Origin of the sequence: Rhizobacter sp. (assembly GCF_032229685.1) — a bacterium.
Classification (GTDB): Bacteria; Pseudomonadota; Gammaproteobacteria; order Burkholderiales; family Burkholderiaceae_C; genus LMDS01.
This window is the reverse complement of the sequence record NZ_JAVTWP010000040.1, coordinates 443,623-543,451: the sequence shown is the minus strand read 5'-3', so window position 1 is coordinate 543,451 and position 99,829 is coordinate 443,623. Positions and strand designations below refer to the sequence as shown.

The 99,829-nt window shown below is 68.5% G+C and carries 89 protein-coding genes and 3 tRNA genes (1 of these 92 cut by a window edge); 35 read left to right on the top strand and 57 right to left on the bottom strand.

What is annotated here, in order from left to right:
• Positions 1 to 2: 2 nt before the first annotated feature.
• From tuf to trpE, 11 genes are all read right to left on the bottom strand, one after another.
• Positions 3 to 1,193 carry an elongation factor Tu gene (gene tuf, locus AC30PD_RS20585; RefSeq protein ID WP_489537552.1) on the bottom strand — a complete coding sequence of 397 codons (1,191 nt, stop codon included), beginning with the start codon at positions 1,191 to 1,193 and terminating at the stop codon, positions 3 to 5.
• 54 nt (positions 1,194 to 1,247) lie between these two features.
• Positions 1,248 to 1,322, bottom strand: a tRNA-Thr gene (locus AC30PD_RS20580).
• Positions 1,323 to 1,406: 84 nt separating this feature from the next.
• Positions 1,407 to 1,480, bottom strand: a tRNA-Gly gene (locus AC30PD_RS20575).
• Positions 1,481 to 1,521: 41 nt separating this feature from the next.
• Positions 1,522 to 1,607, bottom strand: a tRNA-Tyr gene (locus AC30PD_RS20570).
• Between the two features lie 10 nt (positions 1,608 to 1,617).
• The gene (locus AC30PD_RS20565; RefSeq protein WP_489537551.1) at positions 1,618 to 2,310 is read right to left on the bottom strand and encodes a uracil-DNA glycosylase; all 693 of its coding nucleotides are present in this window, start codon (positions 2,308 to 2,310) and stop codon (positions 1,618 to 1,620) included.
• Positions 2,307 to 3,095 (bottom strand): indole-3-glycerol phosphate synthase TrpC, encoded by a 789-nt coding sequence (gene trpC / locus AC30PD_RS20560; RefSeq protein ID WP_489537550.1) that lies wholly within the window; start codon positions 3,093 to 3,095, stop codon positions 2,307 to 2,309. The genes AC30PD_RS20565 and trpC overlap by 4 nt, the downstream gene beginning before the upstream one ends.
• Complete coding sequence (gene trpD, locus AC30PD_RS20555) at positions 3,092 to 4,126, bottom strand: anthranilate phosphoribosyltransferase (RefSeq protein ID WP_489537549.1); 1,035 nt, start codon at positions 4,124 to 4,126, stop codon at positions 3,092 to 3,094. The genes trpC and trpD overlap by 4 nt, the downstream gene beginning before the upstream one ends.
• A gap of 18 nt (positions 4,127 to 4,144) precedes the next feature.
• Positions 4,145 to 5,167 (bottom strand): low-specificity L-threonine aldolase, encoded by a 1,023-nt coding sequence (gene ltaE / locus AC30PD_RS20550; RefSeq protein WP_489537548.1) that lies wholly within the window; start codon positions 5,165 to 5,167, stop codon positions 4,145 to 4,147.
• On the bottom strand, positions 5,164 to 5,748 hold the full coding sequence (locus AC30PD_RS20545; RefSeq protein ID WP_489537547.1) for an aminodeoxychorismate/anthranilate synthase component II: 585 nt from the start codon (positions 5,746 to 5,748) through the stop codon (positions 5,164 to 5,166). The genes ltaE and AC30PD_RS20545 overlap by 4 nt, the downstream gene beginning before the upstream one ends.
• Before the next feature lie 16 nt (positions 5,749 to 5,764).
• Positions 5,765 to 6,259: a DinB family protein gene (locus tag AC30PD_RS20540; protein ID WP_489537546.1), complete on the bottom strand. Its 495-nt coding sequence runs from the start codon at positions 6,257 to 6,259 to the stop codon at positions 5,765 to 5,767.
• 1 nt (position 6,260) lies between these two features.
• A complete protein-coding gene (trpE, locus tag AC30PD_RS20535) occupies positions 6,261 to 7,745 on the bottom strand; it encodes an anthranilate synthase component I (RefSeq protein WP_489537545.1) in 1,485 nt (494 codons plus the stop codon).
• A 367-nt stretch (positions 7,746 to 8,112) separates the two neighbouring features.
• Between trpE and AC30PD_RS20530 the strand changes: the two genes are divergently transcribed.
• A complete protein-coding gene (locus AC30PD_RS20530; protein WP_489537544.1) occupies positions 8,113 to 8,766 on the top strand; it encodes a chalcone isomerase family protein in 654 nt (217 codons plus the stop codon).
• 9 nt (positions 8,767 to 8,775) lie between these two features.
• Here AC30PD_RS20530 and gph read toward each other — a convergent pair whose 3' ends face one another.
• From gph to AC30PD_RS20510, 4 genes are read right to left on the bottom strand one after another with little or no spacing between them, the layout of a single operon-like run.
• Positions 8,776 to 9,444, bottom strand: a complete 669-nt coding sequence (gene gph / locus AC30PD_RS20525; RefSeq protein WP_489537543.1) for a phosphoglycolate phosphatase — start codon at positions 9,442 to 9,444, stop codon at positions 8,776 to 8,778.
• Positions 9,434 to 10,393 (bottom strand): DMT family transporter, encoded by a 960-nt coding sequence (locus tag AC30PD_RS20520; RefSeq protein WP_489537542.1) that lies wholly within the window; start codon positions 10,391 to 10,393, stop codon positions 9,434 to 9,436. Before AC30PD_RS20520 ends, gph begins: the two co-directional genes overlap by 11 nt.
• A complete protein-coding gene (locus AC30PD_RS20515; RefSeq protein WP_489537541.1) occupies positions 10,390 to 11,277 on the bottom strand; it encodes an ion transporter in 888 nt (295 codons plus the stop codon). Before AC30PD_RS20515 ends, AC30PD_RS20520 begins: the two co-directional genes overlap by 4 nt.
• A complete protein-coding gene (locus AC30PD_RS20510; protein WP_489537540.1) occupies positions 11,274 to 12,260 on the bottom strand; it encodes a cation diffusion facilitator family transporter in 987 nt (328 codons plus the stop codon). Before AC30PD_RS20510 ends, AC30PD_RS20515 begins: the two co-directional genes overlap by 4 nt.
• Before the next feature lie 111 nt (positions 12,261 to 12,371).
• Between AC30PD_RS20510 and AC30PD_RS20505 the strand changes: the two genes are divergently transcribed.
• The 3 genes from AC30PD_RS20505 to AC30PD_RS20495 are packed head-to-tail and all read left to right on the top strand — an operon-like array spanning position 12,372 to position 14,823.
• Entirely contained in the window at positions 12,372 to 13,409 is a 1,038-nt protein-coding gene (locus AC30PD_RS20505; protein ID WP_489537539.1) for a DUF2157 domain-containing protein, read from the top strand.
• Positions 13,406 to 14,335: a DUF4401 domain-containing protein gene (locus AC30PD_RS20500; protein WP_489537538.1), complete on the top strand. Its 930-nt coding sequence runs from the start codon at positions 13,406 to 13,408 to the stop codon at positions 14,333 to 14,335. Before AC30PD_RS20505 ends, AC30PD_RS20500 begins: the two co-directional genes overlap by 4 nt.
• Entirely contained in the window at positions 14,332 to 14,823 is a 492-nt protein-coding gene (locus AC30PD_RS20495) for a GDYXXLXY domain-containing protein (RefSeq protein ID WP_489537537.1), read from the top strand. The genes AC30PD_RS20500 and AC30PD_RS20495 overlap by 4 nt, the downstream gene beginning before the upstream one ends.
• Positions 14,824 to 14,826: 3 nt before the next feature.
• Here AC30PD_RS20495 and rpe read toward each other — a convergent pair whose 3' ends face one another.
• Positions 14,827 to 15,516 (bottom strand): ribulose-phosphate 3-epimerase, encoded by a 690-nt coding sequence (gene rpe / locus AC30PD_RS20490; RefSeq protein WP_489537536.1) that lies wholly within the window; start codon positions 15,514 to 15,516, stop codon positions 14,827 to 14,829.
• Positions 15,517 to 15,583: 67 nt separating this feature from the next.
• On the opposite strand from rpe, the gene apaG reads away from it, so the two are divergent.
• The 4 genes from apaG (at position 15,584) to msrB (ending at position 19,803) form a co-directional block, all read left to right on the top strand.
• A complete protein-coding gene (gene apaG, locus AC30PD_RS20485) occupies positions 15,584 to 15,958 on the top strand; it encodes a Co2+/Mg2+ efflux protein ApaG (RefSeq protein WP_489537535.1) in 375 nt (124 codons plus the stop codon).
• A 3-nt stretch (positions 15,959 to 15,961) separates the two neighbouring features.
• On the top strand, positions 15,962 to 17,974 hold the full coding sequence (locus AC30PD_RS20480; RefSeq protein WP_489537534.1) for a site-specific recombinase: 2,013 nt from the start codon (positions 15,962 to 15,964) through the stop codon (positions 17,972 to 17,974).
• A gap of 111 nt (positions 17,975 to 18,085) precedes the next feature.
• Positions 18,086 to 19,249 carry a murein transglycosylase A gene (gene mltA / locus AC30PD_RS20475; RefSeq protein ID WP_489537533.1) on the top strand — a complete coding sequence of 388 codons (1,164 nt, stop codon included), beginning with the start codon at positions 18,086 to 18,088 and terminating at the stop codon, positions 19,247 to 19,249.
• 68 nt (positions 19,250 to 19,317) lie between these two features.
• On the top strand, positions 19,318 to 19,803 hold the full coding sequence (gene msrB, locus AC30PD_RS20470; protein ID WP_489537532.1) for a peptide-methionine (R)-S-oxide reductase MsrB: 486 nt from the start codon (positions 19,318 to 19,320) through the stop codon (positions 19,801 to 19,803).
• Between the two features lie 72 nt (positions 19,804 to 19,875).
• Here the strand turns inward: msrB and AC30PD_RS20465 are convergent, their stop codons facing one another.
• Positions 19,876 to 23,262 (bottom strand): ATP-binding protein, encoded by a 3,387-nt coding sequence (locus tag AC30PD_RS20465; RefSeq protein ID WP_489537531.1) that lies wholly within the window; start codon positions 23,260 to 23,262, stop codon positions 19,876 to 19,878.
• Between the two features lie 55 nt (positions 23,263 to 23,317).
• Complete coding sequence (locus AC30PD_RS20460) at positions 23,318 to 26,929, bottom strand: immunoglobulin domain-containing protein (RefSeq protein ID WP_489537530.1); 3,612 nt, start codon at positions 26,927 to 26,929, stop codon at positions 23,318 to 23,320.
• 237 nt (positions 26,930 to 27,166) lie between these two features.
• Here AC30PD_RS20460 and AC30PD_RS20455 point away from each other — a divergent pair, with 237 nt between their 5' ends.
• The 5 genes from AC30PD_RS20455 (at position 27,167) to AC30PD_RS20435 (ending at position 32,839) form a co-directional block, all read left to right on the top strand.
• The gene (locus AC30PD_RS20455; protein ID WP_489537529.1) at positions 27,167 to 28,798 is read left to right on the top strand and encodes a sigma-54-dependent Fis family transcriptional regulator; all 1,632 of its coding nucleotides are present in this window, start codon (positions 27,167 to 27,169) and stop codon (positions 28,796 to 28,798) included.
• A gap of 180 nt (positions 28,799 to 28,978) precedes the next feature.
• Positions 28,979 to 29,866 (top strand): sulfurtransferase, encoded by an 888-nt coding sequence (locus AC30PD_RS20450; RefSeq protein WP_489537528.1) that lies wholly within the window; start codon positions 28,979 to 28,981, stop codon positions 29,864 to 29,866.
• 27 nt (positions 29,867 to 29,893) lie between these two features.
• Positions 29,894 to 30,445: an OsmC family protein gene (locus tag AC30PD_RS20445; protein ID WP_489537527.1), complete on the top strand. Its 552-nt coding sequence runs from the start codon at positions 29,894 to 29,896 to the stop codon at positions 30,443 to 30,445.
• A 13-nt stretch (positions 30,446 to 30,458) separates the two neighbouring features.
• Positions 30,459 to 31,604 carry an acyl-CoA dehydrogenase family protein gene (locus AC30PD_RS20440; protein WP_489537526.1) on the top strand — a complete coding sequence of 382 codons (1,146 nt, stop codon included), beginning with the start codon at positions 30,459 to 30,461 and terminating at the stop codon, positions 31,602 to 31,604.
• Positions 31,601 to 32,839, top strand: a complete 1,239-nt coding sequence (locus AC30PD_RS20435; RefSeq protein ID WP_489537525.1) for an FAD-dependent oxidoreductase — start codon at positions 31,601 to 31,603, stop codon at positions 32,837 to 32,839. Before AC30PD_RS20440 ends, AC30PD_RS20435 begins: the two co-directional genes overlap by 4 nt.
• On the opposite strand, the gene AC30PD_RS20430 is transcribed toward AC30PD_RS20435, so the two are convergent.
• Entirely contained in the window at positions 32,836 to 34,383 is a 1,548-nt protein-coding gene (locus tag AC30PD_RS20430) for a methyl-accepting chemotaxis protein (RefSeq protein ID WP_489537524.1), read from the bottom strand. The two genes, AC30PD_RS20435 and AC30PD_RS20430, sit on opposite strands and share 4 nt — an antisense overlap.
• A gap of 203 nt (positions 34,384 to 34,586) precedes the next feature.
• The gene (locus AC30PD_RS20425; RefSeq protein ID WP_489537523.1) at positions 34,587 to 35,549 is read right to left on the bottom strand and encodes a GlxA family transcriptional regulator; all 963 of its coding nucleotides are present in this window, start codon (positions 35,547 to 35,549) and stop codon (positions 34,587 to 34,589) included.
• A gap of 100 nt (positions 35,550 to 35,649) precedes the next feature.
• Here AC30PD_RS20425 and AC30PD_RS20420 point away from each other — a divergent pair, with 100 nt between their 5' ends.
• The gene (locus tag AC30PD_RS20420) at positions 35,650 to 35,952 is read left to right on the top strand and encodes a putative quinol monooxygenase (protein WP_489537522.1); all 303 of its coding nucleotides are present in this window, start codon (positions 35,650 to 35,652) and stop codon (positions 35,950 to 35,952) included.
• A gap of 100 nt (positions 35,953 to 36,052) precedes the next feature.
• Here AC30PD_RS20420 and cynS read toward each other — a convergent pair whose 3' ends face one another.
• The 9 genes from cynS to AC30PD_RS20375 form a co-directional block, all read right to left on the bottom strand.
• The gene (gene cynS, locus AC30PD_RS20415; protein ID WP_489537521.1) at positions 36,053 to 36,496 is read right to left on the bottom strand and encodes a cyanase; all 444 of its coding nucleotides are present in this window, start codon (positions 36,494 to 36,496) and stop codon (positions 36,053 to 36,055) included.
• Positions 36,497 to 36,532: 36 nt separating this feature from the next.
• Positions 36,533 to 36,964: a nuclear transport factor 2 family protein gene (locus AC30PD_RS20410; RefSeq protein ID WP_489537520.1), complete on the bottom strand. Its 432-nt coding sequence runs from the start codon at positions 36,962 to 36,964 to the stop codon at positions 36,533 to 36,535.
• A complete protein-coding gene (locus tag AC30PD_RS20405) occupies positions 36,961 to 37,875 on the bottom strand; it encodes an ABC transporter ATP-binding protein (protein ID WP_489537519.1) in 915 nt (304 codons plus the stop codon). The genes AC30PD_RS20410 and AC30PD_RS20405 overlap by 4 nt, the downstream gene beginning before the upstream one ends.
• Positions 37,865 to 38,746, bottom strand: coding sequence for a nitrate ABC transporter permease (ntrB, locus tag AC30PD_RS20400; protein WP_489537518.1), 882 nt, complete (start codon positions 38,744 to 38,746; stop codon positions 37,865 to 37,867). Before ntrB ends, AC30PD_RS20405 begins: the two co-directional genes overlap by 11 nt.
• Positions 38,746 to 40,107, bottom strand: a complete 1,362-nt coding sequence (locus AC30PD_RS20395; protein WP_489537517.1) for a CmpA/NrtA family ABC transporter substrate-binding protein — start codon at positions 40,105 to 40,107, stop codon at positions 38,746 to 38,748. Before AC30PD_RS20395 ends, ntrB begins: the two co-directional genes overlap by 1 nt.
• Positions 40,108 to 40,212: 105 nt before the next feature.
• Entirely contained in the window at positions 40,213 to 40,860 is a 648-nt protein-coding gene (locus AC30PD_RS20390) for a response regulator (protein WP_489537561.1), read from the bottom strand.
• A complete protein-coding gene (locus tag AC30PD_RS20385) occupies positions 40,860 to 42,167 on the bottom strand; it encodes a PAS domain-containing sensor histidine kinase (protein WP_489537516.1) in 1,308 nt (435 codons plus the stop codon). Before AC30PD_RS20385 ends, AC30PD_RS20390 begins: the two co-directional genes overlap by 1 nt.
• 69 nt (positions 42,168 to 42,236) lie before the next feature.
• Positions 42,237 to 43,520, bottom strand: coding sequence for an NRAMP family divalent metal transporter (locus tag AC30PD_RS20380; protein WP_489537515.1), 1,284 nt, complete (start codon positions 43,518 to 43,520; stop codon positions 42,237 to 42,239).
• Between the two features lie 12 nt (positions 43,521 to 43,532).
• Complete coding sequence (locus AC30PD_RS20375; protein WP_489537514.1) at positions 43,533 to 44,108, bottom strand: Lrp/AsnC family transcriptional regulator; 576 nt, start codon at positions 44,106 to 44,108, stop codon at positions 43,533 to 43,535.
• 163 nt (positions 44,109 to 44,271) lie between these two features.
• Here AC30PD_RS20375 and AC30PD_RS20370 point away from each other — a divergent pair, with 163 nt between their 5' ends.
• Positions 44,272 to 47,850, top strand: a complete 3,579-nt coding sequence (locus tag AC30PD_RS20370) for an indolepyruvate ferredoxin oxidoreductase family protein (protein ID WP_489537513.1) — start codon at positions 44,272 to 44,274, stop codon at positions 47,848 to 47,850.
• Complete coding sequence (locus AC30PD_RS20365; protein WP_489537512.1) at positions 47,847 to 48,455, top strand: YceI family protein; 609 nt, start codon at positions 47,847 to 47,849, stop codon at positions 48,453 to 48,455. Before AC30PD_RS20370 ends, AC30PD_RS20365 begins: the two co-directional genes overlap by 4 nt.
• 4 nt (positions 48,456 to 48,459) lie before the next feature.
• On the opposite strand, the gene AC30PD_RS20360 is transcribed toward AC30PD_RS20365, so the two are convergent.
• Genes AC30PD_RS20360 through AC30PD_RS20340 form a run of 5 tightly spaced genes read right to left on the bottom strand, consistent with a single transcriptional unit; the run spans position 48,460 to position 53,045 of the window.
• Positions 48,460 to 49,704, bottom strand: a complete 1,245-nt coding sequence (locus tag AC30PD_RS20360; protein ID WP_489537511.1) for a hypothetical protein — start codon at positions 49,702 to 49,704, stop codon at positions 48,460 to 48,462.
• A gap of 2 nt (positions 49,705 to 49,706) precedes the next feature.
• Positions 49,707 to 50,456, bottom strand: coding sequence for an outer membrane lipoprotein-sorting protein (locus tag AC30PD_RS20355; protein WP_489537510.1), 750 nt, complete (start codon positions 50,454 to 50,456; stop codon positions 49,707 to 49,709).
• A 17-nt stretch (positions 50,457 to 50,473) separates the two neighbouring features.
• Positions 50,474 to 51,700, bottom strand: a complete 1,227-nt coding sequence (locus AC30PD_RS20350; RefSeq protein WP_489537509.1) for an ABC transporter permease — start codon at positions 51,698 to 51,700, stop codon at positions 50,474 to 50,476.
• Positions 51,697 to 52,383 (bottom strand): ABC transporter ATP-binding protein, encoded by a 687-nt coding sequence (locus AC30PD_RS20345; protein WP_489537508.1) that lies wholly within the window; start codon positions 52,381 to 52,383, stop codon positions 51,697 to 51,699. The genes AC30PD_RS20350 and AC30PD_RS20345 overlap by 4 nt, the downstream gene beginning before the upstream one ends.
• Complete coding sequence (locus AC30PD_RS20340; RefSeq protein WP_489537507.1) at positions 52,380 to 53,045, bottom strand: hypothetical protein; 666 nt, start codon at positions 53,043 to 53,045, stop codon at positions 52,380 to 52,382. The genes AC30PD_RS20345 and AC30PD_RS20340 overlap by 4 nt, the downstream gene beginning before the upstream one ends.
• Positions 53,046 to 53,321: 276 nt before the next feature.
• Between AC30PD_RS20340 and AC30PD_RS20335 the strand changes: the two genes are divergently transcribed.
• From AC30PD_RS20335 to AC30PD_RS20325, 3 genes are read left to right on the top strand one after another with little or no spacing between them, the layout of a single operon-like run.
• Positions 53,322 to 54,743 carry a sensor histidine kinase gene (locus tag AC30PD_RS20335; RefSeq protein WP_489537506.1) on the top strand — a complete coding sequence of 474 codons (1,422 nt, stop codon included), beginning with the start codon at positions 53,322 to 53,324 and terminating at the stop codon, positions 54,741 to 54,743.
• Entirely contained in the window at positions 54,740 to 55,153 is a 414-nt protein-coding gene (locus tag AC30PD_RS20330; RefSeq protein WP_489537505.1) for a hypothetical protein, read from the top strand. The genes AC30PD_RS20335 and AC30PD_RS20330 overlap by 4 nt, the downstream gene beginning before the upstream one ends.
• The gene (locus AC30PD_RS20325) at positions 55,150 to 56,004 is read left to right on the top strand and encodes a LytR/AlgR family response regulator transcription factor (RefSeq protein ID WP_489537504.1); all 855 of its coding nucleotides are present in this window, start codon (positions 55,150 to 55,152) and stop codon (positions 56,002 to 56,004) included. The genes AC30PD_RS20330 and AC30PD_RS20325 overlap by 4 nt, the downstream gene beginning before the upstream one ends.
• Positions 56,005 to 56,152: 148 nt before the next feature.
• Here AC30PD_RS20325 and AC30PD_RS20320 read toward each other — a convergent pair whose 3' ends face one another.
• Positions 56,153 to 56,830, bottom strand: a complete 678-nt coding sequence (locus AC30PD_RS20320; protein ID WP_489537503.1) for a lysoplasmalogenase — start codon at positions 56,828 to 56,830, stop codon at positions 56,153 to 56,155.
• A gap of 595 nt (positions 56,831 to 57,425) precedes the next feature.
• Between AC30PD_RS20320 and AC30PD_RS20315 the strand changes: the two genes are divergently transcribed.
• The 5 genes from AC30PD_RS20315 (at position 57,426) to AC30PD_RS20295 (ending at position 67,311) form a co-directional block, all read left to right on the top strand.
• Positions 57,426 to 58,979 carry a DUF1800 domain-containing protein gene (locus tag AC30PD_RS20315; protein ID WP_489537502.1) on the top strand — a complete coding sequence of 518 codons (1,554 nt, stop codon included), beginning with the start codon at positions 57,426 to 57,428 and terminating at the stop codon, positions 58,977 to 58,979.
• A gap of 11 nt (positions 58,980 to 58,990) precedes the next feature.
• Positions 58,991 to 60,442, top strand: a complete 1,452-nt coding sequence (locus tag AC30PD_RS20310) for a DUF1501 domain-containing protein (RefSeq protein WP_489537501.1) — start codon at positions 58,991 to 58,993, stop codon at positions 60,440 to 60,442.
• A gap of 202 nt (positions 60,443 to 60,644) precedes the next feature.
• Entirely contained in the window at positions 60,645 to 63,197 is a 2,553-nt protein-coding gene (locus AC30PD_RS20305) for a bifunctional diguanylate cyclase/phosphodiesterase (protein WP_489537500.1), read from the top strand.
• Positions 63,194 to 65,218, top strand: a complete 2,025-nt coding sequence (locus AC30PD_RS20300; protein ID WP_489537499.1) for a GGDEF domain-containing protein — start codon at positions 63,194 to 63,196, stop codon at positions 65,216 to 65,218. The genes AC30PD_RS20305 and AC30PD_RS20300 overlap by 4 nt, the downstream gene beginning before the upstream one ends.
• A complete protein-coding gene (locus AC30PD_RS20295; protein ID WP_489537498.1) occupies positions 65,215 to 67,311 on the top strand; it encodes a GGDEF domain-containing protein in 2,097 nt (698 codons plus the stop codon). Before AC30PD_RS20300 ends, AC30PD_RS20295 begins: the two co-directional genes overlap by 4 nt.
• Before the next feature lie 24 nt (positions 67,312 to 67,335).
• Here the strand turns inward: AC30PD_RS20295 and AC30PD_RS20290 are convergent, their stop codons facing one another.
• On the bottom strand, positions 67,336 to 68,256 hold the full coding sequence (locus tag AC30PD_RS20290) for a hypothetical protein (protein WP_489537497.1): 921 nt from the start codon (positions 68,254 to 68,256) through the stop codon (positions 67,336 to 67,338).
• 104 nt (positions 68,257 to 68,360) lie between these two features.
• Positions 68,361 to 70,496 carry an ATP-dependent helicase gene (locus AC30PD_RS20285; protein WP_489537496.1) on the bottom strand — a complete coding sequence of 712 codons (2,136 nt, stop codon included), beginning with the start codon at positions 70,494 to 70,496 and terminating at the stop codon, positions 68,361 to 68,363.
• Between the two features lie 247 nt (positions 70,497 to 70,743).
• Here AC30PD_RS20285 and AC30PD_RS20280 point away from each other — a divergent pair, with 247 nt between their 5' ends.
• From AC30PD_RS20280 to mdeB, 7 genes are all read left to right on the top strand, one after another.
• Positions 70,744 to 71,007, top strand: coding sequence for a hypothetical protein (locus tag AC30PD_RS20280; protein WP_489537495.1), 264 nt, complete (start codon positions 70,744 to 70,746; stop codon positions 71,005 to 71,007).
• Positions 71,008 to 71,060: 53 nt separating this feature from the next.
• Complete coding sequence (locus AC30PD_RS20275) at positions 71,061 to 72,062, top strand: AEC family transporter (protein WP_489537494.1); 1,002 nt, start codon at positions 71,061 to 71,063, stop codon at positions 72,060 to 72,062.
• A gap of 106 nt (positions 72,063 to 72,168) precedes the next feature.
• Positions 72,169 to 72,852, top strand: coding sequence for a GntR family transcriptional regulator (locus AC30PD_RS20270; RefSeq protein WP_489537493.1), 684 nt, complete (start codon positions 72,169 to 72,171; stop codon positions 72,850 to 72,852).
• Positions 72,849 to 73,754 carry a phytanoyl-CoA dioxygenase family protein gene (locus AC30PD_RS20265; RefSeq protein WP_489537492.1) on the top strand — a complete coding sequence of 302 codons (906 nt, stop codon included), beginning with the start codon at positions 72,849 to 72,851 and terminating at the stop codon, positions 73,752 to 73,754. The genes AC30PD_RS20270 and AC30PD_RS20265 overlap by 4 nt, the downstream gene beginning before the upstream one ends.
• Positions 73,751 to 75,109, top strand: a complete 1,359-nt coding sequence (locus AC30PD_RS20260; protein WP_489537491.1) for an NAD(P)H-dependent oxidoreductase — start codon at positions 73,751 to 73,753, stop codon at positions 75,107 to 75,109. The genes AC30PD_RS20265 and AC30PD_RS20260 overlap by 4 nt, the downstream gene beginning before the upstream one ends.
• The gene (locus tag AC30PD_RS20255; protein ID WP_489537490.1) at positions 75,106 to 76,806 is read left to right on the top strand and encodes an N-acyl-D-amino-acid deacylase family protein; all 1,701 of its coding nucleotides are present in this window, start codon (positions 75,106 to 75,108) and stop codon (positions 76,804 to 76,806) included. Before AC30PD_RS20260 ends, AC30PD_RS20255 begins: the two co-directional genes overlap by 4 nt.
• Positions 76,807 to 76,881: 75 nt before the next feature.
• The gene (mdeB, locus tag AC30PD_RS20250; protein ID WP_489537489.1) at positions 76,882 to 79,557 is read left to right on the top strand and encodes an alpha-ketoglutarate dehydrogenase; all 2,676 of its coding nucleotides are present in this window, start codon (positions 76,882 to 76,884) and stop codon (positions 79,555 to 79,557) included.
• A gap of 66 nt (positions 79,558 to 79,623) precedes the next feature.
• Here mdeB and AC30PD_RS20245 read toward each other — a convergent pair whose 3' ends face one another.
• From AC30PD_RS20245 to AC30PD_RS20205, 9 genes are all read right to left on the bottom strand, one after another.
• Complete coding sequence (locus tag AC30PD_RS20245; protein WP_489537488.1) at positions 79,624 to 80,040, bottom strand: F0F1 ATP synthase subunit epsilon; 417 nt, start codon at positions 80,038 to 80,040, stop codon at positions 79,624 to 79,626.
• Positions 80,041 to 80,066: 26 nt separating this feature from the next.
• The gene (gene atpD, locus AC30PD_RS20240; RefSeq protein ID WP_489537487.1) at positions 80,067 to 81,467 is read right to left on the bottom strand and encodes a F0F1 ATP synthase subunit beta; all 1,401 of its coding nucleotides are present in this window, start codon (positions 81,465 to 81,467) and stop codon (positions 80,067 to 80,069) included.
• 58 nt (positions 81,468 to 81,525) lie between these two features.
• On the bottom strand, positions 81,526 to 82,407 hold the full coding sequence (gene atpG, locus AC30PD_RS20235) for a F0F1 ATP synthase subunit gamma (protein WP_489537486.1): 882 nt from the start codon (positions 82,405 to 82,407) through the stop codon (positions 81,526 to 81,528).
• A gap of 18 nt (positions 82,408 to 82,425) precedes the next feature.
• The gene (atpA, locus tag AC30PD_RS20230; RefSeq protein WP_489537485.1) at positions 82,426 to 83,979 is read right to left on the bottom strand and encodes a F0F1 ATP synthase subunit alpha; all 1,554 of its coding nucleotides are present in this window, start codon (positions 83,977 to 83,979) and stop codon (positions 82,426 to 82,428) included.
• Positions 83,980 to 84,036: 57 nt separating this feature from the next.
• The gene (locus AC30PD_RS20225; RefSeq protein ID WP_489537484.1) at positions 84,037 to 84,570 is read right to left on the bottom strand and encodes a F0F1 ATP synthase subunit delta; all 534 of its coding nucleotides are present in this window, start codon (positions 84,568 to 84,570) and stop codon (positions 84,037 to 84,039) included.
• Between the two features lie 3 nt (positions 84,571 to 84,573).
• Entirely contained in the window at positions 84,574 to 85,044 is a 471-nt protein-coding gene (locus tag AC30PD_RS20220; protein ID WP_489537483.1) for a F0F1 ATP synthase subunit B, read from the bottom strand.
• A gap of 78 nt (positions 85,045 to 85,122) precedes the next feature.
• Positions 85,123 to 85,386, bottom strand: coding sequence for a F0F1 ATP synthase subunit C (atpE, locus tag AC30PD_RS20215; RefSeq protein WP_047487532.1), 264 nt, complete (start codon positions 85,384 to 85,386; stop codon positions 85,123 to 85,125).
• Between the two features lie 56 nt (positions 85,387 to 85,442).
• On the bottom strand, positions 85,443 to 86,288 hold the full coding sequence (gene atpB / locus AC30PD_RS20210; protein WP_489537482.1) for a F0F1 ATP synthase subunit A: 846 nt from the start codon (positions 86,286 to 86,288) through the stop codon (positions 85,443 to 85,445).
• A 6-nt stretch (positions 86,289 to 86,294) separates the two neighbouring features.
• Positions 86,295 to 86,786 carry an ATP synthase subunit I gene (locus tag AC30PD_RS20205; RefSeq protein ID WP_489537481.1) on the bottom strand — a complete coding sequence of 164 codons (492 nt, stop codon included), beginning with the start codon at positions 86,784 to 86,786 and terminating at the stop codon, positions 86,295 to 86,297.
• A 150-nt stretch (positions 86,787 to 86,936) separates the two neighbouring features.
• Here AC30PD_RS20205 and AC30PD_RS20200 point away from each other — a divergent pair, with 150 nt between their 5' ends.
• Complete coding sequence (locus AC30PD_RS20200; protein WP_489537480.1) at positions 86,937 to 88,064, top strand: MBL fold metallo-hydrolase; 1,128 nt, start codon at positions 86,937 to 86,939, stop codon at positions 88,062 to 88,064.
• On the opposite strand, the gene AC30PD_RS20195 is transcribed toward AC30PD_RS20200, so the two are convergent.
• From AC30PD_RS20195 to AC30PD_RS20180, 4 genes are all read right to left on the bottom strand, one after another.
• Entirely contained in the window at positions 88,050 to 88,964 is a 915-nt protein-coding gene (locus AC30PD_RS20195) for an SMP-30/gluconolactonase/LRE family protein (RefSeq protein ID WP_489537479.1), read from the bottom strand. The two genes, AC30PD_RS20200 and AC30PD_RS20195, sit on opposite strands and share 15 nt — an antisense overlap.
• The gene (locus tag AC30PD_RS20190) at positions 88,964 to 89,839 is read right to left on the bottom strand and encodes an aldose 1-epimerase (protein WP_489537478.1); all 876 of its coding nucleotides are present in this window, start codon (positions 89,837 to 89,839) and stop codon (positions 88,964 to 88,966) included. Before AC30PD_RS20190 ends, AC30PD_RS20195 begins: the two co-directional genes overlap by 1 nt.
• A gap of 102 nt (positions 89,840 to 89,941) precedes the next feature.
• Positions 89,942 to 90,433 (bottom strand): GNAT family N-acetyltransferase, encoded by a 492-nt coding sequence (locus tag AC30PD_RS20185; protein ID WP_489537477.1) that lies wholly within the window; start codon positions 90,431 to 90,433, stop codon positions 89,942 to 89,944.
• Positions 90,434 to 90,440: 7 nt separating this feature from the next.
• Positions 90,441 to 91,133: a cytochrome b/b6 domain-containing protein gene (locus tag AC30PD_RS20180; RefSeq protein ID WP_489537476.1), complete on the bottom strand. Its 693-nt coding sequence runs from the start codon at positions 91,131 to 91,133 to the stop codon at positions 90,441 to 90,443.
• 211 nt (positions 91,134 to 91,344) lie between these two features.
• Between AC30PD_RS20180 and AC30PD_RS20175 the strand changes: the two genes are divergently transcribed.
• Positions 91,345 to 91,809, top strand: a complete 465-nt coding sequence (locus tag AC30PD_RS20175; RefSeq protein WP_489537475.1) for a c-type cytochrome — start codon at positions 91,345 to 91,347, stop codon at positions 91,807 to 91,809.
• A 33-nt stretch (positions 91,810 to 91,842) separates the two neighbouring features.
• Here the strand turns inward: AC30PD_RS20175 and AC30PD_RS20170 are convergent, their stop codons facing one another.
• The 6 genes from AC30PD_RS20170 to AC30PD_RS20145 are packed head-to-tail and all read right to left on the bottom strand — an operon-like array spanning position 91,843 to position 96,793.
• Positions 91,843 to 92,796, bottom strand: coding sequence for a threonine dehydratase (locus AC30PD_RS20170; protein WP_489537474.1), 954 nt, complete (start codon positions 92,794 to 92,796; stop codon positions 91,843 to 91,845).
• 5 nt (positions 92,797 to 92,801) lie between these two features.
• Entirely contained in the window at positions 92,802 to 93,473 is a 672-nt protein-coding gene (locus AC30PD_RS20165; protein WP_489537473.1) for a VOC family protein, read from the bottom strand.
• A 16-nt stretch (positions 93,474 to 93,489) separates the two neighbouring features.
• Positions 93,490 to 94,326, bottom strand: a complete 837-nt coding sequence (locus tag AC30PD_RS20160) for a PhzF family phenazine biosynthesis protein (protein ID WP_489537472.1) — start codon at positions 94,324 to 94,326, stop codon at positions 93,490 to 93,492.
• 24 nt (positions 94,327 to 94,350) lie between these two features.
• Positions 94,351 to 94,713: a GFA family protein gene (locus AC30PD_RS20155; protein ID WP_489537471.1), complete on the bottom strand. Its 363-nt coding sequence runs from the start codon at positions 94,711 to 94,713 to the stop codon at positions 94,351 to 94,353.
• Positions 94,710 to 95,882: an aminotransferase-like domain-containing protein gene (locus AC30PD_RS20150; protein ID WP_489537470.1), complete on the bottom strand. Its 1,173-nt coding sequence runs from the start codon at positions 95,880 to 95,882 to the stop codon at positions 94,710 to 94,712. The genes AC30PD_RS20155 and AC30PD_RS20150 overlap by 4 nt, the downstream gene beginning before the upstream one ends.
• A complete protein-coding gene (locus AC30PD_RS20145) occupies positions 95,882 to 96,793 on the bottom strand; it encodes a DMT family transporter (RefSeq protein ID WP_489537469.1) in 912 nt (303 codons plus the stop codon). Before AC30PD_RS20145 ends, AC30PD_RS20150 begins: the two co-directional genes overlap by 1 nt.
• Positions 96,794 to 96,941: 148 nt before the next feature.
• Here AC30PD_RS20145 and AC30PD_RS20140 point away from each other — a divergent pair, with 148 nt between their 5' ends.
• On the top strand, positions 96,942 to 98,393 hold the full coding sequence (locus AC30PD_RS20140) for an aminotransferase-like domain-containing protein (protein WP_489537468.1): 1,452 nt from the start codon (positions 96,942 to 96,944) through the stop codon (positions 98,391 to 98,393).
• Between the two features lie 79 nt (positions 98,394 to 98,472).
• Positions 98,473 to 99,234 (top strand): hypothetical protein, encoded by a 762-nt coding sequence (locus AC30PD_RS20135; RefSeq protein ID WP_489537467.1) that lies wholly within the window; start codon positions 98,473 to 98,475, stop codon positions 99,232 to 99,234.
• Positions 99,235 to 99,246: 12 nt separating this feature from the next.
• On the opposite strand, the gene AC30PD_RS20130 is transcribed toward AC30PD_RS20135, so the two are convergent.
• Positions 99,247 to 99,829 carry the 3' portion of an ATP-binding cassette domain-containing protein gene (locus tag AC30PD_RS20130; RefSeq protein ID WP_489537466.1) on the bottom strand. The gene runs 1,316 nt beyond the window's last position, so 583 of the gene's 1,899 nt are visible here — the last part of the coding sequence; the start codon falls outside the window, past its right edge; its stop codon occupies positions 99,247 to 99,249.

Sequence of the window (99,829 nt, the reverse complement as noted above, 5' to 3'; positions counted from 1 at the left end):
CCTTACTCGATGATCTTTGCCACGACGCCGGCGCCGACGGTGCGGCCACCTTCACGGATGGCAAAGCGCAGGCCTTCTTCCATCGCGATCGGGTTGATCAGCTTGACGGTGATGCTGACGTTGTCGCCGGGCATGACCATTTCCTTGTCCTTGGGCAGCTCCACCGCGCCCGTCACGTCGGTCGTGCGGAAGTAGAACTGCGGCCGGTAGTTGTTGAAGAACGGGGTGTGACGACCGCCCTCTTCCTTGCTCAGCACGTAGATCTCGGCCGTGAAGTGGGTGTGGGGCTTGACCGAGCCGGGCTTGCACAGCACCTGGCCGCGCTGCACGTCTTCGCGCTTGGTGCCGCGCAGCAGGATGCCGACGTTGTCGCCCGCTTGACCTTGGTCGAGCAGCTTGCGGAACATTTCGACGCCGGTGCAGGTGGTCTTCTGGGTCGGGGTGATGCCGACGATCTCGATTTCTTCGCCGACCTTGACGATGCCGCGCTCGACGCGACCGGTCACGACGGTGCCGCGGCCGGAGATGGAGAACACGTCTTCGACGGGCATCAGGAAGGCGCCGTCAACGGCACGCTCCGGGGTGGGGATGTAGGTGTCGAGGGCTTCGGCGAGCTTCAGAATGGCGCCTTCGCCGAGCTCACCCTTGTCGCCTTCCATGGCGAGCTTGGCGCTGCCGTGGATGATGGGGGTGCTGTCGCCGGGGAATTCGTATTTGTCGAGGAGCTCGCGCACTTCCATCTCGACGAGCTCGAGGAGCTCGGCGTCGTCGACCATGTCGCACTTGTTGAGGAAGACGATGATGTAGGGCACGCCGACCTGGCGGGCGAGCAGGATGTGCTCGCGGGTCTGGGGCATGGGGCCGTCAGCGGCGGAGCAGACCAGGATCGCACCGTCCATCTGGGCGGCACCGGTGATCATGTTCTTCACATAGTCGGCGTGGCCGGGGCAGTCGACGTGGGCGTAGTGCCGGTTCTTGGTCTCGTATTCGACGTGGGCGGTGTTGATGGTGATGCCGCGTGCCTTTTCTTCGGGCGCCGCATCAATTTGATCGTAGGCCTTGGCTTCGCCACCGAAGAGCTTGCTCAGCACGGTGGTGATGGCCGCCGTCAAGGTCGTCTTGCCGTGGTCCACGTGCCCAATGGTCCCCACGTTCACGTGCGGCTTGGTGCGCTCAAATTTGCCTTTTGCCATTTCATGTTCTCCAAGACAGCGGGCCCGCTTCTGAAAGCCCTACAAGGTTGCTTTTGGTGCCCATGGCGCGGATCGAACGCGCGACCTCTCCCTTACCAAGGGAGTGCTCTACCACTGAGCCACATGGGCACTGATCTCATCAAAATCAGTACAGGCTTGGCCACCAGAGCAACCAAGCCTGTGCTGACACTCTGCTACGCAAGAGCCTGCACATGGAGCGGGAGACGGGAATCGAACCCGCGTGATCAGCTTGGAAGGCTGGAGTTCTACCATTGAACTACTCCCGCTCGGGAGCACCACGTTCACGCTTCAAGATACGTTTTCGCCCTGGTGGAGGAGGCTGGATTCGAACCAGCGTACTCGTTAGAGGGCAGATTTACAGTCTGCTGCCATTAACCACTCGGCCACCCCTCCGAGGCGAACCTCAGACTATATCACGGGTGTTGAAGGTCGGATCGATGGCCCACCAGTCGACCACGTCTTGCGTGGCCACGAAGTGGCTGCCCCGTTTCATGAATTCGCGCCGGATGTCGTACGACGGATGCCGGTCCGCCAGCACCCGCGGCAGCGCCGCCGTCTTGGCCTTGGCAAAGAAGCCTTGCGCTTTCGACCCCCACAGCATGAAGATTGGCGGCGCGCTTCTTCGGCACAAATACTCGACAATCTGGATTGTGAGCACTTGCCAACCAACTTTGAGGTGGCTGCCGGCGGCGCCGATTTCGACCGTCAACGCGGGGTTCAGCAGCAGCACCCCCTGCGCAGCCCACGGATCGAGCTTCCAGACCGCCGGGGGCACGAAGCCCGGTCGGTCCTGGGCCAGCACCTCGAAGATGCGCCCGAGCGAGCGCGGCCTGCCCTGCCCGGCCGAAAAAGCCAGGCCGTCGGCGTGGCCCGCGGTCGGGTAAGGGTCCTGGCCGAACACCACGACTTTCACTTCGCCCGGCGCCACCAGGCGCAATGCACGAAACGGGTCGGGCGGGCCGATCGGGCGCGAACCGGAGGCTTCTGCCACTCGCCGGCACACATCGGCCCGCAAGGCCGGTGTCCAGCCCGGCAACACATCAGCCCAGGCCGGCGGCAACGTGTCGAACGCGGCCGGCAGATCGAGCGCGGTCACAGGAACAGCTTGGCTAGCGCCGCGCCCGGGTCTTCGGCGCGCATGAACGCCTCGCCAACCAGGAACGCATGCACGCCCGCCGCGCGCATGCGCTGCACGTCCGCCGGCCCGAGGATGCCGCTTTCGGTGACCAGCAAGCGCCCGGGCGGCACCTGCTCGAGCAGGCCGAGCGTGGTCGCGAGCGTGACCTCGAAAGTCCGCAGGTTGCGGTTGTTGATGCCGACCAGCGGCGTCTTCAGGCGCAACGCGCGGTCGAGTTCGGCGCCGTCGTGCACTTCGACCAGCACGGCCATGCCCAGTGCTTGCGCTTGCGCTTCCAGATCGGCCATCTGCGCATCGTCGAGGCAGGCTGCGATCAGCAAAATGCAGTCGGCACCCATCGCGCGGGCCTCGAACACCTGATACGCGTCGACCATGAAGTCCTTGCGCAGCACCGGCAAGGCGCAGGCCGCGCGCGCTTGTTCAAGGTAAGCCGTGCTGCCCTGAAAGAACTGCACGTCGGTCAGCACGCTCAGCGTGGCCGCGCCATGGCGTTCGTAGCTCGCGGCGATCTCGGCGGGCAAGAAATGCTCGCGCAGCACGCCCTTGCTCGGGCTCGCCTTCTTCACTTCGGCGATCACCGCGGCCGCGCCGGCGGCGATCTTGCCGCGCAAGGCGCCGACGAAGTCACGCTGACCACCCAGCGACTCCGCATCGCGCCGCAGCGACGCCAGATCGCGCTGGCGGCGCGCCAGAGAAATCTCGTCGCGCTTGACAGCGATGATCTTGTTCAGGATGTCGCTCATGCCTTGGCCAGTTCCTGCGTGCGCGCGACGAACTGCTTCTGCTTCGCCAGCGCCTTGCCCGAGGCCATCGCCTCCCGCGCCATCGCAACGCCTTCGACCATGCTCGTCGCCACGTTCGCGGCGTACAGCGCCACACCGGCGTTGAGCATCACGATGTCGCGGGCCGGGCCGGCCTCGTTGGCGAGCACCGAGTCCAGCAAGGCCTTCGACTGCGCCGGCGTCTCGACTTTCAAGGCGCGGTTGCTCGCCATCGTCAGACCGAAGTCTTCGGGGTGCACCTCGTACTCGTGGATGCCGCCGTCCTTGTACTCGCCGACCATCGTGGCCGCGCCGAGCGACACCTCGTCCATGCCGTCGCGCCCGTAGACCACGACGGCGTGTTCAGCGCCGAGCCGTTGCAACGCCCGAACCTGGATGCCGACCAGGTCGGGATGGAACACGCCCATCAGGATGTTCGGCGCGTCCGCCGGGTTCGTCAGCGGCCCGAGGATGTTGAAGATGGTGCGGATGCCGAGCTCCTTGCGCACCGGGCCGACGTTCTTCATCGCCGGGTGGTGGTTCGGCGCGAACATGAAACCGATGCCGGTGTCGGCAATGCAGGCCGAGATGGCCGCCGGGGTGAGCGTGAGCGGCACGCCCATCGCTTCGAGCACGTCGGCGCTGCCCGACTTGCTGCTCACGCTGCGGTTGCCATGCTTGCTGATGCGCGCGCCGGCCGCGGCGGCCACGAACATGCTGCAGGTCGAGATGTTGAAGGTGTGCGAGCCATCACCGCCCGTGCCGACGATGTCGACCAGGTGCGTGCGGTCGGCCACCTCGACCTTGGTCGAGAACTCGCGCATCACCTGCGCGGCGGCGGTGATCTCGCCGATGGTCTCTTTCTTCACGCGCAGGCCGACGAGCAGCGCCGCCATCATCACCGGCGACATCTCGCCGCTCATGATGCGGCGCACGAGCGACAGCATTTCGTCATGGAAGATTTCGCGGTGGTCGATCGTGCGCGTCAGCGCGTCGAGGTTGGTGATGCTCATCGGGGTTACCTCAGTCGTTCAGGCGGAAAGATGTTCGCGCACGGCCGCCACCGTGCGGTCGATGCCGGTGGCATCCACATCGAGGTGCGTCACGAAGCGCAGCTTGTACAGGCCGGTCGCCAGCACACCACGCGATTTCAGGTGTGCCATCAGGCCGGTGGCGCGCTCGCCTTGCAGGTCGGCGAAGACGATGTTGGTCTGCGGCGGCTCGACCGTCAGACCCGGCAGGCCTTGCAAGCCGCTCGCCAGGCGCTGCGCGAGCGCATGGTCGTCGGCCAGGCGGTCGACGTGGTGGTCGAGCGCGTGCAGCGCTGCCGCCGCCAGCAAGCCCGACTGGCGCATGCCGCCGCCGAGCATCTTGCGCCAGCGGTGCGCGCGTGTGATCAGTTCGCGCGGGCCGACGAGCGCCGAGCCGACCGGTGCGCCCAACCCCTTTGAGAAGCACACCGAGACGGTGTCGAAGTGTTGCGCCATCTCGCGCGCCCGAACGCGCGCGTCGCCGCCGAGCGCCACGGCGGCGTTGAACAGCCGCGCGCCGTCGAGGTGCGTGGCCAGGCCACGGCCGCGTGCGAGCGCGGTCGCGTCAGCGAGATACGCCATCGGCAGCACCTTGCCGCCGATCGTGTTCTCGAGCGCGAGCAGCCGGCTGCGCGCGAAATGCGAATCGTCGGGCTTGATCGCCGCCTCGATGTCCTTCGACGCCAGAGAACCATCGGGCTGATGTTCCAGCGGCTGCGGCTGCACGCTGCCGAGCACCGCGGCGCCGCCGCCTTCCCAGCGGTAGGTGTGCGCCATCTGGCCGACGATGTATTCGTCGCCGCGCCCGCAGTGGCTCATGATCGCGACCAGGTTGCTCTGCGTGCCGGTGGGCACGAAGATCGCCGCTTCCTTGCCCAGCAGTTCGGCGATGCGCGCCTGCAGCGCGTTGACGGTCGGGTCGTCGCCGAACACGTCGTCGCCGAGCGGCGCTGCCAGCATCGCAGCGCGCATGTCTGCGGTGGGCTGCGTCACCGTGTCGCTTCGCAAGTCGACGATCTTCATGGCCGCAGCTCCAGGAAATTTTTCAGCATCGCGTGCCCGTGCTCGGTGAGGATCGATTCGGGGTGGAACTGCACGCCTTCGAGCGGCGTCTTCGTGCCGGCGAGTTCGCGGTGGCGCACGCCCATGATCTCGCCGTCGAGCGAGGTCGCAGTCACGTCGAGCACCGGCGGCAACGAGGCACGTTCGATCACCAGCGAGTGGTAGCGGATCACCGTGAACTCTTTCGGCAGCGCCGTGTACACGCCACGCTCGTCGGTGCTGATCACGTCGGTCTTGCCGTGCATCTGGGTCTGCGCGCGCACCACCTTGCCGCCGAGCGCCGCACCGATGGCCTGGTGGCCCAGGCACACGCCGAGGATCGGCATCTTGCCGGTGAAGGCTTCGATCGCCGCGACGCACACACCGGCTTCGGCCGGCGAACATGGCCCGGGCGAGAGCACGAGCTGGTCGGGCCGCAGCGCGGCGATGCCCTGCACATCGATCTCGTCGTTGCGACACACGCGCACCTCTTCGCCGAGCTCGGCGAAGTACTGCACCAGGTTGTAGGTGAAGGAGTCGTAGTTGTCGATCATCAGCAGCATGCTCGGCCCCTTCGTCTCAGATGAGCTCGCGCCGCTGCGGCTCGGTGCGGTGCAGGTGCATGGTGAACAGGTCGCGCGGCGGCGCGACCGACAGGCGCTTCAGCATCTGCCCGACCTCGCCGCGGTGGTAGCTGCCGTGCGTGAGCACATGCGCCAGCATCTCTTCGCGCGTCATGCGGCCACGCAGGCCGTCGGTGAACACGAAGTCCACGGCCTGCGCCAATTGTTCCGGCGCCAGCGTGCCGGCCCGTTCGACGAACCAGAGGTCGGTCTCGTGCACGCCGGCGCGCAGCGCGTCGAGCGCGGGCATCTCGGGCGTGTTGGTCGCGGTGTAGCCGTGCGGCTCACCCTGCAGATGCGCCTTGAAGATCCGGTCGACGACGAAGATGTGGTTCAAGGTCCGGATCGCATCGGCACGGTCGCCCGGCGCGACGCGCTCGAGCACCGTGAAGAACTCTTCGTTGATCGCCGCCTTCTGGCGGAACAACGATTGCAACAGTGTGGCGCCCATCTCAGAAACCCTCCTCGACCAGTTCGGCAGCACGAATGAGCGCGCGCGCCTTCGCTTCGGTCTCTTTCCATTCCATCTCGGGGCTGGAATCGGCCACGACCCCGGCGGCCGCCTGCACGTAGAGCACCTGGTCTTTCACGATGCCGGTGCGGATCGCGATCGCCACGTCCATGTCGCCGGCAAAGCTCAGGTAGCCGCAGGCGCCACCGTAGATGCCGCGTTTCACCGGTTCGAGCTCGTCGATGATCTCCATCGCCCGCACCTTGGGCGCACCGGTCAGCGTGCCGGCCGGGAAGGTGGCGCGCAGCACGTCGAGGCTGCTCATGCCGTCTTTCAGCAGGCCTTCGACGTTGCTCACGATGTGCATCACGTGCGAGTAGCGCTCGACCGTGAAGGCCTCGGTCACTTTCACGCTGCCGGTCTTCGCGATGCGGCCGATGTCGTTGCGCGCCAGGTCGATCAGCATCACGTGTTCGGCACGCTCCTTCGGGTCGCCCTTCAGCTCGGCTTCGAGCGCCTTGTCGATCTCTGGCGTGGCGCCGCGCGGGCGCGTGCCGGCCAGCGGCCGGATCGTCACCTTGTCGCCTTCCGGCGTGTGCTCCTGGCGCACCAGGATCTCGGGCGAAGCGCCGACGATCTGGAATTCACCCATGTCGTAGAAGTACATGTAGGGCGAAGGGTTCAGCGAACGCAACGCGCGGTAGAGGCTGAGCGGCGACTCGGTGTAACGCTTGCGCAGGCGCTGGCCCACCTGCACCTGCATCATGTCGCCGGCGGCGATGTATTCCTTGGCGCGCAACACGGCGGCGATGTAGGCCTCCTTGCCGAACTCGCGCTCCACCCCGTGCGAGGCGCCGCGCTTCACGGCCGGTGCGGTCACGCTGTACTTCAGCTTGTCGCCCAATTCGGCCAGGCGGCGCTTGGCGTTGTGGAAGGCCTCGGGCTGCCCCGGGTCGGCATACACGATCAGGTACAGGCGTCCCGACAGGTTGTCGATCACCGCCAGTTCTTCGCACTGCAGCAGCAGGATGTCGGGGGTGTCGATGCCGCCGGTCTTGTGCGTCTTCGCGAGCTTGGGCTCGATGAAGCGTACCGCGTCGTAGCCGAAGTAACCCGCCAGGCCGCCGCAGAAGCGCGGCATGCCGGGCCGCAGCGCCACCTTGAAACGCTTCTGGTAGGCGGCGATGAAGTCGAGCGGGTTGCCCTCGTTCACTTCGACCACCTGCCCGCTCGTCACCACCTCGGTCTTGAAGCCGGTGGCGCGCAGCAGCGTGCGCGCCGGCAGGCCGATGAACGAATAGCGCCCGAAGCGCTCGCCCCCGACCACCGATTCGAGCAGAAAGCTGTGCTTGCCACCGCCACTGGCGTAAGCGAGTTTCAGGTACAGCGAGAGTGGTGTCTCGAGGTCGGCGAAAGCCTCGGCGATCAGCGGAATGCGGTTGTAGCCTTCGGCGGCGAGGCTCTTGAATTCGAGTTCGGTGATCACGGGTCAGGGCCCTCCAAAGCCCGGCGGGAACGGCAGCCAATCGAATGGCAAGACACGTGGCCCGCGTGATGATTTCTTGTCGGTGGGTTCGGCCGGCGTGGCGCCAGCCGGTGGAGCCGAGGGCGCGCCGGAAGGTCTGAAACCCGGCACCGCCTGCAGCAAACTAAACCAGCGCCGAAGCGGCGCGAAGCGGGCCCCGCCAGGGCCAGGCTCCCCGGTCGTGCGACCCTTTGGTTGGTTTGCGCGTTGAAAACATGGGCCAAAGTGTAGCAGCGAGGGTTCAACCGGGGCGGCGCCCGCCCATAGCGTGAAAACGTTGCTGGACAGCGCGCGCAGCGCTGGCCACACTGGGACACATTTGGGGCCGATGCGGTCCCGTTTCTTTTTTTGGAGGTGTGCCGTGTTCCGACACGCGACTGTCATTTCTGCCACGATCCTTTCCGCCCTGCTGCTGACGGCCCCGTTCACCGCCCTGGCCCAGGTCACCGAAGTGGGCGGCGTCAAATACGAAGCGAGCGAACAGCTCGCCAACAGCAAGATGGTGCTCAACGGCGCCGGCATTCGCTACAAGGCCATCTTCAAGGTCTACACCGCGGGCCTGTACCTCGGCACCAAGGTCGGCTCACCCGAAGAGGTGTACGCCGCCCCCGGCCCGAAGCGCATGCACATCGTGATGCTGCGCGACATCGACGCCAACGAACTCGGCAAGCTCTTCACCCGCGGCATGCAGGACAACGCGCCGCGCGAAGAGTTCTCGAAGTCGATCACCGGCACGCTGCGCCTGAGCGACATCTTCTCGGCCAAGAAGAAGCTCGCCGCCGGCGAGTACTTCTACGTCGACTGGGTGCCGGGCACCGGCACCACGATCGTCGTCAACGGGAAGCCCGCCGGTGAGCCCATCAAAGAGCCTGAATTCTTCACCGCGCTGATGAAGATCTGGCTCGGCAAATCGCCGGCCGACGCGCAATTGAAGAATGCCCTGCTCGGCAAGGCTGCGCCGACGCGCGACATGAACAACTGAGGCGGCGGGTCAGCCCAGCGGCAGTTGGTCCAGCCGGTCGATCACGGCGTCGGCCCCGGCCGATGCGATCGGTTCGCCGTGGTTGTAGCCATAGCTCACCAGCACCACGGGGCAGCCGGCGGCACGCGCCGCGCGCGCGTCGTTGCTCGAGTCGCCCAGCATCAGCGTCTGCGCCGGCAGGCTGCCGAGCGCTTCGCAGGTTTTCAGCAGTGGCAGCGGGTCGGGCTTCTTGCGCTCGAACGCGTCGCCGCCGAAGACCGCGGCGAAGTGATGGTGCAAACCCTTCGAGCGCAACAAGGGCACGGCGAACGCCGTGGGTTTGTTGGTCAGGCAAGCGAGCTTCAGGCCGCGTGAGGCGAGACGCTCCAGCCCTTCCGCGACACCCGGATAAACCGTGGCGTGCTCGCCGTTGATGGCAAGGTAGTGGCGCTGGTAGAGCGCCCAGGCGTCGTCGTAGCGCGCGGCGTCGGCGCCCACGTGCTGCAAGGTGCTGCGGATCAGGTGTTCGGAGCCCTTGCCGACCGTACGCTCGACGAACGTGCGGTCGACATGCGGCAACGCCAGCGCGCCCAGGCTGCGGTTGAGCGCCTCGATGAAGTCGCCCACGGTGTCGACCATCGTGCCGTCGAGATCGACGATCACGGCGCGGAGGGGCTGCACGCCCGGGCTAGTAAGCATCGGCACCCGCCACCGCCACGATGCTCGACTGCGCCTCGTTCTGGCGCCCACGCGCCAGCGCCTCGCGCCCGGTGAGCCAGGTGCCGAAGACCCCGCTGACCGCCACCAGCGCAATGCCCGCCAGCGACCACGCGTCGGGCACGTGCGAAAACACCAGCCAGCCGCCGAGCGCCGCGAAGCCGATCTGCAGATAGAGGTAAGGCGTGAGCACGGCGACCGGCGTGCGCATGTAGGCCATGATCAGCAAAAAGTGCCCGAGCGTGCTGAACACGCCCATCAGCCCGAGCACGAGCCACACGCCGAGCGGCAGCGCCTGCCACACGAAGGGCAAGCCGAGCGTGGCGAGCGCCAGGCCGACGAGGCCGGTGTAGAAGTGCATCGTGCCCGGGTCTTCGGTGCGCGCCATGCGGCTCGTCAGCACCTGGAAGCCGGTGTTGGCGGCCACCAGCAGCAGCGGCAGCAGCATCAGCCAGTGGAAGATGTCTTCGTCGGGGCGGATCACGATCATCGAACCGGCAAAGCCGCCCAGCACGCACAACCAGCGCAGCCACGACACCGACTCGTGCAGCGCGACCGCCGCCACCACCGTGAGCAGCAGCGGCGTGAGCATCACGATCGCGGTGTACTCGCCGACCTGCATGAAGCGCAGGCTGAAATACGCGATCACGCTGCAGGTGAGCAGCAGCGCGCCGCGCACGAACTGCAGCCCGGGCGCGCGGGTGTGGAACAGGCGCGCTCGGCGCCCCGGCCACAGCACCGCGGCCGTCACCACCGCCTGCACCATGTAGCGGATCCACATCGCCATCAGCACCGGTGCGGCGGTCGTGGCCAGCTTGGTCGTGGTGTCGAGCGCGCCGAAGCACATGACCGCGACCACCATGAACGCGATGCCGCCGATGCGGTGCACCGGCGCCGACACGCCGGGCAATGGGGTGGGCAGGGTCGTCATGCGGCGCTGTCTGCGTCGTGCTGCCAGGCCGGCAGCGGCGCGCCGCAGTCGCAACAGAATTGCGCCGCGGGCGTGTGGCCTTCGCTCAGGCACTCGTGGCAGGTGCGCGTGGTGGGCTCGCGCCGAATTCTCTGCGCCGTGAACTCGGCGCTGACGATGCCGGTGGGCACGGCGAGCGTGCCCCAGCCCATCAGCATCATCAGCGACGCGAGCAGGCGGCCGAGGTCGGTCTTGGGCGTGATGTCGCCGAAGCCCACCGTCGTCATCGTCGTGATCGCCCAGTACACGCCGACCGGGATGCTGGTGTAGCCATGGGCCGGGCCTTCCACCACGTACATCAGCGTGCCCATCACCACCACCACGAGCATCACGAACGACATGAACACGAAGATCTTGCGCCGCGACGCCGCCAGCGCCCGGCCGAGCGCGCCGAACTCGGCCACGTAAGCGCCGAGCTTGAAGATGCGGAACACGCGCAGCAGGCGCAGCACCCGCACGTCGATCAGCGCGTGCAGGCCGGGCACCAGCACCGCCAGGTAGGTGGGCAGCAGCGCCAGCAGGTCGATGATGCCGAAGCCGCTGCGGGCATAACGCGCGGGGTGGCGAACGCAGGCCAGGCGCGCCAGGTACTCGGCGGTGAAGAGCGCGGTGAAGCCCCACTCGAACACCGTCAGCAGCTCGGCGTGGCGCGCGTGCACGCTGGCCATGCTGTCGAGCACCACGACTGCCACGCTGGCGAGGATGGCCACGATCAGGGCCACGTCGAAGGCCCGACCTGCGCGGGTGTCGGCCTCGAAGATCACGGTGTACAGGCGCAGCCGCCAGCCGGTGACGGGCCGGCCGAAATCGGGCGCTGCCGGTGTCTGCGCGGGCCTCTTCTTCATGGGTGAGCCGCCTCGCCTTCACACAAGGCCATGAACGGCACTCGCACCACCTGCAGCGTGACATGGCCGATCCTGAAACGCTCGCGCAGGAGATGCGTGGCGGTTTCGTAGAACGCGTCGTCGGGCTGGCCGGCCGGCATCACCAGGTGCGCCGTCAGCGCCACGTCGCTCGTGCCGGTGGCCCACACGTGCAGGTCGTGCACGCGGTCGACGCCCGGCAGCTTTTCGAGTGCGGCGCGCACCTTCGCGAGGTCGATGTGTTCCGGCACACCGTCGAACATCAGGTGCAGCGACTGGCGGAACAGGCGCCAGGTGCCGACCACGATCACGAAGGCAATCACCAGGCTGGCCACCGGGTCGAGCCAGGCCCAGCCGAGCCACAACGACAAGGCTCCGGCCACCACCACGCCGGCCGAGACCAGCGCGTCGGCCGCCATGTGCATGAACGCGCCCTGGATGTTGAGGTCGTGCTCGCGCCCGCGCATGAACAGCAGCGCGGTGCCCAGGTTGACGAAGATGCCGACGCCGGCCACCACCATCACCGTGAAGCCTTGCGTCGGCTCCGGTGCACTCAGGCGGCCGATCGCTTCCCACGCCAGCGAGCCCATCGCCACCAGCAGCAGCAGCGCATTGGCGAAAGCGGCCAGGATCGACGCGCGCTTCCAGCCGTAGGTGTAGCGCGCACCGGGCCGCAGGCGGCCGGCCAGCGCACCGCCCCAGGCGAGCACCAGGCCGGCCACGTCGCCGAGGTTGTGGCCGGCGTCCGCCAGCAGCGCCAGCGAGTTCACCTTCCAGCCGTAAAAGGCCTCGACGGCGACGAAAGCGATGTTCAGCGTGATGCCGATCGCGAAGGCGCGGTCGAAGTTGGCCGGCGCGTGGTGGTGCGCATGGCCGTGGCCATGGCCATCGCCGTGGCCGGCGTGACCGTCGTGGTCGTGGTGCTCATGGCCGGCAGCGCCATGGTGCGAATGAGGTGCAGACATGCCCACAGTGTGACGCAGGCCGGGCACCACGCCGTGCTACCGGCGGTCGCAGGCTTCGATGCCCGAGCAGGCCGACGCCGGGGCCGCCGTCACGCGGGTTAGCCTTGCGCCATGGACCGAATCACTTTCGATGAACTGTGCCGGCAACAGGCGCTCGACGCGCCGGCCGTGCGCGACGCATTGCAACGCGCGGGTGGCCAGCCCGACGCGGCGGCGTGGCGCCGCTTCGCCGCCCGCCTGCTGCACGGCGCCGGCGTCGGCGCGCTTGGCGCGGGCGTGTTGTTCTTCGTTGCCGCCAACTGGCAGGACTACGGCGTTCTCGGCCGCTTCGTGCTGCTGCAGGCGGCTTTGCTGGTCAGTGTCGGCGTGGCCTTGTGGCGCCCGCCACCGCAGGCCGCGGGGCAGGCGGCGTTGTTGCTCGCCACGCTGCTGACCGGCGGCTTGCTCGCGCTGTTCGGCCAGTCGTACCAGACCGGGGCCGACGTGCACGAGCTGTTCTTCGCCTGGGCCGCGCTCGCGTTGCCGTTCGCGCTGGCCGCCGGCTCGGGTGCGGTGTGGGCGCTGTGGTGGTGCGTGCTCAACCTGGGGTTGGCGTTGCTGTGCGGCTGGGTCGGCACCGAGCACGTGTTCTGGCGTGTGCTCGACGGCCGCGCGGTCGGCCAGCCCGCCTTGCTGATGCTGCCCTGCCTGATCAACCTGGCCGGTGCGGCCGCCTTCAGCGCGCTCGCGTCCACACGCTTCGCAGCGGCCGCGCCGCACTGGCTGGTGCGGCTGCTCATGAGCTTCGGCTTCGGGTTCGGCACCGCGGCGGGCATCGGCGCGGTCGTCGGCACCGGGCTCTGGCGCGGCCGCGAACTGGTGGCGTCGGGCCAGAACGCCGCCGTGCTGCTGCTCTTCGCCGGCCTCAGCGCGCTCGTCGCCTGGCGCACGCTGCAACGCCGCCGCGACACGTTCAACATGGCCTTGCTGGCCGCGGCCTGGATCGCGCTCTCGACGACCTGGCTCGCCCAGTCGATGCGCTTCAACGACCTCGGTTCGTTCTTCCTGATCGCGTTCTGGCTCATCGCCAGTTCGACCGGCGCCGGCCTGCTGCTGATGCACTGGGCACGCACCTGGCCGGCCGCGAAGCCCGAGGGAGACACGGCATGACCACGCCCGAAGCAACGGCACCCGCCACCCGCCCCTGGTACATCGGGCTGCTGCTCGGTGCGAGCGGCTGGCTGGCCGGGGGCTTTCTGCTCGTCTTCGTGGCGATGCTGTTCCACCCCGACTCGGCGGCCGGCGCCGCGTTCTCCGGCGTGGTGCTGCTCGCCGCGGCCTGGGGCTTGTTCAAGGCCGACCGCGACGGCACCTTCACCTCGCAACTGGCGCTCGCGCTCTCGTTCGCCGGCCAGTGCCTCGTGCTGTTCGCGATGGTCGAACACCGGTCATCGATGGCCGTGGTGGCCGGCGCGGCCTGTGTGCTGCAGCTGGCGATGCTGGTGCTGATGCCGAACCGGCTGCACCGTTCCATCTCTGCCCTGTTCGCGCTGGTCGCCTGGGCGTTGGCGTGGCGCTTCGGGCTGTTCGGCGAACCTTCGTGGAACGCCGCGAACGACAAAGCGAGCTCGCTGCCCGCCGCCCTGGTGGGCTGGTGTGTCACCTGGCTGCCGGTGGGCGCAGCGGCCTGGTGGCTGATCCGCCACGAGCCCACGTGGATCTCGCGTGGCTGGGCGCCCGTGCTGCGCCCGGCGCTGACCGGGCTGATCATCGGCATCGCTTTCGCGACGCTGATCTCTTACCCGCTCGAATCGTTTCGTTGGTGGGGCAGCGCACCGGTGCGCACCGACTGGCTGGCGCTGTGGCCGCTGCTCTCGGCCGGTGCCGCGCTCGCCGCCGTGGCAGCGGCGTTCGCGCTCGGCAGCCGTGCGCTGATGGGCGCTGGCATCGTCGCGGTGCTGCTGCACATGTCGCACTTCTACTACGCGCTCGGCACGAGCCTGCTGCTCAAGTCCTTGTTGATGCTGGTGATGGGCGCAGCCCTGCTGTTCGCGGCGCGAAGGCTGGCCCCGAAGGCCGAAGGAACGAAGCCATGAACAAACGAATGACCGGCCCGCGATGGCTCGCCCTGCTGGGCGCCGTGCTCGTGCTCGGCGCGCTGAACGCCAGCATCCTCGGCAAGGAGCGCATCAAGCGCAATGGCGAAGTGGTCTACCTGCAGCTGGCCCCGGTCGACCCGCGTTCCTTGATGCAGGGCGACTACATGGCCTTGCGCTTCGCGCTGGTGCAGCAGCTCGACAAGGCGGTGGCCGAGAACGCCCGCGAAGGCGAGGTGCGGCGCGCCGATGTGGTGCTCGCGGCGAACGGCGTGGCCACGCTGGCCGACGGCGCCTCGCCCGCCACGCTGCAGCTGCGCTACCGCATCCGCCACGGCCAGGTCTGGCTCGGCACGAACGCTTTCTTCTTTCAGGAAGGTGACGCCGAACGTTTCGGCGCCGCGCGCTATGGCGAGTTCCGCGTCGACCGCGCGAGCGGCGAAGCGGTGCTGGTCGGTCTGCGCGACGAATCGCTGAAGGCGCTGTAGCCCTCAGGCGGCGAGCCGCGCCCGCATCGTGTCGATCACCGCCTTGTAGTCGGGCTGGCCGAAGATCGCGCTGCCGGCGACGAAGGTGTCGGCCCCGGCGTCGGCCACCTGGCGAATGTTGTCGGCCTTGATGCCACCGTCGACTTCGAGGCGGATGTCGCGCCCGCTCTGTTCGATCAGCTGGCGCACCTGCTCGATCTTCTTCAGCGCGCCTGGAATGAAACTCTGGCCGCCGAAACCGGGGTTCACGCTCATGATGAGAATCAGGTCGAGCTGATCGATCGTCCATTCCAGCACGTCGAGCGGCGCAGCCGGGTTGAACACCAGGCCGGCGCTGCAGCCTTCGTTGCGGATCAGCTGCACCGTGCGGTCGACGTGCGCGCTCGCGTCGGGGTGAAAGCTGATGCGGTCGGCGCCGGCCTTCGCAAAGGCCACCGCGAGCGCGTCGACCGGCTGCACCATCAGGTGCACGTCGATCGGCACCTTGCTGCCGTCGGCGCGCACCGCATGCTTGCGCAGCGACTCGCAGATCATCGGCCCGAAGCTCAGGTTCGGCACGTAGTGGTTGTCCATCACGTCGAAATGGATCCAGTCGGCGCCGGCCGCGATCACGTTGCGCACTTCTTCGCCGAGGCGGGCGAAGTCGGCCGAAAGAATGCTGGGAGCGATGCGGTAGGTGCGTGGGCTGGCCATGGTGATGTACTCGGGTTTTGGCGGGATTCTAGGTGGCGGCCTGCGCGTTGCTGCCAGAATCCGCCGCATGCCAAAAGCCGAACTCACGAGCACCGTCAGCGTGCGCCACCTGCCCGAGCAGTCCGACGCGCAGGCCGGCGAGCACGCGTTCGCCTACACGGTGTCGATCCGCAACAGCGGCGACATCACGGCGCAGCTGGTCGCGCGCCATTGGGTCATCACCGACGCCAACGGCCACACCGAAGAAGTGCGGGGCCTCGCCGTCGTCGGCCACCAGCCCTTGCTCAAACCCGGCGAGACCTTCGAATACACGAGCTGGGTGCGCCTGGCCACGCCGCACGGCACGATGCGCGGCACCTTCTTCTGCATGACCGAAGACGCGCAGGCCTTCGATGCGGCAGTCGACGAGTTCGGCCTCACGCTCGCGTCTGCGTTGCACTGAACCGTGGCGAAGAAGTCGCGTGTCTCGTCCTGGGACCTGACGGCGCTGCTCAACGCGGCCGACCCGAAAGCGAGCCTGCCCGAACGGCACCTGTGGTTGATCCGGCTGATGGAATGGCTGCGCCACGCGCCGGTCGACGGCGAGGCCCAGGTCACGCCGAAGCCGGTGTTGCGCCTCAAGCACCTGCTCGGTGTGCTCGACCGCCACCCCGAGCACCAGGCCCGTGTGTCGGGCGTGCTGCGGCGCATCTGGAGCGAAGTCGACAACGCCGCGCTGCTCGCCGACTTCGGCTTCGCGCCGCGCATGGACCTGTGGGGCGAGCTGGGCCGGCGCGTGCGCGCCCGCGTGCTGCCGCTGACGCCGGCGACCACCGACCTCGGCGACCTGTTCGCGCTGCTGTTCCCGCACGCGAACGACGCCGACTGGCTGCTCGCAATCGACGACGCCTCGCTGCAGCGCCTGCGCGACTACGTGGCGCCTGAGCGCGGCGGCACCGCGTGGCGCGCGCCGTTCCTCGAAGCGATCGTGTTCCTCGCCAGCGCCGTGCGTGCCGCCGGCTTTTCGCCGGCACTGCGTTTGCGCATGAGCCCGGAGCTGCTGGCCGAAAAGCCGTTCCGCCAGATCGCCCGCGTGGCCGAGCAGCTCAGCGACCACGCGCACGAGCCCGACGACGGTGCGGCCCGGCGCGCCGACACCGAAGCCACGCTGCTGCAGCAGGCGCAATACCTGCGCGCGCTGCTCGACACCTGCCGGCGCTGCGCCGACAGCGTGCACGAGCACCTCGAAGCGCATGGCGTGTCGGTCGACGTGGTGTTCGAGGTCGACCAGTTGCGCGAGCGTTGCCACCGCATCGACGCGCTGCTGAACTGCGTGATCAGCCCGGAGCCGGCGCGCGAGATCACGCGGCTGCTGGCCGAGCTGGTGCGCACCGCCGACGAACGCCGCAGCATCCGCGCGCTGCTCTCGCGCCACTACTCGCTGCTGGCACGCCAGGTCGCCGAGCGCAGCGCCGAAACCGGCGAGCACTACATCACCCGCGACCGCACGGCCTACCGCTGGATGCTGCGCGCCGCGGCCGGCGGTGGGGCGGTGCTCGCGGGCACCACCTTCATGAAATTCGCGGTGATGGCGATCGGCCTCTCGGCGTTCTGGGGCGGCTTCTGGGCCGGCGTGAACTACGCGGCCAGCTTCGTGATCGTGCAGTTGCTGCACTTCACGGTCGCGACCAAACAGCCTGCGATGACGGCGCCGGCCATGGCCGACAAGCTCACCGAGCTCGGCGACGACGCGCGCGTCGAAGGTTTCGTCGACGAGGTGGTGCACCTGATCCGCTCGCAGGCTGCCGGCATCTTCGGCAACCTCGGCATGGTGGTGCCGATCGTACTCGCGGTGCAGTTCGGGGCGCAGGCCGTGTTCGGCGTGCCGCTGGTCGGCCACCACGACGCCCAGCACGTGCTGGAGTCGATCACGCTGCTCGGCCCGACCGCCCTCTTCGCGGCGTTCACCGGCGTCTTGCTGTTCGCGAGCTCGCTGATCGCCGGCTGGGCCGAGAACTGGTTCGTGTGGCACCGGCTCGACAGCGCCATCGCCTGGAACCCGCGCATCGTGGCGCGCCTCGGTGCGGCCCGCGCGGCGCGCTGGGCCGCCTATTGGCGCGCCAACATCTCGGGCTTCGCGTCGAACATCTCGCTCGGTTTCATGCTCGGCGTGATCCCGGTCGTGGCGCTGTTCTTCGGCCTGCCGATCGAGGTGCGGCACGTCACGCTCTCGACCGGCCAGCTCGCCGCCGCCGTGGGCGCCGAAGGTTTTGCGCTGATGGGTCAGCCGGTGTTCTGGTGGTGCGTGGCCGGCATCGCCGCGACCGGCGTGTTGAACCTGAGCGTGAGCTTCTTTCTCGCCTTCAGGGTCGCGCTGCGCTCGCGCGGCATCCGCCTGAACGACCGCAGCCGCATCTACCGCGCCTTGCGTTCGCGGCTGTGGCGCGAGCCGCTGTCGTTCATCTGGCCGAAGGCTTAGTCACCCTCGCGATCAGGGCGCTCGCCCTTGCGGCGGCCCGAGAACATGGTCCACCACACGATCAGCAGCAGCAGCGCCATGGCGCCGAAGGCTTCCAGCAGAATCACCCACATGTCGACTGTCTTTCGAAGCGCTGCGAGCGCGCTGTGCACCGCGATTCTAGTTTCGCTGGCTGCGTGTTCGAGCGCACCGCCGCTGGCACCGGCCACGCCCGACACCCGGCCCGCACCTGGCGCAGAACCGGTCGCTCCGGTTCCGCTCGGCCCAGCCGTCGTGCGCGGCCGCTCACGCTGGGTGCCGGTGCGCTGGGCCGACTTGCCCGGCTGGGAAGCCGACCGCAGCGCCGAGCTCTGGCCCGCGCTGCTGCGCGGCTGCGAGCGGCCGGCTGCAGGTTGGGAAGCCGTCTGCACCCAAGCCCGCGCCGCGGCGACACCGGCCTTCAGCGACGAGGCGGCCCGCAGCTGGCTGCAGCAGCGCCTGCAGCCCTACCGCGTCGAGTCGCCCGAAGGCGCGCCCGAGGGTTTGATCACCGGCTACTTCGAGCCGCTGGTCGAAGCCACACGCACACCGCGCGGCGCTTTCCGCATCGCGCTGTACGCGCCACCCCCCGACCTGTCCACGCGCAAGCCCTACTGGACCCGCCAGCAGCTCGACACGCTGCCCGCCGCGCAGGCGGGCCTGCGCGGCCGCGCGATCGCGTACGTGGCCGACCCGCTGGACGCGCTGGTTCTGCAGATCCAGGGCTCTGGGCGCCTGAACGTGCTCGAGAACGACGGCCGCCGCCAGCTCGTGCGTGTGGCTTATGCGGGCCACAACGACCAGCCCTACAAGTCAGTGGGCAAGTGGCTGATCGAGCAGGAAGAGCTGCGCCTCGACCAGGCCTCGTGGCCGGGCATCAAGGCCTGGGCACGGCAGAACCCGAAGCGCGTGAACGAGATGCTGTGGAGCAACCCGCGCTTCGTGTTCTTCCGCGAAGAGCCGCTGCCCGACCCGCAGCTCGGGCCGAAAGGCGCGCAGGCGGTGGCGCTCACGCCGGGGCGCTCGATCGCGGTCGACCCGGTCAACATTCCCTACGGCACGCCGGTCTGGCTCGACACGACCGAGCCGCTCTCGAACACGCCGCTGCGCCGCGCGGTGATGGCGCAGGACACCGGCAGCGCGATCGTCGGCGCGGTGCGGGCCGACTATTTCTGGGGCTGGGGCGACGCGGCCGAAGCGCAGGCCGGCCGCATGAAACAAGCGTTGCGCCTGTGGGTGCTCTGGCCGAAAGTCTGAGCCGCGCAGGAAAGATTTCCGCCCGCGCGGCGACTGATCGAATCCCGACCCGCTTTCGAGGACCCGCCATGACCCGCCGCCATCTGCTCGCCCTGCTTTCCGCCATCGGCCTCGGCCCGCGCGTGGCCGAAGCCCAGACGCCCGCGACCCCAGCCGCCGGCACCGACACGCTGCGCCTGACCGACGCGCAGTGGAAGCAGCGCCTCTCGCCGGCCGCCTACGACGTGCTGCGCCATGAAGGCACCGAGCGCGCCGGCACCAGCCCGCTGAACGCCGAGAAGCGCAAGGGCCGCTACCACTGCGCCGGTTGCGAGCTGCCGCTGTTCGGCTCGGAAGCCAAGTTCGAGAGCGGCACCGGCTGGCCGAGTTTTCACACCGCGCTGCCAGGCGCCGTGGCCACGCGCACCGACTACAAACTGGTGTTCCCGCGCACCGAATACCACTGCGTGCGCTGCGAAGGCCACCAGGGCCACGTGTTCAATGACGGGCCGGCGCCCACCGGCAAGCGTTTTTGCAACAACGGCGTGGCACTGAAGTTCGTGGCGGCCGCATGACCACGCAGCGGGTGGTTTGCACCGCCCTCCTTCTGCCGGCTTTCACCGCCTGGGCGCCGGCGCAGACCCGCTTCAGGCCGCCCAGCGCGCCCACAGGGCCAGCAAAGCGCGGTTGACCGGGTTGCGTTCCAGGAAACCGTCGCGAAAGGCCGCCGGTACGTGGTCCCGCGCCGTGGAGCGGACCCACTCGTCCCCCTGCTGAAGCACCTGCGTCGCCCTTTTTTCATCACCGGCCGCCATCAACGCGCGCGCAGCGTGCAGCCACAATTCGGCCGGCAGCAGAAAGGTGTTCTGCCGGTCTTCATCGGCCAGTTGCAACGCGGCCAGCGCGTCGGTTCGCGCCTGCGCGGGGTGGTGATCTGCAGCCAGGTCGGCCGCCCGGATGTGCGCCGCCAGGGCGGTGCCCAGGTGGCCGATGTTCCTTGCGGCCTGCTGCACGGCGGCCAGTTCGCCAAGGGCTTCGTCGCGATCCTGCATTTCGCCTGCCAGGTCCACGCGCAAGGGCAAGATCAGGTCTGGCCGACTGCCCTCGGGCACATTGGCCACACGCGCCCGCAGCTCCGAACGTGCAGCTTCGAGTTCGGCCGGAGCTGCACGGGTGGCGAGTGCATACGACCACGTCAGCCGCGCGTGCGCCAGGCGCTCCGGGACGGACGCCTGAGCGTCAGGCTGGTGGCTGGACAGAATGCTTCCCACACGGGCCCACTGCCCCAGGTGCCACCAACAATGTGCCAGCCGCAACCGCGCCCGAGCGGCATGGCCAGGCTGGTTGCGTTGCATCGATTCGATGCTGCGCTCGGCATGGGCCAGGGCCTCGGTGTAGCGGCCCAGATGGCACAGCGTGAGCGCGCGCATGAACTGCGTGCTGCCGGAGCTTCCATCGAATTCGTCATGCGCCAACTCGATCTGCTGCGACTGTTGCAAGGCGAGGTCGGCAGCCGACAGGTCCCCGGCATCGAGGCGGTTGCAGGCGAGGTTTCCGTAGGCCACCGGCAGGGTGCTGATGGCGCCCGAGCCTCGAAAGATGTCCATGCTCAAACGGTGGTGCACCAAAGCCTCGTCGAGCCGACCCAGGTTGTCGTACAGCCGGGCGATCTCGCCATGCAGCACCCCCCGGCCCGCTGCCTCGTCGTGCCCATCGAACCAGCCCACGCAGGCCTGCAATTCCACCAGCGCCTCGGCCTCGCGTCCAGCCGATGTGAAGGTTGCCCCCAGGTGGCGCCGCACCCGGGCGACCAGCGCTGCATCGCCGGTCGACAGGCTGTCTTGCAGTGCTGCCCGGTCGAATGCCAGCGCCTCCTCGACCAGCCCGCGCTGAAGGTAGGCATGGCCGCGCTGCAGGCGGGTCTCGACACGCTGCGCCGGCGTCGCGGCCAGTCGTTCGAGGCGCTCGCAATGCGCCTCGAGGACGGCCCCGTCGCGATCGACCATGACCGATTCTTCGGTGGCGGCGAGAAGCGAATCGAACGCGGCCGCGCGGTCACCGGTGGCCTCCTCGATCGCGCTCTTGTGCTCCATGAAGGCAATGAATTCCTTGCTGCGCAAGGCCAGCTTGGCGGCGCCTGCAGCGCGCAGCAACCAGGGCAGGGCACGCGTGCCCTTGCCGGCGTCGACCCAGTGCTGCGCCACCCGCGCCGGCTCACCGTCGTGCGCCTCCAGCCATTCGGCGACGCGTGCGTGGCTGTGCCGGGCGATCGCCGCGGGCACGCTCTGCCGCACCGCATCGAACACCAGGTCGTGCGCAAACTGCGTGTCGCGCAACACCTGTGCCGATTCGAGCTCGTTCAAGGCGTCGGCGAATTGCATCGCCGAAACGCCGAGCACGGCTTCGGCCAGCTCGATGCAGAAGTCCACGCCGGCGATGCTGGCCACGCGTGCCAATGCCAGCGCTGCTGGCGACAGTTGGGCAATGCGCCGTTCGATCAGCCGGCCCACCGACAGCGGCTTGGGCAGATGGCCCGCCTCGGCCAGATCGCCCAGCGTGTTTTCCACCCAGGCCTGCTTGAGCGTCTCGAGCACGAACAGGGGGTTGCCACCGGTGCGCTGCATCAGGCCCTCGACCAGCGCCCCACCATTCACGCCCGGCAGACCGAGCGAATCGACCAGTTCGGCGAGCGCTGCGCGCGACAACGGCGCCAGTGCCACCGGCCACAGCCGCGCCTGATCGACGATGCCATCGTGCAAGCCTTGCACTGGCGAGCCTGCCTCGGCAGGGCGGTAGGCGAGCACCCAGCGCAGCCGGCCGGCCAGGTCACCCTCGTCGTTGATCAGGGCCCCCAGCATCTCCACGCTGGCGTCGTCGGCGAAATGCAGGTCGTCGACGAGCAGACCCACGAGGCTGGGCCGGCTGGCCAGCAAGGCACGGATGGCCCGCTGCAACACCAGGCGCTGGCCCTCGCCGGCGGCGCGAGGGCCTTCGGGTTCGAACTCCGGCAACACACGGTTCAGTTCATGGCGTGTGACGGCAGGAAGCTGCGCAATGCAACCTTCGGTGTCGGCCGCCATCACGGCACGCAGCAGCCGCGCCAGTGTGGCCAAGGGCACGCCGGCATCACCGGGCCGGCCGGCCGCCCGAACCAGACCCGGCTGCTCGGCCATGCACTCCTGCAGCAAGCGCGTCTTGCCCATGCCGGCTTCGCCGATCAGTGCAACCACGTGGCCGGCCTTCAGCCCTTGAGCGAGCATGGCGCGCTCGGTGTCGCGGCCGATCAAACGCGGTGGCCGCGACACCGAAGCGGGCGCCTGCTGCGCGACCGGCAACTGCCCGGCCACCGCCACGCCTTGCTCGATGGTGTGCAGCAGGGCCAGTGTCTCGGCCGAGGGAGCGGTGCCGACCTCGTCCTTGAGCAAACGCTCACAGCGGTCGAAACCCAGCAGCGCCGCGGCCCGGTCACCGGCCAGGTAGTGGAGGCGGATCAAACGTCGGTGGGCTTCTTCAGACAGCGGGTCGAGTGCCAGCAGTTCCCGGGCATGCGTCAGCGCGTCGGCGTAGTCCTTCATCGCCTCGGCCCGGCCCCCGAGTTCGAGCAGCGCCTGGCGCGTGCGCTGGCGCCGGCGCTCGCGCTGGTGGGCGAGCCACAGGCCGAACTCGCCGCCGATCTCGTCGGGGCGATTGCCGAGCAAGGCGTCGGCATCGTGCAGGTCGTGCGTGGCATCGTTCGCGAGCGACAGGCTCACGCTGCCGACCACGACATCCTTGCCGGCCAGCTTGCGCAATTGGAAGATGCGCTGGCGCAGCGAGTTGCGTGCGCTGTCGGGTGTGCTTTCGGGCCACAGCAGCGCAGCAAGACGCGCGCGCGTCGCGGGGCCTTCGATGGCCAGCCACGCGAGCAGGGCGGCGTCGCGCTGATTCAGCGGCACGTGCTTCGAACCCGTGCCCCGCAAGGCCGGTTCGCCCGCAAGGCAGAGCATCACGGCCACGGGTTCGTGCGGTTCGGGTGCTGGCGAGTCGCGGAGCATCGTGCGTCCATTCTTGCAGGCCGCCGAACGGCGGGCGCCTCGGCGCCCACCACGATCAGGGCACGGTGGCGCGCAGCACAACGTGGGCGTCGAGCGATGTCAGCCACAACTGGCCCGTGGCCGCCAACGCCAGGCCGGCAGGCGTGGTGATGCGCGGCGGCGTGGCACTCGGCAGCATGCGGTAGTCGCCCAGCACGCCCAGCACGGTGCTCACGGTGCCGGCCGGCGTGATCTTGCGCACCGCGGCGTTGCCCATGTCGGCCACATAGACGTTGCCGCCAGCATCGACGGCCAGTTGCTGGGGCGAGTTGAAACGAGCCGCCGCACCCACACCGTCCAGCGCGCCGGCGCTGCCATTGTTGTTGGCCGAGCTGCCCGCCAGCGTGCTGACCTGGCCGCCCGCGATCCTGCGGATGCTGTTGGTGCCCTCATCGGCCACGTAGATCGCGCCGGCCGCGTCGACGGCCAGGTTCACGACGCTGCCAAAGGTGGCCGCGCTCACCGGCCCGTCCACCACCGTGTAGCCACCGCCCGCCTGGCCACGCGCCACGGTGCTCACCGCACCAGCCGGGGTGACCATGCGGATGGCGGCGTTGTTGGTATCGGCCACGTAGAGGTTGCCCGCCGCGTCGATGGCCAGACCGTGCGGCGCGTTGAAGCGCGCGCTGGTGCCCGAGCCATCGGCGTAACCGGTCAACACCACGTCTCCCGCCACGGTGCTGAGCACACCTGTTGGCGTGGATTTGCGAATGGCGCCCGAGCCGTCGCTGAAATACACGTTGCCAGCGCTGTCGACCGCGATGCCGGTGCCGCCACCGACACGCGCGGTGCCGGGTGGCCCATCGGCAATGTTGCAGTCACCGGCCACACCGGCCAGTGTGGAGACCACGCCGGCCGGCGTGATCTTGCGGATCAGGCAGGGCTCGCGCACGTAGGCGTTACCGGCGCTGTCGAGCGCCAACGCCACGGGGCTGTTGAAGCGTGCCGCGCTGCCGCTGCCGTCGATGTAACCACGGCTGCCGATGCTGCCGGCCTGCACGCTCATGCTGGCGACAACCACAGGCGCGGGGTCCACGGTCAACACGGCCATGTTGCTCACGACCCCGCCAGCCGCGTTGAACACGATCACGCTGTAGACCGCGCCGCTGTCGCCTTGCGTCAATGCCGGCGTGACCAGTTGCGCGGCCGTTCCACCAGCCGCCGGAACGCCATTGCGCAACCACAAGTAGCGCAAGCCCTGGCCACTGGCCGCGACCGAGAAGGTGGCGGTGCCGCCCTCCGTCTGCGCCACTGCCTGGGGCTGCGCGGTGATGGCAGGCATGCCGAGCAATGTGAGCACAGCGGCGTCGCTGGCCACTGTTCCGAGCGCATTGCTCACTGCCACGCTATAGCTGCCGGCGTCGCTGCCGTTGACGGCTGAGATCGTGAGCACCGCCGTGGTCTGCCCGGCCAGCGGCTGGCCGTCTTTCGACCACTGGTAGGTGAGCGGCCCACTGCCCGTGGCGGCCACCGCGAAAGTGGCGCTGCCGCCGGCCGGCTGCACCTGCGGCGCCGGCTGCGTCGTGATGGCGACAGCGGCCGGTTGCGCGCTGGCGTTCACGGTCAGCGTCACGTCGGCGCTGGTGACGGTAGTCACGGCATTGCTCACGCGCACGGCGTAGGTGGCGCTATCACCGACTGCGGCAGCCGGCAGGCTGTAGAAGGCCGCGGTGGCGCCTGCAATGGCCTGCCCGTTCTTCAGCCACTGGTAGCCGAAGGGGGCGGTGCCCGCCACGCCGACCGCGAACGTGGCTGTATTGCCAGCGTTGACCAGCACCGACATCGGCTGATTCACGATGCTCGGCGCCAGCGCCGCGGCGGCGCCCGGCGTGACCGTCAGGGTGGCCGGGTTGCTGGTGATGCTGCCGGCCGCGTTGCTGACCGTCACCGTATAGCTGCCGGCTTTGCTGGCGTCCACCGCGGGCAGGCGCAGCAGCGGCGCGTTGGCACCGGCGATGGCCGTGCCATTGAACTGCCACTGGTAGCTCAGTGCTTCGGTGCCGCGCGCGGCGACGGCGAGCGCTGCGTCGCTGCCCGTGGCGACGCTCAGGCTGGCGGGCTGGCTGGTCACGGTGGGCGCGACGTCCAGATCGCTCACCGAGACCGTCACCGGCGCACTCTCCGCCGTGCCCACGGCGTTGCTGGCGACCACGCGGTACTGGCGGCCGTTGTCGGCCAGGCTGAGCGAACCCGTGGTGTAGCTGCCCGTGGCCGCGCCGGTGCCGCTGCTGACGTCGGCCCAGGCGCCACTGCTGTTGGCGTCACGCGTTTGCCATTGCAGCGTGGGTACGGGCGCCCCGGTGGCGGTGGCCGAAAAGCTGGCCGTCTGGCCGGTGCGCACCAGCACAGCACGCGGGCTGTCCGCAAGAGCCGGCAGCGCCGCCTGCTGGATGACATTCAGGCGCGTGGACGGGCCGGTGACGCAGGACGGGGCGGGCAGGTCGGGCGGCGTGTAGCAGGCCACGACCCGCATCAGCGCACCCTGGTCGGCGTTGCTGGCAACGAAACCGTGGTGAACCACCCACCAGCGCCACAGTTCTGCGAACGAACCCGCCATTTGGGGGTCGGCTTCGTGCTGGAAGGAACGGGCGACGACGGTCCAGGAACGGCCATCATCGTCGCTGCGCTGCCAGTCCATCACGGCTCGGTCGACGGAAGTCGGCGGCGCAAAGTAGTCGGTGCCTTCTGAACGGCGGGCAGCGCCACCCGACAGCACTACGTCCAGCACGCCCGAACGGCCCGCTACCACGTCCAGCTGCGCGGGGGCCTTCTCCACGACCACATTGGGGTACCGGGGCGAGAAGCGCTTGACCAGCGCGCTGCTATCCAGCGAGCCACGCGGCAGGCCGCTGCAGCGCAACGTCACCACCAGCCTGTACTCGCCAAAGTTGCCTTGTTCTTGCACCACTTCCACATGGGTGCTGGTGCCTGCAGCAAGCGGAATTGACTCACGCATGCGCAGTGTGCCGTCGCTCCGAAGCGCGTCGAACGACACGCTGGGCTGAACGCAGCTGCTGGGCAACTGGCCACCGTTGGTCGTCACCGAATAGACCGCCGTTGCCGGGCCCACCAGGCGTGTGCAGATCTGCCCCGGGCAGTTCAAGCTGCTGCTGGTCACGGCAAACGGCACTGCCTGAACCAGCGGCAGCGCGTAATCGATGACGACGACCACGAAGTACGAAAAGCTGTTCACCTGGGCGACGAGCATGTTGCCCTGCGCCTGGGTGTTGCCCAGCACCATCCACGAGCCGCCCGGGTCGGCCTTGGCCAGCATGAAAGCCTGGTTGGGTTGCAGCGCGATCGAGGGCAATGGAATGCGCACCTCGGCAGGCTGCGGAAAGCTGCCGCCATGCGGCGTCACCACATACATGCTGCCGGCCGCGGTCAGTTCGGCCGGCAGTGCGGGTGCACCCGTCGAGTCCATCGCGATCCGCAGCGTGGTGGGCGCGCTGAAGGCGCCTGCCGGCACGGTCACCTGCGCCCCGCTGGCGTCGTTGACCGTGCCGCCGGCAACGCCGACAACAGGCTCCGAAGGCGGTGCGCTCGCTTCGTTGCTGCCGCCTCCGCCACAGGCCCCCAGCAGGACGATCAGAAGGCTGGCCAGCATCGACAACAGGTTTCTCATCATGGTGATCACCGCATGTGCAATGCCACTGATGTGGCGGTGCCCACGTTGTAGGGCGGCGAACGTTATCGGATCGTTATCGCCAGCACCCAGTAGGCTTCGCGCATGCGCAGCCCGGGCCAGTCCGGCCGCATCGCAGTGCGGGTCGGCCGACGACGCGCCGGCAGATGCAGCCCGGAAGCATGGCCCATCGGGAGGCGACTTCGTGCAGGCTGGCGGGCTTTTTGCTCTGTCTCGCCGATGCCCGCCACGCCCATCGCCAACGCCACGTCGAGCAGCGCCGACCCGCCCTGGCGCGACCAGGAACTGCTGCTGATGAGCGAGGTGATGCGCCTCGTCGGCCAGAGCCTCGCGCCCGAGGTGGTGCTGCGCGAGATGCTGCACCTGCTCTCGGAACTGCTGGGCCTGAACCGCGGCCGGGTCGTGCTCGCCGACGGCGTGGACGTGGCCGATGGTGGCAGCGCGCCCCCGGCGCCGGCCGGCCCGTCGTCGATCCGCTTCGCTTACGGGCTGACGAAAGCCGAGATGGCACGCGGGCGATACGCCGCCGGCGAAGGCATCACCGGCGCCGTGCTCGCCACCGGGCAGGCGATGATCGTGCAGGACATCGACGCCGAGCCGCGCTTTCTGGCGCGCGCGGTCGAGCGCTCGAAGCTGCCGCAGGAAACGGTGGCCTTCATCGCGCTGCCGATCGAGGTGAACCGGCGCACGGTCGGCGTGCTGGGGGTGCACCGCATCCGCCGCCGCCACCGCTTGCTGAACGACGACGTGGCGGTGCTGAAGATCCTGGCCACGCTGGCCGGCCAGTTGCTGCAGCTGCGCTCGCTGGTCGAAGAAAAGACCCGCGCCCTCGAAGCGCGCAACGCGCTGCTGACCCGCGCGCTCGAATCGGCGGCCGCGCGCTACGGCATCGTCGGCACCTCGCCCGCGCTGCTGAAGGCGCTGGGCGAGCTCGAGCGTGTGTCGCAGGCCGCCGCGAGCGTGCTGCTGCTCGGCGAGTCGGGCACCGGCAAGGAACTCTTCGCCCGCGCCGTGCACCTCGCGAGCAAACGGCGCGACGCACCTTTCATCAAGGTGAACTGCGCCGCCATTCCCGAGACGCTGTTCGAGTCGGAACTGTTCGGCCACGAGCGCGGTGCCTTCACCGGCGCCATGGCCGCACGCGCCGGCTGGTTCGAGCAGGCCGACCGCGGCACGATCTTTCTCGACGAGATCGGCGAGCTGCCTTTGCAGATGCAAGCCAAGCTGCTGCGCACGCTGCAAGAAGGCAGCATCGTTCGGCTCGGCGGCCAACGCGAAACCAAGGTCGACGTTCGGCTGGTGGCGGCCACCAACCGCGAGCTGGCCGGCGACGTGGAACGCGGCCTGTTCAGGCGCGACCTGTACTACCGGCTCAACGTGATCCCGATCCGCCTGCCTTCGCTCGCCGAGAGGCGCGAAGACATCCGCCCGATCGCGCTGCACTTCCTGAACCGCACCAACCAGGCCAACCAGCGCAACGTGCACTTGTCGCCCGAAGCACTCGACGCGCTGGAGGCGCACCCGTGGCCGGGCAACATCCGCGAGCTGGCGAACGTGATCGAGCGCATCGTGCTGCTCGCCAACGGCACGGTGATCTCGGTGGCGGAGGCGCGGCGCTTTCTGCCGGCGGCCGCGGCGGCGACAGCGGCGCCCCAGGTCACCGCACCGGCCACCTCGAACCCTGTGGTGCGCGACTACCGCGAGCTGCATTCGCACAGCGCGAAAGAGCTCGCGCTCGCGCTGGCCCTGCACGGCGGCAACCAGTCGCGCGCGGCGCAGTCGCTGGGCATGACACCACGCCAGTTCGGCTACCGCTGGCGCCGGCTCTCGGGCACCGGGTCGCCGGCCTGAAGCACCGACAGATTGGCGACATTTCGTCGCCAATGTGTTCGACCCAGCGCGCGCCTCAGAAACCGGCTGATCTTCCGCAAACCCAGCATCCATGCGGGTTGGTGGCCGATTCCCACGCTCGAAGACCGCGTGGCACAGGCATTGCAAAAGACAGGCATCCCCCACCCACCGGAGAACCTGATGAGCGCAGCCACCGTCCTGATTTCACCCGCCGAACTCGGCACGCTGATGAACAGCGAACCCGTCGTCGTGATCGACACGCGCGACGCCGACACCTACCTCGCCGGCCACATTCCCGGTGCCGTGAACCTGCGCGAGATCTTCACCTTTCTCGCCACCTCCACCGCCGAAGGCCTGACCGAACTGAAAGGCACGTTCGCGCAGCACTTCGGTGCGGTCGGCCTGTCGGGCCAGGAGACCGCGGTGTTCTACGAAGACGCGCTCAACAGCGGCTACGGCCAGTCGTGCCGCGGCTATTACCTGCTGACCTGGCTCGGCTACCCGAAGATCAAGGTGCTGAACGGCGGCTACTCGGCCTGGAAAGCGAGCGGCCTGGCCACCTCGACCGAGACCGTGGTGCCGACACCCGCCACCTTCCCCACCGACCTGAAGATGGCCGACGTGATGCTGACCAAGGACGACATGCTCGCGGCCCTGGGCACCGACACCGTGTTGCTCGACGTGCGCGACATCGACGAATGGATCGGCGACAGCTCCTCGCCCTACGGCCGTGACTACGCGCCGCGCAAGGGCCGCATCCCCGGCGCGAAGTGGCTCGAGTGGTACCGCTTCATGAAACCTTCGGCACAGGGCCCGATGATCAAGTCGCCCGACGAGGTGAAGGCCGAGGCGGCCACCGCCGGCATCTCGACCGACGACACGGTCTATCTCTATTGCTTCAAGGGCGCGCGCGCGTCGAACACCTTTCTGGCCTTGAAGCAGGCCGGCTTCAGCGACGTGCGCATGTACTTCGGCTCGTGGAACGAATGGTCACGTGACCCGGCGCTGCCGATCGAGACCGGCCTGCCGTTCGCCGAGGCCCAACCCAAGCTGGCGATGGCCGCCTGAACTACTGACCACGGAAGCCCACCCACCATGTCTGCCGTCATCGAACCCGTGACCACCGTCAAGACTTACCTTCGCCCGATCGACCGCGACGGCCTGATGGCCTTCGCCGAGAAAGGCCGCAACAACCCGGCCTCGCGTGGCACGAACAAGGTCCACACCGTCGTCGACGGCCAGTACCGCACGCTGAGCATGGTGGGCCAGCACGCGCCCGTCGTCGTCGACGAACCGCTGCACCTGTTCGGGCAAGACACCGCGCCCGCGCCCGGCGAGATCGTGCTGTGCGCGCTCGGGGGTTGCCTGGCGGTGGGCATCACGGCAGTCGCCACCTGGAAGCAGGTGCGGCTCAGCAAGCTCGAACTTTTTCTCGAAGGCGACATCGGCAACCCGGCGGCCTGGGGCGCGGGCGGCGCCTCGAAGCTGCCGCCCGAGATGGGCTTCCAGGCGATCCGCGTGAAGGTGGCGGTGGAAGGTGACGCGAGCCGCGAGGTGCTCGACGAGATCGTGCAGCACGCGAACATGTACTCGCCAGTGGCCAACAGCATGCGCAACCCGATCGCGTTCGCGATCGACCTGGCCTGAAAGAAGAAGCACCATGTCCGCCGTGATGGAAAGCGTGGGCTTCGCGCCGGTCGCGAAACCGCATGAGTCGATGCTGCAGGCCGTGCGTGCGCTGGCCGACGGCCCGCTGGCCGAACTGGCCGACGACATCGACCGGCGTGGCATCTACCCGAAAGGCATCCTGCAGCGCCTGGGCGAACTCGGCGCGTTCAAGGCCCACATGGCGATGGACGGCGAAGCCGCCGACTTCGGCGCTGCGATCCAGGTGATCACCGAGGTCTCGCGGGTCTGCGGCGCCACCGGCTTCATGGTGTGGTGCCACGACGTGTGCGGCGTGTACATGGAACAGTCGGGCAACCCGGCGTTGACGGGCGCGGCTTTGGCGAACCACGTGTCAGGCCGCACGCTGGGCGCCACCGGCATGAGCAACCCGATGAAGACCTTCGCCGGCATCGAGACGCTGCTGCTGAAGGCACGCGAGGTCGACGGCGGCTTCATCGTCAACGGCGCCCTGCCGTGGGTCAGCAACCTCGGGCCCGACCACTACTTCGGCGCGGTTGCCGTGGTCGAAGGCGACGGCGTGCCGCGCGAGGTGATGTTCATCGTGCCCTGCAACGGGCAAGGCGTGGAGCTGCGCAACTGCCCCTCGTTCTCGGCGATGGAAGGCACCAACACTTTCGCGGTGCGCATGACCGACCACTTCGTCGCCGCCGACCGGCTCATCGCCGACCCGGTGCGCCCGTTCATCGGCCGCATCCGCGCCGCATTCATCCTGCTGCAGGTCGGCATGGGCCTGGGCGTGACGCAGGGCGCGATCGATTCGATGTGGCAGGTGGAGCGCCAGCTCGGCCACGTGAACGAGTTTCTCGAAGACCGGCCCGACGACTTGCAGGCCGAGCTCGATGCGCTCACCGAGCGCACGATGCGGCTCGCGCGCACGCCGTATGCGAACCACAAGGAATTCCTGATCGACGTGCTCGACACCCGCGCCCATGCCAGCGAGCTGTCGCTGCGCGCCGCGCAATCGGCCCTGCTGCACCAGGGCGCGCGCGGTTACCTGATGAGCTCGGCGGTGCAGCGGCGGGTGCGCGAGTCGCACTTCGTCGCGATCGTCACGCCGGCGATCAAGCACCTGCGCAAGGAGATCGCGCGGCTCAGCGCCGCCGAGATGCCGGCATGACGCTCGCTCTGGTGGTCGAAGCTGCCTTTCGTTGTTTCATCTGCCGCGCTTGCGGCCTGATCTACGACGAAGCCAAGGGTGATGCCGACAGCGGCCTCGCGCCAGGCACGCGCTTCGACGACATCCCCGACGACTGGGCCTGCCCGCTGTGCGGGGTGACCAAGGCCGACTTCGAGCCCTATGAAGCGTCTGCCATCGAGCGCCGCACCACGGCCCCGCGCCAGACAGCCGGCAAGCGCAACGACGCCGGCGTGGTGGTCGTCGGCGCCGGCCGCGCCGGCTGGCAGATGGTGCAGGCCTTGCGCGAGCGTGACGCCGATCTGCCGATCACGCTGGTGGCGGCCTGTGATGCGTCGGTCTACGACAAGCCTTTGTTGTCGGTGGCGCTCGCCAAAGGCATGGCCTTGTCGGCACTGGTGAAAGAACCGGCCGCATCGGCAGCGCAGCGCCTGAACGTGCGCCTGTTGCCGCGCACCCACGCGGTCAGCGTGAATGCGCCGTGCCATACGCTGCGCACCACGCGCGGCACCCTGCGCTACCGCCACCTCGTGCTGGCGCATGGCGCCGAACCACGCGACCTGCCGCAACTGCCGGCCGCGCTGTGCTGGCGCGTCAACCACCTCGACGCTTACCGGGCGTTTCGCGAAAGGCTCGGCGAGCCAAGAGCCGCGGCACCGCAGCGTGTGCTGGTCGCCGGTGCCGGCCTGGTGGGCTGCGAACTCGCGAACGACCTGGCGCTCGCCGGCCACCCGGTCACGCTGCTCGACGTGAACGCCTTGCCACTCGGCAATCTGCTCGGCAAAGCCGAATCGCAAGCGCTGCTCGACACGTGGCAAGGCCTGCCGCTGCGTTTCGTGGGCGGTGTGCAGATCGCCGGCGTCGAGAAGAACGGCGCCATCTGCTGCGTTCGCACCGAAGACGGCCAAGGCTTCGACGCCGAGCACGTGATCGCCGCCACCGGCCTGCAGACGCCCGGCCGGCTCGCGCACAGCGCCGGCCTGGAGTGGAACAACGGCATCGCTGTCGACGCGCTCACGCTGCGCACCAGGGTGCCCAACATCCATGCGCTCGGCGACTGCATCAGCATCGACGGGCAGGCGCTGCGTTTCATCGAGCCGATCGGCCGGCAGGCGAGGCTGATCGCCGGCCACGTGACCGGCGCCGCCGTCTTGCCCTATGCCAACCGGCGGCCGCCGGTGCGGGTGAAGACCGGGTCGCGCCCGTTCACGGTCTAGCGGAACACACCCACCGCCTCGACGAGGCGAGTGGCCTGCTGTTTCAGGCTTTCAGACGCCGCGGCGCTCTGTTCGACCAGCGCCGCATTCTGCTGCGTGATCTCGTCGAGGTGGCCGATGGCCTGCCCGACCTGGGTGATACCGGCGCTTTGTTCGATCGTGGCCGAGCCGATCTCGGCGATCAGGTCCGAGACCCGTTTGACCTGCGCCACGATCTCGTCCATGGTCTTGCCGGCATCGTCGACCTGGCGTGAGCCGGCCTCGACCTTTTCAACGCTCGCCCCGATCAGGGTCTTGATCTCCTTCGCGGCTTCTGCGCTGCGCTGCGCCAGGCTGCGCACTTCGCTCGCCACGACCGCGAAGCCCCGGCCCTGTTCGCCGGCACGGGCCGCCTCGACCGCGGCATTGAGCGCCAGGATGTTGGTCTGGAACGCGATGCTGTCGATCACGCCGATGATGTCGGCGATCTTCTTCGAGCTGTGGGTGATCTCGTTCATGGTGTTCACCACGTGCGAGACGGCGCGCCCGCCCTCGGCCGCGGCGCTGCTCGCCGAACCCGAGAGCGCGGTGGCCTGGCTGGCGGTGTCGGCGTTGTTCTTCACCGTCGCGGTCATCTGCTCCATCGACGAGGCCGTTTCCTGCACGCTGGCCGCGGCCTGCTCGGTGCGCGCGCTCAGGTCGTTGTTGCCCTGCGCGATTTCGGCAGTGGCGGTCTGCACATTGACGACCTGGCTGCTCACGTCGTCGATGATCCAGCGGAACATCAGGCCCAGCTGGCCGACCGTGCGCAGAATGATGCCGATCTCGTCGACACGGTCCATCTGCATCGCCATCTGGCTGTCGCCCGAGGCCAGCCGCAAGGCCTGCTCGCGCACCTGCTCGAGCGGCCGCGAGATCTGCGCTTCGAGCCACAGCGAGGCCAGCAGCGAAGCCCCGGCCACCACGCCGGCCAGCCCGCCGAGCGCGGCGCCGGCCGTGACACCCACGCCCCACGCTCCGAGCACCACCGCCGGCACCAGCGCGGCCAGCGCCGAGCGGATGCGCCAGCGCGCCGGTAGGGTCTGGGCGATCGACGTCCAGCCCATCAGGCCGGTGCGCACGATCAGGCCCTTGTGGAACTTGCGCTGGCCGACCGTGCCCTCGCGAAACTGGCGGTACAAGTCGTCGGCGGCCGCGACTTCATCGCGGGTGGGCTTGGTGCGCACCGACATGTAGCCGGTGGCCTGGCCGTTGCGCACCAGCGGTGTGGCGTTGGCCCGCACCCAGTAGTGGTCGCCGTTTACGCGCCGGTTCTTCACCAGCGCCGTCCAGGGTTCGCCGCCCTTGAGCGTGGCCCACATGTCGGCGAAGGCTTCGACCGGCATGTCGGGGTGGCGCACCAGGTTGTGCGGCTGGCCGTGGATGTCTTCGAGGCTGTATCCGCTGACCGCACTGAAGGCCGCATTCGCGTAGGTGATGTGGCTCTGCGTGTCGGTCGTCGACATGAGCGTGGCGCCGTCGGGGATCTCGTATTCGCGTTGGGTGACGGGCTGGTTGTTGCGCATGGCGGGCTCCGGAAACATGGCGCGTGGCCGATCCGTCGGAGGCGACGGGCCGGGCGTGTTTCCTGGCTATCGGCCGGGGCGCCCCGGCCCTTGAAGCCTCGTCGACCCGAGCTTGATCTGCGTCAAGCCGCCCGACCGGCCACCTCACCGCAGATCTGGAACCCAGGCTTCTTCCAGCCCCGGGCGCGCAGGTGCTTGTGCGTTCAGTTGCGTGCACGCAGCTCGCGCACACCACGCCCGAGCTTGCGGCGCAGCAGGCTGCGCAGCGTCACGCCGTCGGCGTAGCCGATCTGGGTGGCGATCTGGTCGACGCTGTCGGCGCTGGTCTGCAGCAAGTGCACGGCGCGTTCGACGCGCAGGTCCTGAAAGTAAGAGAGCGGCGTCTTGCCCAGCACGTTCTGCAGGCGGCGCGCCAGCGTGCGCTCGCTGGCGCCGACCGAACGTGCGGCGTCGGCGAGTGAAAAGCCGCTGGCCAGACGCTGGCGCGCCCACCCTTCGAAGCGCTCGACGACCGGGTCGGCGTGCGCGAGGTGATCGGGGATCACGAACCCGGCCTGTGAGCCCCGCGCTTCGACCAGGAGGTAACGCGCGGCCAACGCGGCCAGCGCCGGGCTGCGGCCGCGCACCACGCTGAGCGCCAGGTCGAGGTGCGCCATGGCCGCACCCGCGGTCGTGAACCCGGCCGAGTTCACGAGCATGCGCGACTCGTCGAGATGAACCTGCGGGTAGCGCTGGCGGAACATCGGCGCCAGCCACCACGAGGTGGTGGCGCGCTGGCCGTCGAGCAACGCGCTCTCGGCGAGCAGGAAGGTGCCGGTGCAGGCCGCGCCCAGCGTCGCCCCGGCATGCGCCCAGCGCTGCAGGGCGCGCAGGGCGTCGGCCACATCGGCGAGGGCGAGGCGCGCCGCGAGCGTGTCGGGCATCTTGGCGCCGAGCGCCGGCACCAGCACCACGTCGGGCCGCGCCACGCTGGCCAGCGGCCGCACCGGCACGCTCAGGCCCTGTGCGGTGCGCACACGCTGGCGCGCGCCCACGAGCGTGAGTTCGATCGGCGCGGGCGCGTCGGGCAGCGTGGCCGCGAGTTCGTTCGCGGTGGTCAGCGTGTCGGTCAGCGCAGCGAGGCCCAGATCGAACACGCCATCGAGCACGAGCAGATGGAGTCGCATGGCAGGAATGATATCAAGGATGTCACTCTTGCCACTCGCCGAAATGGGCTCGCCGAACCAGACTGCAGTCCTCGCAACCGTTCACCGAAAGGCACACACCATGGTCAAGCTCGCACTGTTCGTTCGCCTCGAAGCCCAACCCGGCAAGGAAGCCGCCGTCGCCGACTTTCTGGCCGGCGCGCTGCCGCTGGCCAATGCCGAAGCCGGCACGACGGCGTGGTTCGCCCTGAAGTTCGGCCCTTCGACTTTCGGCGTGTTCGACGCCTTTGCCGACGAAACCGGCCGCCAGGCCCACCTCACCGGCCCGATCGCCGCGGCCCTGATGGCCAACGCCGCAGCCTTGTTGGCCACACCGCCCGTCATCGAAAAGATCGACCTGCTGGCCGCCAAGCTTCCCGGCTGAAAGCTGACCGCAGTCACCCCGCCAAGTTGAACGTCAAGGCGCCTCGCGCCATGACGTTCGAACGCGGCGAATCAGACCGGCACGCGACAGCGTGTCCGGTCTAATAAGTCTTGTACGGCAGGAACTTGCCCGACATCACGATGCTGACCCGGTCGCCCTTCGGGTCGGCCTCACGCTTCAGGTCCATCTTGAAGTCGATGGCGCTCATGATCCCGTCACCGAATTCTTCGTGGATCAGTTCCTTGAACGTGGTGCCGTACACGCTGACCAGTTCGTAGAACCGGTAGACCAGCGGATCGGTCGGCACGCTGGTGGGCAGCGAGCCCTTGTAGGGCACGACCTGCAGCCATTTCTCGGCTTCTGCCGGCAGCCCGAAGGTCTTGGCGATGGTCTTCGCCTGCTTCGCATCGAAGGTCATCTGCCCCAGGCAGCCGGCGGTCACCCATTCCTTGCTGAGGCCGACTTTCTTCGCCACGTCTTCCCACTTCAGGCCCTTCTTGACCTTGGCCTCGATGATCATTTCGGTGACGTCGTTGCGGTTCATGCTTGCTTGCTCCGTTCGTTGGTGTGATGAAGGGGTTCAGCTTCGGGCCCAGCGGAACTTGCGCTCGGCCTCGGTGATGGCCACGTCGTTGATGCTGGCTTCGCGCCGGCGCATCAGCCCGTGTTCGTCGAACTCCCACTGCTCGTTGCCGTGCGAGCGGAACCAGTCGCCGCGCCCGTCGTGCCACTCGTACTCGAAGCGCACAGAAATGCGGTTGCCAGTGAAGGCCCACAGTTCCTTCTTCAGGCGGTAGTCGAGTTCCTTTTCCCACTTGCGCGCCAGGAAGTGGCGAATGGCATCGCGCCCACTGAAGAATTCGCTGCGGTTGCGCCACACGGAATCGACCGTGTAGGCTGCCGCGCAGCGATCGGGGTCGCGGCTGTTCCAGGCGTCTTCGGCCTTCTGCACCTTGATGAACGCGGTCTCGTGCGTGAAAGGCGGCAGCGGCGGGCGGGCTTCGGTGTTCATGCCACACGGTCCTTGAACTGGATGACGTTGTCGGCGCCCGGCGAAGGCTCGGGGTCGTCTTTCGCCAGCCCCGGCTCGACCACCTTGGGGGTGGCCGGGGCCTTGCCGTGCGACAGGTCTTTCGAGCGCGCGACCAGAAAGTCGACCAGGTGGTTGCGGATGCGGTAGTACTGCGGGTCGTGGTGCAGCGTGGCGCGTTGCCGGTCTCGTGGCATGGTGTTGCGCACGATCTCGGCCACGCGCGCCTGCGGCCCGTTGCTCATGAGCAGGATCTTGTCGGCCAGCAGGATCGACTCGTCCACGTCGTGCGTGATCATGAAGACGGTCTGGTGCGTCTGCGCGCAGATGCGCAGCAGCTCGTCCTGGATCGTGCCGCGGGTCAGCGCGTCGAGTGCGCCGAAGGGTTCGTCGAGCAGCAGCATCTTCGGCTCGATGGCGAACGCGCGCGCGATGCCCACACGTTGTTTCATGCCGCCCGACAAGGCCGAAGGCTTCTTGTCGATGGCCGCGCTCAGGCCGACGAGCTCGACGTATTTCTCGACATGCGCGTCGACCTGCGCGGTGCTCCAGTCGGGCCACTTGCTGCGCACCGCGAACGCGATGTTGCGGCGCACGCTGAGCCACGGCATCAGCGCATGGCCCTGGAACACGACACCGCGCTCCAGGCTCGGGCCGGCCACTTCGCGGCCGTCCATGAAGACGTGGCCGCTGCTGGCTGCTTCGAGCCCCGCCAGCACGTTCAGGATCGTCGTCTTGCCACAGCCCGAGTGGCCGATGATGCAGACGAACTCACCGCGTTCGATGCCGAAATTGACGCTGTCGAACACCGGCTCGCTGGAGCCGGCGTAGGTCTTCGCCAGGCCTTCGATCTGCAGGAAGGGCTTGGCTTTTGCGGCCACGTCACTCGACATACGCAATCGCTTTCTGCGCCCGCGCGAACAACAGGTCGAGCAGCATGCCGACGATGCCGATCATCAGGATCGCGAAGATCACGTTGGTCAGCGACAGGTTGTTCCACTCGTTCCACACGAAGTAGCCGATGCCGGTGCCACCCACCAGCATCTCGGCCGCCACGATCACGAGCCAGGCGATGCCCATGCTGATGCGCATGCCGGTCAGGATGGTGGGTGCGGCGGCGGGCAGGATCACCTCGAACGCGAGGCGCAGGCGCGAGACCTCGAGCGTCTTCGCCACATTGAGCCACTCGCGCCGCACACCGGCCACGCCGAACGCGGTGTTGATCAGCATCGGCCAGACCGAGCAGATGAAGATCACGAAGATGCCCGAGATCGACGAGTCCTTGATCGTGTAGAGCGCGAGTGGCATCCAAGCCAGCGGCGAGATCGGCTTCAGGACCTGGATGAACGGGTCGAGCGCGCGGTACAACATCGGGCTCATGCCGATCAGGAAGCCGAGCGGGATCGCCAGCAATGCCGCGAGGCCGAAGCCCAGGCCGACCCGCAGCAAGGAATGGCCAAGCTGGATCGCGATGCCCTTGTCGTTCGGACCGTTGTCGTAGAACGGGTCGGCGAGGTTCTTGACCACCGTGGCACCCATCTGCGCGAGCGTCGGGAACCCGGTGGTCTTCTTCGTGTCGGCGGCCGGGTCCTTGCCGAGCAGCTTCTGGTACTCGATCTGCTCGGCCGTGAGCGTGCTGGCCGCTGCCGCCGCACCGCCCGTGGGCAGCGTGGCCACGTGCCAGGCCGCGAGGGCCGCGAGCAGGATCAGGACCGAGACCAGCCCCGACTGCAGCGACAGCTTGCGTTGTGCGTTCACGCGCATCACCCCAGCTTGTTGATCGCGAAGCCCTTGGCGTAGGCGTCGGCCTGCGCCGGGTCGAACTCCTTGCCCATGACCTTGTACTTGCGGTAGGCGCCCTCGGGCACCTTCTGGTCGAGCAGCTTCATCTGCTTCTTCGCGTCGGTCAGCAGGAACACCTGTTCGGCGATCTGCTTGTAGTTCACGTCGCCCTTGATGTAGCCCCAGCGTTTCATCTGCGTCAGCATCCACACCGCCATGCTCTGCCAGGGCACGGGGTCGAAGTCGGTGCGGTCGGGCACGTTCTTCACACCGCCCAGGCCGTCGGCGAACTTGCCCGAGAGCACCTGGTTCAACACCGTCTCGGGCTGGTTCAGGTAGGCGGTGGGCGCAATCACCTTGGCGATGAGCTCGCGGTTCTTCGGGTCGCGCGCCATCGCGGCGGCGCTGAGCACCGAGCGGTACAAGGCAGCGAAGGTGTTGGGGTTCTGCTTGACGAACTCTTCGCTCACGCCGAAAGCGCAGCACGGGTGGCCGTCCCAGATGTCTTTCGACAGGATGTGGATGAAGCCGATCTCGTCGAACACCGCACGCTGGTTGAACGGGTCAGGCCCCAAGAAGCCGTCGATGTTGCCGGCACGCAGGTTGGCCACCATCTCGGGCGGCGGCACCACACGCAGTTGCACGTCGGTGTCGGGGTTGAGCCCGGCTTCGGCCAGGTAATAGCGCAACAGGAAGTTGTGCATCGAGTACTCGAAGGGAATGGCGAACTTGAAGCCCTTCCAGTTCTTCGGGTCGCGGTTGTTCTTGTGCTTGAGCGCGAGCGTGATCGCCTGACCGTTGATGTTCTGCACCGTGGCCACGCGCATCGGCTGCGCCACCGAGCCCAGGCCCATGCTGATGGCCAGCGGCATAGGCGACAGGAAGTGCGACGCGTCGTGCTCCTTGTTGAGCATCTTGTCGCGGATCAGCGCCCAGCCCGCCGTCTTGTTGAGCTGGACGTTCAGGCCCTCTTTTTTGTAGAAGCCCAAAGGGTCGGCCATGATCAGCGGCGTGGCGCAGGTGATGGCGATGAAGCCGACTTTCAGGTCACGCTTTTCGAGCGACCCTTTGTCCTGCGCCATCGCTTCGAGCGCACCCATCGGCAACAGCGACGCGATGGCGGCGCGCGCCGTCGTGGCACCCACCGCCTGCAGGAAACGCCGCCGCAGCGGCTCGCTCGGGAGCAGCGCCTTCACGAGCGTCGCTTCGATGAATCCGCGCGAGAAACTCTCTTCGTTTTCGGCCGGCGCTTCAGCACCCTGCTGCGTCGGTGCGTGGTCACCACCGCAGCCGCACTTCAGCATCAGCGGGCGGTCGGCGTCGTAGGGGTCGAAGCGGCTCATGAATGAACTCCTTGCAATGATGAGAACGATAGGGATCGGGCAAACGCTGCGCCATCGTCGCCGGCGGCTTTCGGGTGTAGGGCTGGCACTACAAACCGCACGAAGTCAAACCGGCATCACGTCCACGCGCACCGCGTACAGGGCCAGTTCGACGTCGTTGCGCGCGCCGGTTTTTTCGAGCACGCGCGCGCGGTAGGTGCTGACGGTGTTGCTCGACAGCACGAGCTGCTCGGCGATCTCGCTCACGGTGCGGCCGGTCGCGAGCAGTCGGAACACCTGGTACTCGCGGTGCGACAGGCGTTCGTGCAGCGGTGCTTCCACCGCCTTGGCCTGGCCGGCGCCGATGCTGCTGGCCAGGTGCTCGGCCACCGTCGGCGTGATGAACAGGCCGCCGGCCGCGACCTTGCGGATCGCGCTCGTCATCTGCTGCGAGTCGGCGCTCTTGTTCAGGTAGCCGGCGGCGCCGAGCTTCAGGCTGCGCACCGCGTACTGCTTGTCGGGGTAGGTGCTGAGCATCAAGACCGGCACCTTCGGAAACTCGCTCTTGAGCTGGCGCAACACGTCGAGCCCGTCGCGGTAGGGCATCGCGATGTCCATCAGCACCACGTCGATGCCGCCGAGGCGCACGCGCTGCAGCGCTTGCGGCCCGTCTTCGGCTTCGCCGGCGAGAACGATGTCTTCGGCGTCGGCGAGGATCTGCTTGATGCCCTGGCGCACGATCAGGTGGTCGTCGCAGATCAGCACGCTGATCATCATGATGGGGCCCCTCGTCGAACGAGTACGTTCGCCGATCCACCGAGGGGATGCGGGCCGGCTTGGGGCGGCCCGGCGCTCGGCCCGCCGGCTGTTTCCCCGGGCAGCGGCATCGTGAGCCGCACCAGCGTGCCGTGCCCGGGCACGCTGTCGATCATCAGCGTGCCGCCGAAGTGGCCAGCCCGCTCGCGCATGCCCATCACGCCGTAGCTCTGCGGGTGGGCGAAGGCTTCGCGCTCGGCGCCCTGGCCGTCGTCACGCAGCTCGAGGTGCAACACCGGCTCGGGCGGTCCGTCGACATACAGGCGGATCTGCACCGCACCCGCCTTGGCGTGCCGCGCCACGTTGCTGAGCATCTCCTGGAAGATGCGGAACACCGCGATCGCCCAGCGTTCGCCTTGCACGCCGGCCGGTGGCTGCACGCCGGCCGACACGTGCACCTGCACCTCGTGGCGCAACTCGGCGGCTTCGACGAACTCTTGGGCCTGCCACTCGAGCGCGGCCCACAGGCCCTGGTGGTCGAGGATGCTCGGCCGCAGGTCGGTGATGATGCGGCCGAGGTTGTCGACCGCCGCGTCGATCAAGCGGCCCATGCCCTGGCACTTGTCTTCGAGCGCCGGCCTGTCTTCGACGCGCTTTTCCAGCCAGTTCACGTCCATCTTCAAGGCCACGAGCAAGGACCCCAGCTCGTCGTGGATGTCGCGCGCGATGCGCGTGCGCTCGTCTTCGCGCACGGTTTCTGAATAGGCCGACAGGTCGCGCAGTTGTTCGAGTGCACGCGACAGCTCAGCCGTGCGCACCTGCACGCGCTGCTCCAGTTCGTCGTGCGCCTGGCGCAGCAGCTCTTCGCTGCGCTTGCGCTCGGTGATGTCGACGAAGGTGGCGACCGCGCCCTGCACCACGCCTTTGTCGAGGATCGGGTACGACGAGTACTCGGCGCTGAACGACGAACCATCGGCGCGCCACAGCACCTCGCTGTCGATGCGGCAGGGCAGGCCCTGGCGAAAGGCGTTGAAGATCGGGCAGTCGGCTTCCGGGTAGGCGCTGCCGTCGCCGTGGGTGTGGTGAATGAGGCAGTGCATGTTCTGCCCCAGCACCTGTTCGGTGCGCCAGCCGAGCGTCTGCGCGCCGGCCCGGTTGATAAAGGTGCAGCGGCCGTCGAGGTCGATGCCGAAGATGCCCTCGCCGGTCGATTCGAGCAGCAGTCGCAGGCGCTGCGACCAGGCTTCGCCCGCGTCGCCGCCGGGGCTCGCGGCGCCCGGGGTGGCGAACGATGGCGGCGTTGACAGGGTCGGGACGGGGTGCATGCGGCCCTCGGGGCGAAACGGTGGCCATGGGCCTACCGCAAAGCGCGTGCCACTCGCCGCGCCGCCCGTTCAGCCCAGCAGATCGCGCCCCATCATCAGCACCGCAATCAACATCAGCGCGACCGCTCCCCAGCCGAGAAAGCGGGTCTTGCGGCGCACCGGCAGCGGGCCCATCACGGCGGGCTTGGCAGCGAGCAGCATCATCGCCACCATGATCGGCACAGCGACCACGCCGTTGATCACCGCGCTCCAGTAGAGCGCCTTCATCGGGTCGACGGGCGTGAAGTCCAGGCCGGTGCCGACGATCGTGGCGATGCCGATGATCGCGTAGAAGCCCTTGGCTTCTCGCCAATGACGTTCGAGCCCTTCGGGCCAGCCGAAGGCCTCGGCCACCGCATAGGCCGCCGACGACGCCAGCACCGGCACCGCGAGCAGGCCGGTGGCGATGATGCCGAACGAAAACAGCAGGAAGGCGAAGTCACCGGCCAGCGGGCGCAGCGCCTGCGCAGCCTGCGCGGCGCTGGTCACGTCGGTCACGCCACCGGCGTGCAGCACCACCGCGCCCATCAGCATCACGAAGAAGGCCACGCCGTTCGAGAAGACCATGCCGACGACGGTGTCGAGCCGCATGCGCCGCTTGGCCACGCGCAAGGTGTGGGCGCTCTCGCCGCCGGCGCTGAGGCCCTGCAGGCGCATCTCTTCGACCTCTTGCGAAGCCTGCCAGAAGAACAGGTAAGGCGAAATGGTGGTGCCGAGGATCGCGACGATCATCATCCAGAAGGCCGAGCTCGGCACGATGCGTGGCACCACCAGATCGTGCAGCACCTGCGCCCACGGAATGGCCACCGTGAACGCTGCTGCCACGTAGACGAAGAGCGCCAGCGTGAGCCATTTCAGGATCGGCGCCAGCCGCCGGTACGGCACGAACACCTGCAGCTGCAGCGTGAGCACGCCGAACACGACCGCATGGAAGTGCTCGCCACCCCCCACCACGAGCTGCAGCGCTTCGCCCATGGCGGAGATGTCGGCCGCGATGTTGATGGTGTTGGCCACCAGCAGCAGCGCGACGATGAAATACAGGAACAGCCGCGGCGTGTGCAGCCGCAGGTTGGCCGCGATGCCGCGCCCCGACTGCCGCCCGATGCGCGCGCTGACGAGCTGGATGCCGATCATGAAAGGCAGCGTGAGGAACACCGTCCACAACACGCCGGTGCCGAACTGCGCGCCGGCCTGGGTGTAGGTGGCGATGCCGGAAGGGTCGTCGTCGGCTGCGCCGGTCACGACACCGGGGCCGACGTGGCGCAGGAACGAAGGGATGCGGCGCCAGGGTGCGCGGTCGAAGAGGCGTGGCATGGGCGGCCCGTTTCAGCGCGCGCTGGCGCGCAGGTGCCCGAGCGGCAGGGCGCCGCCGGCCTTGACTTCACCGAGCGAAAAGCTGGTGTGCAGGTCTTTCACGTGCGGCAGGTTCAGCAAAGTGCCTTGCGCGAACTTCGAGAACGCGTCGAGGTCGGTCGCCATCACTTCGAGCTCGAAGGTGCCCGAGCCCGAGATGTAGTGGCAGGCGATCACGTCAGGGATGCGCCTGATCGCTTCTTCGAGCTGGCGCGTGGCGGTGGCGGTGTTGCGGTCGGCATCCACGCGCACGAAGGCGAGCACGCCCAGGCCGATCTTGCGGCGGTCGATCTCGGCTCGGTAGCCGGTGATGAAACCCTGGTCTTCGAGCCACTTCACGCGCCGCCAGGTCGGCGCGGCCGACAGGCCGATGCGTGCGGCCAGCTCGGTGTTCGACAGGCGCGCGTCGCGCTGCAGCTCGTGCAGCAACGCGATGTCGTAGCGGTCGAGCTCGTTGCCGTGCGGCTCGCCGCTGCCGGTATCGGCGCTCGCGGCGAGGGCTGCACCACGAACAGGGGTTTTCACTGAAGCCGGCTTCTTGAGCGCCATTTCTTCTCCGTTGACATATTTTGCGCAAGATTATTGCTGCAAGACGCGGAATCGAGGCAAACAAAGAAAAGACTTGATGCCGACGTTTCCCTAAACTGTGGCCCTGCGCGCGATGGTCACGAGCCGGAACCGCGCCTTCTTGTCCCCTCTGGAGAAACCGCCGATGAACGCACCGCTGCCCGAGTCGATCCGCAAGGCCCTGGAAAACGTCACGCTCGACGACAAGTACTCGCTCGAACACGGCCGTGCGTTCATGAGCGGCACACAAGCGCTGGTGCGCCTGCCGATGCTGCAGAAGAAGCGTGACGCGATGAACGGCCTGAACACCGGCGGTTTCATCAGTGGTTACCGCGGCTCGCCGCTGGGCGGCTACGACCAGGCCCTGTGGCAGGCCAAGAAGCACCTCGGGGCGCAGAACATCGTGTTCCAACCCGGCGTGAACGAAGAGCTCGCCGCCACCGCCGTGTGGGGCTCGCAGCAACTCGACCTGTACCCGCAGAGCAAGAAGTTCGACGGCGTGTTCGGCATCTGGTACGGCAAGGGCCCGGGCGTCGACCGCTGCTCCGACGTGTTCAAGCACGCCAACATGGCCGGCACCTCGAAGCACGGCGGCGTGATCGCGCTGGCGGGCGACGACCACATCGCGAAGAGCAGCACCGCTGCGCACCAGAGCGACCACATCTTCAAGGCCTGCGGCTCGCCGGTGTTCTTCCCGAGCGGCGTGCAAGACATCCTGGACATGGGCCTGCACGCGATCGCGATGAGCCGCTTCGCCGGCGTGTGGTCGGGCATGAAGACGATCCAGGAGATCGTCGAATCGTCGAGCAGCGTGTTCGTCGACCCCGACCGCGTCGACATCGTGATCCCGAGCGACTTCCCGATGCCCGAAGGCGGCCTGCACATCCGCTGGCCCGACGCGCCGCTCGAACAAGAAGCGCGACTGATGGACCACAAGTGGTACGCCGCTCTCGCCTACGTGCGTGCCAACAAGCTCAACCACAACGTGATCGAAGGCCCGAAGGACCGCTTCGGCATCATCGCCAGCGGCAAAGCCTACAACGACACGCGCCAGGCGCTGCACGACCTGGGCCTGAACGACGAGGTGTGCCGCCACCTCGGCATCCGCCTGCACAAGGTCAACGTGGTGTGGCCACTCGAAGCCACGATCACGCGCGATTTCGCGCAGGGCCTGCAGGAAATTCTGGTCGTCGAAGAAAAGCGCCAGGTCATCGAATACCAGTTGAAGGAAGAGCTCTACAACTGGCGCGCCGACGTGCGCCCCAACGTTCTCGGCAAGTTCGACGAAGGTGATGGCGACGAGAGCGGCGGCGAATGGAGCCAGCCGAACCCGAGCAAGAACTGGCTGCTGCGCGCGCAGGCCGACCTGACGCCGGCGATCATCGCCAAGGCCATCGCCAAGCGGCTGAAGAAGCTCGGCGTCGACGCCGACACGGCGGCACGGCTCGACGCGCGCATCGCGCTGATCGAGGCGAAAGAACGCAGCATGGCGGTCACGACGGTCGGCAGCGCCACAGACGCCGGCGAGCGCACGCCCTTCTTCTGCAGCGGCTGCCCGCACAACACCAGCACCAAAGTGCCCGAAGGCTCGCGTGCCGTGGCTGGCATCGGCTGCCACTACATGGCGGTGTGGATGGACCGCAGCACCGTCACCTTCAGCCAGATGGGCGGCGAAGGCGTGTCTTGGATCGGCCAGGCGCCGTTCACGACCGACAAGCACGTGTTCTCGAACCTGGGCGACGGCACCTACTACCACTCGGGCTTGCTGGCGGTGCGGCAGAGCATCGCGGCCAAAGTCAACATCACGTACAAGATCCTCTTCAACGACGCGGTCGCGATGACCGGCGGCCAGCCGATCGACGGCACGCTGAAGGTGCCCGAGATGAGCCGCGAGCTCGACGCCGAAGGCGCGGTCAAGATCGTCGTGGTGACCGACGAGCCCGAGAAGTACGAAGACAGCGGCGTGAAGGCGCGTCTGGCGAACGGCGTCACGGTGCACCACCGCGACGAGCTCGACGCCATCCAGAAACAGCTGCGCGAGATCGAAGGCTGCACCGTCATCATCTACGACCAGACCTGCGCGACCGAGAAGCGCCGCCGCCGCAAGCGCGGCAAGCTCGCGACGCCCGACAAGACCGTCGTCATCAACGAACTGGTCTGCGAAGGCTGCGGCGACTGCTCGGTGCAGTCGAATTGCCTGTCGGTCGAGCCGGTCGAGACCGAGTTCGGCCGCAAGCGCCGCATCAACCAGAACACCTGCAACAAGGACTATTCCTGCGTGAAGGGCTTCTGCCCGAGCTTCGTGACCGTCGAAGGCGGGCAGATGAAGAGCGCCAAGAAAGCGAAGACCGAACGGCCGAACCCGTTCACGCTGCCAGCGCTGCCCGAGCCGTCATTGCCGCTGGCCGAAACGCCCTGGGGCATCGTCGTCGCCGGCGTCGGCGGCACCGGCGTGATCACGATCGGCCAGTTGCTCGGCATGGCCGCGCACCTCGAAGGCAAAGGCGTGGTCACGCAAGACTCGGCCGGCCTGGCGCAAAAGGGTGGCGCGACCTGGAGCCACATCCAGATCGCCAACCGCATGGACGCGATCAACACCACCAAGGTCGGCACGGCCGAGGCCGACCTCATCATCGGCTGCGACCCGATCGTCAGCGCGAACAAGGCCACGCTGGTGACGGTGCGTGAAGGCCGCACCTACATCGCGATGAACACGCACGGCGCACCGACCGCGGCTTTCGTGAAGAACCCCGACTGGCAGTTCCCGGCCGGCAACTGCGACGCGGCGGTGCACGCCGCGGCGGGCGCGAACGTGGGCACGGTCGACGCCGACCAGCTCGCGGTGCAACTGGTGGGCGACTCGCTCTACACCAACCCGCTGATGCTCGGCTTCGCCTGGCAGAAGGGCCGCGTGCCGCTGAGCCACGCGGCGCTGATCCGCGCGATCGAACTCAACGGGGTGCAGGTCGAGAACAACAAGCTCGCCTTCGAATGGGGCCGGCGCGCCGCGCACGACCTGCCGGCGGTGCAGGCTTTGCTCAAACCGGCTCAGGTGATCGAGTTCGTCAAGAAGAGCGCGAACCTCGACGACATGGTTGCCAAGCGTGTGGAGTTCCTGACGGCGTATCAGGACGCCGCGTACGCGCAGCAGTACAAGGCTTTCGTCGAGAAGGTGCGCGCTGCAGAAGCGCCGCTGAACAGCAAGAAGCTCAGCGAAGCCGTGGCCCGCTACCTGTTCAAGCTGATGGCTTACAAAGACGAGTACGAAGTCGCGCGGCTGCACAGCGACCAGAGCTTCCTCGACAAGATCGCCGCGCAGTTCGAAGGCGACTACACGCTGAACTACCACCTGGCCCCGCCGCTCACGGCGAAGAAGAACGACAAGGGCGAGCTGGTCAAGCAGAAGTTCGGCCCGGTGATGCTGACCGGCTTCAGGCTGCTCGCGAAGCTGAAGGGCCTGCGCGGCGGCGCTTTCGACATCTTCGGCAAGACCGAAGAACGCCGGATGGAACGGGCGCTGATCGACGAGTACCGCGCCTCGATCGACGAAGTGCTGGGCTCGTTGAATTCAGCGAACCTCTCGCTCGCCACCGAGATCGCGCGTGTGCCCGAAGACATCCGCGGTTACGGCCACGTGAAAGAGCGCCACCTGCACGTGGCGCGCCCGAAGTGGGCGGCGCTGATGACGCAGTGGCGCGCTGGCGCCGAGCGCCAGGCCGCATGAGCGGGCGGCGCGGGCGCCGTGCACTGGCTGCTGCACTGCTGCTCGGCGGCGCCGCGGCACTCGCCCCGCTGCGTGCCCAGACGCCAGCGCCCGCCACCGCGCCGACCTACGTACTCGACCCGACCCACAGCTTCGTGCACTGGGAAGTCGTGCACATGGGCACGTCGACGCTGCGCGGCCGGTTCGGCGGCACCAACGGCAGCGTCCAGTTCGACGCGAAGGCGCAGCAGATCGACATCGGCATCTCGATCGACACGAACACTGTCAACACCGGCGTGGCGCCGCTCGACAGCCTGCTGCGCAGCGCGGCGGGCTTGTCCAGCACCGAATTCCCGCAAGCGTTTTTCACCGCCCGCAGCGCGCGCTGGGAAGGCGAGGTGCCGCGCGAGATCCGCGGCGAGTTCACGCTGCGCGGTGTGAGCCAGGGCCTCACGCTCAAGGCCGTGCGCTGGAACTGCGGGCTGAACCCGCTGTTCCGCCGCGAAGTGTGCGGTGGCGACTTCGAAGGCGAGCTGGTGCGCAGCAGCTTCGGCATCACCCACAGCCTGCCGTTCGTGGCCGACAAGGTGCGCCTGCTGGTTCAGGTGGAAGGCATTCGGCAGTAGCCGATCAGAACGTCCAGGTGCCTGCGAGGTAGGCCACGCGCCGTGCCGGCAACTGCGCGAGCACGGCCTCACCCGGCCCGCCGTACTGGCGCCAACCGGCGTCGACCCGCACCCGATCGCCCTGCCAGCCGAGCGACGCGGTGACGGTGCGCCCGGCGTCGGCCGGCGTGTACAGGACGTCGAGCGCCGGCTGCCATTTGTCGAGCGTCCAGCTCACGCGCATGAAGAGGTTCGTGCGACGCAGGTTGCTCGACGCACCGAAGGCCTGGGCCTGCCAGGCCAGGTTGCCGGCGACCGCGGCGGCCGGCGCGGGTGTGCCGGCGAGCGCGGCCAGTTGGCGGTTGCGGGCAGTCCAGTCCTTCCACTGCGCATCGGACAAGGCCGTGCCGTCCCACCACGCTTCTGCCAGGAGGCTGACCTGCTCGGCGTTCGTCCAGGTGCCGCCGATCAGCAGCTGGCTGGCGTGGCGCACCCGCGCGTCCGACCACGGGTTGCTGCCCACGAGGCCTGCAGCCGCCGGGTCGATCGCCGTGCTGTCGGCAGCGTTCAGATAGCGCAACGACGCGTGCAGTTCCAGAGCATCGTTCGCCACCCACGCCGCGGCCGCACCCACACTGCCCCCGGTGCGTGCGCCGTAGCGCGCGAAACCGTGCCAGTCGACGGAACCCTCGCGCTGATACACCCGCGCAGCGAACGCCGGCTCTTCCGCGCCGCGCTGCGCGCGCGGCTTCGTCGGGTTGACGGCGACGAAGGACCACGCCGTGCTCGCATCGAAGTGTTCGGCCATCAGCAGCGGCCGGCCTTCGGCGGTGGTCGTGAGCAGCGTGCGCCGCGTTTCCTGCTGCACCACGTCGTTCGGCCGGAAGCCGTAGCCCACGTCCCACGCGGCGATGCGTTTGCCGGCGCTGAACTGCCAACCTGCACTGCCGGTGGCGGCGTACAACTCGTTGACCCAGGCCTGGCCGGTCGCGGCCGTGCCTTCGAGGCGTTGGCCTTGCAGCGTGACGGTGCCGCTCAGGCCGTGGCCGCTGGCGCGCAGTTCGGTCTCGAGCGTCGCGCCGTTGCGCGGCACGGCGGCGATGTCCGGGTTCAGCTGCGCGGCCTGCGCCAGCGGGCTGTTCGGGTTGGCAGCCTGTTCTGTCCACGACGGCCGCGTCTGCCCGCCGAACTCGTTGGCAGCACGGCACGTGTCGCACGCCGTGAGCACCAGCAAGGCGCCGACTGCTTCGATGAAGACAAGCCGTTTCACGCTCACTCCAGTGCGGGGTTGCGGGCCAGGAACATCGGGTTCAGCCAGGCCTCGGGCACGCTGTGTTCCTTGCGAGCGAGGTAGCGCACCCGGGTTTCCTTCTTGCTCGTGAGCTGGTCCTGCAGCAGCATCTCGGTGACCATGGTCGGTGCCGCCGGCTTGTCGGTGACGAAGCGCGCCTGCTTGGCGAGCTTGTCGGACTGCACGTACAGGTCGGCCTTGATCGGCTCGTGTTTCGCCTTGCCGAGCCAGAGTTCGATGCGCTGGTAGGTCACGCCCTTGCGGTTCGCGGCCAGGCTCAGGTGCACGCAGGGCTGCTTCGGTTCACCGCAGGGCTCTTCGCCGGTGACGGTGCCGGTGTAGTCGTCGGCCCAGCTCATGGTCGCGATGTCGCCGGTGCTCGCATCGCCGAGCAGCTTCTGCATCGGCGTGATGCGCAGCGGGCGCTGGCTGTTCGGCATCAGCAGCCAGAAGTCGTCGCCGAGCATCAGCACCTTCTGGCCTTTTTCGGCCGGGCTCTGCATCAAGACCAGCGACTGGTGTTTCGCCTGCGCGAAGACCGTGTAGCGGCGCTCCTTGTCGGCCGAGCCGTCGGCGTTGAAGATGCTGATCAGCGTCTCGACCTGCATGTTCTCGCTGCCCACACGGTAGCGGTCGGCAGCTTTCAGGAGCGCGGGCACGTCTTGCGCGAAGCTGTGCGAAGCGAGCACGGCCAGCGCGGCCGCAGCGATCGAACGAAATATCGTTGTCATGGGGTTGGGTTCCGGGTTCAGGTGTGGGCCAGCGCGTCGACGACGGCCAGGTTCACGGTCTTGCGGGCGATCCACGCCGACGCCAGCATCGCGAGCACCACCATCGCGAGCACGGTGCAGCCGTAGAGCACGGGGTCGATCTCGATGTTGAGCGCGTAGCCGCGTGTGCTGCCGGGTGGTGGCGGCATGGTCACCGGCACCACGTAGAGCATCAGCGAGATGCCGAGCGCGAGCAACGCGCCGGCCACCGCCCCCACGCCACCGAGCACCATGCCTTCGAGCGCGAGCGTGCGCAGCAGCTGCGAGGGCAGCGTACCGAGCGCGCGCAAGGTGCCGATCTCGCGGGTGCGCTCGATGATCGCCATCGCCATCGCGTTGGTCACGACGAAGACCACGATCACGCCGATGATCAGGCCGAGCGCGCCGAAGATGCGGTTGTAGAGGCCACGCACCGAATTGTAGAAGAACGCCTGGTCGCGCCAGGTCTGCACCGTGAGTTTCGGGCTGGCAGCAGCCACGCGCTGCTGCGCGGCAGCGGTCGCTTCCATGCGCCGCAGGAACACGCCGAGCGTGGACACGCGTGTGGTGTTCAGCAGCTTCTGCGCCGTGGCGATGTCGGTGTAGACGAGGCGTTTGTCGATGTCGGGCACGCCGGTCGAGAACACCCCTTTCACGGTCACGTCGAGCGCGTTCAGCGCACCGTCGGTGGTGCTCGCGAGCAGTGTCAGGCTGGTGCCGGGCCGGGCCTTCAGGCTTTTGGCCAGGCCTTCGCCGAGCATCACTTCGGCGCCTTTCGCGCCCGAGCTCAACACCTCACCGGCCGCCATCGTGAGGAACGGGCCTTTCACCGCGAACTCGCTGTCGGGTTCGACACCGGCGGCGATCATCACCGTCGACTTGTCGCCGTTGCTGATCAGGCCGCTGAAGGCCACGCGCGGCAGCACCTGGCGCACGTCGGGGTCGATCAGCAGCTTCGCGCTCAGCTCGGCGGCGTTCTCCAGCCCGTATTGCAAGGGCGTGTCTTCGTCCTTCGTGAACTGCTCGGGCAGGCCGACGATCAGGTGGCCGGTGCTGCGCGCCGCGGCCTGCGCCAGGGCCTGGTAGGTGAACAGCGCGAAGCCGCCCGCCAGAAGAATGGCCGCCGTGCCGAGCGCGGCGATGGCCACGGTGACGAGCGAACGGCGCCGGTTGCGCAACGTGTTCTGCAGCGCGAACCGGAGCCACTTCAGGTCCATCCACTTCATTGCAGCCTCCCGTCGAGCAGGGCCACGACACGGTCGCAGCGCCGGGTGAGCCGGCTGTCGTGCGTGGCGATGACGAACGCCGCGCCTTCGGCGTGGCCCCGCTCGCGCATCAGGTCGAGCACCTGGTCGGCAGTGTGCGAATCGAGGCTCGCGGTCGGCTCGTCGGCGATCACGAGACGCGGGCGCTTGACGAGCGCGCGCGCAATCGCCACACGCTGGCGCTGCCCGCCCGACAAGGCGTCGGGCCGGTGCTGCGCGTGGTCCTGCAGGCCGACGGCTTCGAGCTGTGCCGCGACCCGCGCGCGGCGTTCGGCGGCCGGCACGCCGGCGATGAAGAGCGGGTAGTCGACGTTCTCGGCCACCGTCATCACCGGCACCAGGTTGAAACTCTGGAACACGAAGCCGAGCGCGTCGCGGCGCAGCAATGTGCGTTCGGCCTCGCCCAGGTCGGTGACACGCTGGCCGCCGAGCACGATCTCGCCGCTGTCGGGCCGGTCGATCAGGCCGGCGAGGTTCAGGATCGTGCTCTTGCCGCTGCCCGAGGGGCCGGTCAACGCGAGCAGTTCGCCGCGCTGCACGCTCAGGTCGACGCCTTGCAGCGCCGGGATCACGTGCTGACCGAGGCGGTAGGTCTTGTGCACGCCGTGAAGCTCGACGACGGGGCCGCGCATCGGGCCGTTCATGCCGCCGCCTTCAACAGCGCACGCGCCTTGTCGGCTTGCGGCGCGTTGCGGCCGATCACTTCGTTCAGGTAGCGCTGCGCGTCTTCCGTGCGCTTGTCCTTGGTGGCTTGCGACGCGGCGAGCATCCAGACCGTGCCCTGAAACGGCAGCGGGGCGGTGGCGAACAGCGGGCTCGCCAGCACCTCGTCGAGCAGCTTCGCGCCGCGTGGGCCGCGGTTCATGAAGCCGGGCATCGCGAGAAAGGTGTTGGCCGCCACAAAGCGCGTTTCGAGCGAGCCGGGCGTGCCGTGCTGCAGCGCGGCGTCGTGGGCCGGCGTGAGCAGTGCCAGCGCCTTGTCGACCAGCGCCAGGCCGTCTTCGGCGTGGCCGATCTTCTTCCACGGCAGCGCGGTGGTGCGCGCTTTCATCGCGGTGGCAGCGCCGGCGTAGGCCATCAGCACGGGGCTGCCGGGTTCGGCCTGCAGCAGCGCGTTGAAGGCGTCGGCGGCCTTGTCGACGGCGCTGCTGTCGCCGGCCGAAGCCTGGTTGAACTGCGCGAAGGCGCTCTCGAACGCGGCCTCGGGCGCGGCGCGCACCTGGCCCACGGCCGACAGCAAGGCCAGCGCGAAGACGGCGACAACGACGCCGAAGTGGCCTGCACGGGGGGGTTGCGGGTGGGTCATGGTGATCTCCTTGAAAGCGTTCGGGGTGACAACGTGGCCGCAGGTTAGGAGCCGGCGACGCCCGGCGCAGCTGCCGTGCGACCGGGCGCCGCGCCGCGGCGCGAAGCGTCGGCCTGGCGGCGCCGGATGCGGCGAGCCGGGCAGCGCTTGCTGGCTGTCCGGGGCCTGTGCAGCCTGTCGGGCCGCCGCTGCAGCCCGTCGCAAGCGGCTGGGAGGGCGCCCGAAGGGTCGATAGAGTCCACCCCATCGCTTAGAAAGCACCCCCGCTTCCCGACCATGGCCACCGCTCACTCGACCCCCACCACCGGCTGGCAGCGTTTCGCTGCCGGTGCGGTGCAGCTGTTCCACGACTACGCGAACTGGCTCGTCAGCATCAGCTGGAAGCGCTTTTTCGGCTTGTCGCTGCTGCTGCTGATCTGCATGGGCATCCTCGGCAGCATGCTGCCGGGCTGGACCGTGACCGAGGTGCACGAGGCCGACACCCACCGGCCTTCTGCGCCCCCCAAGCCACCGAAGATTCCCGGCATCAAGATCGAAAAGGGCGGCACGAGCCCGGGCGACGACGTCACCATCTCGATCAACAAGAACGGCGTCCAGATCACCCCGCGTTCACGGGCCAGCGACAGCGCGGCCAAGGCAGCGTCTGCCGCAGCCTCGGCGGCCAGCGCGGCGCCCGGCGCCTCGGCTCCGGCCTCGGGCAGCTCGCAGCCCTCGGTCGCGATCAGCGCCGGCGAAACCGGTGTCGAGATCAAGCTGCCGCCCGGCGCCACCAGCGAAGCCGTGCGCGAGGCGGTTGAAGAAGCGCGCCAGGCGGTGGTCGAAGCCATCGAAGAATCGCGTCAGGCCGCACAAGACGCCGCCGACGCCGCGCTGGAAGCGGCCGACGCCAGCCGCAGCGCCGAGCGCCAGTACATCCGCACCCGCACCGTGCGCGCCGAAGACTCGCTGATGCCGCTGTCGTTCTTCTTCATCGTCGCTTCGATGATCCTGAAGATCACCTACAAGGGCCGTATCCAGGCCGAGACCAAGGCCGCCGTGGCGACCGAGACCGCCGAGTCCGAGCAGCTCAAGCGCCAGGTCGTGGAAGCGCGCATGGCGGCGATGCAGGCGCAGGTGGAGCCGCACTTCCTGTTCAACACGCTCGCCAGCATCGACCACCTGATCGAGACCGACCCGCCGCGGGCGAGCACGATGCAGAAGAACCTGATCGCCCTGCTGCGCGCCTCGATGCCGACGATGCGCGAGAACCACCCGGCAGCGCACAACCTGGGCCGCGAGATGGCGGTGATCCGCCCCTACCTCGAGATCCTGAAGGTGCGCATGGAAGACCGGCTGCAGACCGACATCAACGTGCCCGACGGGCTGCTCTCGGCCGACTTCCCGTCGATGATGATCCAGAGCCTGGTCGAGAACGCCATCAAGCACGGGCTTGAGCCCAAGGCCGAAGGTGGCACGCTCTCGGTGAAAGCCGAGATCGTGCACGGCAAGCTCGCCGTGACCGTGGCCGACACCGGCCTGGGCTTCGGCAAGGCCGCGACCGCCGGCACCGGCATCGGCCTGAACAACATCCGCGAACGCCTGCAGTTGCTCTACGGCAGCAAGGCGCAGATGGCGATCACCGAAAACACCCCCAGCGGCACGGTGGTGACGCTGACCGTGCCCTACCAGCACCAGAACCATGACGGAGAAACCGCGTGAAGTACCCCCGTTTGAACCGCCTTCTCAAGCTCACCGGCTGGCTGCTGCTGGCCGGTGCCCTGGCCAGCGTGCTGCTGATCGCCGCCGCGCTGCAATGGGGTGATCTGACCGAGGGCGCGAGCTTTGTGATCGACGGCGAACAGGTCTCGCTCAGCGGCATGCACGCTGGCCATTGGCTGCTGCTGATCGGCGGCGTGACTCTGGCGCTGCTCGTGGTGCTGCTGGTCGTGCCTTTCGCGGTGATCGTGCCGCTGCTGTGCGCTGCGTTCGGCATCGCCGTGGCGCTGTGCGTGGTGCTGGGCATGGCGGCGCTGCTGCTCTCGCCGCTGTTGCTGCTGGGATGGATCGTCTGGCGCCTGACGCGCAGCCCCTCGGCAACGCCGAGGGCGGGCGCTACGATCGGCGCATGAACGCACCCGGCACCGCACCCCCCGCGCCCCGCGCCCTGATCGCCGACGACGAGCGCCTGCTGCGCGAGCAGCTGCGCGCGCGGCTGGCCGAAGTCTGGCCCGAGCTGCAGATCGTGGCCGAAGCGAAAAACGGCACCGAAGCGGTGGCGTTGACCGAACAGCACCACCCCGAGCTCGTGTTCCTCGACATCCGCATGCCCGGCATGACCGGCGTGGAAGCGGCCCGTGCCATCGCCCAGCTGCCCACCGACGACGACACGCCCGACGCCTGGCCGGGTTGCGAGATCGTCTTCATCACCGCCTACGACCAGTACGCGATCGAGGCTTTCGAACAAGGCGTGGTCGACTACGTGCTCAAGCCGGCCGAGCGCGACCGCCTGATGGTCACGGTCGAGCGCATCAAGAAGCGGCTGGCGCAGCGCAGCAGCACCGACGGCGCCGAGGCTGCGGCCGACGACCTGCCGCCCGCAGGCCTGCAGCAACTGCTGCAGAAGCTCGCCACCCGCATGGACCCGGCCAAGGCGCCCACGCTGCGCTGGATCCAGGCGACCGTGGGCCAGAGCATCCAGATGATCCCGGTCGAAGAGGTGCTGTTCTTCATCTCCGACGAAAAGTACACGCGGGTTCAGACCGCAACAGTCGAAGCGCTGATCAGGAAACCCATCAAGGAACTGATCGACGAGCTCGACGCCGACCTGTTCTGGCAGATCCACCGCTCGACACTCGTCAACACCAAATTCATCGCCGGCGTGAGCCGCGATCTGCGCGGGCGCCAGTTGGTGGCGGTGAAAGGGCACCCCGAAAAGCTCGAGGTGTCACGCAGCTTCACGGGGTTGTTCAAGGGGATGTGAGGACGCAGAGCGAAGGGCGAGAGGCCCCGTAAGCGGGGATCGACCGGCGTCGCGGCCGGCGAGCGAAACGGGCTCGATGCCCGTTTCGCGAGTGCGCCCCAAGAGCCCCACCCGTTCTGTGGATGCGGCGCGCCCGGCTGACGCAGGCTCAACGCGCCCGCAGCGCCGACGCGATGCACCATTGTGCGAGCCAGTAGGTCAGCAGAATCCACAGCGACGAGAGCGGCAGCGGCAGCGCGAACTTGTTGATGGCCAGCAAGCTGTCGGACGCCATGAACAAGACCCCGCCGAGCGCGGCGAAGCGCCCCAGCGACGCATCGGCCGCGCTCGCAGCGGCGCTGCCGCGCCACCACACGAGCGCTTGTGCCGCCATCGTGGCCAAGCACACGACGTAGGCGACAACCGGGGCGCGCAAGCCAGCAGGCACACCGGGCCAGAGAGCCGACAGGATCGCCGCGGCCACCACCGCGTACGCCGCGAACACCGCAGGTTTCGCCGCCAGCCGCACCGGCACGCAGAACGCCGCGATGTAGGCCAGGTGCGCCAGCAGGAACGCGACCAGCCCGGGCAGAAAGCCCTCTTTCGGCCAGAGCAGGAACACGTCGCCGGCCAGCGACAGCACGAGGCCGATGCGAACCAGGCGCCGCTGCTTCGGCGCGTCAGCGCCCCGCGACCAGGCGAAGCCGATGATCAACAGCGTGGTCAATGGCTTGAACACGAAGGCGAGCGCTGCAGGCAAGACGCCCGTGAACGACAGGATCGCCAGCCCACCACTCACAGCGGTGAGAAGCGGCCACAGGCGGCGGGACGTTTCGGGTGGGTTCACGGTGAGGCCTCGCGCATTCGTTGCAGGCCGCGAATTTGCCACAGCGCACCGGCACCGAGCCGCTGCAACGACTCTTACCGGAAGAGACCGGCGGCGGGCCCCGATCCTGCTCTTTCGGCCTGCACACTTTCACCGGCCCCGACGTCGCCCATGCGCGCGATGGATTCGGCGCGTACGGACAAATCTGGTCACACCCGGGGCGCGAGCCATGACACGAATCGCCATTGTTGAAAGCAGACGAATCATGAAGCCTGACCCCACCGCGGCGATGCGCAACGCCACCGCCCTGCTCGGCATCGCCGCCCTGATGGCGGCCTGTGGCGGCGGGTCGGGCAGCGATGCGCCGGTGGCGACGGCGCCTGCTCCTGCTCCTTCGCCAACCCCGGCGCCTGCTCCAAGCCCGGCACCTTCGCCTTCGCCAACCCCGGCGCCTGCTCCAAGCCCGGCACCTTCGCCTTCGCCGACCCCGGCGCCGGCGCCCGCACCAACGCCCGCACCCGCGCCTACTCCCGCACCCGCACCCGCACCCGCACCTGCCCCAGCACCCGCACCGACTCCCGCGCCCGCCCCCACTAGCGCCACCACACGCGACGCCGTGCGGCTGGCCGACCAAGGCAGCTTCGGGCCCACCGAAGCGCTCGTCGCCACCATCAAGGCGCAGGGCGCCACCGCCTGGGTCAGCGCGCAGATGGCGCTCAAGACCTCCAGCTACACCAGCGGCCAGACCGGCGCGGTGCACCAGTACACCGGCTCGGGCGACTTCTGCGCCGACAAGGGCACGAACTGCTGGCGCGACTGGTCGTCGAGCCAGCCGCTGGTCTGGGATTTCTACCGCAACGCGGTCTCGCAACCCGACCAGTTGCGCCAGCGCGTGGCCTTCGCGCTGCAGCAGATCGTGGTCGTCAACAACCTCGAGGTCGACGGCACCTACGGCTTTCGCCTGTACTACAACAACCTGCTCGACAACGCCTTCGGCAACTACCGCCAGGTGCTGAAGAAGGTGGCGCTGTCGCCGCTGATGGGCGACTTCCTGAACAACGCCAACAACGACAAGTCGGCGCCGAACGAGAACTTCGCTCGCGAGCTGCTGCAGCTGTTCGCGGTCGGCACCTGCGAGCTCAACGCCGACGGCAGCCTGAAGGGCGGCGCCTGCACCGCCAACTACAGTAACGACGTGGTGCGCTCGTACGCCTACGCGCTGACCGGCTGGACCTACCCGGCCGGCGGCGCCACCTCGTACGGCTGCTGGCCGGCCGGCATGAACTGCCGCTACTACGGTGGCGACATGGTCCCGGTCGCGAGCTTTCACGACACCGCGGCCCGCACGTTGATGTCGGGCGTGACGGTGGCCGCCGGCACGGCCGCGCCGGCCGCGCTCGAAGCGGTGCTCGACAGCCTGATGGCGCACCCGAGCATGGCGCCCTTCATCGGCAAGCAGCTCATCCAGCACCTCGTGGGCAGCAACCCATCGCCGGCCTACGTGTCGCGGGTGGCGAGCGCATTCACGAGCGGCCGCTTCGGCAGCTTCGGCACCGGCCAGCGTGGCGACCTGGCCGCCACCGTGGCGGCGATCCTGCTCGACGCCGAAGCGCGTGGTGACACCGTGACGCGCAGCGCCGGCAAGCTGCGCGAGCCGGCGCACATGTTCGCCGGCGTGCTGCGTGCGCTGAACGGCCGCACCGACGGCGATGCACTCGCCTGGTGGTGGGGCGACAGCCTGCGCCAGCACGTGTTCCGCCCGCCTTCGGTCTTCAACTACTACCCACCCGACTACCCGGTGCCGGGCACCACGCTGGTCGGGCCGACCTTCGGCATCCACAGTGCCAACGCCGCGCTGGAGCGTTTGAACTACCTGACCTACCTGCTCGATTGGGGCGGTTCGGCACCCGATACGAGCGTGCCCAACGCCGTGGGCACGCGTGTCGACCTCAGCGCTTTCCTGAGCGACGCCCCCGATGCCGCCAAGCTGGTCGACCGGCTCTCGATGCTGGCGCTGGGGCAGGCCTTGCCGAGCGGCCCGCGCACCGAAGTGATCAACGCGGTGTCGTGGTGGACTTCGGCGCGCGACTCGGCCAACTGGCAGACCAACCGCGTGAAGACCGCGGCCTATCTCGTGTTCGCTTCGCCGAACTACCAAGTGCTGCGCTGAAGAGGCCCGCGATGAACCCGAACCACCCAGACAACTTTCTCGTCTCCACACGCCGGCGCTGGCTGCAGCGCAGTGGCGCCACGCTGGCCGGCGCCCTTGGCCTGGGCAGCGTGGGCAACCTGATGCTCATGCCACGCAGCGCGCGCGCCGCCGACTACCAGGCGCTGGTCTGCGTGTTTCTCTATGGCGGCAACGACGGCCTGAACACGATCGTGCCGACCGACGCGCGCTACAGCGCCTACAGCGGCGTGCGCAAGGGCCTGGCGATTCCGCAGGCGAGCCTGGTGCCGCTGGGCGGTGTGCCCTTCGGGCTGCACCCGTCGCTGTCGGCGCTCGCGCCGGTGTGGGCCGACGGCAAACTCGCACCGGTGTTCAACGTCGGCCCGCTGAAGCAGCCGCTGACCAAGGCGCAGTACCGCGCCGCCGCGGCCAATTCGGCGAGTGTGCCCGACAGCCTGTTCTCGCACTCCGACCAGCAGATCCTCTGGGAAACCGGCACCGCCGACTCGCTCACCCGCACCGGCTGGGGCGGCCGCGCGGCCGAGGTTCTGGCGACCGTGAACCCGGTGATCTCGGTCGCCGGCACCGCGCGTTTCGGCTTGTCGAGCCTGCAGACGCCGCTCGTGCTGCCCGGCCCGGGCGCCACCTTCGGCGCTTACGGCATGCAGCCCGCCGACCTGACCTGGGCCCCGAACGTGGCGCGCAAGGCGGCCATCGACGCGCTCTACAACCAGGCCCAGGACGTGACGCTCGGCGACGCCTACACGCAGGCGCAGCGCAACGCCTTCACCATGTCGGAACGGCTCGGTGCGCTGGTCAAGGTCTCCCCCGGTGGCACCGGTGCCTCGGCGGTGATCGACGCCGCCTTCGCGCCCATCACCGCGGCCGGCAAGATCACCTCGCCCCTGGGCAACCAGCTGTACCAGATCGCCAAGCTGGTCGCGAACAACGCCACCGTGCAAGGCAACCGGCAATTGTTCTTCGCCTCGATGGGTGGCTTCGACACGCATGGCGGCCAGGTCATCACCGGCGCCCCGACCACCGGCACCCATGCCGCACTGCTCAAGGGCCTGGGCGACGCGCTCGCGGCGTTCTACACCGCGATGAAAAACCTCGGCCTCGGCGACGCGGTCACCACCTTCACGCAGAGCGATTTCGGCCGCACCTTCGCCATCAACAACAGCACCGGCACCGACCACGCCTGGGGCAACCAGCACCTGGTGCTGGGCGGTGCGGTCAAGGGCGGTGCCACCTACGGCGCCTACCCCGAGCTGGCGCTGGGCGGTGCCGACGACGTGGGCGTGAACAGCTGGGAGTTGCAGGGCCGCTGGATCCCGACGACCGCGGTCGACCAGTACGCGGCCACGCTGCTGGGCTGGTTCGGCGCGAGCGAGTCGCAGCTCGACAGGGTGTTGCCGAACCTCGTGAACTTCGGCACGGCACGCAAACTGGCGTTCCTGTAGCCGGCGACGGCGGGCACCAGAATCGGCGTTCGATCGGCGGGCGGCCCTCAAGGGCGGGCCACACCTGCCGAAGACAAGTCAACTCGGGGCCGGTGAGCGGCGCCCGATGGGCAGCGACGATCGCTGCGCCTGCCGAAAGATTGCGCGCCATGACGCCCTGTTTGCCGTCGCTCCCCCAAGCCCTGTCGCCGCGACGCGCGCGATGACTGCCCGCGCCCAGACCGCCCGGCAGCACCGGCGCCGCATGGCGCTGCTGGCGCTGGCCGCGCTGCCGATCCTGGTGCTCTCGGTGTGGACCGTTCGTCTGCCCAGCGTCTACGCCGGCCTGAGCTTCACGCAGTGGCACACGCTGCTCGAATTCGCCTCGATGCTGGTGTGCGGCGCGATCGCCACCGTCGCCTGGAACGCGCGCGAGCTCGAAGTCCCCCGCAGCGTGCACGTGCTCGGCGCCGCCTGCGCCGGCGCGTTGCTGCTCGACCTGGCCCATGCGCTGTCGTTCCCGGGCATGCCCGACCTGATCACCCCGAACACCTCGAGCAAGAGCGTCGCCTTGTTCATGGCGAGCCGCCTGCTCATCGCGCTGGCCTTGCTGGCGGTGGCGGCGCTGCCCTGGCGGCTAGACCACGAGCCGCGCTGGGTGCGCCGCGTGCCGGCGCTGGTGGCGGCCTACGTGCTCGGTGTGTGCGTCTGGGCGCTCGGCTGGCCTCAGAACCTGCCGGCGCTGGTGATCGACGGTCAGGCGCTGACCGCCACCAAGCAGGTCGGCGAATACCTGCTCGTCGGCGTGTTCCTCGGTGCCAGCGCGCTTTTCGTGCGGCGCCTGAAAGCGGCGCAACGTTTCGACGTGGCCTCGCTGCTGTGCGCTGCGGTGCTGATGGCGATCGGCGAGGTGGTGCTCACGCTCTACACCCGGCTGACCGACCTGGCCGTCGTGGTCGGCCACCTCTACAAGGTGCTCGGCTTCTGGATGATCTACCGCACCATCGTCGCCGACAGCATCCGCCTGCCCTACCAGCGGCTCGCGGCGTCGCGCCAGCGGCTGCGCCAGAGCGAAGACGAGTTGCGCACGATCACCGACAACATCCCGGCGCTCGTGGCCTTCGTCGACAACGACCAGCGCTACCGCTTCGTCAACCGCAACTACGAACGCTGGCTCGGCATGAAGCCCGAGCGCATGCTCGGCAAGACGGCGCGCGAGATCTACGAAGACAAGTACGAGACACTGCAACCCTGCCTGGAGCGCGCGCTCGCGGGGCAGACCTTCGACGTCGACCACCGCATCGTCTCGGTGAAGGCGGCCGCCGGCCGCTGGTTCAACCTCATGTACATGCCCAAGGTGGCAGACGACGGCGTCGTCTCGGGTGTCTACATCCTGGGCAGCGACATCACCGACCGCAAGGAAGCCGAGAACCGCGCGCTGTTCCTCGCCGAACACGACGAACTGACGACGCTGCCGAACCGCGCGTCGTTCCAGTCCGCGGTGGTGCGCGCACTCGACGCCTGCACCCGCGAAGCCAGCCAGTTCGCGGTGATCTTCGTCGACGTCGACCGCTTCAAGGTCATCAACGACACGCTCGGCCACGCCGCCGGCGACCACCTGCTGCAGACCCTGGCCGGCCGCATGAAGCAGGTGGTGCGTGGCAAGGACCTGGTGGCGCGCATGGGCGGCGACGAGATGTGCCTGCTGCTGCACGACGTGCGCGACGCTTCGCACGCCAGCGAGATCGCCGAGCGTGTGCTCGCGGCGCTGAAGGTGCCGGTCGAGCTGCGCACCGGCATCCAGCACCACGTGACGGTCTCGGCCGGCGTGGCGATCTTTCCGCAGGACGGCACCGACGTCGAGACCCTGCTGCGCCACGCCGACATCGCGATGTACCGTGCCAAGGCGGCCGGGCGCGACGGCTTCGCGCTGTTCGGCGCGCACGACGGCAAGCCGGCCGAAGCGCGCCTCAACCTCGAACTCGAATTGCGCCGCGCCATCGACCTCGGGGAACTGGTGCTGCACTACCAGCCGCGTGTCGACGTGGTCACCGGTCGCCCGCTCGGCATGGAAGCGCTGGTGCGCTGGCAGCACCCGCAGCGTGGCCTGCTGTCGCCAGCGCACTTCATCGACATCGCCGAAGAAACCGGCCTCGTGGTGCCGATGGGGACCTGGGTGCTGCACCAGGCGGGGCAGATGCTGCGCCGCCTCGAACATGGCGGTGCGCCGGGTCTCACGATGTCGATCAACGTGAGCGCCCGCCAGTTCAAGAGCCCGCGCCTGGTCGACGAAGTGGCAGCGATGCTCGCGGCCTGCGGCTGCGAGCCGCACCAGATCGAACTCGAGCTGACCGAGAGCGCGGTGATGGACCAGCCCGACCTCGCCGAAGCCACGATGCAGCGCCTGAAGGGCCTGGGCGTGCGCCTGGCGATGGACGACTTCGGCACCGGCTATTCGTCGCTGGGCGCGCTCAAGCGTTTCCCGGTCGACTGCGTGAAGATCGACCGCTCTTTCGTCAACGACATCCCCGGCGACGCCGGCGACGCGGCGCTCACGCGCGCGATCATCGCGATGGGCCATTCGCTCGGCCTGCACGTGGTGGCCGAAGGCGTGGAGCGGCGCGACCAGCTCGACTTCCTGCGCGCCGAAGGCTGCGACGAGTACCAGGGCTACTACTTCGCCAAGCCGCTGCCCGAAGCGGCCGTGACGGCGCTGCTGCGGAAGATGCCCCGCGTCGAGATCGCAGACACCGTGCCGATGGAGCTCACGCCATGAAACGCGGCTGGGCTGTCGGTCTGGCGCTGCTGCTGGCGTTCGCGCTGGCGGCGACCACGCGCGCCCAGCCGGCCGACGACACGACCCGGCGCATCCTCGAACTCGAAAGCCTGGGCCGGGCCCGGCCGACCGAAGCCGCGGCGGAACTCGAGCGGCTGCAAGCCTCCACGGCCGAACTCAGCCCGCAGCGGCTGGAGCTGCTGACGGTGCAAGGCCTGATGCTGGCGGTGGCGTCGCAGCCCGAAGCCGCCGAGCGTTGCGCGACCCGGCTCGACGCCTGGAGCGGCCGGCCGGGCGCCGCGCTGGCCGCCGAAGCCGCCGCCGCCACGCTGCTGGTGCGCGGCCGATCGATCGCGCGCGGTGGCAACCTGCAACGTGCCGAAGCCTTGCTGCAGCAGGCGGTCGAGCACCTGCCGGCCACGCTGTCGGCACGCGACCGCTGGCGTTTCGTGGCCGCGCTCGGCTACGTCAAGAACGAGGCCGGCAAGCTCGAAGACGCGGTGCGCCTGAACCACGAAGCGCTCGCTCTCGCCGACCGTGACACCGAGCTCTGGCGCCGTTCGGAGGCACGCAGCGCACTGGCCTACAGCTACTACAACGCCAAGCAGGTCGAGCGCGCTCGCGCATTGAATGTCGAAGCGCTCGCGCTGGCGACCGAGGCCGCCGACGGCGTCACCCTGGGGCGCGCCCACAACACCCAGGCGATCGTGCTCGACGGCCTGGGCGACCTGCAAGGCGAGCGCCGCTCCTTCGAGCTGGCGATCGAGAACGCGCGGCGCGCCGGCGCAAAATTCCACGAGGTGCAGTACCTCGCCAACCTGGCCGACTTCTTTTTGAAGAACGCCGACTACAAGACCGCGCTGGCGCAGGCCGAGCGTGCCCTGCCGCTCGCGCGCGAACTGAAAGACAGCGTCAGCGAAACGGTGGCGCTCGCCAACATCGGCCTGGCCCACATCTCGCTGCAGCACCTCGAGGTGGGCAAGCGGTATGTGCGCGAGGCGATCGCGATCGACGAGAAGCGCGGCTCGGTCGGCGGCGTGTCCGACCTGCTGCGCGAACTCGGCGTCTACCTCGAGAAGGCCGGCGACACGGCCGGTGCGGTGGCGGCCTATCACCGGCACCGCCGGCTCGACGCCGGCATCCTGCGCGACGACCAGCAGAAGGCGATCCTGTCGATGCAGGAACAGTACGACGCCGACGGCCGGACGCGCGCGCTGGCGCTGCTGAACCGCGAGAACGACATCAAGGCCGAACAGCTGCGCCGCCGCGACCTGCAGCAGCGCATGTGGTGGCTGCTGGCGGCGGCTTTCCTGCTGTCGTTCGCGGTCGTCGCGCTGCTCTACCGGCGAGTGCGCCAGACCAACCAGGCCCTGTCGACCAGCAACGAGATGCTGAAGGTGCAGAGCGAGCGCGACCCGCTCACGGGGCTGGCGAACCGGCGCCACTTCCAGGCGGTGATGCGCCAGCTCGCCGAAGACGGCAAGCTCAGCGGCACGGTCTACCTGATCGACATCGACCACTTCAAGACCATCAACGACCGCCACGGCCACGGTGCCGGTGACGCGGTGCTGGTCGAGGTGGCGCGGCGCCTGCGCGAAACGCTGCGTGAGCAGGACCTGATCGTGCGCTGGGGCGGCGAAGAATTTCTGGTGGTGGTGCAGGCGCTCGCGGCCGAGCAGGTCGACACGCTGGCGCAACGCATGCTCGGCGCGCTCGACCAGGCGCCGGTGGCAGCGGGCGTGCACCAGATCGCGGTGACCGGCTCGATCGGCTACGCCACCTTCCCGATGGGCCCGACCGCGCTGCGCGTGTCCTGGGAACGGGCCATCAACCTCGTCGACACCGCCATGTACCTGGCCAAGGCCCATGGCCGCAACCGCGCCTACGGCGTGCGGCTGCTGAAGGCCTGCGACGAAGCGGCGCTCGAAGAGATCACCCGCTCGCTCGAATCGGCCTGGCGCGACGGGCAGGTCGCGCTGACGCTGCTGCAAGGGCGCGCGCCGCTCGCGGAGGCCGCATGAGCTCGCGCCGGCTGCTCCTCGTCGCGGCGCTGCTCGCTGCCTTGCACGGTGGCGGCCAGGCGTCGCAGACCCCGGCCCACGGCTTCGTGCACGACGCGCTCGACGAACAGGTCGACACGCTGGTGCGCGAAGGCTTCGAACGGCCGGCCCAGGCGCTCGCGGCGCTGAATCAGCTGCAGCAGGAGCACACCGGCTCGGCCGACGAGAAGCGCTTGCTGCTGCAGGCGGTCGGCAGCATCGAGGCCCGCGCGGGTTCCGCCGCGCGCGCCGGCGCCGTGGCCGAGCAGTTGCTCGCGCTCAACACCGACGGGCCGGGCGGCCGCGCGCTGGCCGCGTCGAACCTGGTGCGGGCGCTGATGGCCGAAAACGCCGGCCAGCTCGACATGTCGGCAGCGCTGGCGCAGTCGACCCTCGCGGCCTTCGAAGCCGGCTGCCCTGGCGCCGCGCCGCCCCCCGCCGCCCTGGCAGCGGCGCGCTGCGATTACCGCTCGGCCTGGCGCGTCCGCCAGATGCTCGAGCGGCGCGCACTCAGCCTCGGTGTGCCCGCCACCGCGGTCGTGCACGCACAGGCCGGGCTGGCGCTGGCCGAATGGGCCGGCGACACGCGCCGTCAGGCCACCAACCTGATCTCACTCGCCTTGCTGGCGCAAGGGCGCGGCGAGGCCGGCACGGCGCAGCGTCTGATGGGCCACGCCAAACGCCTGGCAGCGCAGGGCGGCGACGCGGCGCAACGCGCCGGTGTGAGCAACGGCGAAGCCCGGTTGGCCGCCATGCAGGGCGACCACAAGGCTTCGCTCGCAGCCTGGGAAGAAGCGCTCGTACTGGCCACGCTGTCGAGTTCACCCAGGCTCGAAGCGCAGATGCTGACCAACCTGAGCGACGCCTACTCGCGGCTCGCGCGCCCGGCCGACGCACTGCGCGCCGCCGAGCGGGCGCTCGCGATCGTGCGCCGCCACGGCGACCAGCGTGTCGAACGGGTGTTGATCAACAACATCGGCATCGCGAAGATCGGCCTCGGCCGCATCGCCGAAGGCCGGCTCGAACTGGCGCGCCTGCTCGAGATGTGGCAACAGAGCGGCGAGGCCGGCCGCCAGGCCGAAACGCTGCTCGAGTTCGGCGAGGCCCTGGCCGCCGCTGGTGACGCGCGCGGCGCGCTCGAGCTCTACCACCGCGAACGAGCCCTCAGCGCCGACCTGATGCGCGCGAACCGCAGCGTCGCATTGAAGGATCTGCAGACCCGCAACGAGGCCGAAGCGCGCCAGCGTGACATCGAGTTGCTCGGCCGCGACAACGCGCTCAAGACCGAAGCACTCGCCAACCGCGACCTCCTGCTGCGCCTGTGGTGGCTGCTGGCCGCGGTGATGCTGCTGGCCGTGGTGCTCGTGACCCTGCTGTACCGCAGGGTGCGTGAAACGCATCTGAAGCTGGCCGCCAGCCACGTGCAGTTGCAGACCCAGAGCGAGCGCGACCCGCTCACCAACCTGGCGAACCGGCGCCACTTCCAGGCTGTGATGGCCGCGGCCAGCGGCCGTCACGGGCACGGCGCGGGCTTCGAGGGCGCGCTGTTGCTGGTCGACATCGACCACTTCAAGCACGTCAACGACGCCCACGGGCATGCCGCCGGCGACGCGGTGCTGGTGGAGGTGGCCAAACGCCTGAACGATGTGGTGCGCAACGACGATCTGGTGGTGCGCTGGGGCGGCGAAGAATTCTTGATCCTCGCGCCACGTGCCGCGCCCGAGCAGGCCGAGCAGATGGCGGCGCGGGTGCTGCGTTGTCTGGGCGACACGCCCATCGTCGTCGGCACGGAGTCTCTGCGCGTCACGGCCTCGATCGGCTACGCGCGCTTTCCGCTCCCGCCCTACAGCGCCGAGGTGCCCTGGGAACAAGCCATCAACCTGGCCGACATGGCGCTCTACACCGCCAAGAACCAGGGCCGCAACCGCGCGGTGGGCATGGTCTCGTCGACGGCCTCGACACGTGAGGCCCTGCAACATCTCGAAGTCGACTTCGACCAGGCTTGGCGCGAAGGCCGCGTGACACTGCGGCAGACGCCGGGCCCCGCCGCGCACGACGACCTGCGCGCCGCCTGAGCGGCCCCGACCACTGCGTCGTCGTCACTCCTTCGCGGGGGCGGGCGGCAGTGTGCAGAACCCGAGTGCCGCCATGTTGGAGGTGCAGGCTGCCGGCGGTGGCGAGATCGTCTCGCGGATCTCGCGTGGCTTCGGCGCGGGCCGCGGCGCGGCACTCAGGGCGCGTGTTGGTGGCGCGGGTCGGCCGCGGGGCGCGGCCTGGTTCGGACGAACCGGGGCCGCCAGGGCGGGCGCCACATCGACCGGCGGGAAGGACAACTCGGCGTGCCCCGACACGTCGGCCTGCGCCGGCGCGGCGAACGGCCGATCGAGCCCGGCCTCGCCGCGCGGTGGCGCGGCCCGTGGCGGCGGCGAGGCGGTCGCCGGCACCGCCACCGGCGCCCACCAGCGCAGCGCGGTGGCCGCGGCCAGCAAGGCCACGGCGACGAGCACCAGCACGACGAGCCGCCGGTCGGGGCGGCGAAGCCTCCGCGGTCGCAGCGCTGGCGCTGCAGACTCGGCGTCAGCCATCGCAGGCTCTTCGACCAGCGCCGTGAGCACCGGAAGATCGGGCAGGCCCGCCGGCGCCAGCGCGGTCTCGATCGCCACCGTGGTTTCGCCGCGCGAAACCAGATGCAGGCCGCGCCGCGTTTCGGGCGCCTCGGCGGTGATGGCGGCCGCGGCAAGAGCCGGCTCGACCACGGGCTCGTGAGGCTGTTTCGCAGCGTGCCGGCGGAACAAGCCCAGGGCGATCAGGTCGGCCTCGCAGCTCCAGCATGCCAGCGCCGAGCGTCCGTTGAGCGCGCCACAAGCGAGGCAGGGCATGAGATGCGCGGGGTGGTCGCCCAGCGCCTTGGCGGCGAACAAGCCGGCCGGCGTGGTGTCGGGCGCCAAGCTTGGCGGCAGGTGCGGCACGGGCTCGAACGCCGCCGCATCGCCGTGCTCAGGCCGGCGGGCCGAACTCATGACAGTGCACCCATTTTTCCCGCGACTCGCTTTCAGGCCCGGCCGGCGACGACCAGCGCCCGGCAAGTTACTACCATTTCAGGCGCACTCCACTCCCTAGAACCTCAACCGGCCGGTGCCGCACCGGCTTCGGCCTTGGCGCGCTGCGCCCGCGCCGCCGCGGCCTCGCGCAGGGCCTTGAGTTTTTCGCGCGGGTCTTCCTTGGCCACGACCTCGTGCAGCTTCATCTCGCCGATGAAGCGGCTCGGCATGGCCATGACGAAATCACGCCCGCGCTTGCGGCGCTTGAGCGTGCTGACCGCGAGCGAGGTGCGGGCGCGGGTGATGCCCACGTACATGAGCCGGCGCTCTTCTTCGAGCCGATCCGGCGTCATGTCGTCGTCTTCGCTGCGGAACGGCAACAAACCTTCGTTCACGCCCACCAGCACCACGTGCGGCCATTCCAGCCCTTTGGCGGCATGCAGCGTGCTGAGCGTGACCACGTTCTGGTCGTCGCCACGCTCGGCCAGGCTGATGATGATCGAGATGGTCTGCGCCACCTCGAGCACGCTCTTCTTCTCGGTCTCGAATGCGGCGCCGCCGTCGTTCTCGACTTCGCCGCCGCAGCGCCTGGCGATCCAGTCGATGAAGTCGAGCACGTTGCTCCAGCGCGCGGCGGCCAGCTTCTCGCTGTCTTCGCCTTCGTAGAGGTGCTTTTCGTAGTCGATGTCTTTCAGCCAGCCGAGCAACAGCACTTTCGCGTCTTCGGCCCCGGTGGTGTGGCGGGCGCGGTACTCCAGATCGTTCACGTAGCGGCCGAACTCGTGCAACGAACCCACGGCCCGCGCGCTCAGCACGCTGCCCAGGCTTTCGGCGAAGAGCGCGTCGAAGAGGCTCTTCTTCCATTTGCCGCCGAACTCGGCCAGGCTCGTCAGGGTCTGGTGGCCGATGCCCCGTTTCGGTGTGTTCACGGCGCGCAGGAACGCCGGGTCGTCGTCGTTGTTGACGAGCAGGCGCAGCCACGCGCACAGGTCCTTGATCTCGGCGCGGTCGAAAAAGCTCTGGCCGCCCGAGACCTTGTACGGAATGCCCGCCTTGCGCAGCGCCTTCTCGAACACCCGCGCCTGGTGGTTGGCGCGGTAGAGCACCGCGAAGTCCTTGAACTCCACTTCGGCACCGCCCGAGACCGACGCCCCCGCCGTGCCACCGGCGTGCAATGCCTGGATGCGCGCGACCGCACGCTCGGCTTCGTGCTCTTCGTTGTCGCTCTCGATCAGGCGCACCGGCTCGCCGTCGCCGAACGCGCTCCAGAGCTTCTTCTCGAACAGCTTCGGGTTGTGGCCGATCACCATGTTGGCGGCGCGCAGGATGTTGCCGGTGGAGCGGTAGTTCTGCTCCAGCGCGATCACCTTGAGCGTGGGGTACTCCTGCGGCAGGCGCTTCAGGTTGTCGATGGTGGCGCCGCGCCAGCCGTAGATGCTCTGGTCGTCGTCGCCCACCGCGGTGAACAGCGCGCGCTCGCCCACCAGCGACTTGAGCATCTCGTACTGGATCGTGTTCGTGTCCTGGTATTCGTCGACGAGCACGTAGCGCAACGTGTCTTGCCACTTGGCGCGCACTTCTTCGTCGCGCAGCAACAGCTTGTGAGGCAGGCCGATCAGGTCGTCGAAATCGACCGCCTGGAAAGCGGCCAGGCGCTCTTCGTAACGCTGCATCACACGCGCGGCGACCTGCTCGTCGGCGTTGCCCGCCGCGGCTTGCGCCTGCTCGCTGTTCAGGCCCTGGTTCTTCCACAGGCTGATGGCCCATTGCCAGCGCCGCGCAAGCGCGTTGTCGGTGCTGGCGCCGGCGTCTTTCAGGATCGAGAGCACATCGTCGCTGTCGAGGATGCTGAACTGCTCCTTCAGGCCGAGGCGGCTGCCATCGGTGCGCAGAATGCGCACACCGAGCGAGTGGAAGGTGCTCACGACCAGATGCTTGGCCGCACGCGGGCCGACCAGTTCCTTGGCGCGCTCGCGCATTTCCTGCGCGGCCTTGTTGGTGAAGGTGATCGCGGCGATCTGCCCCGGCTCGTAGCCCGCCTGCAGCAGCCTGGCGATCTTGTGCGTGATGACGCGCGTCTTCCCCGAGCCGGCGCCGGCGAGCACCAGGCACGGGCCATTCAGGTGGTGCACGGCTTCGAGCTGGGCGGGGTTGAGGGAAGGCGGGGGCGCGGACACGGCGGCAGGCTGGGGCGGCGGCGCCGCAAGGCGACGGATCATAGCGGGCCGAACCTGTGGCCAACGGGCCGCGCGCTCGCCTGGGCAAATGTCACGAACGTGTGCGCGCAAGACACGATTGCGCCCACCGAAGGCGACTTGCTCGACCGGTTCGCGTGTTAGAGCGTGCTCACCAGCGCCATGCGGCGCGGTGCTGCGGAATACTGACCGGCAACAACACAGGCGTTGCAGGCCTGCACACCGACCGGGCGTGCGAGCCGACTGCAGCGCCCACCGGACGCAAGCTGTCATGGTCACCTTCCAGCGCCTTCGCGAAACGATCCGCCCGAGTCGCACCACGCCAGACGTGGAAGCTCTGCGCGAGCTGTGCTTCACGCTGCTGGCCGACGTGTCGGCAAGCGACCGAAAGGCGATGCTGCTGCGCATCGACAACATGCGCCGCGCCGAAGACACGTGGCACTTGCGCGGCGCGCTGTTCGACGTGATCTCGCTGCACCACGGCGAAGCCACCGCCCGCACCCGCCTGGCCACGCTGGACGAACAACTTCGCTGAGCGACGCGGCCGCGTGCAATGACGGTAGCGGCGGCTTGCGATACTCCGGGTCGATGCAAGCGATCCTGACCGTCACGTTCCCGTTCTTTGCGCTGGTGCTGCTGGGGTATCTGGCAGCGCAACGGCGCTGGATGCCAGAGTCGGCCATCCCGGGGCTGAACGCCTACGTGCTGTACTACGCGCTGCCGTGCATGCTGTTCCGCTTCGGCTCGAGCATGCCGTTCGCACGGCTGATCGACCCGCTGCTGCTCACGCTGTACACGGTCTGCGCGCTGCTGATGGTCGCGATCACGATCGCGGTGACGCTGCGCCGCCGGGCCGGCGGGCCGGGCGTCGACCTGAGAGACGCCGCGTTCGGCGCGCTCGTTGCCGCGTTCCCCAACGCGGGGTTCATGGGTGTGCCGCTGCTGGTGGCACTTCTCGGCGCCAACGCGGCCGGCCCGGTGATCGCCGCGATCCTCGTCGACCTGATCCTCACCAGCACACTGTGCCTCGCACTGGCACAGGCGAGCGGCCACCGCTCGGGCGATGGCGACGAACGGTCGATGCTCGCCGCGGCCGCTCTGTCTTTGCGCGGCGCGCTCACCAACCCGCTGCCCTGGGCGATCATCGTCGGCGCCGCGTTCGCCGCGCTCGACCGCAGCTTGCCGGGGCCGATCTCGGAAATCGTGCGCATGCTGGGCGAGTCGGCCGCGCCGGTGGCCTTGTTCACGATCGGCGCCGTGCTGTCACGCGCCGGCCGCCATGGGCACTCGAAGACCGCGCCGCGCCACTACCTGCCGGTGGCGTTGCTGAAGCTCGTGTTGCACCCGGCGCTGATCTTCGGCATCGGCGCAGGGGCGGCGGCGCTCGGCGCGCCGATCTCGAGATTCGGGTTGATGGTGCTGACGCTCGTCGCCGCGCTGCCAAGCGCCAGCAACGTCTCGGTGCTGGCAGAACGTTACGGCGCCGACAACGGCCGCGTGACGCGAATCATCATGGCCTCGACGGTGCTCGCGTTCGCGAGCTTCTCAGCGCTGGCCTGGCTGTTCGGGGTGGGCGCAGCGCCCAAGTGACAGGCTTGGCCACCGCGCCGGGCTGAAGGCTCAACCGGCCCGCGGGTTTCACCGGATGGCGCCCGGGACATCATCGGCTACTGTATACAGAATCCAGAGGCTGACCATGACCGCCCACCTCGTCAAGCTCCAGGCCGCGCCCGACCTCGTCGACCAGGTCTACCAGGCGCTGCTCGACGCGATCAGCGACGGCTCGCTCGCGCCCGGCGCGCGCATCACCCAGGAAGACCTGGCCGAGCGGCTGGCGGTCTCGCGCCAGCCGGTCTTGCAGGCGCTGCGGCTGTTGAAAAAGGACGGTCTCGTGTCCGACGCACCCGGCCGCGGCCTGCTCGTCGCACCGCTCGACACCGGCTGGATCGCCCACACCTACCAGGTGCGAGGCGCGCTCGACGTGCTGGCCGCCCGCCTGGCCGCGGAGCGGCGCGCCGCGCTCGACCCGCGCCTGATCGAACAAGGCCGCCGCGCCGCGCGCGGACGCAACGTCAAGGCGATGATCGAGGCCGACATCGCTTTCCACGGCGCGATCTACGCCGCGTCGGGCAACCCGCTGATCGAAGCGACGGCACAGTTGCACTGGGTCCACCTCAAACGTGTGATGGGCGCGGTGTTGCAGTTTTCCACCCAGCGCGAAGCGATCTGGGACGAACATGCCTCGATTGCTGCGGCCATCGGCGCCGGCGACGCGCAGCTCGCCACCCGACTCATCGAACAACACGGCGAGCACGCCAGCGAAACGCTGCTGGCGCGGCTCGGCGCCGTTCTCAACCCGCCCTCCAGGAGCACTTCATGAAACTCACCGCAGCCCAGCACGAACAGTTCGACCGCGACGGCTACCTGTTCTTCCCCGGCCTGTTCAGCGCCGAAGAAACCCGCACGCTGACCAGCGCCGTGCCCGAGCTCTACAGCCGGCGCGAGGCCTACAACGTGCGCGAAAAGGGCAAGGACGCGGTGCGCACCAACTTCGCCGCGCACATGTACAGCGAGCCTTTCGCCAAGCTGGCGCGGCACCCGCGCATGGTCGGGCCGGTGCAGGAACTGCTGGGCGAGGAGCTCTACATGCACCAGTTCAAGATCAACGGCAAGATGGCCTTCGAGGGCGACGTGTGGCAGTGGCACCAGGACTACGGCACCTGGCTCAACGACGACCAGATGCCGACCGAGCGTGCCATGAACGTGGCGATCTTTCTCGACGACGTGAGCGAGTACAACGGCCCGCTGATGTTCATCCGCGGCAGCCACAAGCGCGGCGTGATCGACGCGAAGCACGACCTCACCACCACGAGCTACCCGCTGTGGACGGTCGACAACGAACTGATCACGCAGCTGGTCGACCGCTCCGGCGGTTCGGGCAGCTACGACGCGCAGGGCCGGCATGTCGACGGCGGCATCATCTCGCCGAAGGGCCCGGCCGGCTCGATGATCCTGTTCCACAGCTGCCTGGTGCACGCGTCGGGCTCGAACCTGTCGCCGCACAACCGCGTGAGCGTGTACCTGAGCCTGTGTGCGGTCAGCAACCACATCCGCCGCCACAAGCGCCCGGAATACATCGCACACCGCGACTTCACGCCCATCGAGTGCCTGCCCGACGACTGCCTGGTGAAAGACTACCCGGTCGATCTGCCGTGGAAAGACGGCCTGCCGGCCAGCGCGCTGCAGACTTCCGCTGACGAACAAACCCGGCTTGCTGCATGAGTCTGCACGCCCAACTGCAGCGCCGCGCGGCCGAAGGCCAACCGATCCGCATCGGCCTGATCGGTGCCGGCAAGTTCGGCTCGATGTACCTGGCGCAGATCCCGCGGACGCCGGGTGTGCACCTGGTCGGCATCGCCGACCTCTCGCCCGACGCGGCACGAACCAACCTCTCCCGTGTCGGCTGGCAGGCCGACCGCACCAGTGCGACGAGCCTCGACGACGCGGTGAAAACCGGTGCCACCCACATCGGCGACGACTGGCGCGCACTGGTGCGCCACCCGTCGGTCGACATCGTCGTCGAGTGCACCGGCTCGCCGATCGCGGCGGTCGAGCACTGCCTCGAAGCGTTCGCGAACTGCAAGCACGTGGTCAACGTGACGGTCGAGGCCGACGCGTTCTGCGGCCCGCTGCTGGCGCGCCGCGCGCTTGAGGCCGGCGTGGTGTATTCGCTCGCGTTCGGCGACCAGCCGGCGCTGATCTGCGATCTGGTCGACTGGGCCCGCACCTGCGGCTTCCCGGTGGTGGCCGCAGGCCGCGGCCACAAATGGCTGCCGCACTTCTGCGAATCGACGCCTGAAACCGTGTGGGGCAACTACGGCCTCACGCCCGAGCAGGCCGAGCGCGGCGGGTTGAACCCGAAGATGTTCAACAGCTTTCTCGATGGCTCGAAGCCATCGATCGAGTCGACCGCTGTCGCCAACGCCACCGGCCTCACGGTGCCGAGCAACGGCTTGTTGTACCCGCCGGCGAGCGTCGAAGACATTCCCTTCGTCACACGCCCGGTCAGCGAAGGTGGCGTGCTCGAACGCAAGGGCATGGTCGAGGTGATCTCGTCGCTCGAAGCCAACGGCCGCAAGATCCCGTACGACATCCGGATGGGCGTGTGGGTCACGGTCGAAGCCGAGACCGACTACATCAAGAACTGCTTCGAGGAATACAACGCCCACACCGACCCGAGCGGGCGCTACTTCACGCTCTACAAACGCTGGCACCTGATCGGCCTCGAAGTGGGCCTGTCGGTCGCGAGCGTGGCGCTGCGCGGTGAGCCCACCGGCGTGGCGACTTGCTGGAATGCCGACGTGGTGGCCACCGCCAAACGTGACCTTGCCCCCGGCGAGTTGCTCGACGGCGAAGGGGGCTACACGGTCTGGGGCAAGCTGCTGCCGGCCGAGACCTCGATGCGCCTCGGTGGCTTGCCGCTGGGCCTGGCGCACAACGTGAAAGTGACACGCGCGGTGAAAAAGGGCCAGAGCCTGTCGTGGGCCGACGTGGCGATGGACACGAGCACGCCGGCCTACAAGGTGCGGCGCGAGATGGAGCAGCTCTTCGCGGCGCCGATGCTGAAGTCGGCATGAGTGTGGCCGCGCCGATGTTCGATCTGTTGATCCGCAACGCGCTGGTCTTCGACGGCAGCGGCGCGCCGCCGGTCGTGCAAGACCTGGCCGTGCGTGCTGGCCGCATCGAAGCCGTCGGCACCAAGCTGGAAGGCGCCGCCAAGCAGGTCGTCGAAGCCGAAGGCCTCGCGCTGATGCCCGGCATCATCGACAGCCACACGCACTTCGACGCGCAGATCACCTGGGACCCGGGCCTGCGCCCGTCACCCGCGCTGGGCGTGACGACGGCGGTCATCGGCAACTGCGGCTTCACGATCGCCCCTTGCCGCCCGGCCGACCGCGACCTGACGATGCGCAACCTCACGCAGGTCGAAGGCATGTCGATCGACGTGCTGCGCCAAGGCATCGAGTGGGGCTTCGAGAGCTTTCCGGAATACCTGGCGCAGCTGCGCCAACAAGGCTGCGCAATCAACGTGGCGGCCTACATCGGCCACTCGTCGGTGCGCACCTACGTGATGGGCACCGACGCCGCGCGGCGTGCGGCCACCGACGCCGAGATCGCCCAGATGGCCGCGCTCGTGACCGAGGCCATGGCGCACGGCGCGGTCGGCTTCGCCAGCAGCACCAGCCCGGCGCACAACGGCGAAGGCGGCCTGCCCATGCCGTCGCGCCTGGCCGACGACCGTGAAATGGCCGCGCTGGTCGCGGCGATGGGCAGCGCCGGCCGCGGCGTCTACATGCTCACCAAGGGCGGGCACACGCCGGTGCCTTTTCTCGAATCGCTGGCCGCGCAGAGCGGCCGTCCGGTGATGGTCGCAGCGCTGCTGCACAACAGCACCAACCCGCAAGCGGTGTTCAACGACCTCGACGCGATCGCGGCCGCCAACACCCGCGGCCACCGGCTGATCGGCCAGGTGTCGTGCTGCCCGCTGACGATGGACTTCACGCTCGCTTCGCCCTACCCGGTCGAAGGCTTGCGCAGCTGGCAACCGGCGCTGGCTTTGTCGGGCGAGGCCTTGAAGCAGTTGCTCGCCGAGCCCTCGTTCCGCGACGGCGTGCGCGCCGAGCTCGCCACGGCCACGACCTTCCGCCTCTTCAACAACGAGTGGGACAAGGTGCAGGTGGTCGAGGTCGCGAAGCCCGAGCACGCACGCTTTGAGCAGATGACGGTGGCCGACATCGCCCGCGACCAGGGCCGCGACCCGCTCGACGTGATGCTCGACCTGGCCATCGCCGAAGACCTGCGCACCGTCTTCACCGCGCAATTGCTGAACAGCGACGAACAAGCCGTCGGCCGCATGCTGAACCACCCGAACAGCATCGTCAGCCTGAGCGACGCCGGCGCGCACCTCACCTTCTTCAACGACGCCGGTTTCGGCCTGCACCTGCTCGGCCACTGGGCGCGCGAGCGGGGCGTGATGCGCCTGAGCGAAGCCGTGCGCCGGCTCACATCGCACCCTGCCAGCGTGTTCGGCATGGCCGACCGCGGGTTGCTGCGCACGGGCCTCGCTGCCGACCTGCTGCTGTTCGACCCGGCCACGGTGGGCCGCGGCCCCAAGCACCGCGTGCACGACCTGCCCGGCGGCGCGGCGCGGCTCACGACCGACGCGGTCGGCGTGCACGGCGTGTGGGTGAACGGCCAGCAGATTGCCGGGCCCGACGGCCTGCTGCCGCAAAAGGCGCTGGCAGGTCGGCTGTTGACCGAGTTCTCTGCCTGACGACATCGGCCCGCCAGCACGGGCCGGCCCGGCTGGGCACAATCAACTTCCTCCTCGAGATCGCCTGCCCATCGAATGACCGACCTTTCGCTCGCGCGCCACATCGGGGCCATCCTGCAGAACAGCGGGCCCGACATCGACCCCGAAGAAACGGCCGAGTGGTGCGCCGCGCTCGACGCGCTGACGCAGAGCCACGGCCCGGCCCGCGCACGCTACCTGCTCGACGCCTTGCTCGCGCACGCGCGACGGCGCGGCGTGAACTGGCTGCCGTCGATGGTCACGCCCTACGTCAACAGCATCGCGCTCGAAGCACAGCCGCCGTTCCCCGGCGACCTGGCCGTCGAGCAACGCCTGGCCGCGTTGATGCGCTGGAATGCGCTGGCGATGGTGATGCGCGCGAACCGTGTCGAGAGTGGCGGCTCCACCGAACTGGGCGGCCACATCGCGAGCTACGCGTCGGCGGCCGACTTGTTCGAAGTCGGCTTCAACCACTTCTTCCGCGCGCGCAGCGGCGCGACCGGGGGCACGCTGGGTGACCTGGTCTACTTTCAGCCGCACTCGGCGCCGGGTGTGTACGCGCGGGCATTCCTCGAAGGCCGGCTCTCCGCCGCCGACCTGGCGCACTACCGCCAGGAGCTCAGCGCACCGGCGCGTGGCGCACGCGGGCTCAGCTCGTACCCGCACCCGCAGCTGATGCCCGACTTCTGGCAGTTCCCGACCGGCTCGATGGGCATCGGCCCGATCAACGCGATCTACCAGGCGCGTTTCATGCGCTACCTGCAACACCGCGGCCTGCTCGACTCGGGTGGTGGCGCAGGCCAGCCGCAGCGCCGCGTGTGGGGCTTCTTCGGCGACGGCGAGATGGACGAGCCGGAGTCGATCGCCGCGCTCTCGCTCGCCGCACGCGAGCGGCTCGACAACTGCACCTTCGTCATCAACTGCAACCTGCAGCGGCTCGACGGGCCGGTGCGTGGCAACGGCCGCATCGTCGACGAGCTCGAATCGCTGTTCGCCGGTGCCGGCTGGCACGTGGTCAAGTGCCTGTGGAGCTCCGACTGGGACGTGCTGTTCGCGCGTGACCACGGCCATGCGCTGATGCGTGCGTTTGCCGACACCGTCGACGGCCAGTTCCAGACCCTGTCGGCCAAAGACGGCGCCTTCAACCGCGAGGTTTTCTTCGGCCAGAACCCCGAGCTGCGCGCGCTCGTGGCCGACCTGCGCGACGAAGACATCGACCGCTTGCGCCGCGGCGGCCACGACGCCGTGAAGATCCACGCCGCGTTCGCCGCCGCCGCGCGCCACACCGGCCAGCCGACCGTGGTGCTCGCCAAGACCATGAAGGGCTACGCGATGGGCGACACCGCGCAAGGCCGCATGACCACGCACCAGGCGAAGAAATTGGACAGCGCAGACCTGTTCGCCTTCCGCGACCGTTTTGCGCTGCCGATCAGCGACGCTGACACGCAGGCCCTGGCGTTCTACAAGCCTGCGGCCGACAGCACCGAGATGAAGTACCTGCACAGCCGGCGGCAGTCGCTCGGCGGGTATTTGCCGGCGCGCCACAGCGATTGCCCGCCGCTGGCCGTGCCGGCGCTCGAGGCGAGCAGCGGCTTCGCGCTGGCCGCCGACGGCAAGGAGATGAGCAGCACGATGGCCTTCGTGCGTGTGCTCGGCAACCTGCTGAAAGACCCGGTGCTGGGCCCGCGCGTGGTGCCGATCGTCGCCGACGAAGCGCGCACCTTCGGCATGGCGAGCCTGTTCCGGCAGGTCGGCATCTACGCGCCCTTCGGCCAGCTCTACCAGCCCGAAGACTCGGGCTCGATCCTCTACTACCGCGAAGACAAGAGCGGCCAGATTCTCGAAGAAGGCATCACCGAGGCTGGCGCGCTCTCGTCATGGACGGCGGCTGCCACGTCGTATTCGACGCACGGCCTGGCGATGCTGCCGTTCTACATCTACTACAGCATGTTCGGCTTCCAGCGGGTCGGCGACCTGATCTGGGCTGCTGCCGACCAGCGCGCCCGCGGCTTCCTGATCGGTGCGACGGCCGGCCGCACCACGCTCGGCGGCGAAGGCCTGCAACACCAGGACGGCACCAGCCACCTGATCGCCGCGACCGTGCCGAACTGCAAGGCCTACGACCCGGCCTTCGCGGGCGAGCTCGCGGTGATCGTCGACCACGGCATGCGCGAGATGCTCGAAGCGCAGCGCGACGTCTTCTACTACGTGACCGCGATGAACGAGAACGTGGCGCAGCCGTCGTTGCCGGCCGCGGCCCACAACGGTGTGATCCGCGGGCTGTACCGTTTTCGCGCTGCGGCGGCCGGCGCGAGGCAGCGCGTGCAGTTGCTGGGCGCAGGTGCGATGCTCGGCGAAGTGATCAAGGCGGCCGACACGCTGGCCGCCGATCATGGCGTGGCCGCCGACGTGTGGAGCGTGACGAGCTTCAGCGAGCTCGCCCGCGAAGGCATCGAGTGCGAGCGCCGTTGGCGCCATGGCGAGGCGGAGCCCGACACCGCGTGGGTCACGGCACAACTCGCACCCACCGAAGGCCCGATCGTGATCGCGACCGACTACGTGCGTGCCGTGCCCGAGCAGATCCGCGCTTTCCTGCCCGCGGGCCGGCGCTGCGTGACGCTCGGCACCGACGGCTTCGGCCGCAGCGACACGCGGGCGGCGCTGCGTGCGCACTTCGAGGTCGACGCCGCGGCGATCGTCAACGCCGCCTTGCGCTCGCTCGGCGGCGCATGAAAAAACCCGCCGGGACATTTGGCCGGGCGGGTTGATCGAAAGCGTTGCAGCGGGACGCTGCCGCGCTCACTTGCCGCGGAACTTGCGTATCGCCGCGATCTGGGCGGCCATCGCCGCGAACTCGCCTTGGGCCTTGGCGAAGTCGATGTCGCTCTTGGCGTTCTTCATCGCGTCTTCGGCCAGGCGCTTGGCTTCTGCGGCCTTGGCCTCGTCGAGGTCGTGGCCGCGGATCGCGGTGTCGGCGAGCACGGTCACCTTGCCGGGTTGCACTTCGAGAATGCCACCGGCCACGAACACGAACTCTTCTTCACCGTTGTCGGCACGCTCGATGCGCACCGCGCCGGGCTTGATGCGGGTGATCAGCGGCGTGTGGCGCGGCAGGATGCCGAGCTCGCCGCTTTCGCCCGGCAGCGCCACGAACTTGGCCTCACCGGAGAAGATGCTTTCTTCGGCAGAGACGACGTCTACGTGCAGGGTTGCCATCTGGTGGTCCTTTTCGCGTCAGAGGCTCAGTTGAGCTTCTTGGCCTTTTCGAAGGCCTCGTCGATCGTGCCGACCATGTAGAAGGCCTGCTCGGGCAGGCTGTCGCACTCGCCGCCCACGATCATCTTGAAGCCGCGGATGGTTTCTTTCAGCGGCACGTACTTGCCCGGCGAGCCGGTGAAGATTTCGGCCACGTGGAAGGGCTGCGACAGGAAACGCTGGATCTTGCGCGCGCGGGCCACGGCCAGCTTGTCTTCGGGCGAGAGCTCGTCCATGCCCAGCACGGCGATGATGTCGCGCAGTTCCTTGTAGCGCTGCAGCGTGCCTTGCACCGCACGGGCGGTGTTGTAGTGGTCTTCGCCGACGACGTTCGGGTCGAGCTGACGCGAGGTCGAGTCGAGCGGGTCGACCGCGGGGTAGATGCCCAGCGAGGCGATGTCACGCGACAGCACGACGGTCGAGTCCAGGTGGGCGAAGGTGGTCGCCGGCGACGGGTCGGTCAAGTCGTCCGCAGGCACGTACACGGCCTGGATGGAAGTGATCGAGCCGACCTTGGTCGACGTGATCCGCTCTTGCAGGCGGCCCATTTCTTCGGCCAGCGTCGGCTGGTAACCCACGGCGGAAGGCATGCGGCCCAGCAGCGCCGACACTTCGGTACCGGCCAGCGTGTAGCGGTAGATGTTGTCGACGAAGAACAGCACGTCGCGGCCTTCGTCGCGGAACGACTCGGCGATCGTCAGGCCCGTCAGCGCCACACGCAGGCGGTTGCCCGGCGGCTCGTTCATCTGGCCGTAGACCATCGCGACCTTGGAGTCTTCGAGCTTCTCTTGATTCACGACGCCCGAGTCGGACATCTCGTGATAGAAGTCGTTGCCCTCGCGGGTGCGCTCGCCCACGCCGGCGAACACCGACAGGCCGCTGTGCGCCTTGGCGATGTTGTTGATGAGTTCCATCATGTTCACGGTCTTGCCCACGCCGGCGCCGCCGAACAGGCCCACCTTGCCGCCCTTGGCGAACGGGCACACGAGGTCGATCACCTTGATGCCGGTTTCGAGCAGGTCTTGCGACGGGCTCAGTTCGTCGTAGGCCGGCGGCTTGCGGTGAATCGACATCGTCAGCTCTTGCGAGACCGGGCCGCGCTCGTCGATCGGGCGACCGAGCACGTCCATGATGCGGCCGAGCGTGGCGCGGCCGACCGGCACCGAGATCGGGTTGTTGGTGTTCGACACCATCAGACCGCGGCGCAGGCCGTCGGAGGAGCCGAGCGCAATCGTGCGCACCACACCGTCGCCGAGCTGCTGCTGCACTTCGAGCGTGAGCTCGCCGCCTTCGAGTTTCAGCGCGTCGTAGATCTTGGGCATGGCGTTGCGGGGGAACTCGACGTCCACCACCGCACCGATGCACTGAACAATTTTGCCGTCAGCCATGATTTTTCCTTGTTGCTCGTATTCGTGAGTCTCTTGAACCGTGAAGTGACGCTGCCGACTAGACAGCAGCGGCACCGGCCACGATTTCAGACAGTTCTTTGGTGATCGCCGCCTGGCGCGTGCGGTTGTAGATCAGCTTCAGCTCGCCGATCAGGTTGCCCGCGTTGTCGGTGGCAGCCTTCATCGCGACCATGCGCGCCGAGTGCTCCGAGGCCATGTTCTCAGCCAGCGCCTGGTAGACCAGCGCTTCGGTGTAACGCACCAGCAGTTCGTTGATCACGCTCGGCGCGTCGGGCTCGTAGATGTAGTCCCAGCCGTGTTGTGCGCCGTCCTTGGCCGCTTCGACGCTCATGCTCTCGGCCGACAGCGGCAGCAACTGCTGAACCACCGGCTCCTGCTTGATCGTGTTGATGAAGCGGGTGTAGCAGAGGTACACCGCCGCGAGCTTGCCTTCGGCATACGCGTCGAGCAGCACCTTCACCGGGCCGATCAGCTTGTCGAGCGTGGGCTTGTCACCCAGGTGCGTGGCGTGCGAGACCACCTGCGCGCCGATGCGGTTCAGGAAGCCGTAACCCTTGTTGCCGATCGCCACCGCCTGGCTCTTGCGGCCCTGCGCCTCGACTTCCTTGAGCTTGGTGGTGACGGCGCGCAACACGTTGGTGTTGAGGCCGCCGCACAAGCCCTTGTCGGTCGTGACGAGGATGAAGCCGACGGTCTTGGCTTCGTCGTGCGCCACCATGAACGGGTGTTTGTACTCGGGCGTGGCCTGCGCCAGATTCGCAGCCAGGCTGCGAATCTTCTCGGCGTAGGGCCGGGCCGCGCGCATGCGCTCCTGCGCCTTGCGCATCTTCGCGACCGAGACCATTTCCATGGCCTTGGTGATCTTCTTCGTGTTCTCGAAGCTCTTGATCTTGCCGCGTATCTCTTTACCAGCTGCCATGACGGCTCCTGTGTGCGGTCAGGCGAAGGACTTCTTGAACGCGGCGATCGCGCCCGACAGCTCGGTCTCGCCGTCCTTGTCGAGGGCCTTGGTGTCCTCGATCTTCTTCAGCATGCCGGCGTGGCTCGTCTTCAGGTGCGTGTGCAGGCCGTGTTCGAAGGCGAGGATCTTCTTCACGTCCACATCGTCCATGAAGCCCTTGTTCACGGCGAACAACGTTGCGCCCATCAGGCTGATCGACTGCGGCGAATACTGGTTCTGCTTCAGCAGTTCGGTCACGCGCGCGCCGCGGTCGAGCTGCTTGCGGGTCGCTTCGTCGAGGTCGGAAGCGAACTGCGCAAAAGCGGCCAGCTCACGGTACTGCGCCAGGTCGGTACGGATACCGCCCGACTGGCCCTTGATGATCTTCGTCTGCGCCGAAGATCCGACGCGCGACACCGAGATACCGGCGTTGATCGCGGGGCGGATGCCGGCGTTGAACAGCGAGGTTTCCAGGAAGATCTGGCCGTCGGTGATCGAGATCACGTTGGTCGGCACGAAGGCCGAGACGTCGCCGGCTTGCGTTTCGATGATCGGCAGCGCGGTCAGCGAACCGGTCTTGCCCTTGACTTCACCCTTGGTGAAGGCTTCGACATAGTCGGCGTTCACGCGCGCGGCGCGCTCGAGCAGGCGGCTGTGCAGATAGAACACGTCGCCCGGGTACGCCTCACGGCCCGGCGGGCGGCGCAACAGCAGCGAGACCTGGCGGTAGGCGACGGCTTGCTTCGACAGGTCGTCGTAGACGATCAGCGCGTCTTCGCCACGGTCGCGGAAGTACTCGCCCATCGTGCAGCCCGAGTAGGCCGACACGTATTGCATCGCGGCCGATTCGGCAGCGGTCGCGGCGACGACGATGGTGTATTCGAGCGCGCCGTTGGCTTCGAGCGCACGCACCACGTTCTTGACCGAAGACGCTTTCTGGCCGATCGCAACGTAGATGCAGGTCATGTTCTGACCCTTCTGGTTGATGATCGCGTCGATCGCCACGGCGGTCTTGCCGGTCTGGCGGTCGCCGATGATCAGCTCGCGCTGGCCACGGCCGATCGGCACCATCGAGTCGATCGACTTCAGGCCGGTCTGCATCGGCTGGTCGACCGACTTGCGGGCGATCACGCCGGGGGCGATCTTCTCGATCGGCATCTGCATCTTGGCGTTGATCGCGCCCTTGCCGTCGATCGGCTGGCCGAGTGCGTTGACGACGCGGCCCTTGAGTTCGGGGCCGACCGGCACTTCGAGAATGCGGCCGGTGCACTTGACCGTGGCGCCTTCGGCGATGTGTTCGTATTCGCCCAGAATCACCGCGCCGACCGAGTCGCGCTCGAGGTTCAGCGCCAGGCCGAACGTGGGCGAGCCATCGGGGGCCGACGGGAATTCGAGCATTTCGCCCTGCATCACGTCAGACAGGCCATGCACCCGGCAGATGCCGTCGGTCACCGAGACCACGGTGCCCTGGTTGCGGATGTCGGTCGAAGCGCCCAGGCCTTCGATGCGGCTCTTGATGAGCTCGGAAATTTCTGCGGGATTCAAATTCATTGCCTATCTCCAATATCCAAAAGAGCAGGTCCGGTGGACGAAACGCTCAATGCGGCCTCAGGCCGTGAGCGCCGACCTCATTTGTTCGAGACGCGCCTTGACCGAGGTGTCGAGCACTTCGTCGCCGACGACCACACGCACGCCGCCGATCAGCTCGGGGTCGATCTGCACCGACGCGTTGAGCTTGCGGCCGAAGCGCTTTTCGAGCGAGGCCACCAGATCGGTCAGCGCGGGTGCGTCGATCGCGAACGCGCTGTAGACGGTGGCGTCTGAAACCCCCGAACGCGAATTCACCAGCGTGTGGAACTGCGCTGCGATTTCGGGCAGCACACTCAGGCGGCCGTTGTCGATCACGGTGCGCAGCAGGTTTTTCGACGCATCAGACAGCGGCATGTTCACCACCGACGTGATCACGTCGAACACCTGGGCAGCACCCGACTTCGGCGCGTCGGCGAACTGACGCAGCTGCGCGTTGCCGGCAACCGCTGCCAGCGCGTCCATCTCGGCGACGGCCTGTTTCAGGTCACCTTTCGAGGCGACCTGAAACGCCGCTTCGGCATACGGCCGGGCAAGGGTTGCGAGCTCGGCCATGGCTCAGAGCTCGGTCTTCAGGCGACCCAACAGCTCGGCGTGAACACCGGCGTTGACTTCGCGCCGCAGGATCTGCTCTGCGCCCTTCACGGCCAGCGCCGCCACCTGCTCACGCAAGGTCTCGCGCGCCTTGATGGCTTCCTGCTCGGCTTCGGCCTTGGCCGACGCGATGATCTTGGCGCCTTCTTCGCTCGCGCGACCCTTGGCTTCTTCGACCATCGACTGCGCCAGGCGCTCGGCATCGGCCAGGCGCTGGGTCGCGTCCTTGCGGGCGGAGGCCAGTTGCTCTTCGACGCGCTTGTTGGCGTTGCTCAACTCGGCCTTGGCCTTGTCGGCTGCCGACAAGCCGTCGGCGATTTTCTTGGCGCGCTCGTCGAGTGCCTTGGCCATCGGTGGCCACACGAACTTCATCGTGAACCACACCAGGATCAGGAACACGATCATCTGCGCGATCAGCGTAGCGTTGATGCTCACGTTGTAGCCTCTGGAACGTCAATGTTGATGATTCCGGCGCCGCACACAGGCGGGCGCCGGATCGACCGCTTCAGTGGATTACTTCGGCAGATTGGCGATCTGGGCCAGGAACGGGTTGGCCGTGGCGAACCACAGGGCGATACCCGTGCCGATGATGAAGGCCGCGTCGATCAGGCCGGCCAGCAGGAACATCTTGGTCTGCAGTTCGTTCATCAGTTCGGGCTGGCGGGCAGCCGATTCGAGGTACTTGCTGCCCATGATGCCGATGCCGATACAGGCGCCGACGGCACCCAGACCAATGATGAGACCGGCGGCGAGGGCGACAAAGCTGATGACTTCCATGGTGACTCCTTAGGGGGTTTGATTTTTGGAACGAAAGAAAAACGAAAAACGGCGGATCAGTGGCTGTCGTGGGCCTGGCCGACGTACACGAGCGTGAGCATCATGAACACGAATGCCTGCAGCGTGATGATCAGGATGTGGAAGATCGCCCACACCGAGCCCGCGATGATGTGCCCGAGGAACAGGGCGATGCCGGTGCCCGAGAGGGCGAAAGCGCCACCCATCAGCGCGATCAGCATGAAGATCAGTTCGCCGGCGTACATGTTGCCGAACAGACGCATGCCGTGCGAGACGGTCTTGGCGACGAACTCGATGATCTGCATCAGGAAGTTCACCGGGTACAGGAACCACTTGTCGCCGAACGGTGCGGCGAAGAGTTCGTGGATCCAGCCGCTCGCGCCCTTGATCTTGACGTTGTAGACGAGGCAGACGATCAGCACGCCGAGCGACAGGCCCATCGTGACCGACAGGTCGGCGGTGGGCACGACACGCAGGTGGCTCAGGCCGAAGACGTGCTCGCCGACCCACGGCAGCAGGTCGACCGGCAGCAAGTCCATCGCGTTGAGCAGGAAGATCCAGACGAAGACGGTGAGGGCCAACGGCGCGACCAGCTTGCGGCTGTTGGCGTTGTGCACGATGCCTTTGGCCTGGCTGTCGACCATCTCGACGAGCATTTCGACAGCGGCCTGAAAGCGCCCCGGGACGCCCGACGTGGCCTTGCGCGCGGCCAGCCAGAGCAGCCAGCAACCGAGCACGCCGATCACGACGGTGAAGAAGAAGGAATCGAGGTTGATGATGGAGAAGTCCACCACACCGGACTGTTTGCCGTTCTGCAGATGCTGCAGGTGGTGAATGATGTATTCACCCGCGGTCGGGGCATGCGCCGTGCCTTCAGCTGCCATGTTGTTCTATGCCTTGTCGTTCACTCGCCGGGGGCGCCACAGCAGCGCCACCCAGTTGACCTTGATGCACACGACCATCGTGACCAGCAATGCCGGCCAGCTCAGGTTCGGTACGACCCTCGCAGCGATCACCAACATGGCGATCGCCACCCCCATCTTCAGCATTTCCCAGAACAGGAACCCCGCGGCAGATGCCACCGGGCCCGACGTTCCGCGGGTCATTCCACGCGCCAGCAAGGCACCCGGAATCACCGTGGCGGCCACGCCGTAGAGTGCCGACCACGCCGCGCTCGTGCGCTGCGTGACGGCCCAGACCACGGCCACCACCACCAAACCGGCGACCGCTTGCGCTGCCACCACCCGCCATGGCGAAATCGACGGGTCTCTACTCCGCAAATCCTGTGCTTCAGCGGCCGTCAGTGCCTTGAAGGGCACCGGGTCCCGGTCGTCTTCGAACACGCCTGCACCGACATTCGCACGGGCATCGGTGGTGGTCATGGTTCAGAGGCCGACAGGGCGCAGCAAAGCCTCGGAATTATACGAGGAAACCCGCGCGTCCCGACCCGCCCGACGAACCGGCGGGTCTTGGTGCGGCTGTAAGGAGCCCGCAAGCTACGCGAAACCGGCCGCGTCGTTATGCTGCGCGCCATGCCTCTTTTCCGCTCCACGATCCGGCCCTTGTTCGCTGCAACGCTGGCACTTTTCTCGGGTGCCGAGGCCGGCGCCGCCGACCCGGCGGCCAAGACCCATCACCGACCCAACGGCTTCCAGAACAACTACCTGGAGTTCGAGCCCAAAGGGCTCGCCGCGTTGCTGAAGTGGCAGTACGAGTCGTTCCGTGGCGGCCTGCCCCGACCCGCGGCCGCGCCCACGCCGCGGGTCGCGCCCGACCTGGCGGCGCTGCATTCGAACGCGGGCGCCGGCGCCGCGATGACGCCCACGCTCACCTGGGTCGGCCACGCGACGATGCTGGCCCAGCTCGGTGGGCTGAACGTCATCACCGATCCGGTGTTTTCGGAACGGGTGTCGCCGCTGAGTTTCATCGGCCCGAAACGCCACGTGCCGCCGGGGCTGACGCTGGCGCAGCTGCCGCACGTCGATGTGGTGCTGATCTCGCACAACCACTACGACCACCTCGACGACGCCAGCGTGCGTGCGCTCGCCGCACAGCCCGGGGGTTCGCCGCTGTTCGTGGTGCCGCTCGGCATCAAGGCCTGGATGGCCGACCGAGGCATCACCCACGTGGTAGAGCTCGACTGGTGGCAGTCGCACCCGGTCGCGTCGAAGAAGGGAACGGTCGACGTCGTGCTCACGCCGGTGCAGCACTGGTCGGGCCGCGGCCTGAACGACCGGCTCGCCACGCTGTGGGGCGGCTATGCGGTGTTCGCGCCCGATCAGCACCTGTTCTTTTCCGGCGACACCGGTTACTCGAACGACTTCAAAGACATCCGCGAGCACTTCGCCGCGCGCCAGCGTGAAGGTGGCGGCTTCGACATCGCGTTGATCGCCGTCGGTGCCTACGAACCGCGCTGGTTCATGACCTCGCAGCACGTGAACCCCGCCGAGGCGGTGCAGATCCATTTCGACCTGGGCGCCAAGCGCTCGGTGGGCGTGCACTGGGGCACCTTCGAGCTGACCGACGAATCGCTCGACACGCCGCCGCTCGCGCTGGCCGATGCGCGCGCGGCCAAAGGCCTGGCCGCGGAACAGTTCTTCGTGATGGCGATCGGTGAAACGCGCCAGCTCGCGCCACGCCCGGGCTCAGCGAACCCCTGAGCAGAAGTTGGCTGGCAGCCCCGGCACGTCGACAGGCAGCGCGAGCACACACCCGGCCAGCGGCTGGGCCACGAGTTCGGCTTCGGGCCGCTTCTCGCGCGCCGTGGTGATGTAGAGCGTCTTCAGATCGGCGCCACCGAAGCACGGCATGGTGGCGCAGCGCACCGGCAGGCGCACCTCACGCAGGGTCTCGCCGCCGGGTGACAGGCGCAGCAGGCGCTGGCCCTCGAACATCGCGACCCAGTAGCAGCCTTCGGCGTCGACCGCCGCACCGTCGGGCCGGCCACCGTAGGTGTCGAGCGCCTGCCCGGCCTGCTTGACCGGGAAACTCGCGAACACCCGCTTGTTCGACAGCGCGCCGCTCGCCGGCTCGAAGTCGAACGCGAAGACGGTGTGCGCCTTGGTGTCGCTCCAGTACATGGTGCGGCCGTTCGGGCTCCAGGCCAGGCCGTTCGAGACGGTGATGTCACCTTGCCGGCGCGCCAGCTTGCCGGCGCTGTAGCAATACAGCGAGGCCAGTGCCGGCTCGCGCGGCTCGTAGATCGTGCCGACCCAGAAGCGGCCTTGCGGGTCGCACTTGCCGTCGTTGAACCGCTCCCGGGCTTCTTCGTACGGCGGCTCGGCCAGCAGGCTGCGTTGACCGGTGACGGTATCGAAGCGCCACAGGCCGTCGCGCATCGCCAGCAGCAGGCCGCCATCGAGCAGCGGCGCCAGGCTGGCAGGCTCGGCCTCGAAGCTCCACTGCGTGAGCGCCTGCGTGGCGGGGTCGAAGCGCTGCAACGAATGGCCGGGAATGTCGCAGTAGTAGAGCACCTGCTCACTCGGGTGCCACACCGGCGACTCGCCGAGCAGCGCCGGCGCTGCCACCGCGACCCGGATCTCTGCATCTGCTTCGGGCATCACACCACGGCGACTTCGAGCTTCATCGAGGCTTCGAAGCTCTCGCCCGGCGCCAGCGCACGCAGCCCGTGCGCGGCCGGGTCGGCCATGTGGATCGCGTTCGACAAATGGCTCACCGGCTCGACGCAGAAGTAGTCGCGGTCGCCTGGCGTGTAGACCACCAGGTAAGGCATCGACGAGCTCAGCTGCAACGAGAACTTCTCGTCGCGGATGCGCGCCGGGCCCTTCCAGCCTTCGAAGCAGTTGTCGTAGCTCAGGTGCGACACGTCGCTGTCGATGCCGGGCTGGGCGACCTTGCGCACGGGCAACTGCGTGGCGTCGGAATCCCAGCGGTTCGACAACTCGATGTGCAGCCGGCTGCGCGCGCGCTTCGGAAAGTACGGGTGCCAGCCCAGGCCGACCGGCTGCGGCACGTCGGCCGTGTTGGTGAAGACCATCTGCACGCTCATGGCCTGCGGCGTGAGCGTGAAGTACTGGCGTGCCTCGAACGCGAACGGCCAGTCGGCGTCGGGCGTGTGCACATAACGCAGCACCACCTCGAGCACGCTGCTGGAGACGATCTCCCAGGGCCGCAACCAGCCGACGCCGTGCACCGAGTGCGGGTTGTCGGCGAAGTTCGGCTGGGTGGTGTAGTCGTGCCCCTTCCAGCGGAACTTGCGGTAGCCGAGCCGGTTGGAATAGGGCACCAGCGGAAAGCTCGCCGACGGGCGCGACGCCGTGAGCAGCGCCGGTTCGGTGGAGCGCAGGATCGGCGTGTCGCGGTGCCAGAAACCGGCGATGCAGCCGCCCAGATCGGGCCGCAGCGCGAGGCGCAGGGCCCCGGCATGCAATTCAAACGGCTGCAGTTCTAGACTCAGGTTCGATGATCCAGTCATGGCCCTCCCGGCGCGCTTCGTGCCCCGCACGGGCCGCACCGGATGGCGTGGCTTGGCACGGTCGCCCCATCCTACCCCGGTCTCACGCCGGCTCCGCCCGGGTCAACCCAGTTCGGCCTTCAGATAGTGCGCGCCGGGAATCGGGTTGAAGTAGTAGGGCGGAATCTCCTCGAAGCCGAGCGTGGCGTAGAGCCCGCGCGCCGATTCCATGTCGTCGAGCGTGTCGAGCAGCATCACCGAATGGCCGGCACGGCGCGCTTCGTCGAGCAGCGCCTGGGCCAGCACACGGCCCAGCCCGAAGCGGCGGAAAGCCGGGCGCACATAGAGGCGTTTCATCTCGCAGGCGTTCGCATAGTCCACATCGGCCAGCGCCCGAAAGCCGCCGCAGCCGGCGAGCGCGCCGTCGACGAAGGCCAGCAGCAGGTGCCCCGTCGGCCCGGCGTACTCGCCGGGCAAGGCCGCGAGTTCGGCCTCGAAGTTCTGGAAACACAGGTCGACGTCGAGGCTGCGTGCGTACTCGCGCATGATCTCGCGCGCCGGGCCCAGCCACTCGGGCGCTTCGGCGCAGACCAGCGCGATCTCGGGGCTGCCCATCGAGCGGTCAGCCGCCGAGCTTGACGATCCACGCGACCAGCGCCGCGCAGGCCGCCAACAGCACCAGCGCCAGCGTGCGTGACGCGCCGGTGTCGGCCGAGGCCGGCACGTCGGGCGCGAGCGCCTTGTCGCCCACGATCATCGGGCGCACCAGGTTCTGCCTCTTCTTGAGCAGGTAGTAGACGATCGCGGCAACGTGCAGCAGCACCAGCGCGATGATCAGCCACTGCCCGAAGCTCTTGTGCCACGAGGTCAGCAGCGAACTGGTGGCGCCCGAGACGAACTTGATCAGCGGCCCGGTGTTCGAGATCTCGTCGTCGGCGAACAGGCCGCTGCCGACTTGCGCCGCCAGGATGGCGAGCAGCCCGAACACCGAAAACGCGCCGAGCGGGTTGTGCCCGACCTCGTGGTGTTCGTCGGCCCGGCTCTGCCCGCGCAGATAGCGCAAGGTGGTGGCCGGCGCGTAGATGAAGTTCGCAAAACGCGACCAGTGCCCGCCGACCAGGCCCCACAGCACCCGGAACGCCAGCAAGGTGAACACCACATAGCCGAGCCTGAAGTGCCACACCATCGCGTTGCCGCCGATCTTGGCGCTGACCACCGAGCCCATCACGCAGGCGGCCAGCACCCAGTGGAAAGTGCGGGTCGGAAGATCCCACACACGAACAGTGGCGGATGGCGGGGCGTTCTCTGCGCTCATGAGTGAAGGCGCCGCGTGGCGGGCACCGAGTTCCGATACCCGCGAAGATAACCGCAACACGGCTTGCCTTGGCAGCGCGCCGGGATATTTCGGCACGCCGGGAATATCGCCACGGAACGCTGCGTACACTCTGCAGCGTTCGCTTTCGGCCCCGGCCGCGAGCGGGCTCTGCCAGCCCTCAGAAAAACCCGCTCACGCCAGGAGAAACCGCATGAAACGTCTGTTCCCTTCGATGCTGATGGCCGCCGCTGCGCTGGCCGGCTTCGCCACCGCCCTGCCCGCGGCCGCGCAGTTCGCCAAGCCCGAAGACGCCATCAAGTACCGCAAGGCCGCCTTCACGGTAATGGCGCGCCACTTCGGCGTGGTGGCCGGCATGGCGGGTGGTCGCATCCCGTTCGATGCCAAGGTCGCGGCCGACAACGCCGAGATCGCCGCGATGATGTCGAAACTCCCGTTCGCCGGCTTCGTCGACGGCGCCGACAAGGGCGACACCAAGGCCGAGCCGAAGATCTGGGCCGAGCGCGACAAGTTCAACGCCGCCGCGAGCAAGATGCAGGAAGAAATGGCCAAGCTGAACGCAGCGGCCAAGGGTGGCAACCTCGACGCCATCAAGGGCGCCGTGGGCGAAACCGGCAAGGCCTGCAAGGCCTGCCACGACGCTTACCGCAAGGAGTAAGCGCCGCAGCGCCAGGCTGAGCCCTTCGCGGGCTCAGCCTGCGCCCAGCACCCGGGCGAACACGGCGCTGTCGACGTTGCCCCCAGTGAGCGGCAGCCCGATGCAGCGCCCTGCCCACTGGCCGCGCTGCAGCAGCGCGGCAGCCAAGGCCGCGGCGCCCGCCCCTTCGGCCACGTTGTGGGTGTCGGCGAACAAGGCCCGCATCGCTTCGGCCACCTGCTCGTCGGTGACGGCGACCACGTCGTCGACCTCTCGCCGGATCACCGCCAGCGCCTGCTCGTCGGGCACGCGGCAGGCCATGCCATCGGCCAGCACGGTGGTCACCGGCGCCTCGATCGCGCGCCCTTCACGAAACGACTGCTGGTACGCCGTGGCGTGTGCCGACACCACGCCGACGATGCGGGTGGCCACGCCGGTGTGGGCACGCGCCGCAGCGCAGGCGCAGATGCCCGAGCCCTGGCCGATCGGCACGAACACGAGTTCAGGCTGCACCGCTTCGAAGAATTCGAGCCAGTACGTGGCGACACCACGCACCAGGTCGTCGTGGAACGACGGAACCATGTGCAGGCCGTGCTCGCGCGACAGACCGATCGCGTGTTCGCGCGCAGCCTGGAAGTCACTGCCGTGCTCGATCAACTCGGCGCCGAGCGCACGCATCGCCGCGTTCTTCTCGACCGAGTTGCCGTGCGGCACCACGATGGTGGCCTGAAAGCCGTGGCGGCGCGCCGCGAAGGCGACCGACTGGCCGTGGTTGCCGCGCGTGGCGCTGATCACACCGCGGACGCCGGGTTCGCGCCGGCGCAGCGCGTCGAAATACACCAGCCCGCCGCGCAGCTTGAACGCGCCGACGCCGGTGTGGTTCTCATGCTTGACCCAGGCCTGCGCGCCCAGCCGCTGGTCGAGCAAGGGCCAGCGTTGTTGCGGCGTGGGCGGCATCGCTTCGCGCACGATGCGGCGGGCGTTTTCCATCGAAGCTCGGTCGTCCATGGTGCTCAGGCCAGGGTCGGGTTGCAATGCAGCGTCACAAGTCCTCGCGGGCAGACGAGTTCGACGCTGATCGGCGGCGCACCGGCCGCGCCGCTGCGTTCGGTGTGCGGTGGCAGCGTCGGGGCGAGCGCTGCGGGCCAGCCGCCGAGGCTGATCGCCTTCAGCGCGACGCCGCTCGGCGGCATCGCGTCGGTCGGGTGCACCTGGCCCCATTCGATCAGCACCGGGGCAGCGCCGCCCAGCAGGCGCCGGCCGTCGGCACGCAGGCTGATCTTCCAGCGCAGCACGCCGCGCGGCGTGGCGCGTTCGGCCGGCTCGACCACGCCGCAGTCGATGCCGGCCGCCATCAGCGTGGCGTGCGTGGTGACGATGTCATCGCAGCGCGCGGCCCAGGCCACGAGTTGCGGCCCGCTGGCGAGCGCGCGCTGCAACGCGGGCTCGTCCAGGCCGAACCAGCGGGCGCGCTTCGGCGCAGGCAAGGTCGGGTCGATGGCGATGATCTCGAAATAGGCTTTGGGAAAGGCTTCGCTCGGGATGCCGAACACCCGGTTGTGCGTGCCCATGAACAGGTGCTGGCCGCCGGCTTCCGGGCGCAGTCCGAGCGTGGCTTCGCACCACGCCACGCCCTCGTCGAGCGTGCGGGCGGCGAGAACCAGGTGGTCTAGAGCGAGTGTCATGGCAGTCGCGCCTCGTTCAGAGCGTGAGCTCGCCGCGCACGCAGCTCACGCTGGCGCCGCCGACCCACACCGTGCCGCCTTCACGCACGATGTGCACGCGCCCGGCACGCTGCAGGCAGGTGCCTTGGGCGGCCACGTAGGCTTCGGGCGCCGCGCCGCTCTCGATCAACCATTGCGCCAGGCTCGCGTTCAGGCTGCCGGTGACCGGGTCTTCGTAACCCGCGCCTTCGCCGATCAATGCGCGCACTTCGAACTGCGCGTCGTGGCTGGCCGTGTGCGGGCCAACCACGCCGAGCTTGATGCCGCCGAGCGCGGGCCAGTCGATCTTGAGATTGAGCACGGCTTCGGCCGAGCGCAGCCGCACGGCCGCCCAACCCGGGCCGTTGTCGACCCACTGGTGCGCCACGATGTCTTCGGCCCGCAGCGACAGCGCCTTGGCAATGCGCGCCAGCAGCTCGTCTTCCAGCGGACCGGTGCGCCGCCGCGGCGGTGCCGCAAAGGCGAGCCGCTCGCCGCCGCGGCGAATGCGGATCAGGCCGACGGCGCACTGTTGCACGGTCTCGCCATCGGAGCGCGACACCCCGCCCGCTTCGAGCCACGCGTGGCAACTGCCGAGCGTCGGGTGCCCGGCGAACGGCAGCTCGCCGTGCGGCGTGAAGATGCGCACGCGGTAGTCGGCCGCCGGGTCGGTGGGTTGGAGCAGGAAGGTGGTTTCGCTCAGGTTGGTCCAGCGTGCGAAGGCGTGCATCTGCGCGTCGCTGAGCGCGTCGGAGCCATGCACCACGGCGAGCGGGTTGCCTTTGAGTGGCGTGGGGCTGAACACGTCGACCTGGGTGAATCTGAAGTTCGTCATGAACACTCCGAAGAAGATGTTGTTTCAGGCCATCTCGGCGCCGCGCGTGGCGCGCACCGGGACGCCGGCGGGGTCGAAGCCGTCGAGGCAGTACACGTTGACGCCGACGAAGTCGGGCGTCACGCGCTTGCGGTGGAACGGGTAGATGCCGCAGCTCGCGCAGAAAAAGTGGCGTGCCGTGCGGGTGTGAAACTGGTACTCGGTCAGCGCTTCGGCCCCGGCCAGGAGCGTGAACTTCGACTCGTGCACTTTCACCATCAGCGCGTTCTTGCGCCGGCAGATCGAGCAGTCGCAGGTGGTCAGCTCGGGGAAGTCGGTCTCGATGCGGAAGCGCACGCGCTGGCAGTGGCAGCTGCCGGTGAGTGTCTGCAGCGGGCGCGCGTTCATGACTCTTTCAAGGCCTGCGCCAGCAGCTTCACGCCACGCTCGATCACGGGCGGGGCCACGGTCACGAACGACAGGCGCAGCGTGTTGAGCTTCGGCGCTTCGGCGAAGAAAGCCGCGCCGGGCACGTAGGCCATGCCGAGCGCCACGGCCTTCGGCAGCAGCGCGACGGCGTCCACACCGTCGGGCAGTTCGACCCAGAAGAACATGCCGCCGCTCGGCACCGTCCAGCGGCAGCCTTGGGGCATGTGCGCTTCGAGCGCGGCGCGCATGGCATCGCGCTGCGCCTTGTAGCGGGCGCGGATGGTCGGCACGTGGCGCTCGAGAAAGCCGTTGTGGATCACCTCGTGCACCACACGCTGGTTGAACCCGGGCGTGTGCAGGTCGGCGGCCTGCTTGGCCTGCAGCAGCTTGGGGCAAAGCGCGCGCGGCGCGATCACGTAGCCCAGGCGCAGGCCCGGGGCGAGCACCTTCGAGAACGAGCCGAGGTACACGGTGCCTTCGGCCCAGCGCGAGGCCAGGGGCGCGGGCGGCGCGGCGTCGAACCACAGGTCGCCATACGGGTTGTCTTCGACGATCGGCAGCGCGAGTTCGCGCGCGGCGGCACTCAGCTTGGCGCGCCGCGTTTCGCTCATGCAGCGCCCGCTCGGGTTCTGGAAGTTGGGCAGCAGGTACAGGAACCGCGCACCCTTCGCGACACCGAGCGACTCGGGGATCGGGCCGTCGTCGTCGCAGGGCACGGTCACGACTTCGGGCTCGTAGGGCGCGAAGGCCTGCAGCGCGCCTAGGTAGGTGGGCGCTTCGACTGCCACCGCGCTGCCGGCGTCGAGCAGCACCTTGCCGACCAGGTCAAGCCCCTGCTGCGAGCCGGTGGTGATGAGCACCTGCGTTGCCTCGACCTGCACACCCTGCGCTGCCATGTGCGCCGCGACCCATTCGCGCAGCGGCCCGAAGCCTTCGCTGGCGGCGTATTGCAAGGCCTCGCGAGGTGCGTCGCGCAGCACCCGCGCCGTGGCTTCGCGCATCGCTTCGACCGGAAAGCTGTCGGGCGACGGCAACCCGCCGGCCAGCGAAATGATGCCGGGCTTCTCGGTGATCTTCAGGATCTCGCGGATCACCGACGGGTTCATGCGCTCGGCGCGGCGCGCCATCTTCCAGGGGCTGGGGTTCATCAGGCATTCCTTTGCAAGGGAGCGGTGTTCGTGGGCATCTTCTTGCCGACGAACACGACGGCGATCACCGCCAGAGAAAACAACACGGTCGAGGCTTCGAGCTTTTCGCCGAGCACCGGCACGGCGAACAGCAGCGCGAGAAACGGCTGCACCAGCTGCACCTGGCTCACGCGCACGGCGCCACCGAGCGCGAGGCCGCGGTACCAGGCGAAGAAGCCCAGCCACATCGAGAACAGCGTGACGTAGACGAAGCCGCCCCACGCGCTGGCGCGCACCGCTTGCGCCGGCCACACCCACAGCGTGATCGGCAGCGTGAACGGCAGGCTGATCACGAGCACCCAGCAGATCACCTGCTCGGCTTTCAGTTCGCTGGCCACGCTGGCACCGGCCACGTAACCCACCGCGGTGCTGACCACCGCGAGCAGCAGCAGGCCGTCGGCGGGCGACAAGGTGCCGCCACCCTGGTGCGCCGCGAAGGCCAGCACCATCGCGCAGCCGAGCAGCGCGCAAGCCCAGAAGCCCCGCGACGGGCGCTGCCCGAAGTGCCAGGCCGCCGCCACCGCGGTGGCCAGCGGCATCAGGCCCGTGACGACCGCCGCGTGCATTGCGTCGACGTGGCGCAGCGCGAGGCTCAGGAACAAGGGGAACCCGACCACGGTGCCGAGCGCACACAGCAGCAGCGCGCCCAGGTGGCGACGCTGCAGCGCAGGCGCACCGGTCGCGCGCAGGTAGGCGATGCTCAGCAGGCCGGCGAACGCCGCGCGCCCGGCCGTCACGAAGGCCGGCGCGAGCTGCGGGTCGCTCGCGGGGCCGACCGCCAGGCGCGTCATCGGCAAGGTCATCGCGAAGATGACCACGCCGAGCAGGCCGAGCCACAGGCCGCGGGTTTCGTCGGCGCTGTGCGTGTTCATCGTGGCGCCCCGTTGCAGGCGCGCAGACCGTGGTGAAGGCTGGGCATGTGGCTCAGTCTACGGCCACGACCAGCACAGCAGCAGTACACTTTGCTCGCACACACCAGAATCTGTACTGGTCTGTGCGCCGACACAGGAATGCACCTGCATGCTCGATTCCACCGCCGCCGACGCCCTGAGCCCGCTGACCCGCGAGGCCGACACTTCGCTGACCGAGCAGCTCTCGGGTCGCTTCGCCGAACGCATCCGGCAGCGCCTGCTCGCGCCCGGCGCCCGGCTGCCTTCGGTGCGCGAATGCGCGCGCCGCCATGCGGTGAGCCCGCACACTGTCGTGGCCGCCTATGACCAGCTGCTCGCGCTCGGCCTCGTCGAAGCGCGCAAGCAGCGCGGTTTCTTCGTGCGCGAAACCACCCCGGCACGCGCGCTCGACGCCCGCGAAAACGCTGCCGAGCGCAGCTTCAGCCACCCGCTGCCGGTGAGCGCCACGTCGCTGATCCGCGGCATGTTCCAGCCACCGGGCGGGCGCTCGATGCCGGGGCTGGGCACCTTGCCGGCCGACTGGCTCGACCTGCCGATGCTGGCGACCGCGCTGCGCACGGTCACGCGCGGTGCGCAGCTGGGCCCCATGTCTTTGCAATACGGCGACCCGGCGGGCGAACTGCGGCTGCGCGAGGCGCTGGCCACCAAGCTGGGCGACCACGGCGTGAGCGCGTCGGCGCAGCAGATCATCACCACCGTGGGCGCCACGCAGGCGCTCGACGTCGTCACGCGCACGCTGCTGCGCGCCGGCGACAGCGTGCTGGTCGACGAGCCCGGCTGGTCGGTCGAATACGCGCGTCTCGCCGCGCTGGGCATGCGCGTGCTGCCAGTGCCACGCGGCCCCGACGGGCCGGACCTGGCGGTGATGCGGCGCCTGATCGAAGCGCAGAAGCCGGCGCAGCGGCCGCGCCTGTACGTCACCGTGTCGGTGTTGCACAACCCGACGGGGGCCTCGCTGTCGCTGCAGTCGGCCCACCGTGTGCTCGAGCTCGCCAAGTCGCACGACCTGCAGATCGTCGAAGACGACACCTACGCTCACCTCGCGCCGGCGCACCTGCCACGCCTGGCCGCGCTCGACGCGCTGGAGCGCACGGTCTACATCTCGGGTTTCTCGAAGATCCTGGTGCCGAACTGGCGCGTCGGTTTCATGGCCGCACCGCTCGCGCTGGTCGACCGGCTCGTCGACACCAAGCTGCTGACCACGCTGACCACGCCCGGCATCACCGAGCAGGCGCTGGCCTACTGCCTGGAACAGGGCCTGCTGCGGCGCCACACCGAGCGTGTGATGCAGCGGCTGGCCGCGGCGCGGGCGCGCACGGTGAAGCTGGCCGAAGCGCACGGTTGCCGGTTCGCGGCCGCGCCGCACGGCCTGTTCGGGTGGGTCGACGTGGGGGTGGACACCGAACGTCTGGCCCAGCTCATGCTCGACGAATGGCTCATCGCCCCCGGAGCGCTCTTCCACGCGACCCACCGGCCGACCACGCTGATGCGCATCAATTTCGCGACCAGCCAGGACGCGCGCTTCTGGCGGGCGCTGGAACGGGCGCGGGCCGGGCTGTGAACCGTTCGTCGCGCCGGCGGGCCGCCCATCCGATCATGGGGTCGCGCAAGCCCCCGCCACACGCCAGAATGCGGGCGTCATGAACGGCGAGTTGTTCGATTCCACCATCCCCTTCGGCGAGCCGGAGCTGCTGCGCGCGAGCGCCTTCCGGCGTTACCTCGACGAGCTGGGCGCCGAGTCGCGGCGCCTGGGCATGGGGCCGCGGATCTCGCGCATCTCGCAGCTGAGCCCTTCCCTGCGTGCCGACCTGCTGCGCTTCGAACAAGATGGCGGCTCCGAAGCGATGGAAGTGCTGGCAGCCTGCGTGCGGCACGCCAAGCGAGTGACCATTCACCTCAAGTGCGGCGACAAGGTCTTGCCGCTGACCGTGTTCCCGCAGGAGCGGTTGATCCACTGCCCGATGAACATCGACGAGTTGATCGAGCGCCACCTGCTCGAACTGCGTGTGATGCACGTCGAGCCGGCGCTGTTGCGCCCACCCGGCGACAGCGACGCGGCGCTCGTCGGCGACACCCAGCTTCACCACCCGCTCGCCCCGCTGCTCTGGGAAATGGCGATGCGCGGCCCGCGCCGCGAGTTGTTGCCCGAGATCGCCGGGCCGGCGGTCTACCGCGTTTCGCCGGGTCTCGACATCGCCGCGCTGCCCGCCAGCGGCGTGCTGAAAGCGGCCATCGAGCGGCTGCGCCCGCAGGCGGCAAACCTGCAAGAGATCGCCTCGTGGCCCGCGCTCGACAAAGAGCGCGCCGCTCGCCTGCTGAACGCGCTGTACCTGCAGGCAGGGCTGATCGTCAGCCGCTCGCACCCGGCCGCGGTTCGCGACAGCTGGTTCGGCGGCCTGTAGCCGAAAAGCCTTTCAGCGCGCGCCGAGCGCTTCCCAGCGTTCCATCGCCGCCAGCAACTCGTCGTCGATCCTGGCATGGCGCGCTTGCGCCTTCATCGCGCGGTCGGCTTCCTTCGTGTACGACTCGGGCTGGGCCAGAAACGTGGCCAGTTCCTTCTGCTCGGCTTCGAGCGTTTCGATGCGCTTGGGCAGTTCGTCGAGCTCGCGTTGTTCCTTGTAGCTGAGCTTGCGCGCTTTGGCGGCCGGCACCGGCGCGGCGACGGCGGCCTTGGTTGCAGGCGGCGTGTCCTTCGACTTGCCCGCCGCACGCGCAGCTTGATCCCGCAACAGCTTCGCGCGATCACGCTGGATCTTCCAGTCTTCATAACCACCTTCGTACTCGCGCCACTGGCCAGGTGACTCGTCGCCTTCCCAGACGATGGTGCTCGTGACCACGTTGTCGAGAAAACGCCGGTCGTGGCTGACGAGGAAGACCGTGCCCTTGTAGGCCTGCAGCAGTTCTTCGAGCAGTTCGAGCGTGTCGATGTCGAGGTCGTTGGTCGGCTCGTCGAGCACCAGCACGTTGGCGGGCAGCGCAAACAGGCGTGCCAGCAGC

Bases quoted from the DNA above. Each gene is read 5' to 3' on its own strand.
- tuf (WP_489537552.1), bottom strand. From the start codon at position 1,193: ATGGCAAAAGGCAAATTTGAGCGCACCAAGCCGCACGTGAACGTGGGG.
- trpC (WP_489537550.1), bottom strand. From the start codon at position 3,095: ATGAGCGACATCCTGAACAAGATCATCGCTGTCAAGCGCGACGAGATT.
- trpD (WP_489537549.1), bottom strand. From the start codon at position 4,126: ATGAGCATCACCAACCTCGACGCGCTGACGCGCACGATCGACCACCGC.
- ltaE (WP_489537548.1), bottom strand. From the start codon at position 5,167: ATGAAGATCGTCGACTTGCGAAGCGACACGGTGACGCAGCCCACCGCA.
- AC30PD_RS20545 (WP_489537547.1), bottom strand. From the start codon at position 5,748: ATGCTGCTGATGATCGACAACTACGACTCCTTCACCTACAACCTGGTG.
- AC30PD_RS20540 (WP_489537546.1), bottom strand. From the start codon at position 6,259: ATGGGCGCCACACTGTTGCAATCGTTGTTCCGCCAGAAGGCGGCGATC.
- AC30PD_RS20530 (WP_489537544.1), top strand. From the start codon at position 8,113: ATGCGGTCCCGTTTCTTTTTTTGGAGGTGTGCCGTGTTCCGACACGCG.
- gph (WP_489537543.1), bottom strand. From the start codon at position 9,444: ATGCTTACTAGCCCGGGCGTGCAGCCCCTCCGCGCCGTGATCGTCGAT.
- AC30PD_RS20520 (WP_489537542.1), bottom strand. From the start codon at position 10,393: ATGACGACCCTGCCCACCCCATTGCCCGGCGTGTCGGCGCCGGTGCAC.
- AC30PD_RS20515 (WP_489537541.1), bottom strand. From the start codon at position 11,277: ATGAAGAAGAGGCCCGCGCAGACACCGGCAGCGCCCGATTTCGGCCGG.
- AC30PD_RS20510 (WP_489537540.1), bottom strand. From the start codon at position 12,260: ATGTCTGCACCTCATTCGCACCATGGCGCTGCCGGCCATGAGCACCAC.
- AC30PD_RS20505 (WP_489537539.1), top strand. From the start codon at position 12,372: ATGGACCGAATCACTTTCGATGAACTGTGCCGGCAACAGGCGCTCGAC.
- AC30PD_RS20500 (WP_489537538.1), top strand. From the start codon at position 13,406: ATGACCACGCCCGAAGCAACGGCACCCGCCACCCGCCCCTGGTACATC.
- AC30PD_RS20495 (WP_489537537.1), top strand. From the start codon at position 14,332: ATGAACAAACGAATGACCGGCCCGCGATGGCTCGCCCTGCTGGGCGCC.
- rpe (WP_489537536.1), bottom strand. From the start codon at position 15,516: ATGGCCAGCCCACGCACCTACCGCATCGCTCCCAGCATTCTTTCGGCC.
- apaG (WP_489537535.1), top strand. From the start codon at position 15,584: ATGCCAAAAGCCGAACTCACGAGCACCGTCAGCGTGCGCCACCTGCCC.
- mltA (WP_489537533.1), top strand. From the start codon at position 18,086: ATGTCGACTGTCTTTCGAAGCGCTGCGAGCGCGCTGTGCACCGCGATT.
- msrB (WP_489537532.1), top strand. From the start codon at position 19,318: ATGACCCGCCGCCATCTGCTCGCCCTGCTTTCCGCCATCGGCCTCGGC.
- AC30PD_RS20465 (WP_489537531.1), bottom strand. From the start codon at position 23,262: ATGCTCCGCGACTCGCCAGCACCCGAACCGCACGAACCCGTGGCCGTG.
- AC30PD_RS20460 (WP_489537530.1), bottom strand. From the start codon at position 26,929: ATGATGAGAAACCTGTTGTCGATGCTGGCCAGCCTTCTGATCGTCCTG.
- AC30PD_RS20455 (WP_489537529.1), top strand. From the start codon at position 27,167: ATGCCCGCCACGCCCATCGCCAACGCCACGTCGAGCAGCGCCGACCCG.
- AC30PD_RS20450 (WP_489537528.1), top strand. From the start codon at position 28,979: ATGAGCGCAGCCACCGTCCTGATTTCACCCGCCGAACTCGGCACGCTG.
- AC30PD_RS20445 (WP_489537527.1), top strand. From the start codon at position 29,894: ATGTCTGCCGTCATCGAACCCGTGACCACCGTCAAGACTTACCTTCGC.
- AC30PD_RS20440 (WP_489537526.1), top strand. From the start codon at position 30,459: ATGTCCGCCGTGATGGAAAGCGTGGGCTTCGCGCCGGTCGCGAAACCG.
- AC30PD_RS20435 (WP_489537525.1), top strand. From the start codon at position 31,601: ATGACGCTCGCTCTGGTGGTCGAAGCTGCCTTTCGTTGTTTCATCTGC.
- AC30PD_RS20430 (WP_489537524.1), bottom strand. From the start codon at position 34,383: ATGCGCAACAACCAGCCCGTCACCCAACGCGAATACGAGATCCCCGAC.
- AC30PD_RS20425 (WP_489537523.1), bottom strand. From the start codon at position 35,549: ATGCGACTCCATCTGCTCGTGCTCGATGGCGTGTTCGATCTGGGCCTC.
- AC30PD_RS20420 (WP_489537522.1), top strand. From the start codon at position 35,650: ATGGTCAAGCTCGCACTGTTCGTTCGCCTCGAAGCCCAACCCGGCAAG.
- cynS (WP_489537521.1), bottom strand. From the start codon at position 36,496: ATGAACCGCAACGACGTCACCGAAATGATCATCGAGGCCAAGGTCAAG.
- AC30PD_RS20410 (WP_489537520.1), bottom strand. From the start codon at position 36,964: ATGAACACCGAAGCCCGCCCGCCGCTGCCGCCTTTCACGCACGAGACC.
- AC30PD_RS20405 (WP_489537519.1), bottom strand. From the start codon at position 37,875: ATGTCGAGTGACGTGGCCGCAAAAGCCAAGCCCTTCCTGCAGATCGAA.
- ntrB (WP_489537518.1), bottom strand. From the start codon at position 38,746: ATGCGCGTGAACGCACAACGCAAGCTGTCGCTGCAGTCGGGGCTGGTC.
- AC30PD_RS20395 (WP_489537517.1), bottom strand. From the start codon at position 40,107: ATGAGCCGCTTCGACCCCTACGACGCCGACCGCCCGCTGATGCTGAAG.
- AC30PD_RS20390 (WP_489537561.1), bottom strand. From the start codon at position 40,860: ATGATCAGCGTGCTGATCTGCGACGACCACCTGATCGTGCGCCAGGGC.
- AC30PD_RS20385 (WP_489537516.1), bottom strand. From the start codon at position 42,167: ATGCACCCCGTCCCGACCCTGTCAACGCCGCCATCGTTCGCCACCCCG.
- AC30PD_RS20380 (WP_489537515.1), bottom strand. From the start codon at position 43,520: ATGCCACGCCTCTTCGACCGCGCACCCTGGCGCCGCATCCCTTCGTTC.
- AC30PD_RS20375 (WP_489537514.1), bottom strand. From the start codon at position 44,108: ATGGCGCTCAAGAAGCCGGCTTCAGTGAAAACCCCTGTTCGTGGTGCA.
- AC30PD_RS20370 (WP_489537513.1), top strand. From the start codon at position 44,272: ATGAACGCACCGCTGCCCGAGTCGATCCGCAAGGCCCTGGAAAACGTC.
- AC30PD_RS20365 (WP_489537512.1), top strand. From the start codon at position 47,847: ATGAGCGGGCGGCGCGGGCGCCGTGCACTGGCTGCTGCACTGCTGCTC.
- AC30PD_RS20355 (WP_489537510.1), bottom strand. From the start codon at position 50,456: ATGACAACGATATTTCGTTCGATCGCTGCGGCCGCGCTGGCCGTGCTC.
- AC30PD_RS20350 (WP_489537509.1), bottom strand. From the start codon at position 51,700: ATGAAGTGGATGGACCTGAAGTGGCTCCGGTTCGCGCTGCAGAACACG.
- AC30PD_RS20345 (WP_489537508.1), bottom strand. From the start codon at position 52,383: ATGAACGGCCCGATGCGCGGCCCCGTCGTCGAGCTTCACGGCGTGCAC.
- AC30PD_RS20340 (WP_489537507.1), bottom strand. From the start codon at position 53,045: ATGACCCACCCGCAACCCCCCCGTGCAGGCCACTTCGGCGTCGTTGTC.
- AC30PD_RS20335 (WP_489537506.1), top strand. From the start codon at position 53,322: ATGGCCACCGCTCACTCGACCCCCACCACCGGCTGGCAGCGTTTCGCT.
- AC30PD_RS20325 (WP_489537504.1), top strand. From the start codon at position 55,150: ATGAACGCACCCGGCACCGCACCCCCCGCGCCCCGCGCCCTGATCGCC.
- AC30PD_RS20310 (WP_489537501.1), top strand. From the start codon at position 58,991: ATGAACCCGAACCACCCAGACAACTTTCTCGTCTCCACACGCCGGCGC.
- AC30PD_RS20305 (WP_489537500.1), top strand. From the start codon at position 60,645: ATGACTGCCCGCGCCCAGACCGCCCGGCAGCACCGGCGCCGCATGGCG.
- AC30PD_RS20300 (WP_489537499.1), top strand. From the start codon at position 63,194: ATGAAACGCGGCTGGGCTGTCGGTCTGGCGCTGCTGCTGGCGTTCGCG.
- AC30PD_RS20295 (WP_489537498.1), top strand. From the start codon at position 65,215: ATGAGCTCGCGCCGGCTGCTCCTCGTCGCGGCGCTGCTCGCTGCCTTG.
- AC30PD_RS20290 (WP_489537497.1), bottom strand. From the start codon at position 68,256: ATGAGTTCGGCCCGCCGGCCTGAGCACGGCGATGCGGCGGCGTTCGAG.
- AC30PD_RS20285 (WP_489537496.1), bottom strand. From the start codon at position 70,496: ATGATCCGTCGCCTTGCGGCGCCGCCGCCCCAGCCTGCCGCCGTGTCC.
- AC30PD_RS20280 (WP_489537495.1), top strand. From the start codon at position 70,744: ATGGTCACCTTCCAGCGCCTTCGCGAAACGATCCGCCCGAGTCGCACC.
- AC30PD_RS20275 (WP_489537494.1), top strand. From the start codon at position 71,061: ATGCAAGCGATCCTGACCGTCACGTTCCCGTTCTTTGCGCTGGTGCTG.
- AC30PD_RS20270 (WP_489537493.1), top strand. From the start codon at position 72,169: ATGACCGCCCACCTCGTCAAGCTCCAGGCCGCGCCCGACCTCGTCGAC.
- AC30PD_RS20265 (WP_489537492.1), top strand. From the start codon at position 72,849: ATGAAACTCACCGCAGCCCAGCACGAACAGTTCGACCGCGACGGCTAC.
- AC30PD_RS20260 (WP_489537491.1), top strand. From the start codon at position 73,751: ATGAGTCTGCACGCCCAACTGCAGCGCCGCGCGGCCGAAGGCCAACCG.
- AC30PD_RS20255 (WP_489537490.1), top strand. From the start codon at position 75,106: ATGAGTGTGGCCGCGCCGATGTTCGATCTGTTGATCCGCAACGCGCTG.
- mdeB (WP_489537489.1), top strand. From the start codon at position 76,882: ATGACCGACCTTTCGCTCGCGCGCCACATCGGGGCCATCCTGCAGAAC.
- AC30PD_RS20245 (WP_489537488.1), bottom strand. From the start codon at position 80,040: ATGGCAACCCTGCACGTAGACGTCGTCTCTGCCGAAGAAAGCATCTTC.
- atpD (WP_489537487.1), bottom strand. From the start codon at position 81,467: ATGGCTGACGGCAAAATTGTTCAGTGCATCGGTGCGGTGGTGGACGTC.
- atpG (WP_489537486.1), bottom strand. From the start codon at position 82,407: ATGGCAGCTGGTAAAGAGATACGCGGCAAGATCAAGAGCTTCGAGAAC.
- atpA (WP_489537485.1), bottom strand. From the start codon at position 83,979: ATGAATTTGAATCCCGCAGAAATTTCCGAGCTCATCAAGAGCCGCATC.
- AC30PD_RS20225 (WP_489537484.1), bottom strand. From the start codon at position 84,570: ATGGCCGAGCTCGCAACCCTTGCCCGGCCGTATGCCGAAGCGGCGTTT.
- atpE (WP_047487532.1), bottom strand. From the start codon at position 85,386: ATGGAAGTCATCAGCTTTGTCGCCCTCGCCGCCGGTCTCATCATTGGT.
- atpB (WP_489537482.1), bottom strand. From the start codon at position 86,288: ATGGCAGCTGAAGGCACGGCGCATGCCCCGACCGCGGGTGAATACATC.
- AC30PD_RS20205 (WP_489537481.1), bottom strand. From the start codon at position 86,786: ATGACCACCACCGATGCCCGTGCGAATGTCGGTGCAGGCGTGTTCGAA.
- AC30PD_RS20200 (WP_489537480.1), top strand. From the start codon at position 86,937: ATGCCTCTTTTCCGCTCCACGATCCGGCCCTTGTTCGCTGCAACGCTG.
- AC30PD_RS20195 (WP_489537479.1), bottom strand. From the start codon at position 88,964: ATGCCCGAAGCAGATGCAGAGATCCGGGTCGCGGTGGCAGCGCCGGCG.
- AC30PD_RS20190 (WP_489537478.1), bottom strand. From the start codon at position 89,839: ATGACTGGATCATCGAACCTGAGTCTAGAACTGCAGCCGTTTGAATTG.
- AC30PD_RS20185 (WP_489537477.1), bottom strand. From the start codon at position 90,433: ATGGGCAGCCCCGAGATCGCGCTGGTCTGCGCCGAAGCGCCCGAGTGG.
- AC30PD_RS20180 (WP_489537476.1), bottom strand. From the start codon at position 91,133: ATGAGCGCAGAGAACGCCCCGCCATCCGCCACTGTTCGTGTGTGGGAT.
- AC30PD_RS20175 (WP_489537475.1), top strand. From the start codon at position 91,345: ATGAAACGTCTGTTCCCTTCGATGCTGATGGCCGCCGCTGCGCTGGCC.
- AC30PD_RS20170 (WP_489537474.1), bottom strand. From the start codon at position 92,796: ATGGACGACCGAGCTTCGATGGAAAACGCCCGCCGCATCGTGCGCGAA.
- AC30PD_RS20165 (WP_489537473.1), bottom strand. From the start codon at position 93,473: ATGACACTCGCTCTAGACCACCTGGTTCTCGCCGCCCGCACGCTCGAC.
- AC30PD_RS20160 (WP_489537472.1), bottom strand. From the start codon at position 94,326: ATGACGAACTTCAGATTCACCCAGGTCGACGTGTTCAGCCCCACGCCA.
- AC30PD_RS20155 (WP_489537471.1), bottom strand. From the start codon at position 94,713: ATGAACGCGCGCCCGCTGCAGACACTCACCGGCAGCTGCCACTGCCAG.
- AC30PD_RS20150 (WP_489537470.1), bottom strand. From the start codon at position 95,882: ATGAACCCCAGCCCCTGGAAGATGGCGCGCCGCGCCGAGCGCATGAAC.
- AC30PD_RS20145 (WP_489537469.1), bottom strand. From the start codon at position 96,793: ATGAACACGCACAGCGCCGACGAAACCCGCGGCCTGTGGCTCGGCCTG.
- AC30PD_RS20140 (WP_489537468.1), top strand. From the start codon at position 96,942: ATGCTCGATTCCACCGCCGCCGACGCCCTGAGCCCGCTGACCCGCGAG.
- AC30PD_RS20135 (WP_489537467.1), top strand. From the start codon at position 98,473: ATGAACGGCGAGTTGTTCGATTCCACCATCCCCTTCGGCGAGCCGGAG.